Genomic DNA, 91544 nt, shown 5'->3' on the forward strand with positions numbered 1-91544 from the left:
ACCGCCGTATACGGAACCGTACGTACGGTGGTGTGAGAGGTCGGTGAGGGAATTAATCTCTCATCTCCTACTCGATTCTAGGATAGTCACATCAGGGAGTAAAAACTGGTACAATGCTTGAGGGATGCTAGAAATAGGTGCAAATAAAAATGAAAGCGAAATCACAAAAGCTGACAAGGTGTAGTCACCTGGAGCGTGAGTTTGGAGGAAGTGAGCAAGATGAAAGTGAGTCACTATCAAACAGCAGGTCTGGATTTTTTGATGGAGGAATTAGCGATTGTACTACCGGCGGGTTATGAAGAGATTATTCTTGAAAAACAAAGCAGCAGGAGGGAATCACGTTTTTTTGAAATCCGTCGTGAAGCAACAGGAGCAATCATCCTACGCTATAGCCATGAGGCCTTGATTTATCGGGGCTTGTTTGTGGGTTACCCACGATTATTGGCAAGCGGGGAAACCACTTATCGGGAGGAGACTCCTATTTTGGAAGTCAGCTATTCGTTGGATGCCTCTCGCAATGGCGTAATGCAAGTCACCACTGCCAAAAAGTTTATCGCCTATCTTGCGGTGATGGGCTATACTACCTTGTATCTTTACACGGAAGATACTTATGAAGTGGCTGATTTGCCATATTTTGGTTATTTAAGAGGCGCCTACTCAGCTGAGGAAATCAAGGAAATCGTGGCCTTTGCTGCCCTTTTTGGGATGGAAGTCGTGCCGGCCATCCAAACTTTGGCCCACTTAACCCAGTTTTTGAAATGGTTTCCTAATCAGGAACTACAAGATGATGGCAATACCTTATTGATTGGGGAAGAAAAAGTTTACGAAGCCATCGAGAAAATGCTGGCAAGTTGTCAACAACTCTATCAGACCAAGCTGATTCATTTGGGGATGGATGAGGCATATCAAGCTGGTTTGGGGCGTTATCTGAGTTTGCACGGTTATCAGGATCGGACGACTTTGATGATTCAACACATGCAGCGGGTGTTGGCTTTAGTCGCCAAGTATGATTTGGAGCCCTTGATCTGGAGTGACTTTATTTACAAATTATTAGACGAGACGCAGGTGGATCGGTATTATAACCCGGCGTTTCAGCTAAAGGCTGAGGCGGCTGCGACGTTACCAGCTGGTTTGACTTATGTTCATTGGGATTATGGTTCGGATACAGCTGAAGCCTATGAAACAGTCATCGATCATCATTTGGCCTTTTGTGATTTGGATCATTACGTCTTGGCTACCGGGGCGCATATGTGGAACAGTCTAGCGCCTAATCATGGTAAAACCGAGAGAATTATCGCAGCGGCTGTGGCAGCCTGTCATCGCAAAGGGGTCAAAGAAGTGATGTTAACCACCTGGGGGGATGACGGGCAGGAAACGGAGCACTGGTACTCTCTCCTAGGTGGAGCTTATTTAGCAGAGTGTGTCTACAATCCCGGAAAAAGGGCGGAAGAGACCACAATGGCAGTGGCTGGTGTTTGTGATACGTTGCTAGGGGAGGGGAGTTATCGCTGGTTGTCAGCTTTGCGGTATTTCGATGAAGTGGATACGGTGACCCCGGATAATCTCAATATGACCAATATTAGTAAACTATTGTTGTGGCAAGATCCCTTAGTGGGGCTGTATGATTTTCATGTGGCGGCCCATAACAAGCAGGCTGACCGAACCTTGGGACAGTATTATCAACAATTGGCAACGGTCCTCACTACTGAAGGGGACCAGGCACCGAAAGACCCCACGATTGCTTTGATACGAGAGCGTTATCGGCAATTAGCGGAGGTCTTAGCAGGTAAAGCTGAGCTGGGTGTTCATTTACAGGAAGCCAGAAAAAAGGAGAATCCCGGAGAACTTCAAAAACTGCGAGAGTTGTGTTTGACACTGGCAACACAGGTGGAGGAGTTAGCCGAAAGCCATGAAGCGATTTGGATGGCGACTTACAAGAGTTATGGGTGGGAGGTCTTGGAACAGCGCTATGCTGGGGCGGCCCATCGTTTACGAAGGGTTGCCCGGCGAATTACCAATTATTTGGCAGGAACCGACGAACTGTTAGAGTTGGTAGAAGAACGGCTGCCTTTCATGGCGACTTCGATTCCAATTGAAATCAGTGGGTTTACCTATCGTCAGACTTCGGTGTCTGGTTATTGCTAAAGGGTCCCTCAAGCAGCTAAAGGTAAATAGAATTGCTTGGGCCTTTACCAAGCTGGCTACCTAAGAAGAAAATTACTAGATTTAAGTAATGAAGCAACTTAAGCGATTGTAGAAAAGTCAGTCCGCCTCTTTGCTGAGGTCTAGTGTATAAAAAATCCCCGAATCATTAGCTGATCCGGGGATTTTTCATATACTAGATAGTTTTTCGTATATCGTTGGATTCGTTCATTTGCTGCTAGTTGATGGTTAGGTGTGGCTTGTTGGCAAATCTCTGAGGGAGGGCTTACGCCATTTGCGATAACCGAAATCAAAAAGACCAAACAATAACCCACAGCCAAAGAATAAGCCAATCCCAGCTTTGAAGCCTTGTGGGGCATAGCTAAGTTTGATTTGATGCTTGCCAGCGGGAATTTTCACGGAGACGAAAGCATCTTGAAAGGCTGTGACTGGCACGGATTTGCCGTCGATGGTGGCCCGCCAACCTTTTTCGTAAGGAATGGTGGTGACTAGCAATTGATCGTCAGTGGCAGTGACAGTACCGCTAGCCGACTGTTTACCCACATCAAGGTCCACTGCTTTTTCTTTGAGGGCATCCATGGCGGTTTGATAGGCGACGGTGTCCAAGAAGAGGGCTTGTGGATTTTGGAAACTGATTTCGGGAGTCCCATAAAAGCTGGCGGTAAAGGTCAATGTGGTTTCCTTATCGTAGTAGCCGAGATCGTAATATTGGCCTGTGATGTTGATTTGGCTTTTCCGTTGGCTACCATTGACAAACATGGTGACGGTGGAACTTTTCAGTTGTGCGAAATCTTTTGGATACAAGCTGAGGTAAGCCTGTGTATAGGCTGGTATGGAAACTTCCCAAGTGATATCTTTAGCGACATTGCCTTCGATTTCTTTGATTGTGGTGTAGATGCCACTTTGAGTGACCTCGGCATTTTTGGTTTCTTTTTGCACGAGGGGAGCAAAGCGGAAATATTGCATGTTTAAACCAGCTAGCCCGTTTGTCAGATTGGTTTGGCAAGTCAAGTTGTCGTTTTCCGGTTGTTCGATTGCTGCAGCGGCGGGATCTACCAGTAGCGCTAGTGGTAAGGCGTTGTCGTTTTCGTAGGATTGGTAGTTTTTGGTGCTCCCATTCGGCGTGAAGCCATATTTTGAGAGGCTACCTTTCGCCAGATTGTACTTGATGCCCATCAGACTGTCTGCTAACAGGGTGTTGTTGGCATAACGGATATTCAAGTTGGTGCCACGGGAGCGAAAGCCCAGTTTGTCCAGATAACCAGAAGAGTGACGATTGCGAATGGAAGAAAACATACTGATGCCGCTGTAGCCGTAGTTTAAGCCATCATTACTGGAGACGGCATCGAGATTTTCTAGACGAAAGAAAGTATCGCTAGCAGCGGTATTCTTGTCTACTAACTCTTTGATTTCGGGATAAGGATCGGTGTAGAGACTGCGAGAAGCATAGTTCCAATCGTTTAAAATTCCCCGCAACATGCCGTTAGTGTTCACGGCGGCTTCTCCCGTGACGGTCAATAATAAGAGGATGGTGAAGACTTTTTGTCCGACGGCGCCGATTTTTTGGCAAGTAAATAAAACCAGATACAGCAGTAAAAAGCATAAGGTCAAAACTAGCGAGAACAGCTTGATATAGCTGTAACTAGCAGCTGGATGGAGACCATAAGCCAGACAAAAAGCGGCCATTAACAACAACAGCAAGACGGCAAAGGTTTGCCAGTTTTTGAGGGCTAGCGTTTCCCACCCGTAACCCGCCAACATCACAACCATAAAGGAAAAGAGAAACGCATAGCGGAACAAGAACATATTTGGCGCATGCATCCCATGCCAAAAGAGATTGAGGGGTACGAGATAAAAACTAGCAATCAAAATGCCAAAAAGGGCCCCATAAAGGAGTTTGTTTTTCCAGGGGATGCGGCGAGAAATAAAATAATACAAGCAGAAAACCAGGGGCAATAAACCAACGTAGATGAAAGGAATCGAGCCGTATTTAGTCGTATCATAAACGGCAATCATGTTTTTCATCAATAGATCCAAGGGAGCAGTGGCTTCGGTTTTCAGCTTGGTGACAGTAGACAAGGTTTCTCCATTAGCAGAAAGATCCAAAATCGCTGGCAAAATGATAATCATGCTGGCGCCACCGGCTAACAATGCCGTCAATCCATAGGGGAGCACATAGCGGAGATTGCGTTTGGGTGCCATGAAGAAGCGGGCGATAAAGTACAACGCCGAAAAAATCGCCAGCATAAAACCGGTGTAAAAACTGGTTAGAAACATAAGTAAATAACTGAAAAAGAGTAGTCGCGGACTTTTCCCAGCCAAGACTCGATCAATCCCCCAAATGATGAGGGGTAACCAGACAAAGGCATCTAACCACATGATCAACTCAGAATGGGCGGTGACAAAGGACATCAAACTATAACAAATTGCTAAAATGACGTGATAAGCTCGAGGCAGGCGGAAGGTATGCTTGGCGTAAAACCAAAAGGCCAAACCAGCGGCACCGATTTTGATCAAGGTTAGAAAATACAAGGCATCTGGCATCAACTGATTCGGAAAAAAGATCACCAGCGGCGTAAACAATCCCCCGAGATAATAGGAGACTAATGAAAGGTAATTTAAGCCCAAGGAAGCATTCCACGTATAGAGGGCGCCTTGTTTCCCTAGAAGCATGTTGCGATAGCTGGCGTGGAAGTTGGAAAATTGGGAAAAAGCATCGCTAGCAAGTACGCTACGAGAGCTTCCAGGATAAATCCCAAGGGTCAGATAGATAAACGCCATGACCCCGATTGGTATTAGACAACTCGCTAGTAGATAGCGGCGGTTTTCTTTGAGAAATGCTTTGATTGTAGACATCGTGTCACCCTTTAATGGAAGTATTGAAACCGTTGCGATCAAGTTCTGCAAAGCTAGTTGCGTACAACGGGAATTCTTTGTTAAGTTTACCATATCTAGGGAGAAATTAGGAAAGAGGAAGGGGAGGGAGCGTGGGGAAAAGTCCATAAAAAAATACGGTGGGAAAAATAGTTCTAACAGCAACAGAAAAAACATGTATAAATAACTTTAGTTTCAACTAATTTCATTTATAAAGTTATTTAATTTTAATTATTAAGAAAGTAAAACTATGGTATTGCGATAATTCATTGAAAAGTGTCTTGACAACATATATTTAATGTTGTATTTTGAGATTATAAAAAAACATAAAAATTATTTTGCGCTGGCGAGGCGGCACATATTAAAACTGTCGGGGACTTTGAGTCTACGGCAGTTTTTTTGCTGACTAAGATATTATGGAATTTTCACTTGTGAAAATTTCGCAAAACCAAGCCTAAAAATGTCTGGCTTCACGAGTTCGTGCCGCCTTTCTAATATTGCTGGAAGTTTTTTAAACACAGCAAATAAACCGCTGCAATTAATAACGATGTTTATTTAAAAAGGGTTTCGTTCACTCGACAATTCCTTTTGCGAATTCGGTGATGAGATGGGATGGTATTCATCAAAGTAGACAAACTAGTCTTTAAAAATATCGCTAAACGTAGGCTTTCTCGTTTCTCAACCGAAAGTATAAAAAAATCTGCGAGAAATGGATACAATGCTTGGTATTGTTGCCGCAGTTCTTGCCATTCGCTCTCGCTGAAAAACTCTCGAAATTCTCGGAGAAACAAGATGAGATATGGGCGCTCTTGCCATTGCCTATCCAAATAAATCTCGCGGACTTCCTTGGCGTAGAGCGCTGGACGCAAGGGGGCAACTCGCTCGGTTAACTCAGATAACAGCCGAATCAAGCGTAGGTAGCCGAGAAAGATGACGGGATTACCTTCCCCCCAATAATAATAAGTTTTTAGTCGCCGAGCGGTGGTCTCCGGTTTGAAATAGCCGATCTGGTTCATGGTGATGATGAGTTTCATCTGCACTCTCCGTTCAATAGTTCCTACAAGAATACATACGCAAACGGGGTGACTTTCTGTTTTGAAATAAAAAATTTTATCATTTAAAGAAAAGCTGGATTGACTGGCACTCCTCGATGGTTCTAGTTAGTCTGATAAGCAATAAAAATAACGAATTATCCAATTGCTTTTCGGCGACCGTCCCCTCATAATTAATATATATGTCTATCAGTGTAACCACGAGGGTAACCGAAAGGGGAGATTGGGGATGTCGTCAGATTTTACGATTTATTTGGGTTTGTTTGGTTGGCTTTTTGAGTATGTGTTGAAGATTACGGCAGTGGTGATTGGTATCATGGTTGTTAAAGCGTTACGGGGGATTCACAGAGAATTACAACTGAGAAATGAAGGTAGCAGTGAGTAATCGATAGCTGCTGGTGTAAGTCTGTCGAAATAGGAAAGCAAATCGAAATCAAAGAAATAAGCGCACTTCAAAACGCAGGAGCCACCTCCTGCGTTTTTCGATATCCTAAATTTTCCAATAGAAAAACCGCCTGTCAAAAGACAGACGGTTTGAAGGTCGTAAGATTAAACGCGCTCAACTTTTCCTGATTTCAAAGCACGAGCTGAAACCCAAACTTTCTTAGGTTTACCATCGATTAATACGCGGACTTTTTGCAAGTTAGGTTTAACTGTGCGTTTTGTCGCGTTCAGCGCATGGGAGCGGTTATTTCCACTTTTTGTTTTACGTCCTGTAAAGTAACAAACTTTAGCCATGTTAATTGTTCCTCCTTTGCCTTGATGTCAGAGCGCATAATTTCGCTCATACCAAAAGAATTTATCACATTTCGCTAAGTTTTGCAAGTAGATTTGATGGGAAAGATTGACAATCTGGGGGAAACCATGTAAATTATACTGCGTCGTATGCTTGAAAGTGCCGGTTTTCCTTTGATGGACTCGGCTTTTATTTAACGCATTGCTATGATAGAATACTATAGAAGAAACAGGTACAATAAATTGTGGCGAGGGGTGTATCTTCGCTTTTTTTGAGTACCAGCAGCAAGTGTAGCAAAGAAAACCTGTCAAGGTTTAGCGAAACTATATCAGCAAGGAGGCTATATTTCATGGCTGTCAAAATTAAGACACAAGCAGGAACGATTGAAATCACCAATGATGTCATCGCAACTGTGGTAGGCGGTGCAGCGACGGATGTATTCGGAATCGTGGGCATGGCTAGTAAGAAACAAATCAAAGACAATATCAATGAAATCTTAAAACGGGAAAATTATTCCAAAGGCGTCGTGGTGCGTCAAGAAGAAAATGGCATCGCAGTGGATGTCTATACCATCGTCAGCTACGGTACGAAGATCTCCGAGGTCTCTCGCAACGTGCAGGAAAAAGTAAAATACAACTTGGAAACGATGCTAGGCGTGACGGCAAATTCTGTCAATGTCTTTGTCCAAGGCGTCCGAGTATTGCCTGACTAGCAAGGGGCAGGCGACGATCAGGTACCAACCACCGACAGATAGGTATTATAAAAATGTCTGGCTTCTCAAACTAGCTCTCTTCGAAAATTAAAGCGAAACCGATTCATGATAAAGAACATCATGTGTCGCTTCCGACTTAATTCTCGAGAGCTGAAGGAGTTTGTTCAGCCTTTCTTAGCTGTTGGGTGATTTTTTGGTAGTGAAGTCGTGTTTGCACCTTCATGTGGGAGTGAGTGTTGCCGGCTACAAGTGTGGCTGTGCAATCGATTTGAAGGAGGATTACTGTGAATCAAAGGAAGATCACTGCCGGCCAGTTTTCAGAAATGGTACAGGCAGGCGCAAGTCGTTTACAAGTCAATGCTGAGTATGTCAACTCATTGAACGTTTTCCCAGTGCCAGATGGCGATACCGGGACCAATATGAACATGTCGATGCAATCTGGTGCCAAAGCGGTAGCGGATTCCCCGTCTGAAAAAGTCGGTGAATTGGCGCAAGTTTTAGCACGAGGTTTATTGATGGGGGCGCGAGGAAACTCTGGGGTTATTTTGTCCCAATTGTTCCGCGGGTTCTCAAAACATGTGTTAGAAGCAGATGAATTAGATGCCAAATTATTGGCACAAGCCTTCACTCACGGGGTGGAAACGGCTTATAAAGCGGTGATGAAACCAGTGGAAGGGACCATCTTGACCGTCGCTCGGGTGGCAGCTGAATTTGGTGAACGCAAAGCCGAAGAAACCGCTGACGTGGTGGAAGTGATGAAGGCTGTCGTTTCTGGTGGCAAGCGGGCGTTGGCGAAAACCCCTGATCTATTGCCAGTCTTGAAAGAAGTCGGTGTCGTGGATAGTGGCGGTCAAGGGTTGTTGTATGTTTACGAAGGCTTTTTGGCAGCTCTCACTGGGGAATTCCAAGCAGATGAAGCCTTTGAACCAACCCCGGCTGCCATGGATGAAATGGTCAATGCCGAACATCATCGTAGCGTCCAAGGACAAATGTCTACAGAAGACATCAAATTTGGCTATTGTACTGAAATCATGGTGAAAATCGGTGAAGGACCAACTGTCGATGATACCTTTGATTATGATACATTCCGCAATTATTTAGATGGTATCGGGGATTCGTTGTTGGTGGTGAACGATGATGAAATCATCAAAGTCCATGTCCATACTGAACATCCTGGCGAAGTCATGAACTACGGCCAAAAATTTGGTTCCTTAGTGAAAGTCAAAGTGGACAATATGCGTTTGCAACATGAAACCATCTTGGAACACGACCATCAAGTGGAATCTTTTGCTGGCGACAACACTCCAGCTCCTCGGGTCCCTTACGCGGTGATTGCTATTGCAGCCGGCGAAGGGGTTGGTGAACTCTTCAAGAGCTTAGGGGCTAGTCAGATCATCAATGGTGGTCAAACCATGAACCCAAGTACCGAAGACATTTTGAAAGCTGTGGAAGAAGCCAATGCCGACAAAGTGATTATCTTACCAAATAACAAAAACATCTTCATGGCAGCTGACCAAGCCGCAGAAGTCGCGGATGTTCCTGTAGCTGTCGTACCAGCACGGACGATTCCACAAGGGATGACGGCGATGTTAGCCTTCAACGATCAAGTGGAATTGGCTGAAAACAAAGAAGCCATGACGGAAGCGTTGGCTGGCGTGGTCTCAGGTTCTGTTACCCATGCGATCCGCAATACTTCAATTGATGGAGTTGCCATCACAGAAGGAGATTTTATCGGGATGGTGGACGGCAAAATCGTCGTTTCTGAAAAAGAACGGGTTCAAACGGCCATCGATACACTGATGAAGATGATCCAAGAAGATACTGAAATCATCACGATCATCTTTGGGGATGAAGCTGATGAGAAAGAAGCACAACGCATTGCGGATCAATTGATGGCGACTCATGAAGATTTGGAAGTCGAAATTCATCAAGGGGATCAACCAGTTTATCCTTACTTGTTTGCTGCTGAATAATTGAAATCGTGGGTGTTTACGCCTGTTGTATAAACTAGCCAAACCGCTGGGAGTCTTCTGATCAAGAGGATTGCCAGCGGTTTGATTGCTTGCTTTGGAAAATGGTGGCGTGGCGAAAATGGTGAAATTTGGCGGTAATCTTTTTTATGCAAACTAGTTATGTTGAGAATAGTTTATGGATTGATTTGTCAAAAGGTTGTCCTTGCTTGAGGAGAAATCCTCGGGTGGTAGTGGGATTCTCCGAAAGCAAAGACAACCGACCCCTAGCTTAGCAACAGTTTTTCACACAGTTTTATGGTAAAGTCTAGACAGTTGGATACTATGATAAAAACGAGGAGGGAGACCATGACAGACTTGTCGCAATCGGTGCAATTTTTGAAAGGTGTGGGGGAGGCGCGGGCGCAAAATCTCGCCACGCTGGGGATTGAGACGATTGAGGATTTGCTGGGCTACTATCCTTTTCGTTATGAAGATATTCAAGAACGGCGAATAGAAGAGATTGACGATCAGGAAAAAGTCACCATCAAAGGCGTGGTGGTGGCACCCCCGGTAGTCACTCGTTTTGGTTACAAAAAATCGCTGTTGAAGTTTCGCATGATGCAAGACCATGCTGTTTTCAATGTTTCCTTTTTCAACCAACCCTATTTAAAAGATAAAGTCGTGCTGGGGGAAGACTTGGCGGTTTATGGCAAATGGGATGCAAAGAAAATGGCGCTGACGGGGATGAAAATCCTGGGTAGTGGGCAACAAGGAGATTTTGCGCCGATTTACCATGTGTCCCAAAAAGTGAAACAGAAAACCTTGATTCCCTTGATTCGCCAAGCCTTTACCGACTTTGGTGACCAAATCAATGAAAATTTGCCACGATCATTAAGGGAAAAATATCGCTTGATGGACCGCCACGATGCCATGTTTGCCATGCATTTTCCAAAAAATCCGGCAGAACACCATCAAGCCAAGCGTCGGGTAGTCTTCGAGGAGTTTTTCCTGTTCCAAATGAAGCTGCAGGGCTTGAAGCAGCAGGAGAAATCCACGGCAAACGGCTTGGCGATTCAATACGACAATACTCGTTTGAAGCAATTTATCAGTAAGTTGCCTTTCCAACTCACTGACGCCCAAAAACGGGTAACCAATGAAATTTGTAGGGATTTAAAAAGTCCGCAACACATGCAACGCCTGCTCCAAGGGGACGTGGGGAGTGGGAAAACCGTGGTGGCGGCGATTGCCCTCTATGCTACGGTGACGGCGGGTTTTCAGGGGGCTTTGATGGTGCCTACTGAAATCCTTGCCCAGCAACATATGGAAAGTCTGAATGGTTTGTTTGATCCGTTAGAAGTTCGCGTGGCATTATTGACAGGCTCCACTGCTACCAAAGAGCGGAAAAACATTTTGGCGGAACTAGCTGCTGGAGAGATCGACATCGTGGTGGGCACGCACGCCTTGATCCAAGAAGGGGTAGTCTTTCGTAACCTCGGCTTGGTGATTACCGATGAGCAGCACCGGTTTGGTGTCAATCAGCGGCGCGTACTGCGGGAAAAAGGCTGGCGCCCAGATGTTTTATTTATGACCGCCACGCCGATTCCTCGGACTTTGGCCATCACCGCTTATGGAGAGATGGATGTTTCCGTTATCGATGAGTTGCCAGCGGGGCGGATTCCCATCGAGACCCGGTGGGTACGACCAGGTCAGCTGGATAGTGTCTTGGATTGGAGTTTCCGAGAACTATCGGCAGGCCATCAGATGTATGTGATTTGTCCCTTGATTGAAGAATCTGAAATGCTAGATGTCAAAAACGCCACCGAAATTTACGAACACTTAAAAGCTTTTTATGCCAAACAAGAGTACCAAGTCGACCTGCTTCATGGGCGCATGAAAAATCAGGAAAAAGAAGCTATCATGGAAGAATTTAAAGATGGCAAAACAAAAATTTTGGTCTCCACGACGGTTATCGAAGTCGGCGTCAATGTGCCCAATGCGACGGTCATGCTGATCATGGATGCCGATCGTTTCGGACTGGCCCAGCTGCACCAGTTGCGGGGACGGGTGGGTCGCGGGGCAGAAGCTTCCTATTGTATCCTCGTGGCTGATCCGAAAAATGAATACGGTCAGGAACGGATGAAAATCATGACCGAGACCAATAACGGCTTTGTCTTGAGTGAAAAAGACCTGGAATTACGAGGTCCAGGGGAAGTCTTTGGTTTCCGTCAATCGGGCCTACCCCAGTTTGTGGCGGGGGATTTGGTGGCGGATGCGACGATTTTGGAAGTCGCCAGAGAGGAAGCTGCCGCTATTTGGCAGCTGCCCAATTGGCAAGTGTTGCCAGAATATCAAGGGTTAGCGCAAGTTTTAGCTGCACCGGAGAAACAATTTCTTGACTGATGAGAGATGACCGACAGAAGGGCTACTAGTGGGGGGTTCAATGGGTCTCCGCTGCTTCATCAACCAAATCTGGTTGTTTTTTTAGAAGGGATATTGTAAAGTTGGAAAGAAAGCAAACACCTACTAGCCCGCTAGTGGGAGGAGTGGAGGAAAGCGCAATGATGAAAATCGCAGTGGATGCGATGGGTGGGGATAATGCTCCGAAAGCCATCGTGGAAGGAGTGGTTTTGGCAAAAAAACAATTTCCCGACATCCAGTTTCAACTATACGGTAAAGAAGCCGAAATCAAGAAATACTTAGATGATGAAAACAATATAACGATTATCCATACAGACGAAAAAATCAACAGTGACGATGAACCGGTTAAAGCGATTCGCCGTAAGAAAAATGCGTCGATGGTCTTAGCAGCACAAGCGGTGAAAAATGGCGAAGCAGATGCGATTTTTTCGGCCGGTAACACCGGAGCTTTGTTAGCGGCTGGTTTATTTATCATCGGTCGGATCAAGGGAATCGAACGCCCTGGTTTGATGTCTACTTTACCAGTGATGGGCAAGACGACAGGCTTTGATATGTTAGACCTAGGTGCCAATGCCGACAATAAAGCCGAGCACCTGCATCAATATGCGATTTTGGGTTCGTTCTATGCCCGCAATGTCCGCAATATCCAAAACCCACGAGTCGGTCTGTTGAACAACGGGACAGAAGAAACAAAAGGTAGCGAATTAACGAAAAAAGCCTACCAATTGTTGGCCGCTGAACCAGCTATCAACTTTATCGGCAATGTGGAAGCGCGAGAGCTCCTAAACGGTGCTGCGGATGTAGTGGTCACCGATGGCTTCACCGGCAATGCCGTCTTGAAGTCGATTGAAGGAACGGCGTTAAATCTGATGGCGTTACTAAAAGAGGCCATTAAAAGTTCTGGTACAAAAGGTAAAATCGGGGCCCTCTTTCTGAAAGACAGCCTGTATACACTGAAAGATGCTTTGGATTATTCCCAATATGGCGGGGCGGTCCTCTTTGGCTTGAAGGCACCGGTCATCAAGACTCACGGGGCGACGGGTCCTGAGGCGGTAGCCAACACCATCAAACAGATTCACACGATGTTGGAAACCGACGTAGTAAACGAATTGGTGAAACAGTTTGAAATTCAGCCGCCAGCAGAAAGCTAGCAATCTTAATGCAATCTTTGTAATAATTTTGCAAAATAGCTAGACAAACAAAATGAAAAAAAGTACAATGTCTTGTAGCTATCTTTACTTTTGTCAGTCAAACGCGTGGAGGTGAATGCAATTGACCCGTGAAGAAGTATTTAAAAAAGTAGCCAACGTAATCGCAAATCACTTTGAAGTGGATGCGGCAACAGTGACGGATCCCATGAGTATCAAAGATGATCTCAATGCCGATTCTATCAGTGTCATGGAATTTGTATTGGAATTGGAAGATGAATTTGGTACCGAGATTTCCGATGAAGACGCAGAACAAATCCAAACAGTTGGTGGCGCAGTAGATTATATCTACAGTCACTTGAACAAGTAAGTAGTTGAGTCGCAGAGATGCGGCTCTTTTTTTATACATTATTTTATCAGTTTTAATCGATGGAAAATCCCATTTTACTAAGGGTTACAGAGCATTTCAGGCTACTTTTTCGATGGCACAAAAATGGTGGAACTTAGCGACCTAGGAATTGCAATAGCTGTAGCTGGACTGGGAGGAAGACAAGAAAAGGATTGGCTAATTTCTACTATAGAAGATAGAATGGTGGAGGCCTTATCACCGGAGCTAACTAAAACCGTTATCCAGCTGAACCTCCGTGGTAATCAGAGTTTCTTCTGTTTGGTGGGACTCTTTACGGGGGTGACGAGCATTAACGAGAATTTGGTAGGCGCTTGTTCGTAGTTCGCTGAAAATCTTCTTTAAAAAATCCTCGTTAACCCAAATGCAGGGGCGTATAAGGGGTATCATTGCCTGAATAATCGCTATTTATTCGCTTTTTTCTTTGTTTCACCCACCTTTTTTGATAAATCAAGTCTGTTCTTGTAGACAGTGGCGGTTTTTTTGATTACAATTAACTTTAGATATTTTCGGAAAATTTGGTTTGTTCTAAATAAAATACCTTTATTAAAAAGTCGGTTTTTTTAACAAGGGCATTTTTAGGAAATTCTTATTTTTTTATTATTTGCTAGTGAATAGCTAAAAAATTCACGATTTTATTTTTTACATTTGGATTTTAATAATTATAAAATCCCTTTACCTACACCATTGAAACGAAAGCGGTGTAGAGTTTTCTGAAACATTGTGAAAATATTCGGAATTTTTTCAACTTACATTTGTCAGATAATTCAAAAATGATTGATTTTTCCGTTTGACAAACCCTCGATATTTCGATAATATCTCAATAATTTCATAATCTGGTTTGTTATGAAAAAGGAAAATTGGAGGTATGGACATGAAAATGAAGAAAGTGCTAGTTTCATTACTGGCAGCGACGTTTGTGCTTGGCGCATGCGGCGGTGGCGGTGGTAACACAGATGGTAGCGGTGGCGATAAAGGCTCTGCGACGAGTGGAAGCAATGATGGAGGAAGCGGTTCTGTAGATACATACAGCTATGTATATTCAACAGATATCGAAACGTTGGACTACCTCTTTTCACAACGCCAAACAAACTCCGATCACTATTCAAACTTCGTAGACGGCTTGTACGAATGGAATCCAGAAGGACAACTGGTTCCTGCCTTAGCCGAATCTTATGAAGTAAGTGATGATGGTTTGACTTACACTTACAAAATCCGTGAAGGTGTGCCTTGGGTGGATAACGAAGGCAACGAATACGGGGCTGATGTAACTGCGAATGACTGGGTTGCCGGTTTGAAACATGCGGTAGATAAAAAATCTGAAACATTGTATATCGTAGCAGATAGTATCAAAGGCTTGTCTGATTATATAGCTGGGAAAACCGATGACTTCTCTACGGTTGGTGTCAAAGCTGTCGATGACTATACTTTGGAATATACGCTAAATGCTCCAGAAAGTTACTGGCAATCAAAATTGACTTATGGGATTTTGTACCCGGCAAATGAAGAGTTCTTAAACGAAAAAGGTGACGATTTTGGTCAACCTTCAGCAGACTCAATCCTTTACAATGGACCATATATCTTGACCAACAATACTGCAAAATCTGTCATCGAATATACAGCCAATGAATCTTACTGGGATCAAGACAATGTTCATGTGAAAAACGTGAAATTGACTTATTTCGATGGCTCAGATCCAGACTGGCTGTTTAAACAATACGACGCTGGCGAATTTACTGGCGCACGGGTTTATCCAAACTCGGCTGGTTATAAAGATGTTGAAGCAAAATACAAAGATGCAATCAACTTCTCATTACCAGGTTCTTCAACTTTCAACATGACCTTCAACTTTAACCGTCAAGCTTTCGAACACACTTCGAAGACTACGGACAAACAAAAAGAAGATACGCAAAAAGCGATTATGAATGTGAACTTCCGGAAAGCTTTCCAATTTGCATTTGACAAAAAAGCTTATCGTGCGCAAAACGTAGGGGATGCAGGTGCGGAAAAAGCATTGCGGAATACTTTGGTACCAACTGATTTTGTCGAAATTAACGGCAAAGCCTTTGGGGAAGTCGTACAAGAAAAAGTACGTGCCAGTGATCCAGATGCTTACGGCGATATCAACTTAGCGGAAGGCCAAAATGGCACTTACAATGTTGACTTGGCGAAAGAATACTTTGCCAAAGCCAAAGAAGAATTGGAAGCAGATGGCGTTGAATTCCCAATTCACTTAGACTTGCCAGAACAAGAAGCGGCTGAAGTCTTAGTCAATGCGGATAAATCGATGAAACAATCTGTTGAAGATGCGTTAGGTTCTGACAACGTGGTTATCGACATTCAATTGTTGAACGAAGATGCTTACTACGCTGCCACTTACCAAGCAACTTCTTCGGCAGCGACTGACTACGATATCTCGACCGCTTCTGGTTGGGGTCCTGACTTTATGGATCCATCTTCTTACTTGAATATCTACAATTCTCATTCTGGGGATATGTTGACGACTTTAGGGTTGGATGCAGATGCGACTGTTCAAGGAGAAGATCCTGGGAAAGCAGCAAAAGAAGCCTTGAAATTGTCAGAATATGATGCTTTGTTGGATAAAGCAGCAGCGATTACAGATGATGTCAACAAACGCTACGAAGCCTATGCAGAAGCTGAAGCTTGGTTAGTGGAAAATGTTATCCAAATTCCAATCTTTGCTAGTTTGGCTACACCATCTGTTTCCAACCAAGTACCATTTACCCAAGCCTTCGCTTATGCTGGTCTAGGTGAAAAACGTTGGAAATATGTTGAAATCCAAGACTCTGCGGTAACCACTGACCAATGGAATCAATTGAACGACGAATGGTCTAAAAAGCGCGAAGAAGCAAATAAAACTGCTGAATAAAAATTAAAAGTATGAACTGTCACCCTCGTAGGCAGCTATTGCTTACGGGGGGACTCGTTATTTTCACCTAAATAGTTGATCAACTGGTACAAAAGGCTGCCGGCAATCGCTGAAAAGCCTTTTTTACTTGACGAGATAAGCCTCACTTATCTGGTCACCAAAGTTCGGAGAAAAGCTGACTTTCGCTAGTGACGACTAGTCTGATAGAAAAATCACTACCAGATAGTCGATTGTAAGAAGAGCAGCTGGACTTATAGATGTTGTATAGAAAGTAGGAGATTTATCGTGAAAAGATACCTGTTTTATCGGATCCTGAGATCGATCCTAAGTATCTTCTTAGTAACGACCTTGACTTATGGCGTGATCTACAGTCTGATCCCTCGAAAGACCATTTTTCAAAACGACGTCACTTATGGCAAACTGAAATCGAAACCCGATGACATGAAGGACTATGAGAATACGGCGTTTAGCAAAATGGGTTATTTGGATTACTACCCTTCTAAAGAGTTAGTAGCCGAAGTGAAGAAAGACAATCCGGAAGTCACAGCAGAAGTTAGTGACGCTAACACCAAGATTTACCAAAAATGGGCCAAAGAAAATGGCTTTAAATTGGAACAATATCCAATTAGCAAAGGTTACTATGCCGTGAAAGAATTACCCTTGTATACCCGGGTCTTTCGTTTTTACAAAAATATGATTCAAGTGGACCATCCGTGGAAAATCAATGATCCCGATAACAAAGATTTAAAACGGGGTTATAAGATTGTCAATGATCCGATGGCTGGTTGGGCCTTAGTTGGTTCTGGGACCCAGTACAAATATCAGATCTATTTCAACAATCAATTTCCATATATTCATCAAAATATTATTCGCTTGAATTTAGGCACTTCTTATCCAACTTTCGCAGGTCAACCAGTTACCCAAGTGATTGGTGGCGGACAAGGGAAGTCCGATTCCAAAGAAGTTACCTTTGAAACTGGACGCAAATCAAAAACGGCGGTGGATATTTATTCTCGCCAATACCAAATGACGGCTAATCTTTCTAGCCGGGATAAAAATATGTACAACGACAATTACACAGTGACTGTCAATAACTACCAAGATCCATCCATGGTAGGAAATTCCATGCGGATGGGGATTATCGCTGTGATTATCAGCTACGGCTTGGCGATTCCAATGTCCATGTTGATGTCACGCTTTAAAGGCCGCTTCCCTGATAAAGTCGGGATTGCTTTAGTGACAGTCTTGATTTCCGTACCGTCACTGGCGTTTATCTATTTCTTCCGCTTTATTGGTTCAAGTGTCTTTAACTTACCTGATTTGTTCCCGACTTTGGGGGCTAGCAGTATCAAATCTTATATCCTGCCAACTGTCATCTTAGGTCTGTTGTCAGTATCTGGGATTGTCATCTGGTTACGTCGTTATATGATCGACCAACAATCAGCGGACTATGTCAAATTTGCCAAAGCAAAAGGCTTAAGTGCTGGTGAAATCAGTCGTAAGCACATCTTTAAAAATGCTGCGATTCCATTGGTGAATGGGATTCCGTCAGCGGTGATTGGGACGATTGCCGGAGCCACGATTACAGAAACGGTTTTCGCAGCTCCTGGGATGGGTAAAATGTTGCCAGATGCTATCAAGGCTCACAACAATCCGATCGTGATCGGCTTAGTCTTTATCTTTACCACCATTTCAATCTTCTCAATTCTCTTAGGGGACATCGCTATGACGATGGTCGACCCTCGAATTAACTTGTCAGAGAAAGGGGGCAAATAAGATGGAAATGCCAAAAGATGATTTGCAACAAAGCGATTTTAGTTTTGTCAAAATGGATGAACACGCATCAGAACGTATCGATGCCCCGGTGTATTCCTATTGGCGTGCGGTGGCTCGGAAGTTCTTCTCTAGCAAAGTCGCCATTTCGATGTTGATTTTGATGGTGGCCGTCTTATTGATGTCCTTTATCCAGCCGATGCTATCCGGCTATGATTATATGAACGTAGAAGGGATCAATGACTTTAGTAAACGTTACAATCCACCAAGTGCCCAATTTTGGTTTGGGACTGACGCCAATGGCCATTCGTTGTTTGATGCGGTTTGGGCAGGGGCGAAAACCTCCATTTCGATTTCGGTGATTTCGACTGTTGTATGTACCTTGATTGGTGTTGTAGTTGGTGCCATTTGGGGAACTTCTAAGAAAATCGACCGGTTTATGATTGAGGTCTACAATATTTTCTCTAATGTGCCACAATTGTTGATCATCATGGTCTTGTCTTATTCCTTCGGGAGTGGTTTCTGGAACTTGATTTTCGCTATGTGTTTGACTAGTTGGTTGGGGACAGCTTACTTTATCCGGGTCCAAGTCATGATCATGCGGGACCGGGAATACAACTTGGCTTCCAAAACTTTGGGGACGCCACCGATGCGGATGATTTTCCGTAACATCCTTCCTTATTTGACGTCAGTTATCGTGACGGATGTTTCTCGGACATTGCCGGCCTTTATCTCTTATGAAACCTTCTTATCTTTCTTGGGGGTTGGTTTGAGTGCCAATGTGCCATCATTAGGGAAGTTAATTTCGAAATATACTGCTAATATGAGTAACTATCCGTATCTGTTTTGGATTCCGGTAGCAGTTTTGGCTTTGGTGTCGGTATCGCTGTATATCGTCGGCCAAACTTTAGCTGATGCCGCTGATCCACGGACACATATGTAAAGAGGAGGGGCCAACATGGAAAAAGCAACCGTATTGTCCGTAGAAAATCTCTCCGTCGGCTTTACCGTCCGTAACCGTGAACTCAAAGCCATCCGCAATGTCTCTTTGGAAATCAAAGAACAAGAAACGCTGGCCATCGTAGGCGAATCTGGCTCTGGTAAGTCAGTTTTGACCAAGACTTTCACCGGTATGCTGGAACAAAACGGCAAAATCACCAATGGAACGATTAAATACCACGACAAAATTTTAAGTGATTTGAAAAAAGATAAGGATTGGGAAGGTATCCGAGGCAAAGAAATCGCCACGATCTTCCAAGATCCCATGACTTCCTTGAACCCAATCAAAACGATTGGCTCACAAATTTCCGAAGTCATCATCAAGCACCAAGGAAAAAATAAAAAAGAAGCTCGGGCCATGGCCATCGATTTGATGAAACGGACCGGGATTCCCAATGCGGAACAACGCTACAACGAATATCCTTTCCAATATTCTGGAGGGATGCGGCAACGGATGGTTATCGCCATCGCGTTGGCCTGCCGACCTAAAGTATTGATCTGTGATGAGCCTACCACCGCTCTAGACGTGACGATTCAAGCCCAGATTTTGGATTTGATTCGGGAACTGCAAGCGGAATACAAATTCACCACGATCTTCATCACCCATGACTTAGGGGTAGTTGCTGCGATTGCTGATAAAGTCGCCGTGATGTATTCCGGCCAAATCATCGAAACCGGCACAGCCGAAGACATTTTCTATAATGCTCGGCATCCATATACTTGGGCTTTGCTGAGTGCCTTGCCACAGCTGAGTCAAAAAGGCGAAGAGCTGTATTCCGTACCCGGGACACCGCCTTCATTGTACAAAGATATCGAAGGGGATGCATTTGCCCCACGGAATCCTTTCGCTATGGAAGTCGATTTCAAAAAAGAACCACCGATGTTCCAAGTTAGCGATACACACTTTGCCAAAACTTGGCTAATGGATCCACGGGCACCTCAAGTGGAAAAACCACAGGCCATTCAAAACTTGCATGAAAAACTGGTGGCGTTGCAAGAAGAAATCGCACCAGAAGATTACGAAGCAAAAGATTTAGAAGAGGGGGGTGTGACTGTTGGTTGATGAAAAAGAAGTCCTACTCTCCATCAAAGACCTAGAAATCACATTTGGCGAAGGGAAAAACCGCTTTGTCGCCGTTCAAGATGCCAATTTTGATATTTACAAAGGGGAAACCTTCTCTTTAGTTGGGGAATCTGGTTCAGGTAAGACGACGATTGGTCGCGCCGTCCTAGGGTTGAACAATACTTCTAATGGCGAGATCATCTTTGAAGGCAAGAAAATCAATAAAAAACTCACTAAAAAAGAACAAGACGATGTCATCCGTAAAATCCAAATGATCTTTCAAGATCCCTCCGCTTCCTTGAATGAACGGGCGACGGTGGATTACATCATTTCGGAAGGCTTGTACAACTTCAACTTGTTTACCTCTGAGGAAGATCGCCGGCAAAAAGTGGAACAAATCATTGAAGAAGTAGGTTTGTTGCCAGAACACTTAAATCGCTACCCTCACGAATTTTCCGGGGGTCAACGGCAACGGATTGGGATTGCCCGAGCTTTGATTATGGAGCCGGAATTGGTGGTAGCTGATGAACCGATTTCCGCTTTGGATGTTTCCATTCGTGCGCAAGTCTTGAACTTGTTGAAAGAATTCCAACGGGAAAAAGGTGTTACCTACTTCTTTGTTGCCCATGACTTATCCGTGGTGCGCTTCATTTCTGACCGGATTGCGGTTATCCGCTCTGGTCGGATCGTGGAGCTGGCTGAAGCTGAAGAACTCTTCCGCAATCCGCTGCACCCTTATACGAAGGCTTTATTATCGGCCGTACCGGTGCCAGATCCGATCTTGGCCCGTAAGAAAGAGTTGCATGTCTATGATCCAAACATGCACGATTACTCCGTCAACAAACCAAGTTTTGTTGAAGTCATCCCTGGTCATTTCGTCTATGGCAATGAACAGGAAATTGCTGGGTATCAAGAAGCTGTGAAATAATCAGCCTCTATTCACATACCACTTTCTACACCAACTATTTAGAGGCAAGACAGGCAGACTCCCGGTGAGTCTGCCTGTTTTGTTGTTTTTGATTTGATGTTGTTTTTGGAGAAAACTGGTGGCAACTGGCTCCGGAGAAATCGTCATAGTAGCTGCGGGACCGGCAAAAGCCAAGCAGCCCACTTGTCTTTTCCCTTGTCGGTGAACTAGTGTCCCTAGGCAAAAAGCGCCAAGGGACACTAGTTCACCGACAATCCTAAGCGCAGCTACTATGCCGCTTCTCCTACGCCAGTTGCCACCAGATTCTGTAGTATGGGGATCATTCGCTGAGAACAAAACAGGCAGATAGCGTGAGTCTAAGAGGGTTGAAATTAGTCTGTTTTTAGGTTTGATGTTTATTGCTAATTGGATTGACATTTGTTTTATCTTTAGAGGGCGTGTTTCTGGGTGAATGTCCATATACTCTTTTGTAAGCTCTAGAAAAGGATAGCGGATTGCTATATCCTACTGCTTTTGCGATAGAGCTGACAGTATGATCTGTATTTTCGATAAGAAAGCGAGCTTTGATCATACGAAAACGAATTAAGTATTCAAGGGGTGTTTGCCCGAAATGATTACCTATTATTTTTGACAGATAAGAATTATTTAGATCAAGATTATCAGCAATTTGTTGAATGCTGAGTTTTTCTTTCCAGTAATTCTGTCGAATAAAGTGAGTAAATTGATCAATGTACTTTTGCGACTGACTGATAGACTGGCTTAACGATGGATTCTGACCATCCATACTCAGAAAAGCGAAAAGCGAAATTAGTTTACCTTGGATTTGAAGAGGATTTGCAATTGATAGAAAGCTACTATGAATTAACGTATCAATTTCTCCGTGGAGTTCTCGAAAATTTTGTAGTTTTCCAACTCTGTTTTGTTCAGAATAACCTAGTTCTTCTAAAATCTTTTCTACGCTATCCCCCTCAAGACCGAACCATATATATTCCCAAGGATCAACTTCGTCAGCCTGATAAATTGGCTCTGTATCAGTAGGAGATATTAAAAAAAATGAGCCACGTTTTAAAGAATATATTGTGTCATCTGTTTTAAATGTTCCTTGACCGTTTAGAATGTAGTGCAAAACAAAATAATCGCGGACTTGTGGGCCAAAACTATGATTTGGTAAGCACCGTTCATGACCAAAATTTACAACGGTTAAGTTATCCAAGAGATAATCATTAAAAAAGAATTCGATACGATCTTTGCTTTCAAGAAACATAGAAGTCGCTCCTTACTATGAAATATATTTTTTATGGAAAAAGAGCAATGTCGAAAATTGTATAGTATTAGTGTAATACGGTTATTCACAAAAGTAAAATATAGCTTTAATATATGTGTTGTAAGCGGTAACTCAATAAAATGAAGTGAGGGATAAAAAATGAAGTCAAAAAAAAGAATGGTTGCCTTAGGTGCAGTACTTTTGGCAAGTACTAGTATGTTGTTTGGTTGCGGAAATTCTAAAAGTGATAGCGGAGATTCGGAAGGACCGACAAAAATTGTTTTTTGGTCTGGTGCAACAAAGGGAAATACTGACCAAGTTCATGAACAAGAATTAATTGAAAAATATGCTGAGGATAATGATTTAGAAATCGATTATCAATTATTCAACTGGGATCAGTTGAAGGATAAAATTGTAACCTCTGTATCAGCAGACGACGCACCTTCAATTACATGGGGATTAGGTGAATGGTACGGAGAGTTCAGTAAAATGGGCGCATTAGCTGATTTAACAAGTTATTGGGATAATTATGAAGATAAAGATTTATTTTATGACAATGTAATGGATGCACTAAGCACTGATGGAAAGATTCAAGCTTTACCGAATTATATCGCTCCACGAGCACTTGTTTATCACAAAGATTTGCTTGCTAAGGCTGGCTATGATACACCGCCAAAAACTTGGGATGATTTATTGGATATGGCAAAAACTGTAAAAGATAAAACAGGTCAAGCCGCTTTTGGGATTGCTGGTACAGGAGCTCGAGCACCACAGGAATTGGCGTCCTTTCTATTCCAGAATGGTCTAAGTATCGCAGACGATCAAGGAAGTGGCAAATATAAAAATACTTGGCAAGATAGTGATGAAAACTTAGCTAAAGCAACAGAAGTTTTCCAATTTTATAAAGATTTACTAGATCAAGGTGTAATTGAAAAGAATGCTGCTGTCGGTGGATGGGAAGAATTAGATACTAACTTTGCACTAGGAAAGTATGCCATGATGAACAATGGTTCTTGGATGCAAAACTATGAGGAAAATAATCCCGATGAAATGGCTGATGCTGAAGTTGGTCTTCCTCCCTACAATACAACTCCAGCAACATTTTTAGAAATTAACACGTATTACATTTACAACAACGATAAAAAAGAAGTAGAAGAAACATTCAAATTAGCTCAGTATTTGTTAAGTAAAGACAATCAGCAATCTGGTCGGCCCGAAGGTTCCCCTAGGACAGACATGGAAATCGATGATGCAAATAAATGGGCGAAGGGATTTGGGGATTCAGCACTAATTGAACAAGCCCAACCGTTACCACCAATTTCAATGGCTGAAATTACACAGCCTATGCAAGATGCGATTGCGATGGTTCTACAAAATGGCGAGAAACCGGAAGATGCTGCTATTTTCTTATCTGATAAGATCAATGAAGCATTAAAAACTCAGGATGCATATCAAGAGTAACCAAATGATACCGGATGTAGGAATTCTTTTTACATCCGGTTTTTTTAAGGAGACAAACAGATGGAAAGTATTAATACAAAAATTCCTAAAAGAAGATTTTCTAAAGAAGGAATAAATAAGAAAAATGCTTATTTTTATATGCTACCAGCAATTATTTTTATGGTTACCTTGATTGGCATACCGTTAATCCAGGTAATTTGGAATAGTTTCCATGCTAAAAGTTTAACTAATCCAGCTTTAAATGACTTTATTGGATTTGAAAACTATAGCAAAGTATTTGCTGATACTTTATTTATGGGAAATATGAAAAATACTGTAATCTGGACTATTGGATCGGTACTAGGAGAAATAGTCCTCGGCTTAATCGTCGGAATTGCTTTGAACCAAAAAATTAAGGGACGAGTATTTTTCAGAAGCATGATTATCGTACCTTGGATTGTTCCAATTGCAGTTGCAGGGTTAACTTGGAGTTGGATGCTGAACCCGGATTATGGGATTGTAAATTATTTGTTGGAAAAAACAGGAATCATTGAAGAATCAATTTATTGGCTAGGAAATAAGAATACAGCCTTGCTAACAGTTACCTTTATCAACATCTGGCGAACATTTCCTTATTGGGTAATCAGTATTTTAGCTGGATTACAAACAATTCCAGATGAATTACATGAAGCAGCTGCTATGGATGGGGCTTCAATTACTAAACGGTTCTTTAACGTTACATTACCAGGAATCAAAAGTGTATTAAGTACTTTGATTTTTATGCATATTGTATGGACCTCTGTGAACTTTGACTTTATTTGGATTACAACAGAAGGCGGGCCGAACTACGCTTCGGAAACATTACCAATTATGATTTACCGCTATGCAATGAAAAATTATGATATTGGAAAATCCTCTGTACTCTCGGTAATAATGATAATTATCCTTTTAGCAATTTTTGCCCTCGTGCCTATTTCTAAGTTTGTTGTTAAAAAAGTAAAAGGAGCTCGTAACTATGATTAGAAGTAAACGTGAAATAGTAACAACTAGAATAGCAACGTATCTTGTATTGATTTTGTGTTCAATTTTTTCGTTCTTTCCGTTTTTATGGATGATTTCAACGGCTTTAAAACCGGATACAGAAATTTATTCAACAACACCTTCATTTTTCTCAAGCAACTTCTCTTTAACAAATTTTGTTGAAGTATTAGAAGAATCAGATTTCCTAACTTTCTTCAAAAATAGTTTTCTTGTATCAGGAATTACTACAGTTATTGGTTTGGTAATTGCTGTGTTAGCTGGTTACTCATTAAGCCGATTTGGTCGGTACAGAGTGGTTCGCTTGTCGGGGATGAGTCTAACTTTGAGTCAGATGGTACCGGGCGTATTGCTGTTGATTCCAATCTATATGATTTTCAAAACTTTTGGTTTGATTAATTCATATTTGGCTTTGATATTAGCATATTCAACATTTGTAATTCCGCTGAGTACATTCATGATGAAGGGGTTTTTTGATACAGTACCACTCTCTCTTGAAGAATCTGCTGAATTAGATGGTGCTTCTCGACTGAGAACTTTAGTACAAATTATTTTGCCTGTTTCAATTCCAAGTCTTGTCTCGACAGGATTATATACATTTGTTACAGCGTGGAATGAGTATATGTTTGGTTATGTGTTGATCAATGATGTTGCTCATAGAACTTTAACTCCAGGGATTACATTATTTAGAGGTCAATTTACGACTGACTGGGGCAATTTGATGGCCGCAAGTGTTCTTGCTGTTATCCCAGTTACGATCATTTTTGTATTTTTCCAAAGATATTTAATTTCCGGATTAATGTCAGGAGCGGTGAAGGGGTAAGAGCATGAAAAAACATTTTCAATATAAAATAGGCGATTTAAATTTAGTATTTGGAGTTACTGAAGAAAATAAAATTCGTATGTTACACTCCTCAGTTCTCCCATTTGATAAGGAGAAAGATATTGATCCAGATTTACTAGAAACTCAAAACTTAGTGGAGGTTCAAATATCTGGATATAATCAACCAAATCATAAGGGAAATAAACTTTCGAATACTCTTATTGGTGAACAGTTAATTTTTCAGAAGATTGAACAAAATAATAATTGTATTATTGTTGAGCAAACATTCGAGGATGAAAAGCTAAAATTAAAAGTTATAACTATATTTGAAACTTTTCCTGATTCAAATGGGATTTCTTGGTCCTCTGAAATTGTAAATACAGGAGTTAATGATTTTGGAATTGAATATATTTCCTCTATTAATTTGGCTGACCTAAATAGCGGATCGATATTTCAAGAGTATCAAAATCAAACTCTTTACTTACCCCACAATTCGTGGACCGGAGAACTTCAATGGGAGTCTGGAACGCTAAAAGAAATGGGTTTAGATTTTCAATTAGATGGTGAAAAATTACAAGATTCAACTAAAGCAATCAGTGTTACCAATAATTCTTCTTGGTCTTGTGCACAATTTAGCCCAAATGCAATCTTGGTGAATCAGAAATTAGGGATTTCTACATTTTGGCAAATTGATACTAACGGTGAATGGCATTGGGAGTTAACAGATTGCGGACTAGGAAAATATTTATCATTGCGTGGATTTGGGCCTACAGAACCATCAAACCACTGGTGGAAACAACTGAAACCAGGGGAGAGCTTTACTACAGTACCGGTTTTCTGTGGAAATGTATTTGGAACTTTTGATGAGGCAGTTGGACAATTAACAAATTACCGTCGTAGTATTCGACGGGAAAATATCGACAATGAAAAATGTCCAGTAATATTTAATGACTATATGAATTGTTTGATGGGAGATCCAACAAGCGAAAAGGAATTTCCATTGATTGATAAAGCTGCCGAAGTGGGCTGCGAGTATTATGTTATCGATTGTGGTTGGTATTCTGATGGTTACTGGTGGGACAATGTTGGTGAGTGGAAAGAGTCAGTCGAACGTTTTCCTAATGGAATCATTGAACTTACAAATTATATTCGAGACAAAGGTATGATACCTGGACTTTGGTTAGAAATTGAAGTGATGGGGATAAATAGTCAATTAGCTAATAGTTTGCCAGATGATTGGTTTTTCTGTAGACATGGAGTGCGAGTGAAAGACCACAGTCGGTATCATCTTGATTTTAGAAACGAGGAAGTACAAAGATATGCTACTAGTGTGATAGATCGTTTATTAACTGATTATGGTATTGGATATATAAAGATGGACTATAATACAACTACAGGGATTGGCAGTGACCTTGCAGCAGATAGTTTTAGCGACGCACTATTGATGCATAATCGCTCCTATCTAAAATGGTTGGATGGCATCTTTAGTAAATATCCAGATTTAGTAATTGAAAACTGTGGTAGTGGTGGTATGAGGCACGATTATCAGATGTTGCGTCGACATAGTATTCAATCGGTAACTGATCAGACTAATTATTTAAGAAATGGAGCAATTGCAGCTGTATGTTCCTCAGCAATCACGCCGGAACAAAGTGCAATTTGGTCTTATCCGTTAAAAAATGCCAATGAAGAAGAAGTGATTTTTAATATGGTAAATTCAATGCTTCTAAGAATTCATCAAAGTGGACATTTGGCAGAGTTGGATGCAACGGCTATTGATTTAGTAAGAGATGGTATTGATGTTTATAAAGAAATTCGGCAGTATATACCAGAAAGCCAACCATTTTGGCCAACTGGTATACCCCATATTGATGATGGATGGTTTAGTTTTGGATTAAGGACAAATACTGGAAGCTATTTGGCTGTGTGGCGAACAAATGGTGGAGAGGATCAGTTTAGTATTCCATTTGTTAATTCTATTGAAAAAGTAGAACAAATTTTTCCATTACAAGAGAAGAAAATTAGTTTTTCTTATTCGAAAAATCGCATGTTGGTTGAATTTCCTGAGTTTAATATGGCGCGTCTTTTTAAAATTCAATAATTGAATAACGATATAATAATTAATAGTTGCTATCAGGCTTTTTAGCTTAGTAATTATGAATAAAGGCGAATACTGATTCAAGCATCCCCCAGCTGCTTGAATCAGTATTATTTTTGGTCTCATATTTTGTCTGCTTCTTTGGAATGTGAAACTAGCTTGATGAGTATTGGAAAGGGAGAGTTTTTCTTATCTCGTAGATTTTGACTTGTGGGAATTTTGATGGGAAGATAGGAAGAAAGATACCAGAAAGGCTGTACAATGAGCTTGCTTGGATTTGTCGCAACGAAAAAGTGGGGATTCTTAGGTTCGTTGCTAGTCATTTGAGAAGTGGGACTTGATAATGGGATTGAGGAGGGATTGGATGGAGATTGGTAAAAAGTTAAAAGAGGCTCGCGCACAACGAAAATGGACGCAAGAGTATGTGGCATCTCAACTGCAAGTATCCCGCTCGACGATTTCGAGTTGGGAAGTGGGACGGACCTATCCGGATTTGGAGTCTCTGGTCAGACTGAGCGATCTTTATGAAATCTCTCTCGATACTTTATTAAGGGAGGACCGTAGCATGACGAAAAATTTGAACAAAAATATCAAGAAAGGCCGCCGCTTGAAATGGGTGGTTGCTGCATTACTGCTCATCTTAGTGCCACTATCTTTTTGGGCAGGTCAGCGAGTTAAAAATCAAAAGCTAACCTATTTGGGACCTTCAACCGTAACTGCTGCTTATGTGCCATCAAAATTAGATAGCACCAAGCAAATTGAGCTCACTTTTAATGTACCAGAAGGATTGCGCTATAGCGGTTATACCGAAGTGATTGAAGACAAGGTATTATATATTTCCTTGTTAGCCAATTTTGATCCCCAAAAATCAACTGACTCTAATCAAGTGAAGGTAGCTCTTTCTGAACATGAAAGCAGTGAGCTAGCCCAGTTGAAGACGGTTGTAGTAGTAGATGGTGAATTTGGGTCTCCAAACAAGGGGTTCAATGATTTTGAGCAAAAGCAAATCTGGAAAGCGGAATGATTGGGGATGAGATTATTTATAGGATACAGTAGGAAAAATGGTCAATTGTAAAACTAGTTCATGTTTATAAAAGAATGCATTACTCGTTAGCCTCAGTTCCTTTTTATCAAAAACATAGCTAGCTATTCTGAGCAAGGTTCTAGTAGCGTCTTTCACTATGCATAGCCGTGGGATAAGTGGAAAAAGGAATGACCCGCCGTAACTCATCGTTTTGATGGATTACGGCGGGTTTGAAGTTTTCAGCTGCTACTCTTCGCAGCTATCATAGTCGCAAAAGGCGCTACTGGTGGCTGCGGGTCTCCGCCACCATTTCTCCCTTGTAGGAGGAAAAGTACTTTTTTTGAACAGTAAATAATGTGGGTTTTTCCTATTGCTAGCCCGATTTATCAACAATCAAGCGAGTTCCACTGCATTTCTGGGGAAAACCTGTGAATAATTCTTTAAAGGTTTGTCTTCTTAGATTTTATTTATCGCTAAAAACCAGTATAATGAAACAGTATTGAATAAATTCGAGGGGCTGAAGACTAATGGACAATCAGTTGGCAAATCTACTTAAAGAAAAATTCGGGATTGTATTTGGAGACATCAATCTCGTGGATCAAGCCTTCACCCATTCTTCTTATGTGAATGAGCACCGTAATCTACACCTATCCGACAATGAACGTTTGGAGTTTTTGGGGGACGCCGTGTTGGAATTATTGGTATCCCAATACTTGTACCGGGAATTTCCCCATCTACCAGAAGGGAAACTGACGAAGACGCGGGCGGCGATCGTCCGAGAAGAGAGTTTGGCAGAGTTTGCCAAGGACTGTGGCTTTGATGCCCACGTCAAGCTGGGTAAAGGCGAAGAAAACTCTGGCGGCCGGACGAGACCTTCTTTGTTGTGTGACTTATTTGAGGCCTTTCTAGGGGCGTTGTATCTGGATCAAGGGTTGGACAGTGTGTTGCATTTTTTGGAAACCGTCGTGTATCCAAAAGTTCAGGCCGGTGTTTTTTCACATGAGCGGGATCATAAGACTCGATTGCAAGAAGTTTTGCAACGTTCAGGAGATGTGCTGATCGACTATCGCTTGTTAAAAGAAGAAGGTCCGGCCCACGAGCGGATTTTCCATACCGAAGTTTACTGCGATAGTAAGCTAATCGGTGAAGGGCAAGGGACATCGAAGAAAAATGCTGAACAAGCTGCAGCGGCCAATGCCTTGCAACGTTTGGCGAAGAAATAATGAGTGACCACTTCCCAGTTTGAAGATGCTTAGCTTGGCGATTGTTTCGCTTGGCTCGGTGGATTGGGAAGCGGTCCTTGGTTTGTAATGGCGGAGTAGCAAAGACACAAGCAGGTGAGAGACCAAGCGTGAGTTGCTAGTCATGATAGGGAGGATAACGTTTGTGTATTTGAAAAAAATCGAAATCGCCGGGTTTAAGTCTTTTGCCGACCGGACGGTGATCGATTTTGAGGATAGCGTCACTGCGGTGGTGGGTCCCAATGGGTCTGGTAAAAGCAATATCACAGAAGCGATTCGCTGGGTCTTAGGCGAGCAGTCTGCCAAGAGTTTGCGAGGGGGCAAAATGCCCGACATTATCTTTGCTGGCTCGGATTCCCGCAAGGCACTCAATATCGCAGAAGTAACGGTCGTTTTAGACAATAGTGACCATTACTTGCCGATGGACTACACGGAAATCAGTGTGACACGGCGGTTTCGACGGACTGGCGAAAGTGATTTTTTCATCAATAAACAAGCCTGTCGCTTAAAAGATATCACGGATTTGTTTATGGATTCGGGACTGGGAAAAGAATCCTTCTCCATCATTTCCCAAGGGAAGGTGGAGGCGATTTTTGCCAGTAAGCCGGAAGATCGTCGGGGCATTTTTGAAGAGGCTGCTGGTGTTTTGAAATACAAACAGCGGAAGAAAAAAGCCGAGCAGAAATTGTTTGAAACCGAAGATAATCTCAGCCGAGTGCAAGATATTATTTATGAGCTGGAAGACCAGTTAGCCCCTTTAGCAGAGCAAAGTCGGATCGCTACGGAATTTTTGCAATTGAAAAAAGATTTGACTAAGGTGGATTGCGCTTATGTGGTGACTGAAATCCAAGAAGCCAAAGCGGTCTGGGACCAAGCGGAAGCGACACTGGTGGCGATGGATCAACAATTGCAAGCCATCAGCGAAACCATCAAAGTCGGTGAAAAAACGCTTGCGGATAAACGCCAAGAGCGGGCGCAATTGGACGATTGGCTCGAAAATGCCAACCAACAACTTTTGCGAGTGACAGAAGCGTTGAAACAGGCGGAAGGGCAACAGGAATTGTTGAAGGAGCGTTCTAAAAATACGCTACAAAGTTCGCAAGAGTATCAGCGAAATATCGATACTGCAGCGGAAAAAATCAGTCAGTTGGAAGAAGAAAAAGCCAACTTAATCAGCAGTCTATCGGAGAAAAATCGGGAGCAACAAACGCTGGACGAGCGGATTCGCCAAACGAAGGCGGAACTGGCAAAATACCAACGTTCCACCAAGGAAGTTTTGGAGGATTTGCGAGGGCAGTATGTGGACAAGATGCAAGCTCATGCCAATATTGGCAATGACTTGAAATACTTAGAACGACAATACACCCAAGAGTTGGCGAAAAATCAAAAGGCGATGCAAAAGCAAAGCGAATTGACGGCAGCGATTGCTAGTTGCCAGCAGGATAAAAAGACTCTCGCAGATAGCTTGGCAAATGTCAAAGAAGACTTGGCGGAGCAACGGAAAAACTACGTCCTCCTACAAGACCAAGCCAAGGAAACGAAAACGACCTTTGACAACGAACAGAAAAAAATGTACAGCTTGATGAATCAAGTGCAACAAGTGCGGGCCAAAGGGAAGAGTCTGCAAGATATTCAAGACAATTACACCGGCTTTTACCAAGGTCCCCGGATGATTTTGAAGCATAAACAGCAGCTTCAAGGGGTCGTAGGAGCTGTGGCAGAGTTGATGGAAGTGCCGGCTGAATACGCTGTGGCCATCGAAACTGCGCTGGGTGCTAGTGCCCAACACATCATCGTAGAAAACGAGAAAGATGCCCGCCAAGCCATTACTTTTTTGAAAGAACAACGAGGGGGCCGGGCGACTTTCTTACCAAAAACGACGATCCAAGCTCGCAATGTACCAATGAGTCAATTGCAAGCAGCCAAGGGCATTTCGGGCTTTTTAGGCGTTGCGTCAGCAATCGTCAACTTTGATGACTCCCTGCGCCAGATTATGGAAAACTTGCTAGGGGGCATTTTACTAGCAGAAGATTTACAAAGTGCCAATGCCATCGCCCGGGCCGTGCATTACCGCTTTCGAGTGGTTTCTCTGGAGGGGGATGTGATGAATGCCGGTGGTTCCATGACCGGTGGTGCCAATAAAAAAGGCAATCAAGGAAATCTCTTCGCCCAAACCAACGAGTTAAATCAATTAAAGGAACAACATGGGCAACTGGATCGCCGCTTGCAAACGACGGAAAAGCTAGTAGCAAAATTAGATATTGAAGTCAAAGAGCAACAAAGTCAGCTGGAAGTTTTGCGGGAACAAGGTGAAGCGGCGCGTTTGCATTTACAGGAGTTGGAAAATCAATTCCAAAACAAAGAAGCAGAACTGACACGCTTGGAAAAAGAACAGCAAGTTTTTGCTTTTGAAAATCGTGAAGTGCAAGCCTTTTTGGAAGAATATGAAGAGAAAAAAACCAGCTACCTTCAGGAACAAAGTAAAGTGGAAGCCGAGCGCTTAGCTATCAATAGCGAGATTCAAGAGTTGAGCCGGACGGAAGATTTGATTGAAGAAAAACATGGAGAACTCAGTGAACAATTGGCTCAAGAACAGGCCCAACTGGCAGTTTTGAATCAACAAATCCTCCATTTAAGAGAGCAAATCACCACGAAGCAAACCGATTTGGCGGAAGCGGAAAGTCGTCATCATAGTTTGCAAGTTCAGCTTTCAGCTTTGGATAGTGATTTTTCGAGCCACGAATTGACTGAAGAATCCTTGCAAAAACAGGTGACTGAATTTGGCGCCAAACAAGCAGAATTGCAGTCAGAGCTGACCGTAAAACGCCAAGCCCGCTTGGATTTGCAGATGATAATCACTGCTGGGGATGCCGCTTTAAGCGAGCAAAACCAAGAGCAAAAAGCCTTAATGTCGCAAAAAACCAAAGCTGAAGTCGAAAAAAACCGCGCCGATATTAAGTTGGATAATCTGTTGAACTACTTGCAAGAGGAATACAACATGACCTTTGAAGGGGCTCGTGCCAATTATGGCGTGGTGGCAGATAGCGAAGCGGCAAAACAAGAAATTCAAGCACTGAAACGAGAAATCGAACGCCTTGGACCGGTGAACTTAAATGCGATTGAACAACATGCACAAGTGGCAGAGCGTTACGACTTTTTGACCAGTCAGCGGGACGATTTGTTGCAGGCGAAAGATCAGCTGTTTACCACCATGAATGAGATGGATGAAGAAGTCAAAATTCGTTTTGAAGAAATTTTCGAAGCGATTCGCGGCAAATTTAAAGAAGTCTTCCCGAATATGTTTGGCGGCGGGCGGGCAGAATTGGTCTTGACCGATCCGACTGATTTGTTAAACACCGGGATTGAAATTGAAGCCCAGCCCCCAGGGAAAAAATTGCAAAACTTGAGCTTGCTTTCCGGTGGGGAACGGGCGTTGACGGCGATTGCCTTGCTGTTTTCGATTATTCAAGTCCGACCGGTACCGTTTTGTGTGCTAGATGAAGTGGAGGCGGCCTTAGACGAAGCCAACGTGACTCGTTTCGGGCAATATTTAAGCCGATTCCAAAACGATACCCAGTTTATCGTCGTGACTCACCGTAAAGGGACGATGGAAGCCGCCAATGTTTTATATGGCGTAACCATGCAAGAATCCGGCGTTTCCAAGATCGTCTCCGTACGTCTGGAAGATGTCAAAGAAGGAGGTAGCATCGTCGCTACCGAAGCAAAGGAAGAGTAAGAGTAACTACTAGTCGGCCTTTTTAAATCCTTTGAAGCCGACACAGTAGATAGGAGGGAAACCTGTGATTAAAATGATCGCCATCGATTTGGATGGAACGTTATTGAACAATCAAAAAGAAATCTCTCCGGCAAACAAACGAGCCTTGCAAGCTGCCAAAGACCAGGGAGTTAAAATCGTCATCTGTACCGGTCGGCCATTGCGAGCGATTCGTCCGTATTTAACCGAGTTGGACTTGAAAAATCCCGGAGATTACGCCATTACCTTTAATGGTGGGTTGGTTCAGCAAAATGATACCGGAGCGGTGATCGAAAAAGCTGCGTTGACTTTTGCCCAAGTGCAGGAGTTAATCACGGTGGCCGAAGCATTGGCCTTGCCACTGGATGTGGTCTCGGATGAAATCGTCTGGTCCTTGCCCACAGCTGAGGGGCGCCAATCGATTTACGGTCAATTGAATCCGTTATTGGATGTACGAGATACCACCGTTGCCCAGCTGGACCCGGAAGCCTTATACAATAAAGCAGTGGTGGCTTATGAGCAAACTTATTTGGATCAGCAATTGGCTAAGGTCAGTCCCGCTGTCCGATCAGAATTTGAAGTGATCAAAACGCGGGACGTCCTGTTAGAGTTTATGCCAAAAGGAATCACTAAGGCTTACGGCATTGATTTATTGGCTAAGAAATTGGGTATCACAGCGGCTGAAGTGATGGCCATCGGGGATGAAGAAAATGATCTACCGATGATCGCGTATGCCGGTATCGGTGTGGCCATGGCAAATGCAGTTCCTCTTGTCAAAGCGGCAGCCGATGTCCTCACTGAATCCAATGAGGCAGATGGTGTGGCACAAGTCATTGAGAAATATGTATTGGAGGGATAGAAATGGGCTTTTTCGATAAAATCAAAAAAGCGCTGATGGGCAAAGAAGAACCCCCAGCTGAAGAAGTAAAAGCAGAAGAAGCGGATGCCGCAGAAGAGCAAGCAGCCGGAGCAGTTGAGACGGACAAGGCTAGTGCAGAAGCGAACGTCGCGGAGGCTAACGAAGCAGAAGCGACCGAAGTAGAAGAAAATGAAACAGACGCTAGCGATGCAGAGGAAGATGCTGAGGCAGTGGTTCCAGCTAGGTCATCAGAAGGCAACCCTGAAGAACTAGCTGAACCCTCTGTCTCTGAAGACGAGATGTCTGAAGCAGAGGAAGGCCCAGAAGCCCCTTCGACGGTACCTGACACAGCTACGGTATCAGCTTCACCGGCAACACCAGAAGAGGTTGCCGATAAAGACGTCCCTTCAGAACCTGAAGGCATTGACACAGTCCCGGTGACGGCACCAGTTACTCCGGATAGTTCGAACGTAGCGTCTGAAGAAACCAGGGAAGCTCTCTCAGAAGCCGCAATTTCGGAAACGACAGCAGCCAATTTGACGGCAGCAACAAAGGAAATCCCTCAGCCGGAGCCAGTGGCATCAGTAGCTGAACCAGAAGCTGAACCAGAAGCTACGTCAGAAACGGCGCAAGTCGATGAGGCAGTCGTTTACGATCCTTTTGCCCCTCGGACGGCGACAGCTGAGGAAGCACTAGAAGAAAAATACGACAAAGGCTTGAAAAAAAGTCGTCGTACCTTTGGCCAGCGCCTCAATCAATTGTTTGCCAATTTCCGGACGGTGGATGAAGATTTCTTTGAAGAAGTAGAAGAAACCTTGATCGGCGCCGATGTCGGCTTTGATGCGGCTATGAAGATTGCTGACCAAATGCGGGATGAAGTCAAACTGCAAAACGCCAAGAAACCAAAAGATGTCCAAAATGTCATCATCGAAAAATTGGTGAACTTGTATGATGAAGCCGGCGAAAATGAAAACCACGCCTTAAACTTACAACCGGGTTTGACCGTGATGCTGTTCGTCGGAGTCAACGGTGTGGGGAAAACCACCAGTATCGGTAAGATGGCCTACGAATATCGCATGGCAGGTAAAAAAGTCTTGCTAGCTGCCGCTGATACCTTCCGGGCGGGGGCCATCGACCAATTGGCTGTCTGGGGCGAACGGGCTGGCGTGGAAGTTGTCCGCCACAATGCGGGCGCCGATCCTGCGGCTGTCGTTTACGACGCAGTGGAAAAAGCCAAAAATGAGAACTATGACATCTTACTAGTGGATACTGCTGGACGTCTGCAAAATAAAGTCAATTTGATGAAAGAACTAGATAAGATCAAGCGGGTCATCCAACGAGAAGTCCCAGATGCCCCCCACGAAGTTCTTTTGGTAGTGGATGCTACCACTGGTCAAAACGCTATGGTACAGGCGAAACAATTTAAAGAAACCACCGATGTTTCCGGGATTGTCTTGACCAAATTAGACGGGACGGCAAAAGGTGGGATTGTCCTGGCTATTCGCAATGAACTGCATTTGCCAGTAAAACTGGTGGGCCTTGGAGAAGGAATCGACGACTTGGAACCTTTTGATCCGAATCAGTTTGTGGTCGGTTTGTTTAAAGGCTTGCTTCAAGAATAAGAAGGAAGGCTGAAGGAACTTGCTTTGCTCTGGAAAATGAAGGTGGAACCAGACCTGATTTGCTTGATCATGAGTTGGTTCAGCCTGCATTTCGAAGGGGCTAGTTCGTGAAGCCAGACACGGATAAAAAAGGTGGGACGGGTCCAAATCACGTCCCCCTTTGTTGCTTTTGGCGTAGTGTTTACGATAGAAATGAGGAATTTGAGTTATGACCAGTCCAACCCTTACGCGGCGGATTTTATATTTTATCGGTTTTATGTTGTTGCAAAACTTCTCAGTAGTAATCCTGAGTGTGGATCAAATCCTAGGTGTGCAAATGTCACAACTAGCCTATGCTATTGTGATTTCATTGGTGTTTTTGGCGGTGATGGTGTATTTCATTCGTCAGTACCAACACCAAATCCAAGCATATAATCCTCGGGGCTTTGGCTTGAATCTCTCCATGAAAGGGAAAATCAGTTGGATTATTTTGACTGTTGTCGGGGTTTATATCTTTTTGATGGTAGTGACACCGCTGCTACCGGCGGGCAACGCTGAAAATCAAGTAGAGATCAATAAATTATTCCGCCAACAAGCTCTTGGGATAACTTTATATGGCGCTGTCCTAGCTCCCATCATCGAGGAACTTTTGTATCGTGGAATTTTCATGAACTTCTTTTGGAATAAACAAGGCCGCAAGTACGACATTTTGGCGGTAGTGACTTCCGGACTGCTCTTTGGTCTGCTTCATGAGCCACAACTTTCCTTGTATTTACTGGTTTATTCAGGGATTGGTATGGCTTTCGGGGCGCTGTATTTGAAGACCAAAGACATTCGCTGCAACATGATTGCTCATATCTTGTACAACAGTGTGACTTTTTTGGCGATGTTTGCCACAATGTAGAGGAGGTCTATCAGTGAAAAATAAAAGCTTACTGCTATCAACGTTGGTGGCGGCCATTTTATTGACGGTGATTCTCGGCTTCAGTCCAGTGAAAGAATTCGTCTATAGTGACAACTGGACACGGAAAATCATTGGCGTGGGACTGTTTGCTTTGCTACTCTTTTTCTGGTGGCGAGGTGTGAGACGCTCGCGTCAGTTTCACAAGCAATTTCAGTACTATGTCAAAAGCCATGAGCTGACGCCGGAAAAACTGGCTCGTATTACCCCCTTTACGAAATATGATTTTTCCTATGATGGCGACGAGTTACTCTTTGTCAACGGGACTCCTGAAAATCGGGAGCGGTTGTTGCAAACGTTGCAGGAGCAATACGGACCCGTACCAGAAAATAAATAACTACTAAAAGAACGTCCAATCGCGGGCGTTCTTTTTTATCGATAAGAACTTATAAAAAATTAAGTTATCAAAAAGCTATCGTATCAGGAATTAAGTGGCGTATCATGCCGTCATTTTGATGTTATGAAAAAGCTAAAATTTGGCTCGGTAGCAAATATGTTGACGGTCGTTAGACGGGTAAAAGCCCAACGAAAAGCGCTTTTGTCTTGGCTAGCTTGTCTTAATGGTCTTTCGTTTAGCTGAGCTAGCCAAAAGCCCCTGGTTCGTTCGTTGGTATTTACCGGTACCGCTACAACTCGAGGCATTCTCCGGAAGTAAGTCCCTCTGTTTTCTTAGCTAAAGCTCGGATATATTTCTTTCACCTGATAGATTTCATCTCTAGCCAACGTATAATAAGGTAAGACAAGGAGGGGAGCTGGAGATGGAAGATAAGGAAATTGTCGCTAAGATGATTGCCAAAGATTTTCAGGGGTTGGAAGGGTTGATTGATTCCTATGGGTTTGCAATTTGCCAAACCATCTATCGGGTATTGAACCATCCCGTCGAAGCCAGCTATCGCAAAGAGGTGGAAAATGAGGTCTTTTATAAAATTTGGTCCAACAGTTCGCAGTTTGATAGCACAAAAGCCAGTTTAAAAACTTGGTGTTTGACGATTACTCGTCATTTAGCAGTGGATAAGAAACGGCAAGTGATCCGTCAGTTACGGGAAGTTCCCAGCGAAATTTTGCCAGAAGCCTTGGCGTGGCAGGAGCCGTTAGGGAAAGAGGAATTCCTTGCGTTGGTGGCGATTTTATCGCCGGAAGATCAGTTGATTTTTTTGAAGTCCTTCTTTTTTCAAGATAAACCAGGGGAAATCGCCAAAGATTTGGGTCTGGATGTGGCGGTGGTTTCCAATCGATTGGCCCGCGGAAAGCAAAAACTGCGCAATGAGTTATTAAAGGAGGGGCGATCATGAACAAGGGTGCCTTTAAAGATTCGTTTAGAGAGCTGAACAGTCAACTGTTCGGGGAAGATGATTTGACTGTATCAGGGAAAAAACGCTTATTTCAGCAAACTAAGATGTATATTTTTATCCAAGATTTTCTAACCAAGCTGACCCCGATACTGGCTGAAGGAGAAGCGATTCAGGCGTATCTGCCACTGACCAATCAAGAAAACACGGCAGTTGCAACGGGGGGCTTGTTGGGGATGGCTTATGCCCGAACGGCGGCAGCGCGAGAGTATGTCGATCATTTCCATGATGTTCGTGGGAATCGATTGCTCGTCTTTACCAATCAGCGGATGCTCTTTTTGGTGATGGTGGAGTTTTTGGAAGAGGAGCTGTTTTACAGCTATCCTTATTCCTCTATTCAAAGTATCCAATTTACCAAGCATAAAATTGGCTATTTCGATTGGCATCAAAAGTCACTGAAGGATAAGCGCCAATACCGCTACTACTACACTTTGGATTTTCAATCAGAGAATCATATTTTTACCGAAATGTTGACGGTAGAAGATGGTGAAATTGTACAACGGCAATTGCAAAATATTCCCCAGTTGCAAGATATCATGGTTACTACCAAAGCCCGACGAAAGAGTAAGCTAGACGCTATTTTTAGTAACTTAACTTGGCAGCTAAAAGTACTGATGATTATCAGCTTGCTACTGTTGGCGCTAGGTTTAGGTTACTTACTGGTGATGCTCGCAGGGGCGCTAGGCTGGGGACCCCTTAAGGAGATGTGGCCACCAGTCGGGATGGTCCAAGGACAGGGGCGCTATTTTCTTGACCTTTGGCTGAAGTAACGATGACTAACATCGCCACGACCACCCTCGTGACGGACAAACAGTCAACCGACTTTCTTGCAGAGAAAAGAGTCTCGGCTGTTTTGTTTCTTGCTGATTTCCTCTATAATGTAGAAGACAAAACCAGGCAAGTTGGAAAACGGCTTACCTGAGAAAATACAAGAAAAGTGAAGGAACGACGATGGATTTTCAAAAGATGATGCAGGCGCCCAAAGCACGGGCTAATGCTTTAGCTGCCCGCTTTGGTGTGGAACGAGAAGGACAACGGGTAAGGCTTCAAGACGGAGCGTTGGTGACGACTCCTCACCCGAAGCTGTTGGGCAATCGCAAGTACCATCCCTATATTCAGACCGATTTTGCTGAGACCCAGCTAGAATTGATTACACCGGTTACCGAGTCTCCAGAAGAGCTGATGGCGTGGCTGGCGGCCCTTCATGATGTAGCCGGACGCTCGATGGCTAAGGAGGAAGCGCTGTGGCCTTTGAGTATGCCTCCGCAATTACCAACAAACCAGTCTGAGATTAAACTAGCGGAGTTGGATAATTTTGAAGATGTACTCTACCGCCGTTATTTGGCCCGCCAATACGGGCGGCGCAAACAGATGGTCTCGGGGATTCATTTTAATTTTGAATTTGGGGAAACCCTCGTTCAAGCCCTCTTTGATCAGCAACAAGTTTGTCAAAGCTTAGAGTCGTTTAAGACGGAACTGTATATGAAAGTCACCCGTAATTATCTGCGCTATCGTTGGTTGATTACGTATCTTTACGGTGCCACACCTACCAGTGAACCAAACTATTTTGTGGAAGATCCTGGCCCGGCGGAACCAGTTCGTAGTATTCGCAATAGTGCTTATGGGTATCGCAATTACGAAGACGTTCAAGTGTCCTATGCTAGTTTGGAGCGTTACCTTCAGGATATCAGTAAGATGGTGGATTTGGGGCATTTATCTGAGGAAAAAGAGTTCTATTCACCGTTGCGGCTCCGGGGTGGCAAACGTGTTCAAGATTTGGCGGATTCAGGGATTCGCTATATTGAATTGCGTAATATCGATTTGCAACCCTTTGATCGCTATGGTTTTTACCACGAAGAAGCGCAATTTTTACAAGTCTTTTTGTTATTGATGCTGTGGTTACCAGAAGAAGCTGATGCTGATGACTGGGTACGAGAAGGGGACCGTCGCAACGATGCGGTGGCTTTGGAACGACCAGATGCCATGACGGCTTGTTTGCCGGAGGGAGAATGGTTGCTTACGGAGATGGAAAAAATGATAGCCGCCCTGCATCTTTCTTTACCGGTGGACTTTCTAAGCGAGGCCAGCGTTGCTTTGGCTGATCCGGAAACCACTCCGGCAGCGCAACTGTGGTTAGCTAGTCAAGTCCACTCCCAACACGAAGTCGCTACCAAACTGGCCCAAGCCAATCATTATGAAATCTGGCAGCGTCCGTATCAATTGGCAGGCTTCACGGGGATGGAACTTTCCACCCAGATTTTGCTGTTTGACGCCATCCAACAAGGGGTTAAGGTGACGATTTTGGATGAAGCCGATCAATTTTTGCAATTGAATTTGCAAGGGCACATTGAATATGTAAAAAATGCCAATATGACCGCCAAAGACAGTTATGTGGTGCCGTTAATGATGGCCAATAAAACCGTCACCAAAAAAGTCTTGGCAAAAGCCGGTTTCCGTGTGCCAAAGGGTGGGGAATATGGTGATTTAGCTACTGCTTTGGCAGCCTATCCTAAATATGACGGTCAAGCGATCGTGGTGAAACCCAAGAGCACCAATTATGGTCTAGGGATTTCGGTTTTCAAAGAAGCGCCAGCCTTTAGTGATTACGAGACAGCGGTCCGATTGGCTTTTGCCGAAGATACTGCTATCTTGGTGGAAGAATTCTTGCCAGGTACCGAATACCGTTTCTTCGTCCTTGACGGCAAGGTAGAAGGTATTATGTTGCGAGTACCTGCCAATGTCGTAGGTGATGGGGAGCGCACCATCGCCCAATTAGTCGCTAGCAAAAACGAAGACCCATTGCGGGGGACGCATCACCGCTCACCGCTGGAATTGATTCAGCTGGGGGAAATTGAAAAGCTGATGTTAAAAGAACAAGGTTATCAAGTGGATTCCGTACCTGCTGCTGGTGTGACTGTCTATTTACGGGAAAACTCTAACGTTTCAACCGGTGGCGATTCGATCGATATGACAGACGAGTTTAACGAGGATTACAAAGCCGTAGCCGTGGCCGCGGTAGAAGCCCTTGGTGCTAAAATCAGCGGCATCGACTTGATCATCCCGGATAAATCCCGTCTTGCTTCAGAACCTGGTGCGTATGGTATTATCGAGGCCAATTTCAATCCAGCCATGCATATGCATGTTTATCCTTATCAAGGTCAGGGACGGCGCTTGACGATGGCCGTATTGCAGTTTTTATATCCTGAACTAGCGGAGTTAAACCTACCGGAATAATCGATAGCTTGCCAAATAGTAGAAAAAAGCTTTGGAACCCTCAAATGTGTTGAGGCGCTCCAAAGCTTTTTGGTAGTTATCAATTTAAGTTGCTCTAGAGATGATCATTCGTTGCCAGCAGTTTCTGTATCATAGTCTTCAGAAGCAGAAGTGTCGGTAGTGGTCGTTTCCGCTTGGCTGCCTTCAGTGCTCTCCTGGGTCGGACGGGTACTACTGAAGCCTTCAAAATAAGGACCAAAGTAGACGTTGCTGGTACGAGTAGCGTCATCCCAACCGGCATCTGGTTCGACATAGGAGTCATCGTACAAGCGTTGTTCTTCATCTTTCACCAAGGATAAGACCGCATTATCCGCTAAGCCCAACTGTTCCCGCAATTGATTGGAAGCTTCCAAAGTTCCATAATAAGGCGGAATTTGATAGTATCCATCGTTGATCATATACCCTTGACCACCGATTTGAATGGAAACGATTTTTGTCAAGGCTGCTTGGTAATTGGTAGCGATGTCTAGCATCTGATTCCAAGTCAGGTCAGTGGTGACATTGTCCCCTAAGGCCTCCAGAACCTTGGTATAGTATTTCACGGTGTTGACGCTTGCTAGCTTTTTGACAACTTTGGTTAACACTTCTCGCTGCCGCTCTTGTCGCCCCATATCTCCGGTGCTATCGTCTTTACGCATCCGAGCATAGGCGAGCCCTTTTTTACCATCCAGAGTGACTTTGCCTTTTGGAACATGAATCCCATCCAAGGTAAAGTCGATTTTATTGTTAACCTCGATCCCATCGACGGCATCAATCAAATCCTCTAGCCCTTGCAAATTGATGGTAGCGTAGTGATTGATTGGAACATCCAAAAAGTTTTCCAAAGTATCAATCGTCATCTGGACCCCACCATAAGAATAAGCAGAGTTGAGCTTATCATGGCGTTCTTTTCCGACAATTTCGACTAGAAAATCCCGATCGATACTCGTGATTGTCGTTGTTTTTTTCTTGGGATTGATGGTGACGATCATGGTCGTATCCGAACGCCCCTTGTCATCGCGGCCCAAACCACCAGAGTCAATCCCTAATAAAAGGATGGAGAAAGGATCGGCTGCAGCTGTATTCACGGTATTGCCATCGTGGTCGACTGCTTGATACATGCGGTCGGCAGCATTGCGGGCTTGATAGGCTGCAAAAATACCGAAACCAAAGACGATGGCGATAATTCCTGTCAAAATCCCAACAACGATTAGGATGGTTTTCTGCCTTTTAGTCATTGTGCACCTCGTTATGTTGTTTTCAAATTACTTACTTCTAGAAGTTTACGCATTATTCCTTCAAAAACTAACTTTTATTTTACCATATCTGAAAATTTAGATAAAATTTAATTTTTATCAAGAGGAAGTGAGGAAAGTATTGAAGGAGAGAGACGAAAAAATACCGCTACTCTCCGTCTATCTAGAAGCAGTAGCGAATCAAGTTTCCTGCGGGGTGATTTTACGAATCAGCACCACTTGCTAGCCAGTTGGATTCGAAATAAAACTAGCCTCTGCAAAAATGAAGTCGAAACCGACGCATGAAAAAGCCCCTCATGTGTCGGTTCCGTCTTCATTTTTAAACTAACTAAATTTCTTCAGCGTTTCTTAGTATTCAAACTCTTTAATTTCGATGGTTTGTTTGGATTCGCATACTTTCAGTCCAGTGGTTTCTTCCCACCAGTTTTTCATTTCTTTTTCGTAAGTGGTGGGGAAAGCTTCGACGATTTGTAGCAGCGGGCGGTCATTGATTTTGGCATAAGGAAAGTTTAGTGTCAGATTATATTTCAACTCGGTCAACAAACTATAATATTGGAACATTTGATAGTTCATTTCCTCGGGATCTTCTTCGGCCAAGACTTTGGGTGCCCGGTCTAGCATAAAGCCAAAACTGCGCATCATAAACATGATCCCATCCAAGTGCTCCGGTTGAATGTAGGAAGCATCTTTTAGGATATCGATGTGGGTATCCAATGCTAAAAGTAGTTCGTTTCTCAATGTTTTGTAATCAGGTGTTGTCATCTGTTTTTCCCCCTTAAATAGTAGTAAAACTCCCCATAATACATCTTTAGGAACCGTGATTCCCCTCAACAGTCCCTTGGTTTACTTGTTACGGTGACTGGTAGCAGCTACATGCTCTTAGTAGCAGTGTCAGGAGCTGGCAGTCTCAGTGAAATAATTTCTCGAAAAAGCCTGGTTTTTTTGGTGGTTCCGGTGTTTTGTTAGAGGTAGCGGGATATTTTTCAGCCACGTCGATCACCGGTTCATTCACGGCCTCTTTGGCTACCACCAATAGACCCAACCCATCAGGAGCACTACTCACGAAGTCATTGACGATGGTGAATTTGGCACCGGCTTTGGTCAATAACTGGATGTAGTCTGTCTGAAGTGATTCTGGTAGTTTGCCGTTCATTAAGACTTGGGCATCTGGGTTTGCGGCGAGTTCTTTTTGCAAAGCTTCCTTGTTTGCCTTGTCTTTCATCTGGGTCAAGGTCATGCTTAAGTAGCAGCGTTCACGGAAGGTACCCATGTATTTTCGTTGTTCCTCCGGATTGAGCAAGGGGGCTCCGTACATTCCCTTATCCAAGTGTTTTTGCAATTCATCAGCCATGGCAAGAGCTCCTTTGGTTGTGGATTGACTATCGGATCAGTTGCTTGATTAACCTGTGGTATCAAGGTTGGCATAGCTAATACTCAAAAACAGCTGGGCTATCACCGATAGTCGTGGGCGCGTCTAGTGCAGCTAGAACGACACTAGTAAAAAATCGCTTTCTCGTAATTAATTATAACACTTACCACCGAAAAATCTCAGGGGAATCCCTTTTACTACTTAAAAAAGCCCGAGAAGGCGGAGTTTTTCCTTTTCTAAAGGGGCTGCGCTATAATCAAAGGTAGTAAAACGAGGGAAGTGAGACCAATGGAAGCTAGTCAACTAATGCTTATCTTGGCGGAAAACAACCACTTAGAGACTAAACGTCTGTATTTGCGCCCGGTTACCTTAGCGGATGCAGCAGCTATGTATGAATACGCCAGCGATGAGGAAACAACGGCTTATGTCTTTCCCCGACACCAAAGTTTGGCGGAAACGCGGGAAGCCATCGCAAATTTTTTTATGGCAGCACCACTAGGAAAATACGCCATCGAGACCAAGTCCGAGCACAAAATGATCGGGACCATCGATTTGCGAGTGGAGGCGGAAGCTTTGCGGGGAGAATTGGGCTATGCCTTGAATAAAGCTTATTGGGGGCAAGGGCTGATGCCAGAAGCGGCGATGGCTTTACTGTCACTAGGATTTGATAGCCTGCAATTGCTGCATATCCAAGCCTTACACAACTTGGAAAATCCTAAATCCGGGCGGGTAATGGAAAAAATCGGCATGACCAAAGAAGCCCAGCTGCCGCTTTCTCGTCTGTGGCGAGGCAAACCGGTGGGAGAAGCCATGTATGGCATCACCCGTGAGGATTGGCTCAAGCATGTTTTATAAAACCATATAAATAAAGAGGGAATACGTATGAAACTAACGATTGATGAGGCAGCCAAAAAACGGATTGCCCAAAAAATGCAACCAAGTGATCACATCTATTTGGATTTTGAAGATGGAGCGGGTCCTTTTGCCCACAGTAGTTTAACCTGTCGTCTGGACTTGAGCTTTCGGGTGCTCTTAGTAGCGGCGGATTATCCAAATGAAGGCTTAGAAGTGTATGATGAAATTCTTGAAACCACACTAGGGCCAGTGAAGTTGAAGAAAAGCTCCGAGGTTTATTTGGATCCTGAAACCCAGTTGGTGATTGGTGACGGGCTAGGAGCCTTACAGTTGAAGGGACCTTCTGGAGTCTTGGCCGATAATATTCCGATAATCCGGATGACAGCTGCTTCGGACACCCTAGGTAAGGGCACGGTGTTGGGGTGAAACGCCTAGCTGTGATCAGCGACTTACATGCGGATATCAACCACTTTTCTGATGAGGAGTTAGGCTTGCTGGCGGATATTTTACGAGAAAAACAGGTTACACACTTACATTTGGCGGGGGATATCGCCAATAAAGTTTTGCGAGCATTGGAAATCGTGGCCTTTTTTAGCGGGCAAGGCTTGCCCACTACTTTTAACTGGGGTAACCATGAGATGGCTGATTTGACAGAAGCGACCATCGAAAATTATCCTGATCCGGCTTTCTTAAATTGTCGAAGTGTCGCTTTGACCGAGAAAACCGTGCTGTTGGGCTACAATGGCTGGTATGACTACCGTTTTGCGGAGAAGTATCAGCCGGATAAGCTCCGTCAGATGAAAAATGTCTATTGGTATGATCGAGTCATCCCTTGGTCAGACAGTGATCCGCAAATTGAGGCACGCTTGCGGGAGCAGTTGCGACTTCGATTAGATGAGCTGCAAGCCGCTGACAAACAAGTGATTTTGGCGACCCATTTTGTGCCCAAAAAAGAGTTCATCGTCTACCAAAAGGAGGAGAAATTCCGCCGTTGGAATGATTTAAATGCCTTTTTAGGTTCTGAGCACTTGGGGGACTTGCTGGACTGTTATCAAAACATCAGCCATTGTGTTTTTGGTCACACCCATCACCGCTTTGCCGATCAGGTGTTGGCAGGGACGACTTATAGTTGTCGCCCACTGGGATATTTTTTTGAATGGGCTTTGACCCGGGACTTTGTTTTTGAAAACCAGTTAGTGACCGAGTATCGACCAGCGAAATTACGGGGGATACTGCGACGAAATCAAGCAGCCTTTGCTGACTATCGGAAAATCCATCTGGCAGAAGAGTTTCAAAAAGGGATGACTGTGATTGATATTCCGGTCTAAAAGAATTTTTTGAGGCTTGTTGGCTACTCCATCGGGACTAGGCAACAAGCCTTTTTCGACTTATAATGAAAAGAACTTTGGCTAAAAGACATGCCAATAGAGACAATAACTGCATGAGGAGCGAGAAACATGACATTTGAAGAAATTTTACCCCAATTAAAAGCCGGCAAACGAATTATTCGCAAAGGGTGGAGTGGCTATGAACTGTATGTGACTTTGGTCAGTGGTGAGGTTTACGATGGCGCCCCCGTGACTCCATATTTGTTGATCAAAACCAGTGATGAAGGGTTTTCCAGTTTTGCGCCAACGGTCTGTGATATTTTGGCGACGGATTGGGCAATCGTCCAATGAGGGCAAAAAAGGCGGAAACGTCAGCATTTCACGATGCTGTGGTGTTGGTGACAGGCGCGGCTTCAGGGATTGGTCAAGCCCAAGCCGCAACCTTTCTTCATGCTGGGGCGCGGGTTTTTGCGGTGGACCTGGTGGAAGACTTTAGTAAACTGCAACAGTTGGCAAAAGACATGGGGGCGGCAGCTGAGCAGCGACTAGCGGTTTTTCAGGGGGATGTCTCTCAAAAAGGAGACTGTCTTACAGCGGTAGCAACTTGTGAGGAGCAGTTTGGTGAGGTGACCATTCTGCTAAACACCGCTGGCAAACTAGACGGTTATAAAAACATCTTAGATACTAGTGATGAGCTGTGGCAGGATATTTTACGGACAGACTTGGATAGTGTTTACTATTTGACCAAAGCAGTGCTACCGAAAATGCTTGAACAGGGTAGGGGGACGATTATCAACATGGCCTCTGTTGCTAGCTTTGTCGGTGGAGGCGGGGGCATTGCCTATACTACTGCTAAACACGCAATCGCCGGCTTTACGCGCCAGTTGGCCTTGGACTATGCAGCAGCCAATATTCATGTGGTAGCCATCGCGCCGGGAGCCATCCGGACGCCTATGAATGCCGCTGATTTTGCCGGTGACGGAAAAATGGCTGCCTGGGTAGCAGCCGAAACGCCGATGAAACGGTGGGCTGAAGCGCAGGAAGTTGCCGATCTGACCTTGTTTTTGGCAAGTCAAAAAGCTGGCTACATGCAGGGGAATATTGTTGAAATTGATGGCGGGTGGTTGTTGAAATGAAGGAAGATTCTTTACTGACGATGACTGAAGCGACTGCTTGGATTGCCAGTGACGCAGAGTTGCTGACGATTTTGACGATTATTCAGACTTGGCAGTTGCCGGCTCAATTCGCAATTTTTTGTGGGATAAATTGAGTGATTCTCCGGTGCAACATGCAAGCAATGATGTGGATGTCGCCTTTTTTGATCCCGAGCTTAGTTATGATAACAGTGAAGCTTTAGCAAAAACTTTAGCAGCAAGACAACCTAGTTACCACTGGGAAATCAAAAATCAGGCCCACATGCACACCCACAATTTTCCTGATGAGCTTCCCTATCGCAACACGTTGGAGGCTGTCAGTCGCTATCCGGAAACTTGTACCGCCTTGGCTTGTCGCTTGGCTGATGACGGCACCATTCAGTTGAAGGCCATGTGGGGGCTTAAAGATTTGGCTAACTTTCAAGTGCGTCCGACGCCACATTTTGCTCAGAAGCCAGAGTACTTAGCGGTCTACAAACGACGAGTGGCCGGGAAAAATTGGCAACAAAATTGGCCTCAGTTGACGATTTATTATTGAAATAACAGCATCACTTCAGTTATGATAAATCTCAGGGGCAAGACCCCACTGCACCACTTCAATCCTTTGGGTGCAGTTTATTACCAGAGTGACCTACTCTGCAAAGGAGAATGACAAATGAATAATCCTCATGAAAAAGTGCGTTCAGAAGCTGTCTGGACTACACGAGAAGTGACAAAAATGGCGCTAGTGGCGGCCCTCTATGTTGCGGTGACTTTCGTCTTGCAACCGGTGGGCTATGGCAATATCCAATTTCGGGTAGCGGAAATGTTTAATTTCTTAGCTTTAGCCAATAAGCGTTATGTATGGGCCGTAACCATTGGCTGTGGTATCGCCAATCTGGCCTCTCCCAATGGTCTTCTCGATGTGGTTGTGGGCAGCAGCTGTACGTTTTTTGTTTTACTCTTATGTCGTTGGGTAACCCGCAATATGAAAAGTTTACGTCTCAAGCTAGCCGTGACGGCATTTATTTTTGCACTTTCGATGTTCACGGTTGCCGCTCAGCTGACTTTACTTTATCAAGCACCTTTTTTCTTCAATTGGCTAACCATTGGGATTGGTGAGCTATTATCCATGACAATCGGTGGTATCCTGATTTATTTGCTGGCTCAAAAAATCGATTTGACAATTTAGCTAAACACTCTCGAAAAAGCTCGCCGACTCTTGATTGAAGGAGTCGGTTTTTTTTAGAACAGTTTTTCATCATGTATGATGATAGTTAAGATTTGAACAAATCATGATTAGCGTTAGATTCGCGCCTTTTATTTTTAGAAGAAAGCAGTATAATGGGGAGGAAGTTTGATAACAGAGTGTTGGGTTTTATCAAAAAGCACCCTGGTGAAAAGGAGCTGGATTTTTATGAAAGCAACAATTAGTGGCGCAAAACGAATTTCAGAAGGGGGCTGCAATGCTTGTACCTCTTTTGCCTTAAATGTCTACCATATCACTTTTGAAGACGGGACTAAAATTTCTTTGGAACGTCTGTCAGTACCGGTTTTGGTGATGACTTTTGCACAGCGGGAGCATTGGCAACCAAGCTTTACCATGATTGATATGGGTGAAGAAGCGATGGTCTACAACAAAGATGGCGTGACCATCATGGAACAAGAAACTACCCGTAACGTGACCTATCAAAAAGGTGCGACAAAAGTCACAGTGGCTCAAGAATACTGTGACCTAGAAGATCTTTACCAAAATACCAACAAAGTACTGACTGAAATCTTCGGGATGGCAATGGTGGCCTTCGATTATGTAACCATCGAACGGGATCCTGTCATCGTCAATGGCAAAGAATATAAATAAAGACTAACTTTCAAGGAGCGGTTTAGCTTTCTCTCAAGACGGGAGAAAGCTTATTTTGGTTTTTCGGAGTGCATAAGGTTGTTACTAGGTGTGTCTGTTTTCAAAGAAGGACGCTTTGAAAACTTGGATATTTGTTTAGGATGAAAAGTTGGTATGGACACAATGCTCCTGCAAAACGGTTTTTCGGAGTGCATGAGGTTGTTATTAGGTGTGTCTGTTTTCAAAGAAGGACGCTTTGAAAACTCGGATATTTGTTTAGGATGAAAAGTTGGTATGGACACAATGCTCCTGCAAAACGGTTTTTCGGAGTGAATAGGGCTGTTACTAGGTGTGTCTGTTTTCAAAGAAGGACGCTTTGAAAACTCGTTAAAGAAGTATTGGGTTGGTGCTTTGCGGCTGGTGTGTTATTCTGATAAAAAAGCGTGTGGGAGGCTGTCAGTTCGTGTTTACTGAAAAGAGTTTTGAAGTGTTTAATGTGTCTGGTTTGGAGGAACGAATGACTGCGATTCGCGAGGTCATTCAGCCGGATTTTCAAGAGATTGGAACTACTTTGGTGGCGGATTTGCAGCAGGCGTTTGACCGACCATTTTATCTGCATATCGCGCAGCATCGTCGTCGCACGGTTCATCCGCCGGAAAATACCTGGGCGGCTGTAGGTGAGGGAAAACGCGGATACAAGATGGCGCCACATTTTCAAGTGGGTATTTGGCCAGAATATGTTTTTATGTGGCTTTCCATGATTGACCAGCCAAAAGGGCAAAAAGAGTTCGCCACTAAGCTTTTACAAAATATGTCCCTGCTAGAACAGTTGCCAGCAGATTTTGTTGTCAGTAAAGATCATACACAGCCCGATTATTTTCCGCTAACCGAAGCCAAACCAGCTTTGGAGCGGTTGGCAAAGGTGAAAAAAAGTGAATTTCAGATTGGGCGAATCATCCAACGGGACAGTGATATTTGGTTAAATCCAAAAACAGCTGCTCACTTTATGAAGGAAACGTATCGTCAACTACTGCCAATCTATGCTTTGCTGCAGCCAAATGACTAAAAACCTTGATAGGACGGGAATGATTTGCAGTAACAAGCCTATCTACTCTTTTGAATTAGCAAGTGACAAAGAAGGCTGATTTAATAGGATTTTCGTTCTGCCGAAAAAATAATAAAAAGACAATTTTTAATCTCAGTATTATTTTATTGGAGGGCTGGAAAGGGTTTACTGTTGCGTAGTGACAAGGCTTTTGCTAGAATAATACGTAGGGATTATACAAAGTCCTAATTATTTTATTCCTAGGAGGAATTATAAATGAACAAAGCAGAATTGATCTCAGCAGTTGCAGAAAAATCAGGCTTGACTAAAAAAGATGCTACCGCAGTATTGGCTGCCATCATCGACACAGTTGAAACAACTTTGAAAAACGGCGACAGCGTTCAAATCATGGGCTTTGGGACTTTCGAAGTACGGGAACGTGCTGCTCGTAAAGGTCGTAACCCTCAAACTGGTGAAGAAATCCAAATCAAAGCTTCAAAAACACCAGCTTTCAAACCTGGTAAACAATTGAAAGATGCTGTTAAATAATTGAATAACTAAACGAATTGAAAAACCCATAGCAAGGCGCTATGGGTTTCTTTGTGTCTTCAATGAATAGTCGCAAGTGAATGGTTAGGGAACCACTTAAAAAAACTAACAAAAGGTTGATTAGAAGCTAGCCGTGGCCCTTTCGTTTTTCACTTTACCGGTGTCAGAAAACGTTGGGGGAGACGTTGAGCAATCGTGACACCAATCACGGCAGCGGCCAAAGCTTTAATAATGCCGGGAAGGATAAAAGGCAGAACGGCAGCGTTGAGGGCGGCACTAAAGGTCATCCCTGTGCCAAAATGCATCCAAATAGCGCCAAATAACAAAACGACTGCAGCGCCAGCTAGATTTGCAAGAGATGCCCAAACATAGTTGCGTTTGGTCTTGTCGATGATCGTGCCGGTTACTAAACCGTTGAAAATAAAACCGATCAAAAAGCCACCAGTAGGGCCCAGTAAGGCACCAATGCCACTCGCACCACCGGCAAAGACGGGGATGCCAATCAAACCTAGGAATAAGTACATCACGATTGCCCAAGTGCCGGTTTTAGTACCCAAGATGGTAACCGTCAAACCGATAATGAACGTTTGCAGGGTGAAAGGAACAATCGTGATAGGAAGAGTGATCACAAGCTGAGATAAAATCCCGATCACAGCAGCGAAAATCGCAGCCAAAATTTGTTGTCTTAAGGGAATACGCATTCTAAGTCCTCATTTCGTAAACTTTATTTTTAAATATGGTTAACAAGTCTTGTTAACTAGATTATATTATATGGTTAACGAAAGGTAAAGAGGCTGAGAAAACTTTTTTTAAGTGCAGCGATCTCGAAAATGAAAAATAACTGGACCAATTATTTAAGGAAGTTTATGGGAATACGCATATTAAGTGAAAATTCTCGTGCCTAACTAAAAATCTTGCTATAATTTTAGAAAATATGAGAAAAGTATTTGCGTTTGAAGATAGTTAGAAACGAAATTTCTGATAATTTTATTATTTTTAAAAAATGTTGCCTGGTTTGCTAAAAGAGGTGAGAAAATGTTGCTGGTCATCTATCGTGGGATTCTACTTATCAACCTCGGTATCAGTACGGGTTTTTCTTTTGGATATACCAATTCTGATTTCAAATCTGTGTCTCCGTGGGCCTATTATCTGCAGATGCTGTTATTGACATTATTGGTTTTGCTCCTCATCTTAAATACAATTGCCAAACATAAAATCAGTAGTCGTTTCTTTTTTGCCGTCGCCTATTGCGCTGCGTGTGTGATTTCCACTGAAGTGCTTATCCATGGCAATCGATACCCAGGGATTTTTGGCAATAGCAGTTTTCAGATTTATTGGTACATTTTGGAAGTGATTCTATGTGCGATATTGTTGAAAAATGATTTTCATAAAGAGGTTTCGCTGGCAACAGGAATCAAAAAACAGGAGACGAAAGCCACGTTAGAAAAGGTTGGCGAGAATGAAAAAAAACGCTAAAAAATAAATAACCGACCCTACGAAGGACTTCCGTCTTTTGTAGGGTCGGTTTTTTTTAATTGGGTACGAAATCCCAAAAGTGGTGGTTATTCGTTGATTATGGTTACCAGTAACTCGCCAAAAGCTGCCGTGCTGATTTTCGTGGCTCCAGTCATCGAATGAGCAAAGTCAGCGGTCACTTGTTTAGTGGTGAGGGCTTTTTCAATTGCTTGTTCCACTAAGTGAGCCGCCTCACCCCAGCCAAGATAGGTTAACATCATCCCAGCAGATAGCAGCAGTGAACAAGGATTCGCTTTGCCAAGGCCAGCGATATCTGGGGCAGTACCATGAGTTGCTTCAAAAATAGCATGACCGGTGTGGTAGTTGATATTGGCCCCCGGTGCGATACCGATGCCGCCGACTTGTGCGGCCAGAGCGTCAGAAAGGTAGTCACCGTTGAGGTTGCAGGTAGCAATGACCTCATATTTTTCTGGATAAAGGAGAATCTGTTGCAACATATTGTCAGCGATGACGTCATCGATAATCAATTTACCAGCTGCTTTAGCCTGCTGGTAAGCCTCGTCGGCCGCGGCTTTGCCAGATTTTTCGGAAATAGCCGCGTATTGGTTCATGGTGAAGGTTTTTTCGGCGTATTCGGTTTCTGCCAATTCGTAGCCCCAATTTTTGAAGCCCCCTTCCGTAAATTTCATGATATTGCCTTTGTGCACCAAAGTGACGGTTTTGTGGCCATTTTCTAATGCGTAGTCGATGGCTGCAGCGATGAGGCGTTGGCTGCCTTCCTGGGAAATTGGTTTGATACCAATGGCGCTAGTTTCCGGGAAGCGAATCTTAGTCACTTGGAATTGCTCTTGCAAAAGAGAAATCAAGGCGTTGGCTTCTGCTGTACCTTTTGCAAACTCGATTCCGGCATAAACATCTTCGGTATTCTCTCGGAAGATGACCATATTGGTTTTTTCGGGCTCTTTCAAAGGAGATGGCACCCCATTAAAATACCGGACTGGTCGTACGCAGGCAAAGAGATCTAGGTCTTGCCGCAATGCCACGTTTAAGGAACGAATGCCGCCACCGATGGGCGTGGTAAGAGGACCTTTGAGGGCGACTTTGGCGGTTTTAATTGCTGTTAACGTGGCTTCTGGAAGCCATTCTCCCGTTTCGTTAAACGCTTTTTCACCGGCCAAGATTTCTGTCCACTGAATCTGTTTTTCTCCGCTATAGGCTTTTGCGACCGCTGCATCGATGACTTTGCGAGAGGCTTCCCAGATTTCTGGGCCAATGCCGTCGCCAGCGATGAAGGGAATGATGGGATCGTTAGGAACGTGTAATTGTTGGTTTTCAATAGTGAGATAACTCATGTAGGAACCCCCGTTTTTGTCAGTATTGATAAAAAAGGCGAATCTGCCGCCGGATAATGACAGATCCGCAGATGCTGCGTGTGTTAGGCTTCGAATTTTTTACGAATCACCATTGGTAAAATGCCTTGGTTTTTCCAATAGCGGATATCAGCAGGGGCATCAAAGCGTAGTTTCACTTGGAATTGCTGCTGGCTGCCATCGATTTTTGTTGCGGTAATGGTCAGTAATTGTCCGACTTGTGGTTCCTCCGGTAAAGGAATAGTGAAAGTTTCTTCGCCAGTTAAACCGAGACTGGCCGCTGTTTGCCCCGCTAGGTATTGCAAAGGCAAGATGCCCATCATGGCTAAGTTGGAGCGGTGAATGCGTTCAAAACTTTCAGCTAAGACGGCTTTGACCCCTAGAAGCTGGGTACCTTTTGCGGCCCAGTCTCGGGAAGAGCCCATGCCGTAGTCTTTTCCGGCCAAGATGATCGCGCCATCCCCGGCTGCTTGATACTTCATAGCAGCGTCATAGATGGACAAGGTCTCGCCAGTAGGATGATACTTGGTAACACCGCCAGAGGATCCTGGGATGAGCTGGTTTTGTAGGCGGATATTGGCAAAGGTTCCCCGCATCATAACCTCGTGATTGCCCCGACGCGAGCCATAGGAGTTGAAATCTTTTGGTGCTATCCCGCGAGCTTTCAAAAAGCCTCCCGCCGGTGAATCGATGGCAATATTGCCGGCAGGTGAAATATGGTCGGTGGTGACGGAATCTGCTAATTTGGCTAAGACGGTCAAGTTTTGTAAGCTACCTTGTTGCGGTAATTCCCGCGTCAAGCCAGCGAAGAATGGTGGATTAGCGATATAAGTCGAATCCTCGTTCCAGTCGAAACAATCCCCGGTGGCCGTTTCGATTTCATTCCACCGTTGATTGGCATCAAAAAGATGGGCGTAAGTTTCTTTGTAAGCTTCTGGTCCGACATATTTGTCGATGACGGCATTGACCTCAGCGGCAGTCGGCCAGAGATCTTTTAAATAAATGTCTGCGCCAGCTTGATCTTGACCAATCACGTCGGTGGTGAGATTGGTCAGGATGCTGCCGGCTAAGGCATAAGCCACTACTAAAGGTGGTGAGGCGAGATAGTTGGCTTTGATTAATGGATGAATCCGTCCTTCAAAATTACGATTGCCTGAAAGGACGGAAGCCACCAATAAGTTATCCGCCTCGATGGCTTCTGTCACCGGTTCGCTTAAAGGACCTGAATTTCCGATGCAAGTCGTACAACCATAGCCGACGTTATAGAAACCGAGTTTTTCCAGATAAGGCAAAAGCCCGCTGTCTTCCAAATAGGCGGTAACGATTCGTGAGCCGGGAGACAGAGAGGTTTTCACATAGGCGGGGACTTTCAAGCCTTTTTCCACTGCTTTTTTTGCCAACAGTCCCGCGGAAATCATCACAAAAGGATTGCTAGTGTTGGTACAGCTAGTGATTGCGGCTAAGGCAAGATCACCGGTTTTGAGGGTATCTGGATAAGCCAGATCAGGATTTTTCTCCTGCCAATGGATTGGCGTCGTTTTTTCAAGTTCTGTAGCTGGTAAGCCAAATCCTTTAGGTCCGACTTCAGCCGTGACAGAAGCGGTGAAATCCGCTGGCACGTCTTCTAGAGAAATCCGATCTTGCGGACGTTTTGGTCCGGCTAAGGATGGCTGGATGGTGCTAAGGTCTAACTGGATAGTTTTCGTGTAAGTTGGTAAGTGGCTGGCATCGTAAAAAAGCCCATTTGCTTTGGCATAGCTTTCAACGGTATCAATCAGTTCAGGGTCTCTACCGGTGGTCCGTAAATAGTTGAGGGTTTCTTCGTCAATTGGACAAAAACCGCAAGTCGCACCGTATTCTGGGGCCATATTGGCAATGGTCGCTCGATCAGAGAGGCTGAGTTTTTGATAGCCAGTACCGAAATACTCTACAAATTTGCCAACCACTTTCTCTTGCCGTAACAACTCCGTCACGGCCAATGCCAAATCAGTGGCTGTGGTACCAATAGGCAGTTCACCGCTAAAGTTCACCCCGATAACCTCTGGAGTTGGAAAATAGGAAGCTTCCCCTAAAATAGCGGCTTCCGCTTCAATTCCGCCCACGCCCCAGCCTAAAACCCCAAGACCGTTAATCATGGTGGTGTGGGAGTCTGTTCCCTGTAAGGTGTCGGGGAAAATCACCGTTTTTCCACTAGCTTCATCGGTTTTGCTCAAGATGACATTGGAAAGCTTTTCGATGTTTACTTGGTGAATAATGCCGGTTTCTGGCGGAACGACTTCAAAATCTTTGAAGGACTGTTGGGCCCATTTTAAAAACTGGTAACGTTCGTGATTTCGCTCAAATTCTCGCTGTGTGTTGAAAGCCAATGCTCCTGGCGAACCGGCACAATCGACTTGAACGGAATGGTCCACGACTAAGGTTACCGGAATCTCAGGGTTGATGGCTTTGGCGTCCCCACCTAGCGCCACCATCGCATCTCGCATAGCTGCCAAATCCACGACAGCTGGCACGCCGGTGAAATCTTGTAAAATAACTCGCGCTGGTTTAAATGGCACAACGCCGGTTGGAGCTGCAGCCTGCCAATTGGCTAATTCGCCAATGATCTCGTCGGTAATCTCTTCATCGCGGTTACGAGCGACAGACTCCAATAAGACACGAATGGCGTAGGGTAAGGCGGTCAAATCTGCTGAAAATGCAGTCGTAACTTGCTTTAAATCACAGTAAATCAGGTCTTTATCGGCTAAAGTATTTTGCCATTTCATGAGCATAAGCCCCTTTCTCCCTTAAAAATGTCAGTTGGTATAATTATACGTTGACGGTGCATAAATGTAAATAGTCGAAATATTATTTCTTTTTAGAAAAAATGGTGGTATAATTATCGGTAATACAATCTGTCACGATACAGAATATTTTTTCGGTAAAAGGGGTGTTTTGCGTGAGTTTAATGGAAAAAAAGTTGCTAGACTATCCAAGTTTGGCTGCGCGATGTGAAGAAGTTGATTGGATAGATGTGAATAATTATACAAAATATAACGTTAAGCGAGGCTTGCGAGATACCAATGGTAAGGGTGTTTTAGCAGGTTTAACAACAATCTCCACGATTTATCCGCAAAAAATCGTCGATGGCCAACCAATCCCAGGAACGGGAGAACTGCGCTACCGCGGGATTGATATCAATGAACTGGTGAAGGGCTTTGTGGGGGAAGGCCGTTTCGGGTTTGAAGAAGTTGCATTTTTACTCCTTTTTGGGGAGCTGCCAACACCGGCAGAATTGCGAGATTTTTCCCAGCTACTGGCGGACAAACGCACGCTACCTACTAATTTTGTTCGGGATGTGATTATGAAGGCGCCTTCTGCTGATATTATGAATAATCTTTCAAGAAGCTTGCTGACATTGGCATGTTACGATGACAAAAGAGATGATGTAAGCGTAGAAAATGTGTTGGAACAATGTCTGATGTTAATCGCCGTCTTTCCGATGCTGGCCGTCTATGCCTATCATGCCTACAACCACTATGAGATGGACGAAAGCATGTACATTCACCGACCAGATCCAAATCTAAGTACGGCGGAAGCGATTTTGACGATGCTACGCCCAGATAAGAGCTACACGAAACAAGAAGCGCAGACGCTGGACATGTCCCTTGTACTGCATATGGAACATGGTGGCGGGAATAATTCTACCTTTACGACGCGAGTGGTGACTTCCAGTGGTACGGACACTTATTCGACAATCAGTGCAGCATTGGGTTCTTTGAAAGGGCCAAAACACGGTGGGGCCAATATCAAGGTGACCCACATGATGGAAGATTTGAAAGCCAACGTAGCTGATACCACTGATCCCGCTCAAGTCCGTCAATATTTAGAGGATATTTTGGATAAAAAAGCCTTCGATGGCAAAGGGTTGATTTATGGGATGGGCCACGCTGTTTATAGCGACAATGATCCTCGAGCAGCGATTTTTAAATCCTATGTCTCCAAATTAGCTGAAGAAAAAGGACCGGAAGAGCAAGCCGAATTTGAACTGTACTCCTTAGTAGAAGAATTGGCACCAAAAATCATCGGTGAAAAGCGAAAGATGTTCAAAGGGGTCAGCGCCAATATCGACTTTTTCAGCGGTTTTGTCTATGCCATGTTAGGCTTGCCTCGAGAACTTTATACACCGATGTTTGCCATCGCTCGGATTGTCGGTTGGTCGGCTCATCGCATCGAGGAACTGATCAATACCCAAAAAATCATCCGTCCAGCTTATATGGAAGTCTCCGAGGATCGAGAATATGTTGCGATTGACGCTCGCGAAGCTGTAGAAGCAAAAGCTGACTTGTCAGGAGAAGCCTCTTGAAAGAGGATAGATGAGTAAAACTTGTGGTCTGTTCAGCGTTTCAATCAGTCTCCCGTACAAAAACTTGTGCGGGATTTTTTCGTGTCACTTCTGCGAGGGCGATTCTTTGTGATTGCTGCTCGCCTTCGTTACAATCAAAGGGTAAAGCTTCGTCATAAAGGAGGAATTGCCATGAGTATCTATGATTTTCAAGTAAAAGATGTCCAAGGGCAGCCGGTTTCTTTGGCGGATTATCAAGGAAAAGTCTTGCTAATCGTCAATACGGCGACAGGTTGTGGCTTCACACCACAATATGAAGGATTGGAAAAACTTTACCAGGACTATCGGGACCAAGGCTTCGAAATTCTTGATTTCCCCTGCAATCAGTTTGGCAATCAAGCGCCAGGAACCAATGAAGAAATCCAAGAATTTTGCCAGTTGCGGTATCACACCACCTTCAAAACTTTTGGCAAAATCGAAGTGAATGGTGAAAACGAGGCCCCCTTATATACCTTTTTGAAAAAGGAAAAAGGTGGCTTGGTGGGTGCTGCGATTAAATGGAACTTCACTAAATTTTTAATTAATTCAGATGGGGAAGTAGTTGAACGCTTTGCCCCACAAACAACACCGGACAAGATTGGACCGGAGATTGCGAAACTATTGGGTCAGTGATTAGGTAATTTGGTGGTGCTGTGACTGAGTTGAGATCTGTGTTGCTAAGTGTAATGGGATTGTATAATTTCTTTAATTCGACACTTCTCTATCGTGGAGAGGTGTTTTTTTGTTTCTATGTCATGTTTTATTACATATCTCGAATAGAAAATTGTAAAAATAGTCGTAATTCCCGAACAAAACTATTTTATACGTAATAAAAACTAACATCTTTATTGAAGAGCTTAAAATGCCATGGTATTTTTGATTTAGGAAGAATTTTCTGACGATTCAAAAAAGTGGAAAAGGGAGTGGTTTTATGTTTTCTTCGGTGGATGTGATTTGGACGTTGGTTGCGGCATTTTTGGTATTTTTCATGCAAGCAGGCTTCACCTTGGTAGAAGCTGGTTTTACCCGAGCGAAAAATGCTGGGAACATCATCATGAAAAACTTGGTGGATTTTTGTTTCGGTTCCGTTCTCTATTGGCTTATTGGTTTTGGCATTATGTTTGGAACCCAAAGCGCCATCTTTGGTGGGATTCACATTTTTGCAATGGACTCTTTTGAATTTGCGATGCCGACACCGGCTTACATGTTTTTCCAAACGGTGTTTTGTGCGACGGCAGCGACGATTGTTTCTGGCGCGATGGCGGAGCGGACGGAATTTAAAGCCTACTGTGTCTACAGTGCAGTAATCAGTGCCTTGATTTATCCAGTATCGGGTCACTGGATCTGGGGCGGTGGCTTCTTGGCAGAGATGGGGTTCCATGATTTTGCCGGATCGACAGCTGTTCATATGGTAGGGGGCGTGGCAGCTTTCGTCGGCGCAGCAATTCTCGGGCCTCGGATTGGCAAATATAGTAAATCTGGTAAAAGCTTGGCGATTCCTGGTCACAACTTGACTTTTGCAGCTTTGGGAGTTTTCATTTTATGGTTCTGCTGGTTTGGCTTTAATGGCGGCTCTACCACTTCTATGACTGGTGACGACACGATGATTTTAGCCAGTAACGTCTTGGTAAATACCAACTTAGCAGCGACTTGCGGGACCTTGTCTGCTTTGGCTATCTCTTGGGTGAAATACAAAAAGCCAGATGTCTCCCTGACTTTGAATGGGACGTTGGCAGGGCTGGTGGGTGTCACGGCTGGCTGTGATATGGTGTCCGCTGGTGGGGCTGCTGTGATTGGTCTGGCAGCTGGAGCGTTGATGCTTTTCGCCGTTGAGTTTATCGATCAGAAATTACGCGTGGATGATCCAGTAGGGGCAGTGGCTGTTCACGGTGTTTGCGGCGCCTTTGGGACTTTAGCAACAGGTTTATTGGCGATAGATGGCGGCTTGTTCTACGGCGGTGGCGTATCCTTTTTGGTAACCCAAGCCATCGGTGTCGCCGTGACGATGCTATGGGTCGGGGCTACGACGTTTGTCCTCTTTTCTGTCATCAAAGCAACAATCGGCTTGCGGGTTTCTCCTGAGACGGAAATCGCTGGCTTGGACAATGTGGAACACGGCTTACAAAGCGCCTATGCTGGCTTTAACGTTCAACCGGAAAGTGTGGTAGAACTTGCTCTAGCCACTGGAGAAACCATTCGAACGACGACTCATACAGCTACAAGTGCACCGACGAGTACGTCTGTTGCAACAGACTATAAAAACGACGATACTGGTAAACTCACCAATGTGGCAGTGATCATCAATGAAATTAACTTGCGAAAAGTACAAGAAAAACTTTATGGTATCGGTGTAGAAGGCATGACCGTCACTCCAGTTCTAGGGCACGGTGTTCAAAAAGGACAAACCGAACTCTATCGTGGTTCAGAAGTTGCTGCGGAACTTCTACCGAAAGTCAAGGTGGAAGTCACCGTCAGTCGCATTCCGGTGGATCTAGTGGTTGGAGCCATCAAGGAAGCTTTGTACACTGGTAAACCAGGGGACGGCAAGATTTTCGTCAACCAGGTGGAAAATGTCATTCGGGTTTCCAACTCAGCAGAAGGCGATGCTGCGCTACAAGGATATGATGTGAAAAACTAAAACTGGTTTCAAACTTAGAATCTTCCCCAGAATTTGCTAGGCAGCAATACAAATCAACAGGAAATGAAAAATGCACCGCCGTCCAAAAAAGTGACGGCGGTGCATTTTTCGGTCTAAAAGCTCTGATAAGCGATAACTATTTTTCTGAATCTTTTTGGTCAGCTTTTTCATTCCAACGATTGGGACTCCAAACCGAGCCTTCCAGAGACACTTGTAAGCTTTCGTTATCATCTTCAAGTTCTTCAATATAGTCAATTGCTGCTTGCAAAATACGTTGGTACTGGGGTTCTTGGATGGCTTTTAGTTGTTCAGCAAGCCAAGTATTGCGCATTTTTATCACCTCAAGCCTAGTCTACGAGAATAAGACGGTGAAACCAAATTCTTTGCTTGCGGTAATTAGTGATTGACCAGCGTATAGACTAAGAGGGCCAAGATTCCTACCACAACCGCACCCCAGATTAATTTTCCAAGAGGGTGGCTAGGGTTGATGGTGACCCCGGGACCAAACGCCTTGGGAATGAAAAGAGCTGTCGAGGTATTTTCCTTCTTGCTGTAGGAAGCGTAATAAATCAGATAGCTGGAAATCACCAAAGGAACGCACAGCACCAACATCCCCAAGGCAAAGATCCGCTCGCTGATAGCTTCACGGAAGAAGAAACTGGCTGCCGCTAAAAGGATGAGCGCTAGTTGGGTAGCGCCGGCAATCAGCTGAATCAGTCGGTCTTTTCGCTTGTTTTCGATAAGTTGATAATCTTCTTCGACTTTTTCTAGGTAATTAGCGTCGCCTTTGAGCAGATAGTCCAAGGACAAACCCACTTGGTCACTGATGGCAATCAGGGTGGGGATGTCGGGGAAATTTTTGCCGTTTTCCCAGTTTGAAACCGTCTGACGAGAAACGAATAAACGATTTGCTAGCTCCTGTTGGGTCAGACCTAGAGCTTTACGGCGTTCTTTAATAGCTTCGGCAAACATCAAATGTGACCTCCAATAGATTCAAAATAATTGCTAGAAACCTTGGTATGATAGGAATGCAAGAATCCCTTGCTTGTAAACTTATCATAGTTATCTATAATGAAAGATGCAGAAAGGTGTGTTGTTCATGGGGTGGATTATTCAACGGGTGGATCGCTACTTTTTAAAATTACGTCTTGCCAATGGGGTGCTGACCCTTGGTGCGGTGGTTTTCATTCTTCACCTTGTTAGTATACTCCCACAAACCATCCCCATCCAGTTGTCTCCGATAGAAAATCAGTTTCTCGAAGAATATCGGATTGGTAATTATGGCAATAAGCTGGGATTGTTTTTCTTGCCGGCGTTAGGCGTTAGTTTTTCGCTACTTTTTATGCGAGATTGGCCGGCAAAAGCATACGGGCGATACAGCGAGAAAAGTTTCTTGCTTCAGCTTTTAGTGTTGTTAACCTGGGGGCTGTTTTGGGTGGTATGTTTTTATTATTTACTAGTGCTAGTACAGTGGCGTTAAGTTTACGAAATGGAGGATGAAATGATGAATTTATTCTTTTTAAATATGAGTTATCGTAAAGCTTTTTCACTAGTCCTTGCAATAAGTTTGCTTGTGGCAGTTGTTTTTCTATTCTTTTTACCGGAGCAAGTACCAATGCAGTGGGGAATCGATGACCAGGTGAACTACTACGCGCCAAAATACTTGGCGGTTTTAGTTATTCCCGTAGTGGCAGGGATTTTGGGAGGAAAGGGACTGGCAAATCAAAATTTTGCTTATCTTGGGTATAGTCTCTTGAGTATCGTGGTAACTAGTGGGCTATTTGTTTTTATTTGTGTGACTTATTAAGGATGCCTCGAAATAAATAACCAATAAAACAAGCGTGTTTTCCATCAGGGAGACACGCTTGTTTAGGGTTATAACACGAGCTAATCCGCTAACATCCGATCACAATGAAAATACAAAATCAGGTAAAGGATGGCGGGTACGAGACACTCTAGCAGTATGACTGCTATTACAGTATTCCCAGCCCCTCGAACAATCAAGAAGATCTCCACTGCTGTAAAAATTACACCAATCAAGAAGCTGGGCAAAACTAACCGTTTGGCAAAAGCGATCATTTCTTTTTGAGCCAAATCCCAATTTGCTTGAGTTTTCTTAGCTTTCGGACTTCGAAAACCATACCAACGATTAATGCGTTTTTCGGGGGTCATGTCGGCAATCAGAAGAAAGGTTAGAGCGGTGAATAAGGAAATCATGTTCAGCACCTCCAGTGGTGAGTAGCCGGGTTTTTCTGAATATAATTATACCGCGGGGAGCTAGTGGGTTCAAATACATGCTTATCTTGGCATTGGGAAAGAGGCCTAAATGGGAAGTGACTATTTGATAGGATAAGGAAAAATTTTCGCTTGCGCGGATAGCCTCGTGCTGCAGCCAAAAAAATCAGACAGGTTGCACTGTCTGATTTTTTTGCCATTTATTGAAAGTTACTTGATGTCACTGGCATTTTGAATAGTACCTGACTGAGTTTTAGTCGTTAGGTACCTTGCGAAATTGTTGATAGTATTGAGAAACAAAGGATTTTTCAAAAGCTACAAAGTCGGTATAGTGGAGTGGGATCTCATTGCGGTCATCTTCCCATTTTTTCAGTGCAAGGCGTTTGGCGTCAGCGATTAAATCGGCCTCTTCCAAAATGCGAGGGCCATTTTTTTCTTGATAGAGCATGGGATTCACCTCGGATTCTTAAGGGATATTTTTATTTTTGGGGGAAATGAGCTAGGCTAGCAAAACCTTCCAATTCTTCTTCAATCCGCAGAAATTGATTGTATTTTTCCACTCGTTCGCTACGGGCCATGGAACCAGTCTTAATTTGGCCGGCATGCATGGCTACGGCAAAATCAGCGATGAACGTATCGCCAGTTTCACCAGAACGGTGAGAAATCATGGTATTGTAACCATTTTTGCGAGCTAGTTTAATGGCGTTAATCGATTCAGAGACTGTTCCAATCTGATTGAGTTTGATCAAAATAGCATTGGCTACACCACGATCGATGCCTTCTTGAAAAATAACTGGATTGGTGACAAAAATATCGTCGCCCACTAGTTGAATCTTGTCTCCCATGGCCTCAGTCATCGCTTTGAAGCCATCCCAGTCGTGTTCAGAAAAACCATCTTCAATGGAAATGATAGCTGGATATTTTTTGACTAATTCCTGATAGTAATGAAGCATTTCGTCAGAAGTAAGTTCTTTGCCTTCAAAATGATAATGTTTGTTTTCATCAGACCAGAATTCACTAGAGGCTGGGTCTAAGGCAATCGCAATTTCTTCGCCAGGCACATATCCGGCTGCTTGAATCGCTTCATACAACGTTTCAATGGCTGTTTCGGTATTGCCAAGTTTTGGAGCAAAACCCCCTTCATCCCCGACGGCTGTTTCTAACCCTTTTTTAGCGAGGATTCCTTTCAATGTATGGTAAATATTGGCGATTTTTTCTACGCCATCACGGAAGGAAGTACGTTTTACTGGTGTAATCAAAAATTCTTGGACATCAATGCCACTGTCAGCGTGGACACCACCATTGATAACGTTAAAGAAAGGTTGTGGTAATTCTAAATCGACGCCACCAAGGTAACGATATAGCGGAACTTTTTTGCTAGCAGCTGCAGCCCGGGCGACAGCCATCGATACGCCTAAAATGGCATTGGCTCCGAGTCGGCCTTTGTTAGCTGTGCCATCTAAGTCAATCATGATTTGATCGATCTTTTGTTGATCAAAAGGACTTTGTCCAACTAACGCGTCTTTGATTTCAGTATTGACATTAGTGACTGCTTTCAGGACCCCTTTTCCTTGTAGACGGTCGCCTCCATCCCGTAATTCGACAGCTTCACGGTCACCAGTCGAGGCACCTGAGGGAACTTCTGCACGACCGAAGGAGCCATCTGAGAGCCAAACATCTGCTTCTACAGTAGGATTACCGCGGGAATCGAAGACCTCGCGTGCTCTGACATTTTCGATGGTAATTTGTGACATGGTAATTCCTCCTATTTTCATTTTTTGGGGGGATGATTGAAAACAAAAAAATGACACCTGTTGCTGAAGTTTTTTGTAGATTGCAAGGCAACTCAAAGAAACTTCAGCAACAGGTGTCATCAGCATTTCAGCGGTTATAGGGAACACCATCCCTCATTTAGTTCATCTATCATTCTAGCACGATTTGTGGCGGTTGACAAATAAGAACCCTCAAAGGGCGCTGCTACTAGCAGGTCATGTCCTCAGTAGTTTCTGAAACTATTACGTTTGTTGAGTAAGAAAAAATGGAACTATCTTTGGTTAATGGTAAGAAGTTTAATCATCAATAAGTAGAATAAAGGAAGTTCCAAATCCTCTGAAAATAAAAAAATCACCCAAAACCTTGATACACAAGGCTTTGGGTGAAGTGTAATGAGATTACATTAATTTGTTGTAGAATAAAAATCCGAGTATTGTTTGATATCATATTAGTATGGTTTGTTGATGCAACAGTCTTTTTAACTAGTCTGATATTGAATGATATGAAGGGATATTTTTTGAAACTAAGGTAAAAACTAAGGTGAAAATTGAAGTGTGGGGCACATATGAAAGGGACTAACTACTGAGTCCCTTTTTTTGTGGCTTCCTGTATACAATTTTCTATGTCTTTCATATTTTGCACATCATCCTCATATCCTAGTAATGATAGCATCTCAATATAAACAGTGCTATCCATCTCAAAATTGCCAATAACTGAATGGTACAAAGCAGTAAAAAACTTCCAATAAATTCGACCTTTCATAAAATCACTATCTTCTGACTCATCATAAAGCGCATCTAGAAGTTCTGGAGTTTTACCGTAGGACTTTCTCTCGAAAGAAAGTATAAGTGAGTTAACCAAAAATTTAATCAATACAAGTTTGTACTTGTAAGAGTTTTTAAATTTTTCAAATTGGGTTAGTACATCATTTAAATTGAATAGCAAATAATTATCTTCAAATAAGGAAAGACAATTTGTATACATTGCTAATTCAAAGTATCCCCAATCAGATACTTTTTCTAGATACGTATATAATGTCGTAATTTCTTGCGTTGTAACACTAAGAAGGAGTTGATTCCTTTTAGGTATTTTTGTGATTACTGATTTTAATTGAATGATTAAGTATAAGTAGAAGATATCTTTAGATTCAGCATACCTAGTTTGTAAATCTTCCAGATAATTCTGTATAGCGGTGTCATTAGATAAGACATTTTTGAATCTTATTCTGAGAGCTTCTTTGTCACTGCCGTGAAAATTGCTATATTCAAATTGATACTCATCCATTTGGATGTTCATTCTTTCAAGATAGGTCCATAAAGTATCAAAATCAATTTTAGCTTCCTCGTTCTCAAATCTTTTTAAGGAACTAACTGAACTACTAGATACAACCAAATCAGATCGAGAAATGCCTCTATCTTTTCTCATCTTTTTAATCAAAAAACCATGTTTCATAGATTTATTTCCTTTCATTGGCTCATTTTTGCCACTTATCTGAGTAGGATAATCAGCTTGATATAATTGAAAAAAAATAAAAGGGAGGTAATAAAATGTTTGCTATTCTATTAGACTTTTTAGGGTGGGAAGTAGTTCGTCCAGATTAATCACCATTCCAACAATTTATCGTAAGAAATAATAATTCATTTTATTTCTATCTTCAAGTATTGTGATTTTTTTAACAAAAAAATTAAGAGTTTTCGTAAGAAGGAATATGCAATATTCAGTTAAAGCGAATACAGATTGTCATTGTTGAATTTGAATATTTAGAATGGAGGTACTTTGATGGCTAACATACTAGAGTTGGGAAAAATTGCGGTAGGACCTAGCCAGATTTCTTTTGATATCACATATAGATGTAATTTTCGCTGTAAGCATTGTTACAATGCCAGCGGACTAGAAAATTGTTTTATTGAGAAGGGAGATGAGATTCAATCTTATTTGCATGAATCTAATTTTATTAAAGAGGCGTATGTAATATGATTTCTTTCATGAATTCATTAGCTTTCTTTTGGATATCTAGAATGATACCTGAAAAAAAAATTAATAGTTTCATCGGCTTTAGAACAAAAAAATCGATGGAAAGTCAGGAAAAATGGGATAGAGCTCAAGAAGAGATGATTAACTATTCAAGAAAATTGATATTTCCATCAATTATATTTGGTATCCTTTTTTTTCTGTTAGAAATATATTTTTTATTCGTATATGGATCAGAAAACCTTTTTGCTGTAATAATGGTAATTGAAACAATTATCTCAGTTTTATTGTTTTTCAAAATGTATAATCATGTATCAAGAAGCATAACATGATAAAAAAAATGTGAATATATGCAAACGAGAATCCTATTTCATAAATACTGGGGTACAAAAAACTGCTTTTTTCATTATAATTTTCGTTAGTTTTTCCATATTCATTTAAAATATTATAGGGTTCTATAACAAGGCGTTCGTTCATTTATGTGGGAAGTGAGGAACGCTTTTTTGGTGTATCAATACTTTCACAATACAAACAATGGTTAGTTTAGATTCCAGAAAAAATGTAGGACATACGAGAAATGAACTAGATAAATCTTTTAAGGAGGCAGAGAAGAGGATATTATCTCAAGTAACTAATAAGTCCAGTAATAATAAGTATCATAGAAAGAAGTAGTTCAATAAAAAGACGTATTTATTTTTCATATTTAAGTTTTTTCCAGAATTTTGATATTTAGGAATTAGAATTCTAGGCGCATTCGTAAAGTACCTACCCGTGTTTTTCTTTCTTCACAACATATCTGGTATTGTCAAAAGTGGGAAAAGAAGTAAGAAAAATCCTAATAGAATTAACATCGCACTTGTTACTCTTTATTTATAGACTGGTTTGATTTGGAAGAATAAAAGAATCACATTAGTTTTTATTCTGTTCAGATCAGAGTATTCCAATACTAATCAACGCTATCCCAGTGGCTAAAAAAATAAAGCCACAAATTTTTATCAATCTTCCTCTACTAGAATTTCGAGAAGAACCATTAATTGAAATAAATGTTAAGAGATAATCTTGCTTCAAAACTAAAATAAGTAGACTAGCTATTACAAAGGCAATTCCTAATAATATGGTCATTAATTCCGTTGTGATTGTACCGCGTGTTTCTAAAATGATTGGTACCAGAATAATACATACAAAAAACACTACAACTAAATATCTCTTTATCTTATCTTTTAATGTAAACAAGCTAACCATCTCCTTTGAGAAAATACAACTGCTATCTTAATTTTTTCTTTTTTTAGGTGTTTCACTATTTCAGCAGTTACTGTTTAACTATCACAAAAAATAAGTTTTTACATAAAAATATTTCCTTGTAATACTATCTTAGTATACCATTGTGACTTCACCTATCAAACATACATTAATCATAAAGCTAACCTGCTCAATGGATTATCCCTCCTTTACTATTTGATACCTGTACTATACAATGGGGGCGAAATATTGATGGTTTTTGCCCAAAAAATGGGCATCACATTTATTAATGAAGGGTAGATTTCATGGAACCTAATAAGCTATTAAAATCATTGCGTAAAGAACGAAGTGTATCTCAAAGCGATTTAGCTAACGGTATATCCGCAAGGAATACCCTTGGTAACTATGAAAAAGCTGGTACTTCGATTAACTTTCACATACTAAGAATGTATTTAGAAAGATTAAACGTATCAATCGAAGAATTCGATTTTCGTAGTCCGCTTCATTCTGAAAACCCAAAAAAGATTCTCTCAACAACTTTAAAAAATTACTATTATCATCAAGATTTTAAACAATTGATAAACCTGTTAGATAATCTAGAAAAGGAGGTTGATAGGGACAATGATTTCTATTATTTTCATCTTTTGGCTCAATATCGATTACTTTTAAATAAAGAAGGTGTTTTTTTACTTGAAAAAAGCAAAGTTGATTACTATGTTGACAAAATAAAAGAATATCTATCCAGAATTGATTCCTGGGGAAAGTTTGAAGCATCGATCTTTATCAACTTTATGTATATCTTTGAAACAGATTATGTTCTTCATATGTTGAGCTATATTGGTGAAAAAAATCAAACCTTCAATACTTTATTTAAAAAATACCTTTTACTTGAAAAGATGCACATTAATGCACTTTATCTGTTTGCTGAGCGTGGGGATAAACACTTGATTCCTGTTATCATTGAGTCATTAAAAAAAGTGATAGACAGTGATAATTTAAAGGACAAAGTCATTATTTCTTTTTTCGAAGGTATCGTTGAAGATGATGAATTAAAAAGAAACCGGGCACTTCAAATATTACGAACTTTTGATATGGATTCCCATGCAGATTATTTATCATCCCTTTGTCAATAATCTCTAACTCAAATTAAGAGCATCTATCTTTCCTTTTCCTCGAAAATAGATGCTCTTAATCGCTTATTGTTTTATTTTTGATTTCCTAACAAAACAATCTTATCTGCCTTATAATACATCGGGTGGCCAGGTCTACTTGGTTGAAGATTTTCAAACCGGCATTTGACACTCTCACGCTTCATAATCTCATCATTGTCAATCGGGTGATCTAAGGTGTTGACTGTGACTTGCGTTGCTTTTTTACGGAACTGACCCTCCAGGATAGTCACCGAATACTTGTACCCGATAATCTCATCGGTATAGAAGTTTCTTGGTTGGTTTTCGCGATTTAGAATGACCTGACCATTTTCATCAGTTCGGGTTTCAGTCGCAAATTTCGGAGTGACCTCATCTAGTTCAAAGGTTGGGCCAATGGCTCCGAAATCAAAATCATTGATACTTAACATTTTTGGCATCGTATTTTCTTCCTTTCTTTGCTATACTTGTTTTAGAAAATTTTTTAACAGAGCGTTCGTTCACTTATTGGGAAGTGATGGACGCTTTTTTGGTGCGTTCTTGAATAAGTGGAATTAAATCGGGACGTTGTTGCTCGCTGACGTATTGAATCATGCGATCAGAAAGTTCGGGTGTCCATTCATAATTGGGGCGAATCTCTAACAAACTTGGATCAATCCCGACACCCTCATGATGCAAGAAAAAGAGTGCCTGAGTTAATGCCATGGGTCCACCGTATTCATACCAGTTCAAGGAACGATCAAAGCTACTCACTTGATACTGCCGAGTGATAGTAGGAACCAGACTTGGTTTTAGGTAGTCTTGCCACCAACGACAGACCTGCTTTAAGGAGCCGTCCGTGTAAAAGGTAAGTTCCGTTTTCAGAAAGCCTCGGATTAAGTTTGCGACACATTGATCTTGTGGTAAGAAGGCAATTGTTCGAAACAGACTTTCTGCCACATCATTACGTGTCTCGACTTCCAACCGAATTTGGGGAGCCCGAGCCAGAATTTCCTCTTGTTTCACTCCATCAAAATCTTTGGCCATTTCTTTGGCTTTGTCGTAGGCCCGAAACATACAAGCTGATCCTCGAACGCCGATACTAACCGTTTTTGCCCGTTGTCTGGCATCAAACTCGCTGTCATGGAGTTGATAGCTTCGTCCTTTTGAAAGGAATTGCTTCCGTTTTACCTTATTGTGAAGTTGGTCCACCGTGAAATAGGGCACTTCGTTGTAATCATCCAAGGCTAAATCTAGCCGCTTGATTTCAAAGGTGAAGGCGGTTTGACTGGCATACTCGTAAAAACGGGTGGCAAGTTCTTGAAAGATATTCGCCATGGGGTTATACGAAAGCAAAATCCATTCATAGGTAGTACAGGCTTGTCCGCTTAAGACAAGGGTTCCACGTTCTTTGGCCTTTTCTGGTTGGTGATAGGTATAGTATTTGAGAAAGCCACAGGTGTACACAATATCGTATTCTTCATGTTTTAAACTTCCTGCTTGAATCGAGACGGATTCTAAACTGATTTTTAATAAGTCTTGAAAGACCGTCTGATAACTGACTTGATGCAAGACGGCTTGAAACCAATCTACTTTCCCTAGCACATTCTGGGTACTTTTGGTCATTTGGTCACCTCCTTTAGAATTTGCGATTGTTCGCAAATTATTTTTGTTGTGAAAAAGCTTGGTAGTATCGGCTTTTTTCGCATTTTTCCGGTAGTTATTAGCCATTATTTTTCTCTTTATAAGGTGCTATTAGAAAGGCACCTTACGCTTAGCCAGTGTCTGGTGTTCGCAAAAGACCTGTGCGTTCCACGCGTCCGTAAGCCTCGCATGCTGATTGGCTTTTAGCCATCGCAGACGAGGCAACGGCTGCGGCAACCACCCCAACCCGACACCGGCTCCTTTCCTTGGCCCCACACCATTGTTTAGTTTTGATAGGTTAATAACCATCTTCTCACCGCCTGAATGCTGTATAAAACCATACCTGAGTCCAATCGAATTTCTGGACAGCCCTGAAGAACCCATTCTTTCAATGTATTAACACTCACATCGAAATGCGCCGCACAATATTTTTGTTTGACGATATCCTGTTGGGTTTGTGTTTCTTCCAAGCGGGTTTCTAACAGGGCAAAGAATTGATTGGTCTGATCTTTTTGCCAATCCAGGAGCGCTTGTTCCAATACCGACATTCTTTTCACCTCCTTATATTTTCTTTTTAAAACTAAAAGAACTATAAATAAATAAAATAGTATCTTTTGGTACACTCTACCGCGATTCAAAATAGATGTCAAGTATATTTTAAAAGTTTACTTGAAATACTATTTAGTTTATTTTTTGCTTGAATTTTTTAGGGAAAGCGCTTATGATAGACCCGAGGTGAGGAAAATGATAGAAAACTTTGGCGGCAATGTCGCCCGTTTACGAAAAGAAATGGGACTTTCCCAAACGGAATTGGCCGAAAAGATTGGTGTACAAAAACAGACCATTTCCAATATCGAACGGGGAATCCGTTACCCGACCTTTGAGAGCTTAGAAAAATTTGCGACGGTCTTTCACGCGACACCGATTCAGCTCTTTGGTTCACCAAAAGAGATTGCGGTCTCCGAAACAACGGTTATTCTCGATCGCATCGACGAGTACGATCAAAAAGTCCAAAATCTGTTTACTTTGGCGAAAATTTTGAATAGCCATACAGTGAAAGAAATAGATGAGGTAGCAGAAAAGCTAGCCTTTATTGAACGTTTCTTCACCCCACAAATGCGTTTGGATGAAGACGGAAATCCGATTTTGGATCGTCATGGGAAACCAGAGATGAAACCAGTCTTCTTTGACAACTTACCGTTTGAAGAAATCGAGAAAACCGCAAAAGACTTAGCCTTCATTCAAGAAGCACAACAGAACAAGTAACGAAAGTTCATTCCTTTCCTATGTGCCCCACACAATAGGAGGAAAAATAGAATGGATATTAGCAAGAAGATTCAAGAGTATAGGACAAAAAAAGGCGATAAACGTTATATTTGTAGAAATATTTATATTGGAAAATATTCAAACGGATTGCAAAAAGTTACGGATATTCGTGGAAAAAGCAAAGCCGAAGTGAAGAGTAAGTATAATCACATGGTTTATGAATTTGACCCCGAAGCATGGAAGGAAAAAGCTACCGAATCAGAAGTAGTTACGTTCAATGACTTATATCAGCTTTGGTATCCACAATATTTGAAAGGTGTAAAAGAATCGACGGGAAGAGGGACTAGAAAGAGAATAGAGCAGCATGTTTTACCTGATCTGAAGGATATGAAGTTAGAGGATATTTCGGTTCTTTCTTTGCAAAACTACTATGACAAGTTTATGGAAGTCAATGGCACGAAATACTACCATCAAATTTTGCAGATTGTTTCTAAAATCATTCGATATGGTGTCAGTATCGGCTTACTTGACCAAGACCCGACTGAATATGTAATTAAACCCAAAGTTGAAAAAAAGAAAAAGGAACGACTTTATCTTAGTAAAGAAGAATTGAAACGATTTTTTTCTTATTTGGATAATCTAGATGATCATTACATCAATGAAGTACAAAAAATACTCTTTCGTGTATTGGCGCAATCTGGTTTAAGGATTGGAGAATGTACCGCTTTATTATGGTCGGATGTTGATTTCCAGAAAAAAACAATATCTGTCACTAAGTCATTTACTTATAGTAATAGCGGCTGGAAACTGGGTACACCCAAAAATGTGGCATCCAATCGTGTGATTACTATGGATGAAAACACTATGAAGAGATTGATGGTGTTTAAAAACATTCAAGAAGATTACCTTGAAACATTAGGAATGAACCAAGCTGATGAGGACTTTATCTTTCTTTCGCGAAATGGAAATGTTCTTCATCACGCAAGTATTTACGATATGTTGAAAAGGATTGTGGCTCATGCGGAGTTACCGGATATTAATATCCACAGTTTACGTCATACCCATGCGACTTTATTGTTTGAAAGTGGAGCTAGCGCAAAACAGGTACAAACACGATTAGGCCACTCAAGTGTCAAAACAACGTTAGATACCTACACCCATGTTGGAGAAGATATGAGCCAGAAAACGGTAGATACTTTGATGGATTACTTAGACTCGAAACCAACTAAGGTAAAAACTAAGGTAAATCCACTCTCTCGAAAAAAAGAGCAAAAAAAATCACCCAAAACCTTGATATACAAGGATTTGGGTGAAATGTAATGAGATTACATTAATTTGTTGTAGAATTCAACGATGAATGATTCGTCAACGTCTGGAGTCATTTCGTCGCGTTCTGGCAAGCGAGTCAATGAACCTTCTAATTTTTCGTCGTCAAAGCTTACAAAAGCAGGACGGCCGATTGTTGCTTCAACAGCTTCTTTGATCGTGATCATGTTTTTAGATTTTTCACGAACAGAAATCACTTGACCTACTTCAACGTGGTATGAAGGGATGTCAACGCGTTTGCCGTCAACCGTGATATGACCGTGGTTAACCAATTGGCGTGCTTGGCGACGAGTAGAAGCCAAACCAAGACGGTAAACCATGTTGTCCAAGCGTTGTTCCAACAAGATCATGAAGTTAACACCGTGTTTACCTTCTTTGATTTTGCTAGCTTTGACAAACAAGTTACGGAATTGACGTTCGTTCAAACCGAACATATGACGTAGTTTTTGTTTTTCAGTTAATTGCAAGCCGTATTCTGATTTTTTACCACGGCTGTTTGGTCCGTGTTGACCTGGTGGGAAAGGGCGACGTGCCAATTCTTTACCAGTGCCGGACAATGATACGCCTAAACGACGAGATTGTTTCCAAGATGGTCCTGTATAACGAGACATTTAAAATTCCTCCAATTAAATTAGTTGGAGTAAAATAATCCGATGAAAAATTCATAATCGTACAGTCTGTCCTTCAATCTTCACCTTTTGCAGCCGCGGTTACACAATTGAACTGGTAAACCAGCGCCAGACTGGGGACGAGCTATTATTTTTCTGCTGCATTATTTTACACAAAGCATAGTATACGACAGATGGCTAGCTAGCGTCAAGTTTTCCCGTCAAAAAAGGAAAAATCTAAGGAAAGATTAGCTTTACTTAAAAAGCTGGTCAAAGACATCTTGGTGGTTTTTGGCAGTGATGATGCGGAGGTCTGGCGGGGCATTATCTAAAAGCTGCTGGGCTTCTCGTCCTTGGCGTTCGGGAAAATGCCAAATGTAAGAGATAAACTCCCAATCAATGGTATCCGGATTCCCACCAGGATTGCTGGCTCCTTTGCCACGATAGGTGAGGTAACGTTTGATGACGCGCCAAATAGCTACGAGACGAGGTACTTTTAGCAAAATCACCAGCTGCGTCCGGGGCAGACGTTGGGACAAGGTGGAAGCGTAGTTGCCATCGATGATCCATTCGTCAGTTGCTAGGATTGGCTGAAGTTTTTCGAGAAGTTCATCAGTGGTGATGGTGTGCTGGTCGTCTACCCAAAACAGTTGATCTAAGCGTACGGCCGGCAAGTGCATGTGCTTTGCTAGCTGGGTGGTGAGGGTCGACTTGCCAGCGCCGGGAGTTCCTAAGATGAGAATACGTTGATAATCAGCCATGATTAGCATTAGCCTCCTTTTTATCGACTTGACTTCATGAAACCCTCTTGCTTGCGTAGACAGCTGGAGGAGTTCGTGAAGCTTTTTGGTAGGATGGATTAGTTTTAGCTACTTGTGATGGAGGGGTTAGTTGGTGAGTCTACCCAGGCATTCATTTCATTTATTACTTGGAGACAAGACAAAAGCGTAGTTTCAAATGGAGGAATATAGGGTAGAAAGCTCTCAGTCCAATTGATCTTTTGCTAAGTAAAAGTCAGTCTTTCCAGTATACTGAGGGAAGGCTTTCAGGTCAATCGTTTTCTGGGCTTTTTTACCAATGAAGTACTTTTAGAATGAGCTGCTTTTCTTTGCGAGAGAAGGGTTTCTTGCTATGATAGATTTAGATGAAGGCAGTGAGCAATTTAAACTTGAAAACGCGAATGATTGTTTTCATTTGTTTTCATTTTTTTCTTTACAAAACAAGGTTTTCTCCTTACAATAGTAAGGTATATGGGCTTTTTTGTGACTGCCTGCAGGAACAATGAAAGCTCGGTCGTTTTGCCGTTTTGGGACAGAGACTAAAGGAGAAGAGAAGAGATGAATCCGGTATCCCCATTATTTGAAAAGATTGATACCTCCATTGAGAAAAAAGTAGATCTAATCGAGGGTAGTTATTTGCGCTATGCAGTCCGTGCGATGCTGGCTTGTTTGTTTCTGACTTTGGGAACAGGCGTGGCATTTGCGATTGCCATGAAGGGAGAACATATCGCCCCAGGACTTGGCAAGATGCTGTATGCCTTTATGTTTAGTTGGTCTTTAGTGATGATTTTGTATATGAATGCCGAGTTAGGCACTTCCAACATGCTTTATATGACTGTCGGGGTATATCGCAAACGCTTGAGTATTCCGTTAGCAGCGAAGATTTTATTTACCTGTATTTTGTTTAACTTAATCGGCGGTGTTTTGTTTGCCTTTTTGATTGGTCAGACAGTGCCGTTTCAAGGATTAGAAGCAGATAATTTTCTGTTCACTTCGATTCAAGCAAAACTAGCAAAATCGACGGGACAGATTCTCATCGAGGGGATGTTTGCCAATATCGTGGTTAACACTGCGGTAATGATTTCGATGCGCATGAAAGATGATGCTGGTAAAGTGGCGGCCATTATTTTTGTTATCTTCATTTTTGCTTTTCTAGGGTATGAACACGTGATTGCCAATTTCCCAGCCTTTACGTTGGCTTTTGTAGCATCTGGTGGGGCTTTGGAAGGCATGACGGTAGCGAGTGTGGCTCACAACTTATTTTTCGCTCTGATTGGTAATTACATCGGTGGCGGTTTAGTGATGGGATTGGGCTATGCTTGGTTGAACAATTCTAAATCAACTTATGTAGATTAAGTAACAAGCGGCGGTGGTAGCATCGTCGCTTGTTTTGCGTCGTTTATTTTTGATAGGAGCTAGGAAATGGAACAACTGACGATTACCCGCTTGTTTCCCTTTGAACCGGAAAATGCCGCCAGCATGGCAGCTTATATGAAAAATCAGTTTCCCTTTTGTGGGGTGCCTTCACCGGAACGCCGGCGTTTGGAAAAACCCTTTTTGACTGCTAGTCGGCAATGGGCATTGCCTGAATTGGTGGCGACAGTCGTAGCTTATTATCGCCAACCGGAGCGGGAGTATCAGTATTTCGCCATCGATTTGGCACAACACAATCTCAAACGTCTCACCTTGGGAGACTTGGAAAACTGGCTCCCTTTGTTGGGAGAAAAACAATGGTGGGATAGCATCGACGCTTGGCGGAAGGTTTATAGTGACTGGTGCTTTTTGCATCCAGAACAGCTGGCGACGGTCTTTGGCTGGTTTTATGGTCACGAGGATTTTTGGTATCGCCGGGTGGGGATTAATTTGCAGTTGAAGTTTAAAGCCCAGACCAATCAGGAAATCTTAGTCCAAGGAATCTTAGCGGATATAGCTACGGATGAATTTTTCATTCAAAAAGCGATTGGCTGGTCTTTACGAGAGTATAGTAAGACCGACTCGACATGGGTGGCCGACTTTATTGATACCCATCCAGCGCTCAGTAAACTAGCAGTTCGAGAAGGCAGCAAGTATTTGTAATTTTACGGAATAAAGGTGTCGGAGAGTATGCTCCCCACCATTAATCAAACATAAAAAGAAAGCGAGTTATCACGACAATCATGAAACGCAAATTGATCGCATTTGACATCGACGGTACGTTATTAGGAACGGATAAGAAAGCTTTGGATAGCACTCGAGAAGCCTTGGTGCAGCTAAAAGAAGCCGGACATCTAGTTACGGTTGCCACAGGCCGCAGCCGCTACTTAGCACGAGACGTCATCCGAGACTTGGATTTTGAAAACTATATCGTCTGCAATGGTTCGGCCGCCTTTTTAAGCCACAACCAAGTATTCAAGCATTTGCTTGATGCCAATGAGCTGGATCGCCTAGTCACTACCGCCAACCAGCAAGGCATCGATACCGCCTTTATTGAAATGGACCGGGCTCGGCGTCTGACATCCAATAATGTGGGAGCGATGGCCCAAGCGATGATGTCTTTTGGCGCTGGGGTACCAGAATTTGATGACCAATTTCCTGAAGAACAGGAAGTGTACCAAGCTTTAGCCTTTTTTGGTGCGGAGTATCAAGGGCAATTTGAAGCCGCTTTTCCGCTGTTTCGTTTTGTTCGTTGGCATGAAAATTGTGTCGATGTCGTGCCACAAAATGGCTCTAAAGCAGCGACTATCCAGTTTCTAGCCGAGCGGGTAGGGATTGCGCCACAAGATATCATCGCTTTTGGAGATGGCAATAACGACAAGGAAATGCTTAGCCAAGCTGGTGTCGGTGTGGCGATGGGGAATGCCGCAAGCGACGTACAGTCCCAAGCGGATATGGTGACGGCGGACTGTGACCATGATGGGATTTGGAAAGCTTTAAAAACCTTGGAGTTGATTTAGACGGACTGACATCCAGACCACGAAACTTCGGCGCCGGCCTTTATCCCGCCCTTGTTTCGTGGTATCTTTTACAAAAGGACCGGTATAGCCGGTAGGAGATGGAGGAAAGACATGAAAATTGCATTGATTGCTCATGACCGTAAGAAGGATTTAATGGTTCAGATGACTACCGCTTACCGAGAAATCTTAGCGAATCATCAACTATATGCTACTGGGACTACCGGATTGCGAATTCAAGAAGCCACAGGGTTGCCTGTTCATCGCTATAAAAGCGGCCCTCTCGGTGGTGACCAACAAATCGGCGCGATGATTTCTGAGGACGATTTGGATATGGTCATCTTTTTACGAGATCCTTTAGCTGCTCAACCTCACGAACCAGACGTGACGGCCTTGATTCGCCTCTGTGATGTCTATGAAATCCCGTTGGCCACCAATATCGGAACAGCTGAAATTTTGATTCGCGGTTTGCAAGCCGGTTTTGCGGATTTCCGTGAAATTGTCCATGAGATGGAAAACAAACCCTTGTCATTTTAAATGATGCCATAAAAGCTCCTAGCCAATTGTAATCAAGCTGGAAAATCGTTGAATCAACGACTTTTGCTAGTTTGGATACTGAATTGGCTAGGAGCTTTTATATGGTTTTTCGATGCCTCAAAAATGGTGAAATTTAGCGAACTAGGAATTGAAATAGCTGAAGTTGGACCGAGAAATGCCCAACGTAAAACGGGTTTGTCGTTGCTAGTTCATCTAAGTAGAAATCGCTAAGTTGAGCTAGCAAAAGACAACGGTTCTTTGGTTGGTATTTCCCGCTCTCACTACAGCCCGAGGGATCTACTGGAAACAAGGACAACTGGCTTTTTTAGAAGCACTTGCTACAAGGAGTCAAATTACGGGCTAATGCTTCCTCAAGGGTTGCTGGTGTAAAATTACCATTGCCACATTTATGGGTATGGTATTTTGAGCCAGTTGGAGTCACCATCACAGTTTGACCAACGGCGTCTTCTTGAGTTGTTTGTTGATCCTGTGCTTGTTGTTCTTGAGCTTGTTGTTGAATTTGTTCTTGCTCTTGAGCTGCTTGAATTTCTTGTTGACGTTGCTCTTCAGCGGCTTTTTTCTCAGCGTCAGCTTGTGCTTTTTCGGCTGCTTGTTTTTCTTCGATATCATGGTGAAGATTTTGCAGGCGCTTTTCTAAGGTAGGCTGTTTTGTGGGTAAGGTTGTTAACGCCTCTAAAGCTGATTGATAGTCGTCATTGGCAAGAGTTGTTTCCGCGTGCTTGATTTTTTCTTTGGCAGCGGCGACTAATTTCGTATTTTTTTCTTGCTCGTGTACTTGTTTTTCGCACGCTGCTACACGTTTTGTGAGTGCATCTTTTGCTAAAGAGGATGCTGCCACTTGGGTTTGAAATGCTACTAGGCCTTCACGAGTCGGTTCTTGCTCTAGCTCCTCAAGCGAGCCAAGAATCTCCAAGTAATCGGCCACATCTTCTAATCGTTGTTCCAGTTCGGGATAGCTTTGGCTTAATGCTTGGATTTGGGTAAAGGCCACATCAAAGTGATCTTGGGAAGGTTCTTTTTCTGCAGTAGCTAGAGCAGTATCTGCCAATTTGAGGCGCTCTTTTTCCGCTTGACTCTCCAAATGAGCGAGATAGCCAGTCGAAGGAGTGATTTCTATGGTTTTGACTGTTTCTTCTCCTCGAAAGACACTTTTAATCACTAGTTCCTTAGTGCCATCATCGACTAACTGGATATCATAAGTAAAGGTTCCTTCATGAGAGATTTCTTCGCCGTCAATGAACAATTCCGCTTCACTATTGGTAGTTCCTTCTAGGTGGCAATTCCCAGATGGATCGGTTTCTAATTGTTGGGGGGAGATTTTCAAATACGCCGCTTCTACGGGTACTTGACTACCACCAGCTGCCATCAAGAGCAGGCTACCGACTGCGATTAATAAGACGGGCTTTTTGGGCTTCTTCTGTCGAAAAGCACGCCATAAGCGCCATCCACTCACTATCAGTAAAACGAACCCCAGTACTATCAACACTTCCCAAAACACCATCTTTTTCCTCCCTTTGAATAACCAAGAGAAAAACTTTCTTAAGTGTCTGTCAAAAAGAAAGTCGCTCTCCTTAGTTGATAATAGATTTAGTCATTATTTAATACTCACTAAAAACATTCAAAAAAATAAAAAATACGTAATAATAATGACTATATATTAAAATTATAGCAAATTTTTCCATTTTCAACAGTTGCTTTCGTAAAAATCCCTATACAATTATCGGTGGGCTATTTCGATTATTTCTAAAACTGTGGTCAAGGAAGTTCTCCGAAAGCAGTGAAACTCACAAGGCTTTTTTTTACACGAAAAAACGTCTATAATAGGAAAAGACAGTTTTTGGAGAGAGGGAAAAAATTTGCGGGTTTTATTTATTGGTGATGTGGTAGGTTCTTTAGGGCGGGATACAGTGACGACATATTTGCCTCGTCTGAAAAAGAAATACCGACCTCAAGTAACAATTTTAAATGGCGAAAATGCCGCTAGTGGTCGTGGGATTACTGGTAAAATATATAAAAAGTTTTTGGCAGATGGCGTGGATGTCGTGACGATGGGGAATCATACCTGGGACAATCGCGATATTTTTGAGTTTATCGATGATGCCAAAAAGATGGTGCGACCCGCTAATTTCCCAGAGGGGACTCCGGGACAAGGGATGGTCTTTGTCAAAGTCAATACCATCGAGCTGGCTGTAATCAATCTGCAAGCCCGCGCGTTTATGGTGGATTTGGATGATCCTTTCCGTAAAGTTGAAGCTTTGGTAGCTGAAGCGCGGCGCCAAACGCCCTTTATCTTTGTGGACTTTCATGGGGAAACCACCAGCGAAAAACAAGCAATGGGTTGGTTCTTAGATGGGAAAGTATCTGCGGTGGTGGGGACTCATACCCACGTCCAGACCAATGATGCCCGGATTTTGCCCCAAGGGACTGCTTATTTGTCTGACGCCGGTATGACTGGCCCCTATGATGGCATTTTGGGAATGAAGCGGGAAAACGTGTTAGAAAAGTTTTGGACAGCTTTGCCTCAACGTTTTGAAGTGGTGGAAAAAGGACGGAGTATTCTCAGCGGGTGTTTGATTGACATCGATGAGAAAACCGGTGCTGCCAAAAAGATCGAGACGATTCAGATTTCTGATGATCGTCCCTTTATGGAGTAGACGAGATGACGAATTTTTTAGAGCAAGAACAAGTGGTTAAGCAGGCGGTGCAGCAGTTAAGCCGGCTGCTTTCTGATTTACCTCAAGTGCAGGAGTTTCAACAGTTGGCTGAAAAAGTTGCGGCCAATCAAAAAATTGCCCAACTAGAAGAAGCTATCAAACAAGCACAAAAAGATGCTGTCCAATATCAGCACTACCAGAAACCAGAGGCTCACGCCCAAGCACTGGCAAAAGCAGATGAGCTCACAGCGCAATACAATCAACTGCCCTTAGTGGTGGCTTACCGGGAAAAAATGCTAGAAGTCAATGATATCCTGCAGTATGTGACTGACCGGATTCAGCGAGGGGTAGAGGATTTGACACAAACGCCACCTCCTACCAATTGATGGAAACAAAATAGAAGTGAAGCAGCCCACTAGTCGCAGCTAGGGGCTGGCGATCGTTATGTTAGAAAGGAAAACAACCATGCCTCAAAAAACCAAAAATACCCCTATGATGGAGCAGTACCTCAAGATTAAAGCCCAATACCAAGATGCTTTTTTGTTTTATCGTTTAGGGGATTTTTATGAAATGTTCAACGAGGATGCCCTTAAGGCGGCTCAAATTTTGGAGTTGACCTTGACTAGCCGCAATAAAAACGCCGATGATCCGATTCCGATGTGTGGTGTACCCTATCATGCAGCGCAGGGCTACATTGATACCTTGATCGAGCAAGGGTATAAAGTCGCGATTTGTGAACAGGTGGAAGATCCCAAAACCACTAAGGGAATGGTGAAGCGTGAAGTTGTCCAATTGGTAACACCGGGAACGGTGATGGATGCGAAAGGCTTGTCTGCCAAAGAAAATAACTTTTTGACGGCGGTAGCTTTTGATGGTCAACAGTATGGCTTTGCTTACGCAGATTTGAGTACGGGGGAATTTAAAACAGCCCTATTGCCAGACGAAGAAGGGGTGCTAAATGAGTGCTCTGCCTTACAGACCAAAGAAATCGTCTTCGTTTCGGAAGTTCCTGAAAAACTCAAGACGGCTTTGGAGGAACGCTTAGGGCTGGTCTTTTCTTATCAAGAAGAGTTGTTGGAGACGGCCGAAAATCAGTTTTTGACGGCGGCTTTAACCAGTTCTCTGGAAAAAACAGTGGCGCTTAAGTTATTGAGCTACCTTGCTATCACTCAAAAACGCAGCCTGGACCATATCCAAAAAGCCGAGAGCTATGAACCCGACCATTTTTTGAAGATGGATCATTACTCCAAAGTGAATTTGGAGTTGGCCCGCTCTATTCGTACCGGTAAAAAACAAGGCACTTTGTTGTGGTTATTGGATGAGACGAAGACTGCGATGGGGGGGCGTTTGTTGAAACAATGGTTAGACCGTCCCTTGATTCAAAGCCAGCAGATCAATGCCCGTCAAGAAATGGTACAATCCCTGCTAGACAGCTATTTTGAGCGGATGGATTTGCAAGCGGCTTTGACTAAAGTCTATGATTTGGAGCGCCTAGCTGGTCGTGTGGCTTTTGGCAATGTCAATGGCCGCGACTTGATTCAGCTAAAAACCTCCTTGTTACAAGTGCCTCAAATACGTAACCTGTTAGTTGGTATCAATACGGGCCAATGGGAAACGCTGCTGCAAGACATTGAACCAATGGAGGATTTGGTGAATTTAATCGAGGCGGCTATCAATGAAGAAGCTCCTTTGACGATCACGGAAGGCAATGTGATCAAAGATGGTTTTAACCAGCAGTTGGATGATTACCGGGATGCGATGAGAAATGGCAAAAAATGGCTGGCTGAGCTGGAAGCTTCTGAGCGAGCAGCCACCGGAATTAAGACCTTGAAAGTTGGTTTTAACCGAGTCTTTGGCTACTATATTGAAATCACTAAAGCCAACCTAGGAAATTTAGAAGAAGGTCGCTACGAACGGAAACAAACATTGGCAAATGCTGAGCGTTTTATCACTCCTGAGTTGAAAAAGTTAGAGACGCAGATTCTGGAAGCAGAAGAAAAATCCGTGGATCTGGAGTATCAGCTCTTTTTGGCAGTACGAGAAGAGGTCAAGCAAGCCATCGAACGTCTCCAAAAATTGGCGAAAGCCCTCAGTGCCGTGGATGTGCTCCAAAGTTTTGCGACGATTTCTGAACGCTACCAATACGTGCGTCCAATCCTTAATCAAAAACAACAGTTAAATATCCAAGAAGGCCGTCATCCAGTGGTGGAAAAAGTTCTGGGGCATCAAGAATATATCCCAAATTCTATCACCATGGATCCTGAAACGTTGATTTTACTGATCACTGGGCCAAATATGTCTGGGAAAAGTACCTATATGCGACAGTTAGCCTTGACGGTAGTGATGGCTCAGATGGGGTGCTTTGTGCCTGCCCAAGTGGCAGAAATGCCGGTTTTTGATCGGATTTTTACACGGATTGGTGCCAGTGATGATTTGATTGCTGGTCAGTCTACCTTTATGGTGGAAATGATGGAAGCCAACCAAGCGTTGCGGCACGCAACACCTAATAGCTTGATTTTATTTGACGAACTAGGACGCGGCACGGCTACCTATGATGGGATGGCTTTAGCTCAGTCGATTATTGAATACATCCACGAACATGTACGGGCAAAAACGTTATTTTCTACCCATTACCACGAGTTGACGGTGTTGGATCAAGAGTTGCTCCGCTTACGCAATGTCCATGTGGGAGCGGTGGAAAAAGATGGCGAAGTTGTTTTCCTACACAAGATGATGGAAGGCCCAGCTGATAAAAGTTATGGGATCCATGTGGCGAAGATTGCCGGTTTACCGGCACCATTGTTGGAGCGAGCGGCGACGATTTTGGCGACATTGGAGGCGGACGCTACCAGTATGGCACCTGCTGTGGCGATAGAGACAGAACAGCCAGCGAGTCATCCGGTAACCTCTGCACCTCAAGTCTCAGAGGAAGATCCTTTGCAGATGTCCTTGTTTGGAGAAATCACACCAGCAGAACAAAGCGTTTTGGATCAGTTGCGAAAACTTGATTTATTAGACGTCACCCCTCGGAAAGCATGGGAAATCTTGAGTGACTTGCAAAATGGTTTGTAGCTAGTGATGCGTAGGAAGTCGGATTTTTAACGCTATTGAAAGCTTAAAAACAAGTATCCACAGAATTGCTGGGGCTTGTAGGAGGGCAATCCCTTAAGGAGCAGTTACTGCGTTCACTACTATCTGAGGGCCTTTCAAAAAACAGGTTCAACCGGTGTTCCGATCGTTCTAGCGTTTAGAAAAGAGACCAAAAGTGAGGAATGATTATGGGAAAAATCCAAGAATTATCAGAACAGCTAGCCAATCAGATTGCTGCTGGGGAAGTGGTAGAACGGCCAGCTTCAGTAGTCAAGGAATTGGTGGAAAATGCGATTGATGCTGGTGCCAACCAAATTGATATTTTTATCGAGGAAGCCGGATTACGGAAAATCCAGATTATCGATAACGGCGAAGGAATAGCTGATGAAGACGTGGAAAATGCTTTTAAACGTCATGCGACTAGTAAAATTCATAGTCGCAATGACTTATTTCGCATTCGGACTTTAGGGTTTCGGGGTGAGGCGTTACCTTCGATAGCCTCGGTTTCGCAAGTAACTTTGGAGACGGCGGTGGCCGGCGCCGAAAAGGGTACTTTGTTGGTCTTGGCTGGTGGCAAAGTCACGCAACATGAGGCTGCTCCTTTACGGCAGGGGACGAAAATCACCGTGGAGAACCTCTTTTTCAACACACCGGCACGGCTAAAATATGTCAAAACCTTACAGACAGAGTTGGCCAATGTCGGGGATATCGTCAACCGTTTGGCGCTAAGCCATCCTAAAATTGCCTTTCGTTTGGTTCATGAGGGCAATAAGATGTTGGTGACTGCGGGCAACGGGGATCTCAAGCAGACTATCGCTGGGATCTTTGGTGTTGCAACCGCGAAAAAAATGTTGCCGATTGCCATGGAAGACTTGGATTTTCAGATTAACGGATATGTCTCGCTACCGGAAGTTACACGGGCGAGTCGCAATTACATGTCAACGATTATCAATGGCCGCTATATTAAAAACTTTGCTTTGAATAAAGCCATCGTTAACGGTTATGGTTCAAAATTGATGATTGGGCGCTTTCCTATCGCGGTGATCGAGATTGCCATGGACCCATTGCTAGTGGATGTCAATGTTCATCCCACGAAACAAGAAGTTCGTTTGTCGAAGGAAAAAGAATTGATGTCTTTGTTGAGTCAGGGGATTACGGAGGTCTTGGCCTCTCAAAACCTGATTCCGAATGCCGCCGACAACTTAGGGTTTAAAAAGAAACAGCCTTTGCCGCCGGTGGCAGAACGTCCAGAACAGTTAGCGATGGAATTGCCAGCTTCGGAAGCAGGAACGACAGCGAAAACCGGTTTGGCTTTTGATGCGAAAACGGGTAGTTTCTATTTAAAAGAAGCTTATCCACAAGATGTGGATAAGCCTGTGGAGAACTCTGGGGAAAAAGAAGTTACTCCATCAACTGTTGATTCACAAAGTTTAAAATCGGAAGTAAGAGAAACGGGCTTTTCCGTGATTTCAGAAGAATCTCCTGAAACGCAGGAATCTGTGAAGGAAGTAACTGCGGCCCCGGCTGAAACTTATCCACAAGAGGCAATGGCCGAAGATGAGGATTTTAGTTATCAACAAGAAACTCATTTGCATCCAGAATTTGATTTTGCCAAAGATGGGGATAAGTCTTTAGAACGAGCCCTTCAACAAGTTGAAGCCGTGCCTCAAGAACGTTTTCCCCAGTTGGATTATTTTGGGCAGATGCATGGGACTTATTTGTTTGCCCAAAGTCATGAAGGGCTGTATATTATCGATCAGCATGCCGCTCAAGAACGCATCAAATATGAATATTTCCGAGAAAAGATTGGTGAGGTCAGCAATGATTTGCAAGATTTGCTCGTACCCATCGTCTTGGATTATCCCAACAGTGATGCTTTGAAACTAAAAGAGCAACTGGTTTTATTGCAGGAAGTTGGTATTTATTTGGAAGAATTCGGCGCCAATAGTTTTATTTTGCGAGCCCATCCCACTTGGTATCCAGAAGGGGAAGAGGAAAGTATCGTCAGAGAAATGATCGATATGCTGTTGACTACCGGTACAGTCAGTGTCAAAAAGTTTCGGGAAGCTACCGCCATCATGATGAGTTGCAAACGATCCATCAAAGCTAACCATCATTTGAACGATCTTCAAGCCCGGGTTTTGCTAGAGGATTTAGCAAGATGCGAAAATCCTTTTAACTGTCCTCATGGCCGGCCGGTGCTCATCCACTTTACCAACAGTGACATGGAAAGAATGTTTAAACGAATTCAAGATCCTCATCGGACGAAAGATAGTTTGTAAGAGAAAGGGTGGCAACATGGCAATTATCCTAGCATCTCAGTCTCCCCGGAGAAAAGAGCTTTTGCGTTATTTGGTGACAGATTTTCTGATTGAACCAGCGGATGTAGATGAGACAATCCAGCCCAGTGATGAACCAGAAGACTACGTGATGCGAATGGCTCAAGCCAAAGCAGCAAAAATAGCGGCTCATCATCCAGCAGATATCGTGATCGCTTGTGATACCATCGTGGTGAATCTAGGAGAAATTCTCGGTAAACCTGTGGATCGAAAAGATGGCTACCGCATGTTGCGGGCCTTAAGCGGTGGTGTCCATCAAGTCTTCACTGCCCTGGTGATTCGTCAAGGAGGGCAAATCACCACAGCTCTGGTTCCCGCGGAAGTGACTTTTTTTGAGCTAACAGATGAGGAAATCCAGAACTATCTGGAAAGTGGCGAGTATGCGGATAAAGCTGGAGCATATGGGATTCAAGGGGGCGCCAGTCTCTTTGTGAAACAGATTGTCGGCGATTATTACAGTATTGTCGGCTTTCCCGTCGGCGTGGTGAATCAACTGTTGAAAAAATTTAAATCGTAAGCAAAAAGGTCTGTGACAAAAGCCTTGGTTTAGTACTCCAAACCAAACATTACTATGCGTGAGACGCAAGCCAAAGAAGCGTATCCTCCACTAAACAGTATTGGAGGATACGCTTCTTTTCAATTATTCTAGTTTTTACTTTTGATACCCTAACCAATAAAGGGCTTAAAAATGAGGTATCGAAAAGGCGAAGATAACAGACGTGTAGAAGGAAAATCAGACGGTCATTCTGCTGTTTAAAAATGGTAAAATTTAGCTCCGTCATTATTGCGCTGACGGTAGCTAGACTGGCAACTGTCAAATGGAGGGCTTGGCGTTTATCGGTCCTACGACAAGCTTTCTGCGTCTAAGCAAATAGCAAGAGTTGTCCGTCGGCTGAGGCTATAATATAGCTAGAAAGGTCGTGAAGCAGATGAATGAACAGGAAAAGTTGCGGCAGCGGCTGACGCCAGAAGCTTATGCCGTCACCCAGGAAAATGCTACAGAAGCACCGTTTACTGGCCAATATGATAATTTTTACCAAAAAGGGATCTATGTGGATGTGGTCAGTGGGGAGGCGTTGTTTTCCTCCGCTGATAAATATGACGCTGGCTGTGGGTGGCCGGCTTTCGCCAAACCCATCAGTCGCCGCCAGATTCGTGAGCAGGCCGATTTTAGTCATGGAATGCATCGCGTGGAAGTACGGAGTAAGGCGGCCGATTCTCATTTGGGTCATGTTTTTAGCGATGGGCCTACCGAATTAGGTGGTTTGCGGTATTGCATCAACTCGGCGGCTTTACGGTTTATTCCCTATGAGGAGATGGCTGCCGCCGGTTATGGGGAATATTTGGATTTGGTAGAATAGTCAGCTTGTCTCAATGGCGGCGTTTCCTTGTTGGAGCGCCGTTTCTTTGGTGTCATTACCGATGGAAATAAGCAAGCGGGAAGGTAAAAAAGGGCTGCATCTGCATCGCCGAAATTTTACCAGTTGGTTTGGTGGCATCGGGGATTTGTGGTACAATAGGGGGAACGTATGTACATGTCTAGGAAGGAAAAGTTATGTTTGATTATATCATCGGTCGGGTGACAGCCATCACACCGGCATATATTGTTTTGGAAAATCACGGCATCGGTTATCAGATTGCGATGGGCAACCCTTATCGTCTCAGTAGCCAGATGGATAAAGAGGTGAAGATTTATGTTCACCAAGTGATCCGAGAAGATACGCATCTTTTGTATGGCTTTCAAACACCAGAAGAAAAAATGCTCTTTTTGCGTCTGATTAGCGTGTCAGGTATCGGGCCTAAGAGTGGTCTGGCGATTATGGCCAATGATGATCACACCGGTATGGTCAACGCTATTGAGTCAGGGAATGTGACGTTTTTGGTGAAATTTCCCGGAGTTGGTAAGAAGACTGCTCAACAGATGATTTTGGATTTACAAGGAAAACTTGGCGAGTTTGCCCATGACGACTTGCTGGCCGGAGATTTTGATCAACCAGAAGCGGTCACAGCAGAAACGACGCCATTGACAGAGGCCCTGCAAGCGTTGGAAGCCTTGGGGTATTCAGCAAAAGAAGTCAAACGGGTGGAGAAAGAATTGAAAACTAGCGCCTTGACTACGACGGATGAATACTTGCGGGAAGGCTTAAAATTAATGATGAAATAACCCGCACTACGGCCCTACTGCTCAGCAATTGAAAGGTGAAGTTTATGACAGAAGAACGAATCTTGTCACCGGAAAATGCCGATGATAATGAACGAATCATCGAAAAATCCCTACGACCTCAGTTTTTGGCTCAATATATCGGTCAAGACAAGGTAAAAAATGAATTAAACATCTATATCCAAGCGGCCAAACAGCGGGAAGAAGCGTTGGATCATGTGTTATTGTATGGCCCACCAGGTTTGGGGAAAACCACCATGGCTATGGTGGTTGCCAATGAGATGCAGGTGGCTATCCGCACCACTAGTGGTCCGGCCATTGAAAAGCCGGGGGATTTAGTCGCAATTTTAAATGAACTCCAACCCGGGGATGTCTTATTTATCGATGAGATTCATCGCCTGCCTCGCGTGGCAGAAGAGATGCTCTATTCGGCGATGGAAGATTTCTACGTGGATATCATGGTGGGTACCGGTCCGACAGCTCATCCGGTTCATTTTCCGCTGCCGCCGTTTACTCTAGTAGGAGCGACGACACGGGCGGGGATGTTGTCGGCGCCATTACGGGATCGCTTTGGCATTGTCAGTCATATGGAGTATTATGAAGAAAAGGATTTACAAGAAATCGTCCTGCGCTCAGCAGACATCTTCAATACAGAAATCGTGGAAGAAGGCGCTCTGGAGATTGCCCGTCGTTCTCGGGGAACCCCGCGGATTGCCAACCGGTTGCTAAAACGAGTACGGGATTTTGCCCAAGTCCAATCCAATGGAATCATCAATCGGAAAATTGCTGACCAAGCTTTGCAGATGTTGCAAGTAGATCAAGCGGGATTGGATTATGTAGACCAAAAACTGATTCGGACCATGATTGAACTATATGGTGGCGGTCCGGTGGGCTTATCCACTTTATCAGTAAATATCAGTGAAGAAACTGAAACAGTTGAGGATATGTATGAGCCTTATTTGATCCAAAAAGGTTTTCTAAAGCGCACGCCGCGGGGACGGATTGCAACCCAGCTGGCTTATGAACACTTTGGCTACCCATATTCTAGCTAAAGATGAGCGTATGTACTTATGAGAAGAGGTGAAGCAGATGGCAGGTGCCTATCATACCAAAGAAGAGATTGCAGAGATGTTGGTAGCTTTGGCTCAAGACAAGCCAATCAATAAGATTTCCGTCCAAGAAATTGCGCAAAAAGCGGGAATCAATCGCCAAACCTTTTATTATCATTTTTCTGATAAAAAAGAGTTGTTGCGTTGGTTTTACCAGACAGACTCCTTGGGTTATCTGACTTCTTCTGAGTTGAGTTTGGAAAACTGGCAAGAGCAAGCCTTGAAAATGTTAAAGGCGATGAAAGAAAAAGGGGCCTTCTATCAGGCGACGGTGGCTTACCAACGGGATTTATTAGAAGAGTCGTTTTCCCAGATTGTGATGCCTTTGTTTCGTCGGCTATTTGAAGATGTCGACCATGAGCAGTTGCTTTCAGACCGGGATAAAGAATTTTACGGACGCTTTTTTGCCTATGGCTGTAGTGGGATGTTAGTGGCTTGGATTCGCGAGGGTTTTCAGGAGACACCACTGGATTTGGCTACGCAATTTTTTCAAATGGCAAAGGATACCGAATTTTTCAGCTCACAGCTGTATCAAATAGAAATGGAGAATCAGTAAGATGACGACGCGGGTCTTGTTCGTTTGTCTAGGAAATATTTGTCGCTCCCCCATGGCAGAAGGGTTGATGCGTGCCTATAGTCAGGGCCAACAACTGGATGTAGAGGTGGATTCGGCAGCTACTAGTCGTTGGGAGGTGGGGAGTTCTCCCCACCCGGGAACGCAAAAAGTTCTGCGGGCAGCTGGCGTTGACAGCAGTCAGATGCAAGCGCGGCAGATTACTTCTCAGGATTTTTGGAAATATGACTATATCATAGGGATGGACCAAAACAATGTTGCGGATCTTCAAGCGATAGCCCCACATGGAACTGCTGAGAAAATTCATGGGTATATGAGTGTGGTTCCAGGAAAAGAGATGGCCGAAATCCCTGATCCCTGGTATACAGGAGACTTCGAGGAGACTCGCCAACTGATTATGGAGGGGTTGCCTTATTGGGTGCAAATATTTAGCAATCATCACTAGCAGGTCAGACAGGTCAGATAGGTCAGATAGGTACTTCTTTCTGAGTCCTGCAGAGGAAAAGCAGACAAGGACGGTGGGCAATGGTCACACAGAAGCAAAATGAGGAGCAAGAACTAACCACGAAAAGTAAATTAGGTCCACTTGGGGAGTTTTTCATCAATACCTCCTACGCTTTGTGGCAAAGTCTTTTGGATGAGCCGGACCAACAGACTCGCCAGGCTGCGATAACAGCAGAGATGATTGAAAAACTCAAAGTGGCAGCTATGGAAAACAGTATCGTGGTCTTGTTGGTGGAAAAAGCCTACGATCCTAATCATTACGAAACCATTACCGGATGGATGGCCACGAAAGAAATCACTCCACCGCTAATCCCTGTAAAACTCCCAGCTGAAGGGGCACCGATTCAAATGGTTCCCTTGGCACGGGTGCGAAAGCTGAGTATTTTGGATAAACATGGAGCAAAGACTAGTGTGACGCGGGGCTAGTAACTATTTTTTTGAATACTAAAGGTAAGGGCGAGACGCTACTTCGGTGGCGTCTCTTTTTGTATGACGGTAGTGGGAAAATGTAAAAACTAGGGGGAAGTGCTACTTACTCAAGACGTAAGCGAGAAATAATCCAACGCATTTTCTACCAATCACTCCTCCTTTATACTTAGCTTATTGCTAAATATGAGGAG

At 43.3% G+C, this 91544-nt stretch carries 86 protein-coding genes and 1 riboswitch; of the genes, 63 read left to right on the plus strand and 23 right to left on the minus strand.

Features of this window, described 5'->3' with window-relative positions:
• Positions 1-219: 219 nt before the first annotated feature.
• On the plus strand, positions 220-2145 hold the full coding sequence (locus ACO03U_RS09680) for a beta-N-acetylhexosaminidase (RefSeq protein WP_204687156.1): 1926 nt from the start codon (positions 220-222) through the stop codon (positions 2143-2145).
• A gap of 246 nt (positions 2146-2391) precedes the next feature.
• Here ACO03U_RS09680 and ACO03U_RS09685 read toward each other — a convergent pair whose 3' ends face one another.
• Positions 2392-5019: a YfhO family protein gene (locus ACO03U_RS09685; RefSeq protein WP_204687155.1), complete on the minus strand. Its 2628-nt coding sequence runs from the start codon at positions 5017-5019 to the stop codon at positions 2392-2394.
• Between the two features lie 569 nt (positions 5020-5588).
• Positions 5589-6071 carry a hypothetical protein gene (locus ACO03U_RS09690; protein ID WP_204687154.1) on the minus strand — a complete coding sequence of 161 codons (483 nt, stop codon included), beginning with the start codon at positions 6069-6071 and terminating at the stop codon, positions 5589-5591.
• A gap of 247 nt (positions 6072-6318) precedes the next feature.
• Between ACO03U_RS09690 and ACO03U_RS09695 the strand changes: the two genes are divergently transcribed.
• Complete coding sequence (locus ACO03U_RS09695; RefSeq protein ID WP_204687153.1) at positions 6319-6474, plus strand: hypothetical protein; 156 nt, start codon at positions 6319-6321, stop codon at positions 6472-6474.
• 164 nt (positions 6475-6638) lie between these two features.
• Here ACO03U_RS09695 and rpmB read toward each other — a convergent pair whose 3' ends face one another.
• Entirely contained in the window at positions 6639-6827 is a 189-nt protein-coding gene (rpmB, locus tag ACO03U_RS09700; RefSeq protein WP_161868756.1) for a 50S ribosomal protein L28, read from the minus strand.
• A gap of 347 nt (positions 6828-7174) precedes the next feature.
• On the opposite strand from rpmB, the gene ACO03U_RS09705 reads away from it, so the two are divergent.
• The 10 genes from ACO03U_RS09705 to ACO03U_RS09750 all read left to right on the plus strand — a co-directional run bounded on the left by ACO03U_RS09705 (position 7175) and on the right by ACO03U_RS09750 (position 21114).
• On the plus strand, positions 7175-7537 hold the full coding sequence (locus ACO03U_RS09705; protein ID WP_204687152.1) for an Asp23/Gls24 family envelope stress response protein: 363 nt from the start codon (positions 7175-7177) through the stop codon (positions 7535-7537).
• A gap of 323 nt (positions 7538-7860) precedes the next feature.
• Positions 7861-9510, plus strand: coding sequence for a DAK2 domain-containing protein (locus ACO03U_RS09710; RefSeq protein WP_423104696.1), 1650 nt, complete (start codon positions 7861-7863; stop codon positions 9508-9510).
• 321 nt (positions 9511-9831) lie between these two features.
• Positions 9832-11889 carry an ATP-dependent DNA helicase RecG gene (recG, locus tag ACO03U_RS09715; protein WP_204687150.1) on the plus strand — a complete coding sequence of 686 codons (2058 nt, stop codon included), beginning with the start codon at positions 9832-9834 and terminating at the stop codon, positions 11887-11889.
• A 161-nt stretch (positions 11890-12050) separates the two neighbouring features.
• Positions 12051-13058 carry a phosphate acyltransferase PlsX gene (gene plsX, locus ACO03U_RS09720; RefSeq protein WP_204687161.1) on the plus strand — a complete coding sequence of 336 codons (1008 nt, stop codon included), beginning with the start codon at positions 12051-12053 and terminating at the stop codon, positions 13056-13058.
• A gap of 121 nt (positions 13059-13179) precedes the next feature.
• Positions 13180-13425, plus strand: coding sequence for an acyl carrier protein (gene acpP / locus ACO03U_RS09725; RefSeq protein ID WP_161868760.1), 246 nt, complete (start codon positions 13180-13182; stop codon positions 13423-13425).
• A gap of 916 nt (positions 13426-14341) precedes the next feature.
• A complete protein-coding gene (locus ACO03U_RS09730; RefSeq protein ID WP_204687160.1) occupies positions 14342-16351 on the plus strand; it encodes a peptide ABC transporter substrate-binding protein in 2010 nt (669 codons plus the stop codon).
• Between the two features lie 285 nt (positions 16352-16636).
• On the plus strand, positions 16637-18127 hold the full coding sequence (locus ACO03U_RS09735) for an ABC transporter permease (protein ID WP_204687149.1): 1491 nt from the start codon (positions 16637-16639) through the stop codon (positions 18125-18127).
• A gap of 7 nt (positions 18128-18134) precedes the next feature.
• Complete coding sequence (gene oppC / locus ACO03U_RS09740) at positions 18135-19067, plus strand: oligopeptide ABC transporter permease OppC (protein WP_161868788.1); 933 nt, start codon at positions 18135-18137, stop codon at positions 19065-19067.
• Positions 19068-19082: 15 nt separating this feature from the next.
• Positions 19083-20186, plus strand: a complete 1104-nt coding sequence (locus tag ACO03U_RS09745; protein ID WP_161868763.1) for an ABC transporter ATP-binding protein — start codon at positions 19083-19085, stop codon at positions 20184-20186.
• The gene (locus tag ACO03U_RS09750) at positions 20179-21114 is read left to right on the plus strand and encodes an ATP-binding cassette domain-containing protein (RefSeq protein WP_161868764.1); all 936 of its coding nucleotides are present in this window, start codon (positions 20179-20181) and stop codon (positions 21112-21114) included. Before ACO03U_RS09745 ends, ACO03U_RS09750 begins: the two co-directional genes overlap by 8 nt.
• Before the next feature lie 382 nt (positions 21115-21496).
• On the opposite strand, the gene ACO03U_RS09755 is transcribed toward ACO03U_RS09750, so the two are convergent.
• Complete coding sequence (locus ACO03U_RS09755; protein WP_204687148.1) at positions 21497-22378, minus strand: AraC family transcriptional regulator; 882 nt, start codon at positions 22376-22378, stop codon at positions 21497-21499.
• 159 nt (positions 22379-22537) lie between these two features.
• Here ACO03U_RS09755 and ACO03U_RS09760 point away from each other — a divergent pair, with 159 nt between their 5' ends.
• The 14 genes from ACO03U_RS09760 (at position 22538) to gshAB (ending at position 41800) form a co-directional block, all read left to right on the plus strand.
• Positions 22538-23839 (plus strand): ABC transporter substrate-binding protein, encoded by a 1302-nt coding sequence (locus ACO03U_RS09760; protein WP_204687147.1) that lies wholly within the window; start codon positions 22538-22540, stop codon positions 23837-23839.
• A gap of 60 nt (positions 23840-23899) precedes the next feature.
• A complete protein-coding gene (locus ACO03U_RS09765) occupies positions 23900-24841 on the plus strand; it encodes a carbohydrate ABC transporter permease (RefSeq protein WP_423104675.1) in 942 nt (313 codons plus the stop codon).
• Positions 24834-25679 carry a carbohydrate ABC transporter permease gene (locus ACO03U_RS09770; protein ID WP_204687146.1) on the plus strand — a complete coding sequence of 282 codons (846 nt, stop codon included), beginning with the start codon at positions 24834-24836 and terminating at the stop codon, positions 25677-25679. The genes ACO03U_RS09765 and ACO03U_RS09770 overlap by 8 nt, the downstream gene beginning before the upstream one ends.
• 4 nt (positions 25680-25683) lie before the next feature.
• A complete protein-coding gene (locus ACO03U_RS09775; RefSeq protein WP_204687145.1) occupies positions 25684-27780 on the plus strand; it encodes a glycoside hydrolase family 36 protein in 2097 nt (698 codons plus the stop codon).
• Between the two features lie 361 nt (positions 27781-28141).
• Positions 28142-28801: a helix-turn-helix domain-containing protein gene (locus tag ACO03U_RS09780; RefSeq protein ID WP_204687144.1), complete on the plus strand. Its 660-nt coding sequence runs from the start codon at positions 28142-28144 to the stop codon at positions 28799-28801.
• Positions 28802-29328: 527 nt separating this feature from the next.
• Positions 29329-30024, plus strand: coding sequence for a ribonuclease III (rnc, locus tag ACO03U_RS09785; RefSeq protein WP_204687143.1), 696 nt, complete (start codon positions 29329-29331; stop codon positions 30022-30024).
• A 163-nt stretch (positions 30025-30187) separates the two neighbouring features.
• Positions 30188-33778, plus strand: coding sequence for a chromosome segregation protein SMC (smc, locus tag ACO03U_RS09790; protein WP_204687142.1), 3591 nt, complete (start codon positions 30188-30190; stop codon positions 33776-33778).
• Positions 33779-33842: 64 nt separating this feature from the next.
• Positions 33843-34655, plus strand: a complete 813-nt coding sequence (locus ACO03U_RS09795; RefSeq protein WP_204687141.1) for a Cof-type HAD-IIB family hydrolase — start codon at positions 33843-33845, stop codon at positions 34653-34655.
• A 299-nt stretch (positions 34656-34954) separates the two neighbouring features.
• Entirely contained in the window at positions 34955-36277 is a 1323-nt protein-coding gene (ftsY, locus tag ACO03U_RS09800; RefSeq protein WP_423104699.1) for a signal recognition particle-docking protein FtsY, read from the plus strand.
• 208 nt (positions 36278-36485) lie between these two features.
• Positions 36486-37160: a CPBP family intramembrane glutamic endopeptidase gene (locus tag ACO03U_RS09805; RefSeq protein ID WP_204687139.1), complete on the plus strand. Its 675-nt coding sequence runs from the start codon at positions 36486-36488 to the stop codon at positions 37158-37160.
• A 13-nt stretch (positions 37161-37173) separates the two neighbouring features.
• Positions 37174-37554, plus strand: coding sequence for a hypothetical protein (locus tag ACO03U_RS09810; RefSeq protein ID WP_204687138.1), 381 nt, complete (start codon positions 37174-37176; stop codon positions 37552-37554).
• A gap of 421 nt (positions 37555-37975) precedes the next feature.
• On the plus strand, positions 37976-38509 hold the full coding sequence (locus tag ACO03U_RS09815) for a sigma-70 family RNA polymerase sigma factor (RefSeq protein WP_204687137.1): 534 nt from the start codon (positions 37976-37978) through the stop codon (positions 38507-38509).
• A complete protein-coding gene (locus tag ACO03U_RS09820; RefSeq protein ID WP_204687136.1) occupies positions 38506-39336 on the plus strand; it encodes a PH domain-containing protein in 831 nt (276 codons plus the stop codon). Before ACO03U_RS09815 ends, ACO03U_RS09820 begins: the two co-directional genes overlap by 4 nt.
• Positions 39337-39517: 181 nt before the next feature.
• Complete coding sequence (gene gshAB / locus ACO03U_RS09825) at positions 39518-41800, plus strand: bifunctional glutamate--cysteine ligase GshA/glutathione synthetase GshB (RefSeq protein WP_204687135.1); 2283 nt, start codon at positions 39518-39520, stop codon at positions 41798-41800.
• 104 nt (positions 41801-41904) lie between these two features.
• On the opposite strand, the gene ACO03U_RS09830 is transcribed toward gshAB, so the two are convergent.
• The 3 genes from ACO03U_RS09830 to ACO03U_RS09840 all read right to left on the minus strand — a co-directional run bounded on the left by ACO03U_RS09830 (position 41905) and on the right by ACO03U_RS09840 (position 44425).
• A complete protein-coding gene (locus ACO03U_RS09830; RefSeq protein ID WP_161868774.1) occupies positions 41905-43056 on the minus strand; it encodes an LCP family glycopolymer transferase in 1152 nt (383 codons plus the stop codon).
• A gap of 366 nt (positions 43057-43422) precedes the next feature.
• Positions 43423-43836 (minus strand): hypothetical protein, encoded by a 414-nt coding sequence (locus ACO03U_RS09835; RefSeq protein ID WP_204687134.1) that lies wholly within the window; start codon positions 43834-43836, stop codon positions 43423-43425.
• 145 nt (positions 43837-43981) lie between these two features.
• On the minus strand, positions 43982-44425 hold the full coding sequence (locus ACO03U_RS09840) for a YueI family protein (protein ID WP_204687133.1): 444 nt from the start codon (positions 44423-44425) through the stop codon (positions 43982-43984).
• 306 nt (positions 44426-44731) lie between these two features.
• Here ACO03U_RS09840 and ACO03U_RS09845 point away from each other — a divergent pair, with 306 nt between their 5' ends.
• The 11 genes from ACO03U_RS09845 (at position 44732) to ACO03U_RS09895 (ending at position 51193) form a co-directional block, all read left to right on the plus strand.
• Positions 44732-45298 (plus strand): GNAT family N-acetyltransferase, encoded by a 567-nt coding sequence (locus ACO03U_RS09845; RefSeq protein WP_204687132.1) that lies wholly within the window; start codon positions 44732-44734, stop codon positions 45296-45298.
• A gap of 27 nt (positions 45299-45325) precedes the next feature.
• Positions 45326-45724 (plus strand): iron-sulfur cluster biosynthesis family protein, encoded by a 399-nt coding sequence (locus tag ACO03U_RS09850; RefSeq protein WP_204687131.1) that lies wholly within the window; start codon positions 45326-45328, stop codon positions 45722-45724.
• Entirely contained in the window at positions 45721-46626 is a 906-nt protein-coding gene (locus ACO03U_RS09855) for a metallophosphoesterase (RefSeq protein ID WP_204687130.1), read from the plus strand. The genes ACO03U_RS09850 and ACO03U_RS09855 overlap by 4 nt, the downstream gene beginning before the upstream one ends.
• A gap of 129 nt (positions 46627-46755) precedes the next feature.
• Positions 46756-46977: a DUF2829 domain-containing protein gene (locus ACO03U_RS09860; RefSeq protein ID WP_161868780.1), complete on the plus strand. Its 222-nt coding sequence runs from the start codon at positions 46756-46758 to the stop codon at positions 46975-46977.
• Positions 46974-47762: a 3-oxoacyl-ACP reductase gene (locus tag ACO03U_RS09865; RefSeq protein ID WP_204687129.1), complete on the plus strand. Its 789-nt coding sequence runs from the start codon at positions 46974-46976 to the stop codon at positions 47760-47762. Before ACO03U_RS09860 ends, ACO03U_RS09865 begins: the two co-directional genes overlap by 4 nt.
• A complete protein-coding gene (locus ACO03U_RS09870) occupies positions 47759-47896 on the plus strand; it encodes a hypothetical protein (protein WP_204687128.1) in 138 nt (45 codons plus the stop codon). The genes ACO03U_RS09865 and ACO03U_RS09870 overlap by 4 nt, the downstream gene beginning before the upstream one ends.
• Positions 47893-48318, plus strand: coding sequence for a nucleotidyltransferase family protein (locus ACO03U_RS09875; RefSeq protein WP_204687127.1), 426 nt, complete (start codon positions 47893-47895; stop codon positions 48316-48318). Before ACO03U_RS09870 ends, ACO03U_RS09875 begins: the two co-directional genes overlap by 4 nt.
• Positions 48319-48435: 117 nt before the next feature.
• On the plus strand, positions 48436-48951 hold the full coding sequence (locus ACO03U_RS09880) for a QueT transporter family protein (RefSeq protein WP_204687126.1): 516 nt from the start codon (positions 48436-48438) through the stop codon (positions 48949-48951).
• A 225-nt stretch (positions 48952-49176) separates the two neighbouring features.
• On the plus strand, positions 49177-49620 hold the full coding sequence (locus tag ACO03U_RS09885; RefSeq protein WP_204687125.1) for a DUF4809 family protein: 444 nt from the start codon (positions 49177-49179) through the stop codon (positions 49618-49620).
• Between the two features lie 442 nt (positions 49621-50062).
• A complete protein-coding gene (locus tag ACO03U_RS09890) occupies positions 50063-50665 on the plus strand; it encodes a DUF1054 domain-containing protein (protein WP_204687124.1) in 603 nt (200 codons plus the stop codon).
• Positions 50666-50920: 255 nt separating this feature from the next.
• The gene (locus ACO03U_RS09895) at positions 50921-51193 is read left to right on the plus strand and encodes an HU family DNA-binding protein (protein WP_161868786.1); all 273 of its coding nucleotides are present in this window, start codon (positions 50921-50923) and stop codon (positions 51191-51193) included.
• A gap of 149 nt (positions 51194-51342) precedes the next feature.
• Here ACO03U_RS09895 and ACO03U_RS09900 read toward each other — a convergent pair whose 3' ends face one another.
• Positions 51343-51894, minus strand: coding sequence for a biotin transporter BioY (locus ACO03U_RS09900; protein WP_204687123.1), 552 nt, complete (start codon positions 51892-51894; stop codon positions 51343-51345).
• A gap of 334 nt (positions 51895-52228) precedes the next feature.
• Here ACO03U_RS09900 and ACO03U_RS09905 point away from each other — a divergent pair, with 334 nt between their 5' ends.
• Positions 52229-52669, plus strand: a complete 441-nt coding sequence (locus ACO03U_RS09905; protein WP_204687122.1) for a hypothetical protein — start codon at positions 52229-52231, stop codon at positions 52667-52669.
• Positions 52670-52755: 86 nt separating this feature from the next.
• Here the strand turns inward: ACO03U_RS09905 and icd are convergent, their stop codons facing one another.
• Both icd and acnA read right to left on the minus strand, forming a co-directional pair.
• The gene (gene icd, locus ACO03U_RS09910) at positions 52756-54021 is read right to left on the minus strand and encodes an NADP-dependent isocitrate dehydrogenase (protein WP_204687121.1); all 1266 of its coding nucleotides are present in this window, start codon (positions 54019-54021) and stop codon (positions 52756-52758) included.
• An 83-nt stretch (positions 54022-54104) separates the two neighbouring features.
• Entirely contained in the window at positions 54105-56801 is a 2697-nt protein-coding gene (acnA, locus tag ACO03U_RS09915; protein ID WP_204687120.1) for an aconitate hydratase AcnA, read from the minus strand.
• A gap of 182 nt (positions 56802-56983) precedes the next feature.
• Here acnA and ACO03U_RS09920 point away from each other — a divergent pair, with 182 nt between their 5' ends.
• The 3 genes from ACO03U_RS09920 to ACO03U_RS09930 all read left to right on the plus strand — a co-directional run bounded on the left by ACO03U_RS09920 (position 56984) and on the right by ACO03U_RS09930 (position 61037).
• On the plus strand, positions 56984-58381 hold the full coding sequence (locus ACO03U_RS09920) for a citrate/2-methylcitrate synthase (RefSeq protein WP_204687158.1): 1398 nt from the start codon (positions 56984-56986) through the stop codon (positions 58379-58381).
• A 171-nt stretch (positions 58382-58552) separates the two neighbouring features.
• Positions 58553-59032, plus strand: coding sequence for a glutathione peroxidase (locus ACO03U_RS09925; RefSeq protein ID WP_204687119.1), 480 nt, complete (start codon positions 58553-58555; stop codon positions 59030-59032).
• Positions 59033-59330: 298 nt separating this feature from the next.
• Positions 59331-61037, plus strand: coding sequence for an ammonium transporter (locus ACO03U_RS09930; protein WP_204687118.1), 1707 nt, complete (start codon positions 59331-59333; stop codon positions 61035-61037).
• Between the two features lie 136 nt (positions 61038-61173).
• Here ACO03U_RS09930 and ACO03U_RS09935 read toward each other — a convergent pair whose 3' ends face one another.
• Positions 61174-61368 carry a basic helix-loop-helix domain-containing protein gene (locus tag ACO03U_RS09935; protein WP_204687117.1) on the minus strand — a complete coding sequence of 65 codons (195 nt, stop codon included), beginning with the start codon at positions 61366-61368 and terminating at the stop codon, positions 61174-61176.
• A gap of 65 nt (positions 61369-61433) precedes the next feature.
• Positions 61434-62009 (minus strand): helix-turn-helix domain-containing protein, encoded by a 576-nt coding sequence (locus tag ACO03U_RS09940; RefSeq protein WP_204687116.1) that lies wholly within the window; start codon positions 62007-62009, stop codon positions 61434-61436.
• A gap of 127 nt (positions 62010-62136) precedes the next feature.
• Between ACO03U_RS09940 and ACO03U_RS09945 the strand changes: the two genes are divergently transcribed.
• Positions 62137-62517: a hypothetical protein gene (locus tag ACO03U_RS09945; RefSeq protein WP_204687115.1), complete on the plus strand. Its 381-nt coding sequence runs from the start codon at positions 62137-62139 to the stop codon at positions 62515-62517.
• 21 nt (positions 62518-62538) lie between these two features.
• The gene (locus ACO03U_RS09950; RefSeq protein WP_204687114.1) at positions 62539-62844 is read left to right on the plus strand and encodes a DUF1648 domain-containing protein; all 306 of its coding nucleotides are present in this window, start codon (positions 62539-62541) and stop codon (positions 62842-62844) included.
• A gap of 80 nt (positions 62845-62924) precedes the next feature.
• On the opposite strand, the gene ACO03U_RS09955 is transcribed toward ACO03U_RS09950, so the two are convergent.
• The 4 genes from ACO03U_RS09955 to ACO03U_RS09970 all read right to left on the minus strand — a co-directional run bounded on the left by ACO03U_RS09955 (position 62925) and on the right by ACO03U_RS09970 (position 66497).
• Positions 62925-63254 (minus strand): SdpI family protein, encoded by a 330-nt coding sequence (locus tag ACO03U_RS09955; RefSeq protein ID WP_204687113.1) that lies wholly within the window; start codon positions 63252-63254, stop codon positions 62925-62927.
• 271 nt (positions 63255-63525) lie between these two features.
• On the minus strand, positions 63526-63720 hold the full coding sequence (locus tag ACO03U_RS09960; RefSeq protein ID WP_204687112.1) for a hypothetical protein: 195 nt from the start codon (positions 63718-63720) through the stop codon (positions 63526-63528).
• A gap of 31 nt (positions 63721-63751) precedes the next feature.
• The gene (eno, locus tag ACO03U_RS09965) at positions 63752-65026 is read right to left on the minus strand and encodes a phosphopyruvate hydratase (protein ID WP_204687111.1); all 1275 of its coding nucleotides are present in this window, start codon (positions 65024-65026) and stop codon (positions 63752-63754) included.
• A gap of 103 nt (positions 65027-65129) precedes the next feature.
• Positions 65130-65189, minus strand: a riboswitch (Fluoride riboswitch).
• A 435-nt stretch (positions 65190-65624) separates the two neighbouring features.
• Positions 65625-66497 carry an Rgg family transcriptional regulator gene (locus tag ACO03U_RS09970; RefSeq protein WP_204687110.1) on the minus strand — a complete coding sequence of 291 codons (873 nt, stop codon included), beginning with the start codon at positions 66495-66497 and terminating at the stop codon, positions 65625-65627.
• 327 nt (positions 66498-66824) lie between these two features.
• Between ACO03U_RS09970 and ACO03U_RS09975 the strand changes: the two genes are divergently transcribed.
• The gene (locus tag ACO03U_RS09975) at positions 66825-67022 is read left to right on the plus strand and encodes a radical SAM family protein (protein ID WP_204687109.1); all 198 of its coding nucleotides are present in this window, start codon (positions 66825-66827) and stop codon (positions 67020-67022) included.
• Between the two features lie 41 nt (positions 67023-67063).
• The gene (locus ACO03U_RS09980; protein ID WP_423104702.1) at positions 67064-67348 is read left to right on the plus strand and encodes an SdpI family protein; all 285 of its coding nucleotides are present in this window, start codon (positions 67064-67066) and stop codon (positions 67346-67348) included.
• Between the two features lie 598 nt (positions 67349-67946).
• Here ACO03U_RS09980 and ACO03U_RS09985 read toward each other — a convergent pair.
• A complete protein-coding gene (locus ACO03U_RS09985) occupies positions 67947-68249 on the minus strand; it encodes a hypothetical protein (protein ID WP_204687107.1) in 303 nt (100 codons plus the stop codon).
• Positions 68250-68560: 311 nt separating this feature from the next.
• On the opposite strand from ACO03U_RS09985, the gene ACO03U_RS09990 reads away from it, so the two are divergent.
• Positions 68561-69388 carry an Rgg/GadR/MutR family transcriptional regulator gene (locus ACO03U_RS09990; protein WP_204687106.1) on the plus strand — a complete coding sequence of 276 codons (828 nt, stop codon included), beginning with the start codon at positions 68561-68563 and terminating at the stop codon, positions 69386-69388.
• 71 nt (positions 69389-69459) lie between these two features.
• On the opposite strand, the gene ACO03U_RS09995 is transcribed toward ACO03U_RS09990, so the two are convergent.
• The 3 genes from ACO03U_RS09995 to ACO03U_RS10005 form a co-directional block, all read right to left on the minus strand.
• Complete coding sequence (locus tag ACO03U_RS09995) at positions 69460-69843, minus strand: hypothetical protein (protein WP_204687105.1); 384 nt, start codon at positions 69841-69843, stop codon at positions 69460-69462.
• A gap of 64 nt (positions 69844-69907) precedes the next feature.
• The gene (locus tag ACO03U_RS10000) at positions 69908-71008 is read right to left on the minus strand and encodes a replication initiation factor domain-containing protein (protein WP_423104689.1); all 1101 of its coding nucleotides are present in this window, start codon (positions 71006-71008) and stop codon (positions 69908-69910) included.
• Positions 71009-71310: 302 nt separating this feature from the next.
• Positions 71311-71574 (minus strand): hypothetical protein, encoded by a 264-nt coding sequence (locus ACO03U_RS10005; protein ID WP_010753425.1) that lies wholly within the window; start codon positions 71572-71574, stop codon positions 71311-71313.
• A 196-nt stretch (positions 71575-71770) separates the two neighbouring features.
• On the opposite strand from ACO03U_RS10005, the gene ACO03U_RS10010 reads away from it, so the two are divergent.
• On the plus strand, positions 71771-72292 hold the full coding sequence (locus ACO03U_RS10010; RefSeq protein WP_161999580.1) for a helix-turn-helix domain-containing protein: 522 nt from the start codon (positions 71771-71773) through the stop codon (positions 72290-72292).
• Between the two features lie 51 nt (positions 72293-72343).
• Positions 72344-73612 (plus strand): tyrosine-type recombinase/integrase, encoded by a 1269-nt coding sequence (locus tag ACO03U_RS10015; RefSeq protein WP_204687103.1) that lies wholly within the window; start codon positions 72344-72346, stop codon positions 73610-73612.
• A 5-nt stretch (positions 73613-73617) separates the two neighbouring features.
• Here ACO03U_RS10015 and rpsD read toward each other — a convergent pair whose 3' ends face one another.
• Both rpsD and ACO03U_RS10025 read right to left on the minus strand, forming a co-directional pair.
• Complete coding sequence (rpsD, locus tag ACO03U_RS10020; RefSeq protein WP_204687102.1) at positions 73618-74229, minus strand: 30S ribosomal protein S4; 612 nt, start codon at positions 74227-74229, stop codon at positions 73618-73620.
• Positions 74230-74480: 251 nt separating this feature from the next.
• The gene (locus ACO03U_RS10025) at positions 74481-75086 is read right to left on the minus strand and encodes an NB-ARC domain-containing protein (RefSeq protein WP_423104704.1); all 606 of its coding nucleotides are present in this window, start codon (positions 75084-75086) and stop codon (positions 74481-74483) included.
• Between the two features lie 477 nt (positions 75087-75563).
• Here ACO03U_RS10025 and ACO03U_RS10030 point away from each other — a divergent pair, with 477 nt between their 5' ends.
• The 4 genes from ACO03U_RS10030 (at position 75564) to mgsA (ending at position 78472) form a co-directional block, all read left to right on the plus strand.
• Entirely contained in the window at positions 75564-76361 is a 798-nt protein-coding gene (locus ACO03U_RS10030; RefSeq protein WP_204687100.1) for a formate/nitrite transporter family protein, read from the plus strand.
• 66 nt (positions 76362-76427) lie between these two features.
• Positions 76428-77081 (plus strand): DNA alkylation repair protein, encoded by a 654-nt coding sequence (locus ACO03U_RS10035; RefSeq protein ID WP_204687099.1) that lies wholly within the window; start codon positions 76428-76430, stop codon positions 77079-77081.
• A gap of 80 nt (positions 77082-77161) precedes the next feature.
• Complete coding sequence (locus ACO03U_RS10040; protein WP_161870115.1) at positions 77162-77938, plus strand: HAD family hydrolase; 777 nt, start codon at positions 77162-77164, stop codon at positions 77936-77938.
• A 111-nt stretch (positions 77939-78049) separates the two neighbouring features.
• Entirely contained in the window at positions 78050-78472 is a 423-nt protein-coding gene (gene mgsA / locus ACO03U_RS10045) for a methylglyoxal synthase (protein WP_161870114.1), read from the plus strand.
• A 325-nt stretch (positions 78473-78797) separates the two neighbouring features.
• On the opposite strand, the gene ACO03U_RS10050 is transcribed toward mgsA, so the two are convergent.
• Positions 78798-79994: a hypothetical protein gene (locus ACO03U_RS10050; protein WP_204687098.1), complete on the minus strand. Its 1197-nt coding sequence runs from the start codon at positions 79992-79994 to the stop codon at positions 78798-78800.
• Positions 79995-80349: 355 nt separating this feature from the next.
• Here ACO03U_RS10050 and ACO03U_RS10055 point away from each other — a divergent pair, with 355 nt between their 5' ends.
• The 11 genes from ACO03U_RS10055 to ACO03U_RS10105 all read left to right on the plus strand — a co-directional run bounded on the left by ACO03U_RS10055 (position 80350) and on the right by ACO03U_RS10105 (position 91350).
• Positions 80350-81147: a TIGR00282 family metallophosphoesterase gene (locus ACO03U_RS10055; RefSeq protein WP_204687097.1), complete on the plus strand. Its 798-nt coding sequence runs from the start codon at positions 80350-80352 to the stop codon at positions 81145-81147.
• A 5-nt stretch (positions 81148-81152) separates the two neighbouring features.
• Positions 81153-81533, plus strand: a complete 381-nt coding sequence (locus tag ACO03U_RS10060) for a YlbF family regulator (RefSeq protein ID WP_161868273.1) — start codon at positions 81153-81155, stop codon at positions 81531-81533.
• Positions 81534-81612: 79 nt separating this feature from the next.
• Entirely contained in the window at positions 81613-84219 is a 2607-nt protein-coding gene (gene mutS / locus ACO03U_RS10065) for a DNA mismatch repair protein MutS (RefSeq protein ID WP_204687157.1), read from the plus strand.
• Positions 84220-84425: 206 nt separating this feature from the next.
• Entirely contained in the window at positions 84426-86519 is a 2094-nt protein-coding gene (gene mutL, locus ACO03U_RS10070; protein WP_204687096.1) for a DNA mismatch repair endonuclease MutL, read from the plus strand.
• A gap of 16 nt (positions 86520-86535) precedes the next feature.
• Positions 86536-87093, plus strand: a complete 558-nt coding sequence (locus ACO03U_RS10075; RefSeq protein WP_204687095.1) for a Maf family protein — start codon at positions 86536-86538, stop codon at positions 87091-87093.
• Positions 87094-87505: 412 nt separating this feature from the next.
• Positions 87506-87937: a peptide-methionine (R)-S-oxide reductase MsrB gene (gene msrB / locus ACO03U_RS10080; RefSeq protein ID WP_161868270.1), complete on the plus strand. Its 432-nt coding sequence runs from the start codon at positions 87506-87508 to the stop codon at positions 87935-87937.
• A gap of 194 nt (positions 87938-88131) precedes the next feature.
• Positions 88132-88740, plus strand: a complete 609-nt coding sequence (gene ruvA, locus ACO03U_RS10085) for a Holliday junction branch migration protein RuvA (RefSeq protein WP_204687094.1) — start codon at positions 88132-88134, stop codon at positions 88738-88740.
• Positions 88741-88784: 44 nt separating this feature from the next.
• Positions 88785-89789, plus strand: a complete 1005-nt coding sequence (gene ruvB / locus ACO03U_RS10090) for a Holliday junction branch migration DNA helicase RuvB (RefSeq protein WP_161868268.1) — start codon at positions 88785-88787, stop codon at positions 89787-89789.
• Positions 89790-89826: 37 nt separating this feature from the next.
• Entirely contained in the window at positions 89827-90402 is a 576-nt protein-coding gene (locus tag ACO03U_RS10095) for a TetR/AcrR family transcriptional regulator (protein ID WP_161868267.1), read from the plus strand.
• A 1-nt stretch (position 90403) separates the two neighbouring features.
• Positions 90404-90865 carry a low molecular weight protein-tyrosine-phosphatase gene (locus tag ACO03U_RS10100; RefSeq protein ID WP_161868266.1) on the plus strand — a complete coding sequence of 154 codons (462 nt, stop codon included), beginning with the start codon at positions 90404-90406 and terminating at the stop codon, positions 90863-90865.
• An 80-nt stretch (positions 90866-90945) separates the two neighbouring features.
• The gene (locus tag ACO03U_RS10105; RefSeq protein ID WP_161868265.1) at positions 90946-91350 is read left to right on the plus strand and encodes a hypothetical protein; all 405 of its coding nucleotides are present in this window, start codon (positions 90946-90948) and stop codon (positions 91348-91350) included.
• Positions 91351-91544: the final 194 nt, after the last annotated feature.

Origin of the sequence: Enterococcus diestrammenae (assembly GCF_049384045.1) — a bacterium.
GTDB classification, from domain to species: domain Bacteria; phylum Bacillota; class Bacilli; order Lactobacillales; family Enterococcaceae; genus Enterococcus_C; species Enterococcus_C diestrammenae.

Coding starts and splice junctions, on each gene's coding strand:
- ACO03U_RS09705 (WP_204687152.1), top strand. CDS start 7,175: ATGGCTGTCAAAATTAAGACACAAGCAGGAACGATTGAAATCACCAAT.
- ACO03U_RS09690 (WP_204687154.1), bottom strand. CDS start 6,071: ATGAAACTCATCATCACCATGAACCAGATCGGCTATTTCAAACCGGAG.
- ACO03U_RS09845 (WP_204687132.1), top strand. CDS start 44,732: ATGGAAGCTAGTCAACTAATGCTTATCTTGGCGGAAAACAACCACTTA.
- ACO03U_RS10000 (WP_423104689.1), bottom strand. CDS start 71,008: ATGACCAAAAGTACCCAGAATGTGCTAGGGAAAGTAGATTGGTTTCAA.
- ACO03U_RS10040 (WP_161870115.1), top strand. CDS start 77,162: ATGAAACGCAAATTGATCGCATTTGACATCGACGGTACGTTATTAGGA.
- recG (WP_204687150.1), top strand. CDS start 9,832: ATGATAAAAACGAGGAGGGAGACCATGACAGACTTGTCGCAATCGGTG.
- ACO03U_RS09805 (WP_204687139.1), top strand. CDS start 36,486: ATGACCAGTCCAACCCTTACGCGGCGGATTTTATATTTTATCGGTTTT.
- ACO03U_RS09730 (WP_204687160.1), top strand. CDS start 14,342: ATGAAGAAAGTGCTAGTTTCATTACTGGCAGCGACGTTTGTGCTTGGC.
- ruvB (WP_161868268.1), top strand. CDS start 88,785: ATGACAGAAGAACGAATCTTGTCACCGGAAAATGCCGATGATAATGAA.
- ACO03U_RS09885 (WP_204687125.1), top strand. CDS start 49,177: ATGAAAGCAACAATTAGTGGCGCAAAACGAATTTCAGAAGGGGGCTGC.
- ftsY (WP_423104699.1), top strand. CDS start 34,955: ATGTCTGAAGCAGAGGAAGGCCCAGAAGCCCCTTCGACGGTACCTGAC.
- ACO03U_RS10105 (WP_161868265.1), top strand. CDS start 90,946: ATGGTCACACAGAAGCAAAATGAGGAGCAAGAACTAACCACGAAAAGT.
- ACO03U_RS09680 (WP_204687156.1), top strand. CDS start 220: ATGAAAGTGAGTCACTATCAAACAGCAGGTCTGGATTTTTTGATGGAG.
- oppC (WP_161868788.1), top strand. CDS start 18,135: ATGCCAAAAGATGATTTGCAACAAAGCGATTTTAGTTTTGTCAAAATG.
- ACO03U_RS09880 (WP_204687126.1), top strand. CDS start 48,436: ATGAATAATCCTCATGAAAAAGTGCGTTCAGAAGCTGTCTGGACTACA.
- ACO03U_RS09980 (WP_423104702.1), top strand. CDS start 67,064: ATGATACCTGAAAAAAAAATTAATAGTTTCATCGGCTTTAGAACAAAA.
- rnc (WP_204687143.1), top strand. CDS start 29,329: ATGGACAATCAGTTGGCAAATCTACTTAAAGAAAAATTCGGGATTGTA.
- ruvA (WP_204687094.1), top strand. CDS start 88,132: ATGTTTGATTATATCATCGGTCGGGTGACAGCCATCACACCGGCATAT.
- ACO03U_RS10100 (WP_161868266.1), top strand. CDS start 90,404: ATGACGACGCGGGTCTTGTTCGTTTGTCTAGGAAATATTTGTCGCTCC.
- ACO03U_RS10015 (WP_204687103.1), top strand. CDS start 72,344: ATGGATATTAGCAAGAAGATTCAAGAGTATAGGACAAAAAAAGGCGAT.
- ACO03U_RS09775 (WP_204687145.1), top strand. CDS start 25,684: ATGAAAAAACATTTTCAATATAAAATAGGCGATTTAAATTTAGTATTT.
- ACO03U_RS09755 (WP_204687148.1), bottom strand. CDS start 22,378: ATGTTTCTTGAAAGCAAAGATCGTATCGAATTCTTTTTTAATGATTAT.
- ACO03U_RS09935 (WP_204687117.1), bottom strand. CDS start 61,368: ATGCGCAATACTTGGCTTGCTGAACAACTAAAAGCCATCCAAGAACCC.
- ACO03U_RS10010 (WP_161999580.1), top strand. CDS start 71,771: ATGATAGAAAACTTTGGCGGCAATGTCGCCCGTTTACGAAAAGAAATG.
- ACO03U_RS09765 (WP_423104675.1), top strand. CDS start 23,900: ATGGAAAGTATTAATACAAAAATTCCTAAAAGAAGATTTTCTAAAGAA.
- ACO03U_RS09815 (WP_204687137.1), top strand. CDS start 37,976: ATGGAAGATAAGGAAATTGTCGCTAAGATGATTGCCAAAGATTTTCAG.
- ACO03U_RS09770 (WP_204687146.1), top strand. CDS start 24,834: ATGATTAGAAGTAAACGTGAAATAGTAACAACTAGAATAGCAACGTAT.
- ACO03U_RS09920 (WP_204687158.1), top strand. CDS start 56,984: ATGGAAAAAAAGTTGCTAGACTATCCAAGTTTGGCTGCGCGATGTGAA.
- acnA (WP_204687120.1), bottom strand. CDS start 56,801: ATGAAATGGCAAAATACTTTAGCCGATAAAGACCTGATTTACTGTGAT.
- ACO03U_RS10005 (WP_010753425.1), bottom strand. CDS start 71,574: ATGTCGGTATTGGAACAAGCGCTCCTGGATTGGCAAAAAGATCAGACC.
- ACO03U_RS10035 (WP_204687099.1), top strand. CDS start 76,428: ATGGAACAACTGACGATTACCCGCTTGTTTCCCTTTGAACCGGAAAAT.
- plsX (WP_204687161.1), top strand. CDS start 12,051: ATGAAAATCGCAGTGGATGCGATGGGTGGGGATAATGCTCCGAAAGCC.
- icd (WP_204687121.1), bottom strand. CDS start 54,021: ATGAGTTATCTCACTATTGAAAACCAACAATTACACGTTCCTAACGAT.
- ACO03U_RS09850 (WP_204687131.1), top strand. CDS start 45,326: ATGAAACTAACGATTGATGAGGCAGCCAAAAAACGGATTGCCCAAAAA.
- ACO03U_RS09780 (WP_204687144.1), top strand. CDS start 28,142: ATGGAGATTGGTAAAAAGTTAAAAGAGGCTCGCGCACAACGAAAATGG.
- ACO03U_RS09970 (WP_204687110.1), bottom strand. CDS start 66,497: ATGAAACATGGTTTTTTGATTAAAAAGATGAGAAAAGATAGAGGCATT.
- ACO03U_RS09995 (WP_204687105.1), bottom strand. CDS start 69,843: ATGCCAAAAATGTTAAGTATCAATGATTTTGATTTCGGAGCCATTGGC.
- ACO03U_RS10095 (WP_161868267.1), top strand. CDS start 89,827: ATGGCAGGTGCCTATCATACCAAAGAAGAGATTGCAGAGATGTTGGTA.
- ACO03U_RS09745 (WP_161868763.1), top strand. CDS start 19,083: ATGGAAAAAGCAACCGTATTGTCCGTAGAAAATCTCTCCGTCGGCTTT.
- ACO03U_RS09930 (WP_204687118.1), top strand. CDS start 59,331: ATGTTTTCTTCGGTGGATGTGATTTGGACGTTGGTTGCGGCATTTTTG.
- ACO03U_RS10060 (WP_161868273.1), top strand. CDS start 81,153: ATGACGAATTTTTTAGAGCAAGAACAAGTGGTTAAGCAGGCGGTGCAG.
- mgsA (WP_161870114.1), top strand. CDS start 78,050: ATGAAAATTGCATTGATTGCTCATGACCGTAAGAAGGATTTAATGGTT.
- msrB (WP_161868270.1), top strand. CDS start 87,506: ATGAATGAACAGGAAAAGTTGCGGCAGCGGCTGACGCCAGAAGCTTAT.
- ACO03U_RS09950 (WP_204687114.1), top strand. CDS start 62,539: ATGATGAATTTATTCTTTTTAAATATGAGTTATCGTAAAGCTTTTTCA.
- ACO03U_RS09960 (WP_204687112.1), bottom strand. CDS start 63,720: ATGCTCTATCAAGAAAAAAATGGCCCTCGCATTTTGGAAGAGGCCGAT.
- gshAB (WP_204687135.1), top strand. CDS start 39,518: ATGGATTTTCAAAAGATGATGCAGGCGCCCAAAGCACGGGCTAATGCT.
- ACO03U_RS10030 (WP_204687100.1), top strand. CDS start 75,564: ATGAATCCGGTATCCCCATTATTTGAAAAGATTGATACCTCCATTGAG.
- ACO03U_RS09695 (WP_204687153.1), top strand. CDS start 6,319: ATGTCGTCAGATTTTACGATTTATTTGGGTTTGTTTGGTTGGCTTTTT.
- ACO03U_RS09830 (WP_161868774.1), bottom strand. CDS start 43,056: ATGACTAAAAGGCAGAAAACCATCCTAATCGTTGTTGGGATTTTGACA.
- ACO03U_RS09865 (WP_204687129.1), top strand. CDS start 46,974: ATGAGGGCAAAAAAGGCGGAAACGTCAGCATTTCACGATGCTGTGGTG.
- ACO03U_RS09990 (WP_204687106.1), top strand. CDS start 68,561: ATGGAACCTAATAAGCTATTAAAATCATTGCGTAAAGAACGAAGTGTA.
- rpsD (WP_204687102.1), bottom strand. CDS start 74,229: ATGTCTCGTTATACAGGACCATCTTGGAAACAATCTCGTCGTTTAGGC.
- ACO03U_RS09820 (WP_204687136.1), top strand. CDS start 38,506: ATGAACAAGGGTGCCTTTAAAGATTCGTTTAGAGAGCTGAACAGTCAA.
- ACO03U_RS09905 (WP_204687122.1), top strand. CDS start 52,229: ATGTTGCTGGTCATCTATCGTGGGATTCTACTTATCAACCTCGGTATC.
- ACO03U_RS09940 (WP_204687116.1), bottom strand. CDS start 62,009: ATGTTTGCCGAAGCTATTAAAGAACGCCGTAAAGCTCTAGGTCTGACC.
- ACO03U_RS09975 (WP_204687109.1), top strand. CDS start 66,825: ATGGCTAACATACTAGAGTTGGGAAAAATTGCGGTAGGACCTAGCCAG.
- mutS (WP_204687157.1), top strand. CDS start 81,613: ATGCCTCAAAAAACCAAAAATACCCCTATGATGGAGCAGTACCTCAAG.
- ACO03U_RS10075 (WP_204687095.1), top strand. CDS start 86,536: ATGGCAATTATCCTAGCATCTCAGTCTCCCCGGAGAAAAGAGCTTTTG.
- ACO03U_RS09945 (WP_204687115.1), top strand. CDS start 62,137: ATGGGGTGGATTATTCAACGGGTGGATCGCTACTTTTTAAAATTACGT.
- ACO03U_RS10050 (WP_204687098.1), bottom strand. CDS start 79,994: ATGGTGTTTTGGGAAGTGTTGATAGTACTGGGGTTCGTTTTACTGATA.
- ACO03U_RS09925 (WP_204687119.1), top strand. CDS start 58,553: ATGAGTATCTATGATTTTCAAGTAAAAGATGTCCAAGGGCAGCCGGTT.
- ACO03U_RS09760 (WP_204687147.1), top strand. CDS start 22,538: ATGAAGTCAAAAAAAAGAATGGTTGCCTTAGGTGCAGTACTTTTGGCA.
- rpmB (WP_161868756.1), bottom strand. CDS start 6,827: ATGGCTAAAGTTTGTTACTTTACAGGACGTAAAACAAAAAGTGGAAAT.
- mutL (WP_204687096.1), top strand. CDS start 84,426: ATGGGAAAAATCCAAGAATTATCAGAACAGCTAGCCAATCAGATTGCT.
- ACO03U_RS09840 (WP_204687133.1), bottom strand. CDS start 44,425: ATGGCTGATGAATTGCAAAAACACTTGGATAAGGGAATGTACGGAGCC.
- ACO03U_RS09900 (WP_204687123.1), bottom strand. CDS start 51,894: ATGCGTATTCCCTTAAGACAACAAATTTTGGCTGCGATTTTCGCTGCT.
- ACO03U_RS09835 (WP_204687134.1), bottom strand. CDS start 43,836: ATGACAACACCTGATTACAAAACATTGAGAAACGAACTACTTTTAGCA.
- ACO03U_RS09870 (WP_204687128.1), top strand. CDS start 47,759: ATGAAGGAAGATTCTTTACTGACGATGACTGAAGCGACTGCTTGGATT.
- ACO03U_RS09685 (WP_204687155.1), bottom strand. CDS start 5,019: ATGTCTACAATCAAAGCATTTCTCAAAGAAAACCGCCGCTATCTACTA.
- ACO03U_RS09955 (WP_204687113.1), bottom strand. CDS start 63,254: ATGATTTCCTTATTCACCGCTCTAACCTTTCTTCTGATTGCCGACATG.
- ACO03U_RS09710 (WP_423104696.1), top strand. CDS start 7,861: ATGGTACAGGCAGGCGCAAGTCGTTTACAAGTCAATGCTGAGTATGTC.
- eno (WP_204687111.1), bottom strand. CDS start 65,026: ATGTCACAAATTACCATCGAAAATGTCAGAGCACGCGAGGTCTTCGAT.
- ACO03U_RS09895 (WP_161868786.1), top strand. CDS start 50,921: ATGAACAAAGCAGAATTGATCTCAGCAGTTGCAGAAAAATCAGGCTTG.
- ACO03U_RS09860 (WP_161868780.1), top strand. CDS start 46,756: ATGACATTTGAAGAAATTTTACCCCAATTAAAAGCCGGCAAACGAATT.